A 115,343-nucleotide genomic window follows, 5' to 3' on the forward strand; every position below is an offset into this window, starting at 1 on the left:
GTTTTTTTGTCGCTCACTGCTTCGGCGCAGGGGCCGGTGCAGCGGCGGGCGGAGCTGTTGGCGCTGGCGCCGCAGCCCCCGGCGCGGCCGGTTTTGGTGCAGCGTCGTCGAACAGGTTCAAGCGTTCGCGCAACTCATGGGCCGGCACCGGTTGCTGATCCGCCGGCAGCGCGTTCGGATCGACCGGCGTCGCCGGAGCGGCGCCGTTCTGACCTTCGGCGGCTGGCTTGGCCGCGTCGGCACCTTGCGAACCTTCGATGGCGGCCTGGGCCTTTTTGGTCAGGACCACAATGTCGATGCGGCGGTTGACCGGGTTGAACGGGTTTTCCTTGTCGAACAGCGCCGACGAGGCGTAACCGACGACCCGCGCCACCTGCGAATCCGGATAGCTGCCTGCCACCAGCGCACGCCGCGCGGCGTTGGCACGGTTGGCCGAGAGTTCCCAGTTGCCGAAATCGCCGGTGCCGGTGTACGGCTTGGCGTCGGTGTGGCCGCTGATGCTGATCTTGTTCGGCACCGCTTTGATGGTGTCGGCCATGGCCAGCAGGATGTCTTCGAAGTACGGCTTCAGACGTGCCGAGCCCGAGTCGAACATCGGCCGGTTTTCCGCGTCCATGATCTGGATGCGCAAGCCGTTAGGGGTGATCTCAAACAGGATCTGATCCTTGAACTTCTGCAGCTGCGGGTTCTCGTCGACCTTGTTCTGCAGTTCTTGCAGCAACAGCTCCAGGCGTTCTTTCTCGACCTGTTCGGCCATGCCTTCGACCTGCTCGGTGTCGACCGTGACCTTGTCCGGTTGCGGCTGCGACTTCACCTCAGGGTTGAGGGTGTTTTCCGGTGCCAGGGTCGGTGTGCCGCCCAGATCGATGATGTACGGCGTACCGCTTTCGGAGAAGCCGACCGGATCCTTGAAGTAACCGGCGATGGCGATCTTCTGCTCAGGTGTTGCAGTGGACAGCAGCCACAACACCAGGAAGAACGCCATCATCGCCGTGGCGAAGTCGGCGAAGGCGATTTTCCACGCCCCGCCGTGATGCCCACCGGCTATGCGCTTGACGCGCTTGATGATTATCGGCTGATTATTTTCCATGACTTAGCGACCGCGAACGGCTTGTTCCAGCTCGGCAAAGCTTGGACGGTGCGCCGGGTACAGGACTTTACGCCCGAACTCCACGGCCAGCGATGGCGGCATGCCGGAAGCCGAAGCCACCAGCGAGGCCTTGATGGCTTCATAGACGTTCAGTTCTTCCTTGGCATCGTGCGCCAGGGAATGCGCCAACGGCCCGAAGAAGCCGTAGGCCGCGAGAATACCGAAGAAGGTACCGACCAGTGCCGCACCCACGTGCAGACCGATGGATTTCTGATCGCCCTCACCCAGCGACGCCATGGTCACCACGATACCCAGTACCGCCGCGACGATACCGAAACCGGGCATGGCGTCGGCGATGCCGTTCACCGCATGGGACGGATGCTCGAGGTCTTCCTTGAGGCTGTAGAGTTCCATGTCGAACAGGCCCTCCAGCTCATGCGGAGCCATGTTGCCGGAGGACATGATGCGCAAGTAATCGCAGATGAACGCGGTCATGCGCTCGTCTTTGAGTACCGCCGGGTACTTGGCGAAAATCGGGCTCGCGGCAGCGTCTTCGATGTCGCCTTCGATGGCCATCATGCCTTCGCGGCGGCTCTTGTTGAGGATCTCGTAGATCAGGCCGAGCACTTCCAGATAGAACGTGTGGCTGAAGCGCGAACTGAACATGCTCAGGGATTTCTTGAGCACGTGCATCGTCATGTAACCGGGGTTGGCCTGCAGGAATGCACCGAGGGCCGCACCACCGATGATCATCACCTCGAAGGGCTGGATCAGGGCGGCAATTTTGCCGTGGGAGAGCACGTATCCGCCGAGCACGCTCGCGAATACGACGATGATGCCGATAATTTTAGCCATAGGTAGAAAGTACTTATTTAAGTCGGGTTCAAGGTCATATTCGGAAGTTAAAAAATCTCTTCTTCTACTTATCGGCAAAACTGCGCCAGACTATAGCCAGTTCAGGCGAAAAGCCAATTTAGCCCATGCCGGGCGCGTCTACAGTCAGTGAAGATCTCGTCCAGACATGGCTAATGAAACGAACGTCCCACACGCAAAACCGACTACGCTCGAGGGCTGGGTCAAACTGCTCGATGGCGTGCGCCTGCCCGTGCCGCAAGAGGCGCACGACAAGGTGTGCCGGGCCATCCGTGACAACCGCAGCTCGCTGCGCGACATCGCCGACCTGATGCAGGACAGCCCGGCGCTGGCCTTGAGCATCATCCGTGAGGCCAATCGTCACACCCTCGGCACGATGACCGCGCCGGCAGAAAACCTTGAAGTCGCGATCAACCGTCTGGGCCTGGCACGGACTGAAGAATTGCTCGCGCGTCTGCCCGTCCAACCGCAGATGCAGATCCCCAAGGCGCTGCGCCAACTGCAAATGATCAGCCAGCACGCGACGCAACAGGCCAACGGTTTTTTCGCCAGTCGCCTGGCGCGCCTGTGGCAGGACATTCACTGGGGCAGCCTGTTGTTTCTCTCGCCGCTGTGGCCGCTGGCGCTGACGTTTCCCGAATTGCTCGAAGAGTGGGAGCTGCGGGTTATCCACAAGGGCGAATCGGCGCGCACGGTCGAGAAGCAACTGTTTGGCGTACGCCTGCTGAGGATCGCCGAGGCGCTGGTGCAGGTCTGGCACCTGCCGATCTGGGTGCAGCAAGGCTATAAGCTGCTGCTCAGCGAACAGCGCGAACTGGTGAAAGTACTGCGCATCGCCCGCGACAGCGAACATCCGTTGCGCCAGCAGAATCGCCTCGACGACGATCCGACCCTGCGCCGCTGGCTCAACCAGCCAGCCAACACCGTGTTGCTGGCCAACGGCCTGGCGCTGTCGGCACAACAGGCCTGGGACAGTCCGCACAGCGAGCGCTGGCAGTACCTGACCAGCCTTTATCTGCAAATCTCGATGGAAGAAGTGCAGCAGCAGTTGCACCAGCAAGCCGCCAACAGTGCGCGCCAGCATGCCATGCTCGATCTGTGGCACCCGGCCGTTTCATTATTATGGCCGTGGGGCACCCATCGCCTGCCGGCCGGGATGCTGCCGGCGGCGGCGCCGAATGCCGAGGATCTGACTCAATGGCGCCGGCAATGCGCCGAACTGCTGGCCGAGCCGAGCCGCTTCACCAATGCCATGAGCCTGACCGTCGCCGCCCGTGATGCGCTGGTCGCCAGCGGCATGCGTCGGGTGATGCTTCTGATGGCCGACCGCACGCAATCGAATCTGCGCGTGCACCAGACCTTCGGCCTGCCGAAAGAAGCCGCCGCGCTGAACTTCGTCGTCAGTCAAAGCAAAGTCTTGCAGCGCCTGCTCGCACAACAGGCTCAGGTGCGGATCAACCCCGAGAACAACGCACAGTTTTCCGCATTGTTGCCGCCGGGCCTGCGTTCGCTGTTCCGGGGCGAGCATCTGTTCCTGCGCTCGCTGGTCAATAACGGTCGGGTGATCATGATCGTCGTGGCCGACCAGGGCGGTGGGCCGTTCGCCGACATCACCGTGCAGGCGTTCGGCAAAACCGCGCAGTGCATCGAAAAGGCCCTGCACAGCTTTAGCAGCCGTGGCCGATGAGGCTGCGCTACAATCCCCCCCTTTGTGCTCTGGAGACCTCACATGTCTGACTTCTCTGGCTTGCCGCTCGTCATCGAGCCGAGCGACCTGCTCCCGCGTCTCGATTCCCCTGAACTGATTCTGGTGGATCTGACCAGCCCTGCCCGTTATGCCGAAGGTCACCTTCCCGGCGCACGCTTTGTCGATCCCAAGCGCACCCAGCTCGGCCAGCTCCCGGCGCCGGGGCTGATGCCGCCCAAAGACAAGCTCGAAGAGTTGTTCGGTGAGCTGGGCCATCGCCCGGACGCGGTCTACGTGGTCTACGACGACGAAGGCGGCGGCTGGGCCGGGCGCTTCATCTGGCTGCTCGACGTGATCGGTCACGACAAGTATCACTATCTCGACGGCGGTCTGCCGGCGTGGCTGGAAGCCGGCATGCCGATGTCGATCCAGGTGCCGCCTGCGGTGGGCGGTCCGGTGGCGCTGACCCTGCACGACGAACCGACTGCCACCCGCGAATACCTGCAAAGCCGTCTCGGCGCCGCCGATCTGGCGATCTGGGACGCACGCGGGCCGCTGGAATATTCCGGTGAGAAAGTGCTGGCCGCCAAGGGTGGACACATCCCCGGCGCGGTGAACTTCGAATGGACCGCTGGCATGGACAAGGCGCGTCAGCTGCGGATTCGCACGGACATGCCGCAGATCCTCGAAGACCTCGGGATCACCAAGGACAAAGAAATCATTACCCACTGCCAGACCCATCACCGGTCGGGCTTCACTTATCTGGTGGCCAAGTCCCTCGGTTATCCGCGGGTCAAGGGCTACGCCGGTTCCTGGGGCGAATGGGGCAACCACCCCGACACGCCTGTCGAGATTCAAGGTTCTAAGGACAACTAATGAAAGAGCGTCTGTTTATCCTCAGCCAGTACCTGCTGCCTCATCACCTGCTGTCGCGCCTGGCCGGTTGCGTTGCCGAGTGCCGCGTGCGCTGGTTCAAGAATGCCTTCACCCAGTGGTTCGCCAAGCGTTATCAGGTGGACATGTCGCAAGCGCTGGTCGAAGACCTGACCGCCTACGAGCACTTCAACGCGTTCTTCACCCGAGCCCTGAAAGACGGCGCGCGGCCACTGGATCAGACCCCGGGCGCGATCCTCAGCCCGGCCGACGGTGCGGTCAGCCAGCTCGGCCCGATCGAACACGGTCGCGTGTTCCAGGCCAAGGGCCACAGCTTCAGCGTGCTGGAACTGCTGGGCGGTGACACGGCGAATGCCGCGCCGTTCATGGGCGGCGACTTTGCCACCATTTACCTGTCGCCGAAGGATTACCACCGCGTGCACATGCCGCTGGCCGGCACCCTGCGCGAGATGGTCTACATCCCGGGCCGGATCTTCTCGGTCAACCAGACCACCGCGGAAAACGTTCCGGAGCTGTTCGCCCGCAACGAGCGTGTGGCGTGCATTTTCGACACCGAGCGCGGGCCAATGGCCGTGGTGCTGGTCGGCGCAATGATCGTCGCGTCGATCGAAACCGTGTGGGCCGGTCTGGTCACCCCACCGAAGCGCGAGCTGAAAACCTTCCGCTACGACGAAGCCGCCCGTGCGCCGATTCATCTGGAAAAAGGCGCGGAGCTGGGGCGCTTCAAGCTGGGTTCGACCGCGATCGTGCTGTTTGGTCCGGATCAGGTGAAATGGGCTGAAACACTGGTCGCCGGGTCTCCAGTGCAAATGGGCCAGGCCCTGGCCCTGCCAAACGCCTGATACAAGGCGCCCCTGTAGGAGCTGCCGCAGGCTGCGATCTTTTGACTTTGTTTTTAAAAACCAGGATCAAAAGATCGCAGCCTGCGGCAGCTCCTACCGGTTGAAGGCCGACCGGTTCATTTGCTGCTATGGTTTTTGGCATGAGCCAGACCATCTCCCCACCGCTGCTGAGCGCCCCGACCCCGACGCAAACGCGCCTGTCGTTCTGCGAAGCCACCCCGCGCGACCTCAAACGCTGGATCGCCGGCCTGCCCAAGGCCAACATCGGCGAAACCGCCCGCCAGTTGTACCAGGGCCTGGGCGAACTCAACCAATTGCTCACCCCCAGCGACAATCGCCTGCAACTGCTGGAGTTGCTGCGCCCCGAGGTGTACTTCGTCTGCCAGCATCTGGAGCGGCACTTCCTGCATCAGGCGATCCTGCTCGACGATCGTTCGCGCAAGATCAGCAACCTGTGTCAGGCGCTGCAAAGTCAGTTGGCGATCGGTTACAAGCAGATCGTTCTGCGCATTGCCCCCAAGTACCACAAGGATCGAGCGGCACTGGTCAGTCAGGCTCTGCAACGGGCCGCGCATGCGCTCAAGGGGCAACTGCTGCGGGCGACGCAGCTGTACAGTCCGCCGCCGGAACATCTGTGGTTCGAGCTGCATCAGCTGTATCGCGTGGCCTGCGCCTTGCAGCTGCAACAGCGCCGGGTACATGACGAACTGGCGAGCCTGAGCAGCGAACTGAGCCTGGAACAGACCTACATCGCCGCCCTGCTGCTGGGCAGCGCCCGTTGCAATCAATTGCGCCAGAACCAGATCGCCCGGCTGGCCGAAGTGCTGGAGCCGTGGAGTGCCCTGCTCAAATTGCATCCCGGCAGTCCGCAGGATGGACTGTTCGCCATCAGCGCCGAACTGGACGCCGGCCCGCGTTACCGCAGCATGTTTCGCAAAGAACAACAGGGCGCATTGCTGGGCTTCGATCCACAACCGCTGGTGAACGTGATCGAAGCGCATTTACTGCAGCAGGAGACGTCGACGCCGTTGCCGATCCCGGCAGGACTGAGCCTCGACACCCTGCAACATCTGCACGCCAGTTGGGGCCAGGCTGCCGAACGCAGTTTTCAGCGCACTGCCGGCCAGGGCAGCCTGACCGTGTGCGTCGGCATGAGCGCCCTGCACTTCTATCTGGGCGGCGAGCGCAGCTTCAGCGAACTGCTGAAACATCCCGGCGCCCGCGCGGCCAACTTCAGCCGCGCGGTGGTCAAGGGTGAAAAGGACAGCTGGAGCCAGGCCTTCGACGCCGCACCGCAGTCTGCGGCAGACGAGTTGCTGCCCTACGAGGAAATCCAGTACGACCATCTGGGCGAAGATGAAAGCGACACCGACAGCACGCCGAACTACCCGACCTACACGTTGCCGGTGATCAACCACAGCCCCGGTGGTTATTGCCTGGGCTGGCCAAGTGAGGTGCCGGCCGAGTTACAGGCCGGAGAAATGGTCGGGATTCAGGACAGTTCCAATCAGGGCTGGAGCATTGCGGTGGTGCGCTGGATTCGCCAGGTACGCGGCAGCGGGCCGCAAATGGGCATAGAACTGGTGGCGCCACACGCCGAACCTTGCGGTTTGCAACTGGTGCGCTCGCGGGATGATCACAGCCACTATTTACGCGGGCTGCTATTGCCGGAGATCAGTGCCATCGACTTGCCGGCGACCTTGCTCGCCCCGCGCCTGCCGTTTCAGGAAGGCAATAAAGTGCTGATCAACACCCACGGCGAAGAACACCGCGCCGGGCTGGATCGACGGGTGGCGAGTACGCACAGCTTCAATCAGTTTGCCTATCGCTCGCTGGAGGCCGCGCAGAATGGCGGGAGCGAGGAGAATTTCGATTCGTTGTGGAAATCGCTTTGAATCCTTAAAGATACTGTGGCGAGGGAGCTTGCTCCCGCTGGACTGCGCAGCAGTCCCATTCTCTTGAATTAAAGAGTGGGGCCGCTTCGCGCCCCAGCGGGAGTAAGCTCCCTCGCCACAGAGGCCGCCTCAGGCTCAGAGCTGCCCGTCGCGATCGCGGAAGCCCAGCAGGTACAGCACACCATCCAGCCCCAGCGTAGAGATCGCCTGCTTCGCCGACTGCTTGACCAGCGGCTTGGCGCGGAACGCCACACCCAGCCCGGCAATCGCCAGCATCGGCAGGTCATTCGCGCCATCACCCACGGCGATGGTCTGCTCCAGGCGCAAGCCTTCCTTGTGCGCCAGCTCCTTCAGCAGGTCAGCCTTGCGCTGGGCATCGACAATCGGCTCGATCGCCACGCCAGTGCATTTGCCATCAACCACTTCCAGTTCGTTGGCGAACACGTAGTCAATGCCGAGTTTGGCCTGCAACTGCTTGGCGAAGTAAGTGAAGCCGCCGGACAGGATCGCGGTCTTGTAGCCCAGGCGCTTGAGTTCGGCGAACAGGGTTTCCGCGCCCTCGGTCAGACGCAACGAAGCGCCGATGGAGTCCAGCACGCTGACGTCCAGGCCCTTGAGCAGCGCCAGGCGCTCCTTGAAGCTGGCGCGGAAGTCCAGTTCGCCAGCCATGGCGCGCTCGGTGATGGCCGAGACTTGCTCGCCCACGCCGGCAGCCTTGGCCAGTTCGTCGATGACTTCGGCTTCGATCAGCGTGGAGTCCATGTCGAACACCGCCAGACGCCGGTTGCGACGGAACAGCGAATCTTCCTGGAAGGCGATGTCGACGTTCAGCTCCTGCGCGACGCTGAGGAATTCGGCGCGCAACGCCTGCGGATCTGCCGCTTCGCCACGCACGGAAAACTCGATGCAGCCCTTGCCCTTGTCGGCTGGAGTGTCCAGCGGCATGCGACCCGACAGACGGTCAATATGGTCGATGTTCAGGCCATATTTGGCAGTGATCGAGCTGACCGCCTGCAATTGGCCGGCGGTCACTTTGCGGGTCAACAGGGTGACGATGTGGCGTTTCTTGCCCTGATTGCCCACCCATTGCTGGTAATCCTCTTCGGACACCGGGGTGAAGCGCACCTGCTGGTCGAGCTCGTAGCCCTTGAACAGGATGTCCTTGAGCACGGCTTTGCCCTGCTCGGAGTCGGGAATCTCGACCAGGATGCCGAACGACAGGGTGTCGTGGATCACCGCCTGACCGATGTCGAGAATGTTCACACCACCCTGGGCCAGAACGCCGGTAATGGCCGCAGTCAGACCCGGACGGTCGACTCCCGTGATGTTAATCAGGACGATTTCGCGCAACGCGCACCCCCGCAACTGGAAAAAAACCGCATTCTACCCACTTTCAGTGACCATCGGGCACCGCGAGCGCTTTGCCGGTCTAGGGCCTGTCGCTATACTGCGCGTCAACTTCACGGACAAAAGAGCCGAGCTCAGTGAACCGGCCCACGCCAGTTAAAACCGATAACTTCTTCCTGCTGATCTTCCGTGCACTGCGTCATCGCCGTGTACCGATTGCATTGCGCATTGCCAGCCATAACGTGATCCTGGTCGCTCTGGCCCTGGTGATCTATGCCGGGGTGATGGGCTTGCAGTTCAAGCAGGCCATGCACGAGCAGGCCGATGCGCTGGGCGAAAGCCTGACCACGCAGACTGCCACCTCCGCCACTGAACTGTTGGTGTCCAACGACATCCTCAGCCTCAACGTGCTGCTCAACAACCTGACCAAGAACAAGCTGGTGGCCCACGCGGCTATCTATAGCGTGGATAACCGCATCCTCGCCGAATCCGGTCAGCGCCCCAAGCACAGCCTGCTGGGCGAAGCCGAGGGCATGTACGAGAGCAAGATCACTTTCCAGGACGTGACCGCCGGGCAACTGCGCATCAGCCTGGACATGGATCAGTTCCAGCAGCCGATGACCATCAGCCTGCAGAGCATGGGTATTCTCAGTGCGATTCTTTTGGCGCTGTCGCTGGCCCTGAGCCTGCGCATGGGCCGTTACCTGTCGACGCCGTTGCTGCAACTGCGCGTCTGGCTGCGCAACATCGACGAATACACCCCGGGCACCGACCGTCAGGACGAGATCGGCGACCTTGCGCGTCAGCTGCACGCCAACTTCGCTCCGGAGCCGGCGCCAAAACCCGAGCCCGAGCCGGAACCCGAGTTCGAGGAAGAGGATGAGCCGGAGTTCGAAGTGCGCAACCTGCGTGACCCGAGCTTTGACGAAACCCGCCCGATGGCCGCGCAAAAACCTGCGCCGCGCCACGTGGTCAGCACCGTCGAAGACGATGAAGACGACGACGCGTTTGCCGATCTGCGCGACGAGTCGCTGGATGCAGCGCCGCAACCGGTCGCGCGCAAGGCCACACCAAGCGTGCCGCAGCACAGCGCGGTGCTGGCGATCCAGCTGGGTTCGCAAGAACAACTGCGGCGCCTGCCGCGTGCCCGCCTGGAAGAGTTGCTGGAGCGCTACCGCGATTGTCTCGATCAGGCCGCTTCGCTATATCAGGGCGAAATCGAAACCCTGAACGATGGCAGCACACTGATGCTGTTCCACACCGAAGACAGCGGTGACGACTATCTGACCAATGCCATCTGCTGCGGTGAACTGCTGCGGGCGCTGGGTCATCAGTTGCAGATCGAAGTCGCCGACAGCGGCATCACCCTGCAATTGCAGCTGGGCCTGACCCTGGGCGACGAGCTGTTCGGCCTGAGCCAGATCGACCTGCTGCTGACCGATTCGGCCCAGGATGCGCTGGCCCTGTCGCAACACAGCCGCAACCTGCTGCTGGTCGAGCGCAAGATCGGTGACGACAACCTGATTCGCCAGCGTGCGCGGATCCGCCCGATCGCCAGCCCTGAGGGGGCTTGCTGTGTCGAGCGCTTGATGGAGCCTTATCCGTCGATGCTCGAGCGGCAACTGGCGCGGATGCATGAGCGTCGGGCGTAAGGCTTAGGCCAGATGCACAGAAGCCCGCAGACGAGTGATTGTCTGCGGGCTTTTTTGTTGCCTGTACCGGCCCTTTCGCGAGCAAGCTCGCTCCCACTGTGGACGGTGGCTGCCACAGACCTTGTGAACACCTTCAAGACCTGTGGGAGCGAGCTTGCTCGCGAAGAGGCCCGCACTGACGGCAAAGATTTCCTGCCCCCAGACACAACAAAGCCCGCACAAGGCGGGCTTTGTTTTGACTCAAACCAGACTTAGAAGCGGAACACTTCCATATCGGTGCGAATTGGCGAAGCCATCGGAATCTTCGGCTGCTTCTCTGCATCCGCCGCCGGCGCTGCCGGTTTAGGCGCTGCCTTCCGCGGTGCTTCGGCCACCGGAGGCTGGTTGGCCAATGGCTTGAGCGCCACCGACAACTGCTCGGCCAGACGCTGCAGCAGAATCCCCTGCGCCTGCACCTGCGAAGCCGTGGTGCCGGCATGCAGCTCCTGCAGATGAACGATGCGGTTGTCGCGCACCTGACCACGACGGTCGATCAGACGCCATTGTGCATCGAGGATCGCCGGTTGCTTCTCACCGGAGTCCAGACGCGTGATGGTCAGCAATACCTGCACATCCGGGGTAAAACCCAAGGTGGCCGGTGCCAGCACCACACGTTGGCTGTCCAGATGGCCGGCCACCTGACGCATCAGCAATTGATCGATATCCGACGAAAGGCTGCCCGCCCAGCGACCATCGGTCGAGGCTTGCAGGCTGCCGTCCGGTTGACGTTGCAGCAAGGTTTCACGTTGCAGGTAATCAGCAATGACTACCGGACCCAACAAAACCGCCATGCCTGCGCTTTGCGCAGGCTGAGCCGGACTTCCGCTGTCCAGCTGATACAGCGACACCGGCTGGTGAACGCTGCAGCCCGCCAGGCCCAAAACGCCAGCGAGCAGAAAAATAAGGGGGCGCAGAGCAGTCATCATCCCGTCCAGGTGGCCGCCACAAGGCTGACCACAGTGAAAATACTCAATAAAAATGAAGAACGCTCGGCCACGCCGGCGCTTGGAAAGGGCATATCATCCGTGAATATGCGTTCCGACTCCAGCGCCAAAGCGTCGATCTACGCGTTAAATCGTAGATCGACGCCTCTAGATGGGCGTTTTCACCTAATTGAGGTTTTCGACGAGCAGCGCATCGACCCGCTGGAAGCCACGTGGAAGCTTGTTGCCACGCCGTCCGCGCTCACCTTTGTAGTGCTCGAGGTCTTCAGCTTTCAGTTTATATGGACGTTTGCCTGCTTGCAGGATCAACGTAGCCCCCGCGGGGATAACCGCAATGTCCGTGACAAACTCTTCACGGCTGGCGACACGGTCCCCCGGCACACCGATGATCTTGTTGCCTTTGCCCTTCGCCAGCTGCGGCAAATCGCTGATATTGAAGACCAGCATCCGCCCCTCGCTGGTCACGGCGGCAAGCAAGTCATTCTCGCGATCACTCACCGGACGCGGCGCGATCACCTTGGCGTTGTTCGGCAAGCTCAACAGGGCTTTACCGGCCTTGTTCTTGGCTTGCAGGTCTTCGCCTTTGACCACGAAACCGTAACCGGCGTCGGAGGCGATCACGTACAGCGCATCGTCTTCCGGCATCAGCACGCATTCGAAAGTCGCGCCCGGTGGCGGGGTCAGACGCCCGGTCAACGGTTCGCCCTGGCCGCGCGCCGACGGCAAGGTATGGGCGGCAACCGAATAGCTGCGGCCAGTGGAGTCAATCACCACGGCAGACTGGTTGGAACGCCCCGCCGCCGAGGTCTTGAAGCCGTCACCCGCCTTGTACGACAGGCCAGTGGCATCGATATCGTGGCCCTTGGCCGAACGGATCCAGCCTTTTTCCGACAGCACGACGGTGACTTTCTCGTTCGGCAGCAGATCGTGTTCGGTCAGCGCTTTCGCTTCAGCGCGCTCGACGATCGGCGAACGACGGTCATCGCCGTAGGTTTCAGCGTCTTTCAGCAGCTCGGTGCGCACCAGCTTCTTCAGCTTGGCTTCGCTGCCCAGCAGGGCTTGCAGCTTGGCTTGTTCCTTGAGCAGTTCGTCCTGCTCGTCGCGCAGCTTCATCTCTTCCAGACGCGCCAATTGCCGCAGACGGGTGTCGAGGATGTAGTCGGCCTGAATCTCGCTGAGGGCGAAACGCTCGATCAGCTTGGCTTTCGGGTGCTCCTCGGTACGGATGATGTGAATCACTTCATCCAGGTTGAGGTAGGCGATCAACAAACCGTCCAACAGGTGCAGACGACGCTCGACCTTGTCGAGGCGGAATTGCAGACGGCGGCGCACGGTCAGCACGCGGAATTCCAGCCATTCGACCAGCAATGCACGCAGGTTCTTCAGCTGCGGCTTGCCGTCCAGACCAATGATGTTGACGTTGACCCGGTAGGTCGACTCCAGCTCGGTGCTGGCGAACAGGTGCTGCATCAGCGCTTCGTGATCAACGCGGCTGTTGACCGGAATGATCACGATGCGGCACGGGTTTTCGTGGTCGGACTCGTCACGCAGGTCAGCGATCTGCGGTGCTTTCGACGGTTTGGCCTGCATCAGCGCGGCGATCTGCTCCAGCACCTTGGCCCCGGAGACCTGGTGCGGCAGGGCGGTGACGATGATGTCGCCGTCTTCGACGTGGTACACGGCGCGCATGCGCACCGAGCCCTTGCCGGTTTCGTACATTTTAAGCAGGTCGGCGCGCGGCGTGATGATTTCCGCTTCGGTCGGGTAATCCGGACCTTGAATGTGCTCGCAGAGCTGCTCGACCGTGGCTTTCGGCTCATCGAGCAGACGCACGCAGGCGGTGGCGACTTCGCGCAGGTTGTGCGGCGGCACGTCGGTGGCCATACCGACAGCGATGCCGGTGGTGCCATTGAGCAGGATGTTCGGCAAACGCGCCGGCAGAACCAAAGGTTCCTGCAAGGTACCGTCGAAGTTCGGCCCCCAGTCGGCGGTGCCCTGGCCCAGTTCGCTGAGCAGCACTTCGGAATAACGCGACAGACGGGCTTCGGTGTAACGCATGGCGGCGAAGGATTTCGGATCGTCCGGCGCACCCCAGTTGCCCTGGCCATCGACCAGTGTGTAGCGATAGCTGAACGGCTGGGCCATCAGCACCATCGCTTCGTAGCACGCTGAGTCGCCGTGCGGGTGGAACTTGCCGAGCACGTCACCGACGGTACGCGCCGATTTCTTGTGCTTGGAATCGGCGTCCAGCCCCAGCTCGCTCATGGCGTAGACGATACGCCGCTGTACCGGTTTCAGGCCGTCGCCGATATGCGGCAGGGCACGGTCCATGATCACGTACATGGAGTAGTTGAGGTAGGCATTTTCGGTGAAGTCAGCCAGCGAGCGGCGTTCTACACCGTCCAGGCTGAGATCAAGGGAGTCGCTCATGCGGGCCTCATCGGTTCGTTGTCTGGCGCAGCAGCATGGTGCCACCGCGCTGGGTAAATTCAAGTTTGTTCAGGGCGCTCATGCCGAGCAGCACCTGATCGCCATGCAGCCCCGGCGCCACCAGTGCACGGACGTCCCGCAGCACGATGTCGCCCAGTTGCAGGCGGTCGATCTTTGTCCGGTAGCCCTGGCTCAGGCCGTTGGCCGTGCTCAGGGTCACGCCGAAACCTTCTTCCAGTTTCAACCGTTTGGCCAGATCCGCCGGGATCGCCACATCGGTGGCGCCGGTGTCGAGCATGAACTCCACCGGCTCACCGTTGATCTGACCGCTGGCGACAAAATGCCCTTGAGCATTGCCGGCCAGTTTTACTTCGATCACGCCGTCATGCTGCTCGGAGCTGACCACGACATTCGGATTCTGCTGACGCTCTTCCCACTGGCCGAAAAACCGCGTGGCCAGAAACAGCCCGGCGCACCAGGCCAGAATCATCAGCACCCGGCCGGCGCGTTTACCCGGCGGTTGCTGATTCACGGCTTGGCGCTCCAGCCACCTTCCGGCGCGGCGAAGCGCCAGACGATCGGCCGAACCTCACCGTCTGCCCGCGGGCCGAAGTTATTGTCGACGCCGACCCACGCACCCTCAGCATCAACGATCAGCGCCTCTTCCAGCCCGAAGTTTTGCGAGTAACGGCGGTTGGCCTGCAACAGTTCAGCGGCGTACGACCAGCAACGCTCGACCTTGGCGGTCTGCGCATCGCGCCGGCAAATCTGGAAGGCGTTGCGTTCAAGGGTAAACAATTTGCCGTTGAACAACGAAAGGTCGGAAAAGTCGCGGTCGACCGCTTTGGCATGCGGGAACTGCGGCGGCTGCATCTCCTTGCCGCCCTCGCTGAGCAGCACGCAACGACCGTCGCAATCCCACACTGTCTGCTGACGCTTGATCAGCAGCAAGCCGCGGTTTTGCCGTTCGCCGGCCAGCCACATCTGATCGCCCGCCGGGTTGATCGCCAGACCTTCGAAGATCGCGTTGAAATGCAGGAGCATGCCACTGGCACGTGCTTCGCGAACCATCATCGGCGAAATCTTCAGCCAGTTGGCCGGGCCGCTGACGGGCACCTGCAAGACCGCCGCGTGGCCCTCGCTGACAATGTAGCGATTGCCGGCGCTGTCGCAGCTGATACCTTCGAAATCCAGGTCGCCACCGCGCACGAACGACGCGGCCCAATTGCGCGAGCGCAATCCCCACGGCAGACCGGTCTCCGGCACCGGGGGCACGTCGATGTGCAAGGCTTCGGCCTGCCAGACCTGATCGGCGGTATTGAGCCGATAGATCTGATCGTCATCGCGGTCCGACACCGTCCACAACTCGCTGCCACACATGGCCAGTCCCGACAGGTTGCCGCCACGCATGCCTTCGACCGGATGTTCCGAGAGCACGCGCAATTCCTGCAGCGGCTCGGCCGACACACTCATCGCACTCAGCAGCAACGCACCCGCCAAGGCCCAGCCAAACCGCATCAGGCCAGCACCTCGGCCAGGTTGCCCTTGGATTCGAGCCAGGTCTTGCGGTCACCGGCGCGTTTCTTCGCCAACAGCATGTCCATCATTTCCGAGGTCTCGGCAAAATCATCGCCCAGCGTCAACTGCACCAGGCGCCGGGTGTTCGGGTCCATGGTGGTTTCACGCAGCTGCGGCGGGTTCATTTCACCCAGACCCTTGAATCGGGTGACCTGCGGTTTGCCGCGTTTCTTCTCGGCCACCAGACGGTCGAGAATCCCGTCGCGCTCGGCTTCGTCGAGGGCGTAGTAGATCTCTTTGCCGAGGTCGATGCGGTACAGCGGCGGCATCGCCACGTAGACGTGACCGGCATCCACCAACGGGCGGAAATGCTGGACGAACAACGCGCAAAGCAAGGTCGCGATGTGCAGACCGTCGGAGTCGGCGTCGGCGAGGATGCAGATTTTGCCGTAACGCAGCTGGCTCATGTCTGCGGCGCCCGGATCCACCCCGATGGCCACGGCGATGTTGTGCACTTCCTGGCTGGCGAGCACTTCGCTGCCGTCGACTTCCCAGGTGTTGAGGATCTTGCCGCGCAACGGCAGGATCGCCTGGAACTCCTTGTCCCGCGCTTGCTTGGCGGAACCACCGGCGGAATCACCTTCGACCAGGAACAGCTCGGACCGCATCGGATCCTGCCCGGCGCAGTCAGCCAGTTTGCCCGGCAGCGCAGGGCCCTGGGTGACGCGCTTGCGCTCGACTTTCTTGCTCGCTTTCAGGCGGCGACCGGCGTTGTTGATCGCCAGTTCGGCCAGCGCCAGACCGGTTTCCGGGTTGGCGTTGAGCCACAGGCTGAATGCATCTTTCACGACGCCGGAAACGAACGCCGCCGCTTCACGCGACGACAGACGCTCTTTGGTCTGACCGGAGAACTGCGGTTCCTGCATCTTCATCGACAGCACGAAAGCGATGCGCTCCCAGACATCTTCCGGCGCCAGCTTCACGCCGCGCGGCAGCAGGCTGCGGAATTCGCAGAACTCGCGCATCGCATCGAGCAGGCCCTGACGCAGACCGTTGACGTGAGTACCACCCTGCGCCGTCGGGATCAGGTTGACGTAGCTTTCCTGCACCGCGTCGCCACCTTCCGGCAACCACAGCAGCGCCCAGTCGACCGCTTCTTTATTACCGGCGAGGCTGCCGCAGAACGGCTCGTCCGGCAGGCGTTCGAATTCGCTGACTGCGTCCACCAGATACGAGCGCAGACCGTCTTCGTAATGCCACTCGACTTTCTCGCCGGTGCCTTTGTCTTCGAAACTGACCAGCAGCCCCGGGCACAACACAGCCTTGGCCTTGAGCACGTGCTTGAGGCGGCTGATGGAGAATTTCGGTGAATCGAAGTATTTCGGATCCGGCGCGAAGTACACGCTGGTGCCGGTGTTGCGCTTGCCGACGGTGCCGACGATTTCCAGCTCGGTGGCCTTGAAGCCATCCTTGAAGGTCATCTGGTATTCGTTGCCGTCACGCTTCACGCGTACCCGGACTTCGGTCGACAAGGCGTTGACCACGGAAATACCCACCCCGTGCAGACCGCCGGAGAACTGGTAGTTCTTGTTGGAAAACTTGCCGCCCGCATGCAGTTTGGTGAGGATCAGCTCGACACCCGACACCCCCTCTTCCGGGTGAATGTCGACCGGCATGCCGCGACCGTCGTCGCTGACCTCCAGCGAGTGATCGGCGTGCAGAATGACCTGCACCGATTTGGCGTGGCCGGCCAGGGCTTCGTCGACGCTGTTGTCGATGACTTCCTGGGCGAGGTGGTTCGGCCGACTGGTGTCGGTGTACATGCCGGGGCGTTTGCGCACCGGGTCGAGGCCCGAGAGGACTTCGATGGCGTCGGCGTTATAAGAGCTAGCGCTGGGAGTGGCCATAGGGTCTCGTCGTCAGTGATTCAATGAAAAAGGGGCAAGACGTCACAGTGCGGTGAAATCGATTGCCTGATACAAATCGGCGCCAATGCCGGCAAAACTCAGCAACGCCGGCAATTGCCCGGCAAAACCCTGAAAACTGTGGTCGCCGCCGGCCTGAATGCGCAAGGCACAGGCCCGGTAATATTGCTGGGCGAGGCGATAATCCAGTGTTTCATCACCGGTCTGCAACCACACCTGATAACGCTGTGCATCCACCGGCGCCGGCACTTCCAGCTCGGCCAGGGCCGTCACATGGTCGTGGGTCAGTTCCCAGGTCTCATCGGTATACAGGTTTTTCTGCGTGCCCAGGTAGCCGTCGAACATCCGGTGCGGGCTGACCGCCGGGTTGACCAGCAGGGCTTTCAAGCCGTGGCGCTCAGCCAGGTGAGTCGCATAGTAGCCGCCGAGTGAGCTTCCCACCAGCAACGGCCGGCCCAGCTCGGCAATCGCCTGCTGCAACTGACCGATGGCTTCACGCGGGTGGTGATGCAGCGCCGGGACACGCAATTGCTCGCTCAAACCCAGCCGCTCCATCACCGCGACCAGCTGACAGGCCTTTTTCGAGGCCGGCGCGCTGTTGAAACCGTGGATATAGAGGATCGAACCGGACATTTGAGCTCCCTGGGTGTCGGCGAAAGATAGCGGAGTTTACAGGGAGTCAGGGGAACGGCATAAACAAAAACCCTGTGGCGAGGGAGCTTGCTCCCGCTCGGCTGCGCAGCAGTCGTAACCCTGACAATTCAAATCATCTGCGGATATGCGGTGACTGGGTTCGGGTCTGCTGCGCAGCCCAGCGGGAGCAAGCTCCCTCGCCACAATGGTGTCAGTAACCGTTGGAACCGTAATCGACAGTGAATTCGAAGTCGGTCACGCGCTCCACGCCTGTCTCCAGCCGCCCGTCCGGCAGCAGCCGCAACCAGCGATAGCCCGGTGCCTGCTCGCCGACCTTGAAATCGTCACTGCCCGGTTCGAACTGAATGCAGGTCGAAGGCGAGGCCATCAGCCGCACACCTTTGCGCTCGCGGTCGATTTCCTGATGCACATGGCCCCACAGCACTGCGCGGGCCTGGGGAAAACGATCGAGCACCTCGAAGAACGCTTCGGGATTGCGCAAACCGATCGGCTCCATCCATTGGCAATTAATCGACACCGGATGATGGTGGAAACACACCAGATGATGACGCTCCGGGGCTTCACTCAATGAACGCGCCAGCAGCTGCAGTTGATCGTCCTGCAGATAACCCGGCACAGAACCCGGCACCGCCGAGTCGAGCAGGGTCACGCGCCAGTTGCCGATATCAACCACCGACTCCAGCAGTGCGCTTTGCACCGCGGCCTCAGCCATGATCAACGGCTCATCGTGATTGCCGGGAATCCAGCGCGCCGGCGCATCGATCTGCGCACTCATCTGGCGAAACTGCTGGTACGACTCCAGCGTGCCGTCCTGGGATATATCACCGGTGGCGAGGATCAGATCGATCTGCGGCTGCTGCCCCAACACCAGCTCAATGACCTTTTGCAGGCTCTCGCGGGTGTTCATGCCCAGCAGCGTGCCGTCCGCCTCGGCGAACAGGTGACTGTCGGATAGCTGCACCAGCAACGCCGGATCGGCGGTGGTCAATGCGGATACGCTCGGCAAGGCGTTCTCCCAGGGCAAAAGCACGGAATCGGTTGAGTGCCGCAATTATGCTGGGGGATGACGCAAAGGGGAAACCGGCGAACCGGACGCAGTTCACAACTAGCGTACGACTTCGTACTCGTGCCCCAGGGCCAGACAATGGCTCAGCCATTCCCCCAGGAACAGATTGAGCTGGGCCTTTTCATCCGGCTGATGCATCGCGGCGTTCGGGTAAGGATAGATGCCGCGAAAGCGTCGCGCATGTTCGGCGCTGATCACCTCGGCCATGCGCGCGTCGTGATAGACCTGCACTTCCAGTTGCGGTACCGGCAGCCACGGCAGACTGTGTTCCTGACGCACCTGCAACGTGGTGGTGTACGGGCAGGTCTGCAGCACTTCGAGGGCCAGCACGCCGAGCATCTGCTCGCCCTGGGTCACAGCGATGCGCCGCGCCTCGGGGTCGTTGCGCATGTCCGGCACCAGTCGCATCAGGCGCGCGTAGTTGGCCTCGCAGGCAGCTTGCAGCCCGGCGAGGTCGACTCGATAGCGATCGCGCAGCTTGTTTACGACCATAACCCCCTCACTTCGGCGCGGTTGAGCGCCAGCCATTGCAAGGCGATGATGCTCGCCGCGTTGGCAATGCGTCCGTCACGGACGGCCTGCAAGGCATCTTCAAAGGCCCAGACCGTGACGCGGATGTCTTCTGCTTCTTCCTCCAGCCCATGCAGGCCGCCTACGCCTTCGGTGCTGCAGTGCCCCAGGAACAAATGCACGAATTCGTTGCTGCCGCCCGGCGACGGAAAATATTGGGTCATCGGCCACAGGGCCTTGATGTCCAGCCCAGCTTCCTCCTGCGCCTCGCGGTGAGCAACTTCTTCCGGCACTTCGGCCTTGTCGATCAGACCGGCGACCAGCTCAACCAGCCACGGATTGTCGGTCTTGCCCATGGCACCGACGCGAAACTGCTCGAGCAGCACCACTTCATCGCGCTTTGGATCGTAAGGCAGCAGGCACACGGCATCGTGACGCACGAAGACTTCGCGGTTGATCTCGCGGCTCATGCCGCCGGCGAACAGTTCATGGCGCAGGTGCAAACGGTCGAGCTTGTAGAAGCCCTCGTAGCAGCGCTCGCGCTTTACGACGTCGACGGTGACCGGAGTGGCGTTGGCAAAATCTGTCATGAGCATCCTCTCTTGCTGCAAATCCAATACGAGGCTGCTTTTGGTTACTGGCGACCTCGACTTCGCGCCATCCTAACGCGCCCGCGATGATTGATGCAGCCCCTTTACCGTCAGCGGGATGGACGGTGGCGGCGAAACCCACTCTAATTAGCTTAGTGGCGAACTGACTGCTTCGGCGAGAGTCGAAGCGGATAACTTTTTGCCTTCCCCTGCTTCAGAAAGGACGCCCATGTCGCTTTTCAAAATTGCCTCCGTGGCCGCCATCGCCCTGACCCTGGGCGCCTGCGCCAACCTGTTCCAGCCCAACTACCGCACGCCGTTGGACACGACCCGCGATGCGTCGGAAACCCTGAAACCCGGCTGTTCCAACCCGGACTGCCCGCTGGTGAATATCGATACCGTGCACTTCGCGGCCGAGCCTGCGCTGGACGGCATTATCGAAAAACGTCTGCTGCAAATGACCCGCACCGAGCAGAACGCAGCGGTGGCGCCAACCCTGGCCGCCTATCGTGATCAATTCCTGCGCAACGCCGGCCCGCGTAACAGCAGCTATCTGCAGGCCAAGGTACGCGAGCAGCATGACGGCTTGGTGATCATCGAACTGTCGAGCTATCTCGACACCGGCGGCGCCCATGGCACGCCGGGCCGCGGTTTCATCAACTACTCGCGTCAGCAGCATAAAGTGCTGAACCTGTCGGACATGTTGCTGCCGGATCAGGAAGAGGCGTTCTGGAAAGCGGCGCAAGTGGCGCACAACAGCTGGCTGATCAGCACCAAGCTCGATCAGGAAGCGGATTTCGTGAAGAGCTGGCCGTTCGTCAAAACCCCGAACGTGGCGCTGACCTACGGTGGCGTGATCCTCAAGTACGACGTGAGCACCATCGCGCCTTACGCGCTGGGCCACGTCGAACTGAAGATCCCTTACCCGCGTCTGAACGGCATTCTCAAGCCCGAGCTGTTTCCCGGCCGTAACTGAAAGCCCGGCCAAGCACCAGTTGCAACAGCCCTGCCAGCACCAGTGCCGGCAGGGTCGCGCCGACATCCGGATACAGATTCGCCAGCAAGTGGTAGGTGCTGATCCCGCCCAGCCACGCCAGCAGCGCCGGCCAGCGCAATGCGCCTGACGCCACCTGAGCGCTGCGCTTGCGCAGGATGAAGTGATCCACCAGCACCACGCCGAACAGCGGCGCAAACACCGAGCCGATCAGCAACAGGAAGTTCTGGTACTGCGCCAATGGCGCCAGCAGTGCAATCAGGGTGCAGATCACGCCGATGGCCAATGCCAGATGCTCGACTTTCAGGCGCAACAGAATCCCGCTCGACACCGCTGCCGAATGAATGTCGGCGAAAGCGTTTTCCGACTCATCCAGCAGAATCAGCAACAGCGGAATGCCCAGACCGGCCCCGGCCAGTGCCAGCAGCAACGCATTGACTTCACCGCTCGGCGCAAACGCCAGGGTGTAGGCCACGCCGAGACTCATCAACCAGAAATTGCCGATGAAGAAACCGATGGCGGTGCCGCCGAAGACGTTCTTCGCCCGCTTGCCGAAACGCGAGTAATCGGCGATCAGCGGCAGCCACGACAGCGGCATCGCGATGGCAATGTCGAAGCCCACGGCAAACGGCATCGAACCGTCCCCGGCACGGGCCCAGAGTGCCGCCAGATCAGCCTTGGCGAACAGATTCCAGGTCAGCCAGATGCACGCGGCGAGGATCAGCCAGATACCCCATTTACGCAGGATCTTGCGCACGAACGTCAGCGGCCCGCTGACCGCGAGCAAAGTCGCCAGTGCGCCGAAGCACAAGGTCCAGAGCATCGGGTTGGCCCACAGCGAACCTTCGCTGAACGCACGGCTGCCGAGCAGACTGGCGGCGTCGCGCATGACGATGATCTCGAACGAGCCCCAACCGATCAGTTGCAACAGGTTGAGCAGCGCCGGCAGGCTTGCGCCTTTGCTGCCGAGGCTGAGCTTGAGGGCAGCCATCGACGACAGACCGGTGTCGCTGCCGATCACGCCAACGGCGGCCAACAGCAGCACGCCAACCAGCGTGCCGAGGAAAATCGCCAGCAGCGAACCGGAGAGGCCCAGACCGGGCGCGAGCAAGGCACCGGTCTGCAAGACCATCAGGCCGATGCCGAGGGAGAACCACAGGGAAAACAGATCGCGACCGCCGAATACTCGCTTGTCGGCGGGTACGGCGAGGTCGGGGGAATAAGTGCCGGGTTGAATGCTCAAGGGTGTTATCTCAGAGGGACATTTGTTGTTGTGTGTGATCGCACACCATGCCTGTGGCGAGGGAGCTTGCTCCCGCTGGTCTGCGCAGCAGACCCAAAACCGGCCAACGCGTTCTTTCAATCAGAACGCGTTGGCCGGATTTACGACTGCTTCGCAGCCGGGCGGGAGCAAGCTCCCTCGCCACAGAGGCTCCGGTCATCCCAGAGCCTTTCAGGTCAGATCAAACCTTCTTGTACAGCTGACTGCCTTCCTTCTTGAACCGCTCGGCCTGCTCCGCAAGGCCTTGGGCGACGTCCACGTCGACCGCATCAATCCGCTGGTTGGCCGCGTATTCGCGGACTTCCTGGGTGATCTTCATCGAGCAGAATTTCGGCCCGCACATCGAGCAGAAGTGCGCGACCTTGGCCGAGTCCTTCGGCAGGGTTTCGTCGTGATACGAACGGGCGGTATCCGGGTCCAGGCCGAGGTTGAACTGGTCTTCCCAACGGAATTCAAAACGCGCCTTGCTCAAGGCGTTGTCGCGAATCTGTGCGCCCGGGTGCCCCTTGGCCAAGTCCGCTGCGTGGGCAGCGATCTTGTAGGTGATGATCCCGGTCTTCACGTCATCCTTGTTCGGCAAGCCGAGGTGTTCCTTCGGCGTCACGTAGCAGAGCATCGCGCAGCCGAACCAGCCGATCATCGCCGCACCGATACCCGAGGTGATGTGGTCGTAACCCGGAGCGATGTCGGTGGTCAGCGGGCCGAGGGTGTAGAACGGCGCCTCGTCGCAGCACTCCAGCTGCTTGTCCATGTTCTCCTTGATCAACTGCATCGGCACGTGGCCCGGGCCTTCGATCATGCACTGCACGTCGTGTTTCCAGGCGATCTTGGTCAGCTCGCCGAGGGTTTCCAGTTCGCCGAATTGCGCTTCGTCGTTGGCGTCGGCAATCGAGCCCGGACGCAGGCCATCGCCCAGCGAGAAGCTGACGTCGTAGGCCTTCATGATTTCGCAGATTTCGTCGAAGTGGGTGTAGAGGAAGTTCTCTTTGTGGTGCGCCAGGCACCACTTGGCCATGATCGAACCGCCACGGGAAACGATGCCGGTCACGCGTTTGGCGGTCAGCGGCACGTAGCGCAACAGCACGCCGGCGTGGATAGTGAAGTAGTCGACGCCCTGCTCGGCCTGTTCGATCAGCGTGTCGCGAAACAGCTCCCAGGTCAGGTCTTCAGCGACGCCGTTGACCTTCTCCAGCGCCTGATAGATCGGCACAGTACCGATCGGCACTGGCGAGTTGCGGATGATCCATTCGCGGGTTTCGTGGATGTGTTTGCCGGTGGACAGGTCCATCACGGTGTCCGAGCCCCAGCGAATGCCCCAGGTCAGTTTCGCCACTTCTTCTTCGATGGACGAACCCAGGGCGCTGTTGCCGATGTTGCCGTTGATCTTCACCAGGAAGTTACGGCCGATAATCATCGGTTCCAGTTCGACGTGGTTGATGTTGGCCGGAATGATCGCGCGACCACGGGCGATTTCTTCGCGCACGAACTCGGCGGTGATTTCTTTCGGGATGCTCGCGCCGAAGCTGTGGCCGGCGTGTTGCTGGGTCAACAGGCCAGCCGCGCGGGCCTCTTGCAGCTTCATGTTTTCGCGGATGGCGACGTATTCCATCTCGGCGGTGATGATGCCTTTGCGCGCGTAGTGCATCTGGCTGACGTTGGCCCCTGCCTTGGCCCGGCGCGGGTTGTTGACGTGGGCGAAACGCAGTTTGGTCAGCTCTGGGTCGGCCAGGCGTTCCTGGCCGAAATTGGAACTCAGGCCCGGCAGGCGCTCGGTGTCGCCACGGTCATCGATCCACGCCGAACGCACGTCGCCCAGACCTTTGCGCACGTCGATCACCACGTTCGGATCGGTGTACGGGCCCGAGGTGTCGTAGACGGTGACCGGCGCGTTGATTTCGCCACCGAAATCGGTCGGCGTCACATCGAGGGTGATTTCGCGCATCGGCACGCGGATGTCCGGGCGCGAGCCCTGAACGTAGACTTTTTGCGAACGGGTGAACGGCTTGACCGATTGCTCGTCGACCTTGGCCGAGTCACTCAGGTTGATCGCGTTTTTTGCTTTTGTCGTCATCACGGGCTCTCCAGACAGCATCCAGGCAGTGGATTGTCGGAGCAGAACCTGAAAGGCACGGACGCACCAGGACTGGTGCTGTGCATCGTCGTCGAGCGTTCGATTGTCGAACAATTTCCCGGACGAAGCACAAGAGGACTCGCCGGGTGACGAGAAATCTTGTTCCCTACGCAGGCGCTAACCTGATCAGGTTCAACGGGATCCGAAATTATTCGATCTCAGCCTCATAGCAAGGCACCCCGACAAGAACCCGGCCAGTCTAGACACAACCGGCAAAGAACGCCAACACCGCGGCAAACACCATGATGAATGGCGCAATTAGCGGGACTTGCAGGATTGTTGCCGCACGATTGCGCAACTACACTCGCTGTGCCCTGCGCGCCTTGACGCTGGCGGGGCCGCGCCGTAGCCTTGGCGCGCACATTATTTCCGTAATATTTTTTGCTAGGGATCGCCTCATGCTGCGCAAACTTTCACTGGCTCTTGCCGTGTCTTGTGCGTCCAACGCAATGGCCTGGGCAGCAGAAGCGCCCTTGTCGACCAAGACCGATCTGGTCAGCGTCTATCAGGAAGCCGTCGACAACAACGCCGATCTGGCCGCCGCCCGCGCCCAGTACGGCGCCCAGAAAGAAGTGGTGCCGCAGGCCCGTGCCGGCTTGCTGCCGAACTTGTCTGGCGGCGCCGAAGTGGCGGACGTGCGCACCTCGATCGACCAGCCTTCAGCCATTGCCAATCGCAGCGCGCATTCCTATCAGGCGACCCTCGCCCAGCCCTTGTTCCGCGCTGACCGCTGGTTCCAGTACCAGGCTGCCAAGGACGTCAACGAACAAGCCGCGCTGCAACTCTCGGCCACCGAGCAGAACCTGATCCTGCAATCGGCCGAAAGCTACTTCAACGTGCTGCGCAGTCAGGACAACTTGGCCTCGACCAAGGCTGAAGAAGCCGCGTTCAAGCGTCAGCTCGACCAGTCCAACGAGCGCTTCGACGTCGGCCTGTCGGACAAGACCGACGTCCTGCAATCACAAGCCAGTTACGACACCGCGCGCGCCAACCGTATCGTTGCGCAGCGTCAGGTCGACGATGCGTTCGAAGCGCTGATCACCCTGACCAACCGTCAGTACAACTCGATTCAAGGCATCGTCCACACGCTGCCGATCCTGCCGCCGGTACCGAACGATGCCAAGGCCTGGGTCGACACCGCGGGCAAACAGAACCTCAACTTGCTGGCGAGCAACTTTGCGGTCAGCTCCGCCGAACAGACCCTCAAGCAGCGCAAGGCCGGCCACTTGCCGACCCTCGATGCCGTGGCCAAATACGAAAAGGGTGACAACGACGCCCTCGGTTTCGCCAACCCGAACGCCTTCGGTACGCCGTACAGTGGCAACGTCGATCAACGCACCCTGGCGCTGCAACTGAATATTCCGATCTACAGCGGCGGGCTGACCAGTTCGCAAGTGCGCCAGTCCTATGCGCAACTGGATCAGAGCGAGCAACAGCGCGAATCCCTGCGTCGGCAAGTGGTGGAAAACACCCGCAACCTGCACCGCGCGGTGAACACCGATGTCGAGCAGGTGCAGGCACGCCGTCAGTCGATCATCTCCAACCAGAGCGCGGTGGAAGCCACGGAAATCGGTTATCAGGTGGGGACGCGCAACATCGTCGACGTGCTCGATGCCCAGCGTCAGCTGTACACCTCGGTGCGCAACTACAACAACACCCGCTACGACTACATCCTCGACAACCTGCGCCTGAAGCAGGCGGCGGGGACATTGAATCCGGGTGACCTGGAAGATCTGCGGCGTTACCTGAAAGCCGACTACAACCCGGACAAGGACTTCCTCCCGCCGGACCTGGCCAAGGCAGCCGAGGCGCAGCTCAAGGCGCGCCCCTAAACAGCAAACAAGATACCTGTGGCGAGGGAGCTTGCTCCCGCTCGGCTGCGCAGCAGTTGTAAACCTGACAACTCGATGTATCGGGGCCTGGGGCAGCTGCGCTGCCCAACGGGAGCAAGCTCCCTCGCCACAGGGGTTGAGTGCAAATCAGCGAATCAACTGGCCCAGCCCATCCAGCAACCGCTGCAACGCCCCGTGATTACGCCGCATCACCGCCAGCCCCGCCTCGGCCATGCGCTGGGCATCGCGCGGCAATTCGAACAAGCGCTGCACTTCCACTGCCAGCCCTTCGTCATCATCCACTTCGACCAGCGCGCCGGCTTCGCGCAACTGCGCGGCGATGTCGAGGAAGTTGAACAGGTGCGGGCCGCTGATCACCGGTTTCGCCAGTGCCGCCGGTTCCAGCAGATTGTGCCCGCCGTTGGGCACCAGGCTGCCACCGACAAAGGCGCTATCGGCCAGTGCATAGAGAAACAGCAACTCGCCCATGGTGTCGCCGAGCAGCACCGAGGTGTCTGCCTCGACATTGGCACCGGTGGAACGACGCACCGTGGCAAAGCCTTCGCGCTGGCACAACTCGAACACCGAGTTGAAACGCTCGGGATGACGCGGCACCAGAATCAGCAGCGCATTCGGGTAGTTCGCCAGCAGGCGACGATGGGCGTCGAGCACCACTTCGTCTTCGCCTTCGTGGGTGCTGGCGGCGATCCACACCGGGCGCTCCAGCGCCTGCCACTGGCCGCGCAGTTCATGGGCGCGCTGCAGCAGCTGCGGGTCGATGGTCAGGTCGAACTTGATCGAGCCAGTGACCTCGACCGTCTGCGGACGCGCGCCGAGATCACGGAAGCGCTGAGCTTCAGCCTCGGTCTGCACCGCAAAAAAACTCATCTCGGCGAGCATCGGCGCGGTCAGTTTGCTGAAGCGGCCATAACCTCTGGCGGAACGCTCGGACAGTCGGCCGTTTGCCAGCGCAACAGGAATACCGCGCATGGCGCACTGATGAATGTGGTTGGGCCACAGTTCGGTTTCCATGATCACCGCCAGTTTCGGCTGGGCGCGATCCAGAAAACGCGCCGCTGCGCACGGCAAGTCATAGGGCAGATAACAATGCTGGATGCGCGGCTCATTGGCGAACAGTGCCTGAATCCGTTCCGAACCGGTCGGGGTCATGCAGGTCACAGTGATCGGCAGCTGTGGATAACGTTGCAGCAAGGCACGGATCATCGGCGCCGCAGCAATGCTTTCGCCTACCGACACCGCGTGCACCCAGATTCCGCCGGGCCGCAGTGACGGCATCCCGCAGGAAAAGCGCTCGCCAATCCGTTTGGCATACGCCGGGGCCTTGCGCGAGCGCAGCCACAGCCGAATCGCCACCAATGGCAGCCCCAGGTAAAACAGCGCGGTGTAGAGAGTTCTATTCATGGCGGCGGAGTTTATCGACTTTTGTCGCCAATCGCCCGCAAGTGCACGGCAAAACGTTCCGCCAGCCAGCGCGCCGCCGGCCCCAGAGGCTCATCTCGGCGCCAGACCAGTTCCACCACCAGCGCCGGCGGGGTCCATTCGCTGTCCAGTTCGACCATCAACCCCTGATAGGCCGAGTACTGCACCACATGCCGGGGCAGCCAGGCCCAGCCGAGATCCCGCACCAGCCATTCAGCCATCACGTAGAAGCTGTCGGCGCGCCATACTTGCGGGCTGGCCGCTTCGTTGCCGGGGTAGACGCTGGTTTGCGTCGACATCAACAGTTGTCGGTGTTGCGCCAGTTGCTGGCAGGTGACGTAGGACTGCGTCGCCAGCGGATGATTGATCCCGCAGACGGTGACCATTTCCACCCGGCCCAATACCCGGCGCTCCAGTGCCTCGGGAATTTCATCGTGATAGAACAGCAGGCCGAGATCGGCGCGACGCTCGACCAGTTTGCGTGCGACTTCACCCTGGGCGGCGCTGGTCAGCTGCACCTCGAGGCTGGGAAATTGCTCGGCCAGCGCATCGAAGCTTTCCACCAGTGCCTGATACGGCATCGCCTCATCCTGAGCCACCCGAAGCTGCGCCTCCTGGCCGCGCATCATCGCCATCGCCCGTCCATTGAGGCGCTCGCATTGGCGCAGCACTTCCCGGGCTTCTTCAAGCAGGGCTTCGCCCGCTTCAGTGAGCCGGGGCTGGCGACCACTGCTACGCTCGAACAGGCTGACGCCCAGATCATCCTCCAGCATGGCAATGGCGCTACTGATCGCCGACTGCGCCTTGCGTTGCTGGCGCGCCACAGCAGAAAAAGAACGCTGTTCGGCGACGCTGACGAAAGCGCGCAGTTGTTCCAGATTCCACTGGGTGTTCATGCTGTAACCCATCTTCAAAACAGATAGGTAATGACTTTACCGCATCTGACGAGCGACTAGAATGCCGCCTCAGCAAGCAACGTTTTACATGAGGATCTACACATGAACGCCTACGCCTTTCTGGCTATCGCCATCTGCGCCGAAGTGATCGCCACGGTTTCGATGAAAGCGGTCAAAGGCTTGAGTACGCCGCTGCCGCTGATTCTGGTCATCGTCGGCTACGGTATCGCGTTCTGGATGCTGACCCTGGTGGTGCGCACGGTGCCGGTCGGCGTGGCGTACGCCGTGTGGGCGGGCATGGGCATCGTGATGGTCAGTGTCGCGGCGCTGTTCATTTACGGGCAGAAGCTGGACGTGCCGGCGATGCTCGGGATGGCGCTGATCGTGCTCGGCGTGGTGGTCATCCAGCTGTTCTCCAAGACCGCAGGGCATTAACTGACATCGCGGTTTCCTGTAGGAGTGAGCCTGCTCGCGATAACGGTGGATCAGACGACACAACGTCCAATCCACAATCGCCATCGCGAGCAGGCTCACTCCTACATTGATCACCCTCAAATCCCTTTTTCCCCGAGTCTGTATACTGCGCCCTCGTCTTGAACACTGAGGTCGTTGCATGCCATCCGTTATTTCCACCGACGTTCTGATTGTCGGCGCTGGTGTCGCCGGCCTCTGGCTGAACGCGCGTCTGCGCCGCCAGGGTTTTTCGACCGTACTGGTGGAAAACGCCAGCCTCGGTGGCGGGCAGAGTGTGAAGTCCCAGGGCATCATCCATGGCGGCGCCAAGTACGCGTTGCACGGCGCGCTGACCGGCGCCTCGGAAGCCATCGCCGACATGCCGCGCCGCTGGCGTGAAGCATTGGCGGGCAACGGCGAACTGGACTTGTCCGGCGTGCGCCTGTTGTCGGAAGCGCATTACCTGTGGTCGCCCGGCACCCTCGCCGGCAACCTCACCAGTTTCTTCGCCAGCAAGGCCGTGCGTGGCCGCGTCGATCAGGTCAAGGGCGATCAACTGCCGCCGGCCCTGCAAGACAAGCGCTTCAAGGGCAAGGTCTACCGCCTCGCCGAACTGGTGGTCGATGTGCCGAGCCTGATCCAGCGCCTGGCCGATCTGGCCGGTGACGGTCTGCTCGCCGGGCAAACCATCGAGCCGCTGCTGGAAGCGGGCGTGCTGGTCGGCCTGAGAGTCGACGGCCGCGAGATTCGCGCCCAGCGCATCGTTCTCAGTGCCGGTGCCGGCACTGCCCGGTTGCTGGAAGACCTGGGCCTGACTCATCCGCAAATGCAACGTCGGCCCCTGCACATGATCATCGCCAAAGGCCCCAGCCTGAAGCCGCTGTACGCCCACTGCCTGGGCGGCGGCACCAAGCCGCGCATCACCGTCACCACCCACCCGGCCGCTGATGGCAACTGGGTCTGGTACCTGGGCGGCGACATTGCCGAAAGCGATGGCGTGGCCCGCGAGCCAGCCGAGCAGATCGCCACCGCACAGAAAGAACTCGGCCAGTTGCTGCCATGGATCGACCTGAGCCAGGTGCAATGGGCGACCTTGCGTGTGGATCGCGCCGAGCCACTGCAAACCGGCCTGGGCCGGCCGGACAACGCCTTCCTCGCCGAGGAGGGTCGCCTGCTGGTCGGCTGGCCGACCAAACTCGCACTGGCGCCGGACTTCGCCGACCGGGTCATCGCTGCGCTGGAGCGCGACGGCATCCAGCCGCAAGCTGCCGAGCCATTGCCAGCACTGCCAAAACCACCGATGGGCGTTCCAGCCTGGGAGCAACTGCTGCCATGACTATCGCGAACCTGCACGACCTCCACCGCCCGCTGGGCAGCACCGGCCTGATGGTTTCACCGCTGGGCCTGGGCACGGTCAAACTTGGCCGCGACCAGGGGGTGAAATACCCCAACGGTTTCCAGATTCCCGATGACGATGCCGCCCGCATGCTGCTCAGACAGGCACGCGAACTGGGCATTAACCTGATCGACACCGCCCCGGCCTACGGGCGCAGCGAAGAACGCCTCGGCCCGTTGCTGCGCGGCCAGCGACAGGACTGGGTGATCGTCAGCAAGGTCGGTGAAGAGTTTGCCGACGGCCTGTCGCGGCATGACTTCAGTGCGGCGCATACGCGGATGTCGGTGGAGCGCAGCCTGCAACGTCTTGAAACCGATTTTATCGATCTGGTGCTGGTGCACTCCGACGGCAACGACCTGGCCATCCTCGAGCACGAGGAGGTCTACGCCACCCTCGCTGCACTCAAGGCCGAGGGCAAGATTCGCGGTTTCGGCTTCTCCGGCAAAACTGTCGAGGGCGGACTCAAGGCGCTGGAGCAAGGGGACTGCGCGATGGTCACCTACAATCTGAACGAACAGAACGAGAAGGCAGTCATTGACTATGCTGCTGCCCACGGCAAAGCCATTCTGGTGAAAAAAGCATTGGCCAGCGGCCATGTATGCCTGAATCCGGGCGTGGATCCGGTGCGCGCCAGCTTCGAGTTGTTGTTCCAGCAGCCCGGCGTGGCCAGTGCTATTGTCGGGACGATCAATCCGCTGCACCTCGCCCATAACGTTGCGACCGTTGCCCAGGTCCTTCGTGGTCACTGACGCCGCCCCGCGGCCTTAAGCAGGAGCCGACATGCCGCGCACGCTCATCAGAAAGAACCCGAGCAACTTCAAGACGCTGCCGCTGTTCGTCGAAGCCACGCCCGAAGGCCTGACGTATCAGAGCGTCGGCATGCCGCTGAATTTCGCCCAGACCCTGCAGCGGCGCAAACCTGTAAGTGTGGCGGATGCCGAGCGCTTTGCGGTGGAGCTGGCCAACCTTGGGGTCTCGGTGCGCCTGACCCTGCAGTGGCAGAATCGCGATTACTGGGTGCTGGTGCGCCAGCGTCGGCAGGATCGTGGAGACGTCGTGCTCAAGCTGATTTCCGGTTACGTACCTGCTCAAGAACTGAACATCCCGCTGCACACCGCGATTCAGGAAATTGCCGAAGAGTGTCTGCTGGAAACCCCGGAAGGCTGGCTCGGCGGACGCTTCAACGACACTTGGCTACCCGCGCCCTACTCCGCCGCCCTGCATTATCGCGAGGCCCTGCCGTTTCGCCTGACGCCGCAGTCCGGTTCCGCACGGCCGGTGCGCTGCGCCAATCTGCAATTGCTCGAACGGCCACGGGCCTATGTGCACCTGCCCACCGCATCGCTGCAATTGATCTATGACTTGCGCCTGGAAGTGCCAAAGGAAGCCAAATCCCTGAGCCTGTTCCACGTCGATGAACGTCTGGAAGGTGATCAACTGGTGGCGCGGCTCGATCGCAAGCGCCCCGATCTGTACCTGATGCCATTGCAGGACGGCGAACCGCTGGCCGAGTTGTATACCTTGAAGAAAGGTCAGCTGTCTCCGGCAGGCACGCGCGGCCTGTATCTGGCCGAAAGTTTTGCCAGACAGGATGGTTGGCTGGTGCGCGAGGAGCGGATTCGCTGGAAGGACTGGTTACGCCAGCAGGGTCTGAACCCGCCGGAGAAACCCACGGGCCTGGCGCGGTTGCGCGGCAAGGCGAAACAACTGCTGAAGAAGATCGTACCGCGCAAGAAAGTCAGTTCCTGAAAAGCAAAAGATCGCCGCCTGCGGCAGCTCCTGCACTGGAATGCATTCCAATGTAGGAGCTGCCGCAGGCGGCGATCTTTTGGCTTTATTGACCGCGGATTTTTTCCACGATCGCAGTGGTCGAGCTGTTTTCCACCAGACCCAGCACCTTCACCGTGCCGCCGTAGGCCTTGACGATGTCCGCGCCAACAACCTGGTCGATACCGTAATCACCGCCCTTGACCAACACATCCGGCTTGACCTCGCGCAGCAGGTTTTCCGGGGTGCCTTCCGGGAAACTGATCACCCAGTCCACCGCACCGAGGCCGGCGAGTACCGCCATGCGTCGGTCGACACTGTTGATCGGACGTCCCGGCCCCTTCAGGCGGCTGACGGAAGCGTCATCATTGATCGCCACGATCAGACGGTCGCCCTGGGCGCGTGCCTGCTCAAGGTAGGTCACGTGCCCGGCATGCAGAATGTCGAAGCAGCCATTGGTGAAGACGATGCGCTCGTTGTGCGCGCGAGCATCGGCGACCGCCAGTACCAGTTGCTCCAGACCCAGAACACCACGTTCCGAACCTTCTTCACGCTGGATTGCGCGGCGCAGTTCCGGGGCGCTGATCGCTGCAGTACCGAGCTTGCCGACCACGATGCCCGCCGCCAGATTGGCCAGCGCCACCGCGTGCGGCAGTTCCTCACCGGCAGCGATCGCCGCCGCCAGGGTGGAAATCACCGTGTCGCCGGCACCGGTCACGTCGAACACTTCACGGGCACGGGCCGGCAAGTGCAGCGCCGGATGCTCCGGACGCAGCAGGGTCATGCCGTGTTCACCACGGGTGACCAGCAGCGCGCCGAGCTCGAGATCGTGCATCAGGGTCGCGCCCTTGCTCACCAGCTCGTGTTCATCGGCGCAACCGCCAACGATGGCTTCGAATTCGCTGAGGTTCGGCGTGATCAGACTGGCGCCACGGTAGATCGAAAAATCCTTGCCCTTGGGATCGGCCAGCACCGGAATGCCTTTGGCCCGGGCCGCCTGAATCAGCGCCTGATGGTTTTTCAGCGCGCCTTTGCCGTAGTCGGACAGCACCAGCACCTTGATCCCTTCGAGCAGATCATCGACCTGCGAGGCCAGGGCCAGCGCATCGGTGGCAAACGGTTCTTCGAAGTCGATACGCAGCAATTGCTGGTGCCGGCTCATGACCCGCAGCTTGACGATGGTCGGCTGATGCGCAATGCGCTGGAACAGGGCACGCACGCCCGCACCCTTGAGACTGTTGCTCAGGCTGTCGGCGGCTTCGTCATCACCGGTCACACCGACCAGCGACGCCGGCGCACCCAGCGCGGCAATGTTCAAGGCAACGTTGGCAGCACCGCCCGGGCGGTCTTCGATTTGCTCGACTTTTACGACCGGTACCGGTGCCTCAGGGGAAATCCGTGAGGTTCCACCATGCCAGTAACGGTCGAGCATGACATCGCCGACCACCAAGACTGGGGCTTGATCGAATCGCGGCATGGACAACTTCATGGAGCAACCCACATACAAAATGAACAGGGGCGCGATATTAACACAGGGTTGGCGCAGGCTTGAGTGCAGCCTGCAACAGGATGAAACAGTCAGTTATTTTGCTCATTTTTTGAGCACCAGTGCCGCCAGTTGTCCACAGGCTTCGGACAATTCCAGCGCCTCGGTATCGATTTGCCACTCGGCTGCCAATGGCGCTTCGTAAGGACTGTCCACGCCCGTAAAGTGCTTGATCCGACCTTCCCGTACGGCCTGATACAAACCTTTCGGATCGCGACGGGCGCAGACTTCCAGCGCAGTGCTGATGTGCACTTCAATGAACTCATCCTGCGCAAACAGCCTGCGCGCAGCGTCGCGCTCGGCGCGGAACGGCGAAATGGCCGCAACGATCACAATCAGCCCGGCGTCGACCATCAACCGCGCCACCTCGGCCATACGCCGGATGTTTTCCCGGCGGCAAAAGTCGCTCATGCCCAGGTCGCGGCACAGTCCATTGCGCACATTGTCGCCATCGAGCAGAAAGGTGTGCAGACCCGACGCATGCAGGTGCAGTTCGAGGGCATTGGCCAGGGTTGACTTGCCGGCGCCGGAAAACCCGGTCAACCACAGGCAACGCGGGCGTTGCGCCTTGAGCGCGGCCCGGGCCTGGTGCGAAAGCGCCAGACCGTAAGGCCGAATGGCGAGCGTCTGTAGCGGCAGTGACAGGGACTCATTCATAACCGAGCAACTCGTAATCACGCTGATAAACCCGACGCACCAGGCGCCGGGTGCGCACCGAACAGAACTCGCGCGCCGGCGCCGATTGCCGTTCCCGCGAGCCGTTGACGTGAGGCAACTCGCCAGTCAGCCCCAACTGTTCACAGACCAGCCGAAAATCCCGCGCCAGGTGCTCCTGATAGCCAACGAAGTCCAACGCCAGATGCCCTAGCGAATCGGTAAGAAAGTCGGTCTGCGCGGCAAAGTGCAATTGCCGGGCAATCGTTTCCGGATGCAGCCAGCGCGCGACAAAATCGTCGAAATCGCGGTACTGCCGCACCAACTGCTGCGCCGGATGGTCACGCGCGCTCAACTCGTTGCCACGCAAAAAGGCGTAGGCCGAATAGGCGCGTTCCAGCGGGTTGCGGACAAAAGCGAACTTGAAAGCGTTGGCGAACTGCTCGGGGAATTGCTCTTCATACCAGTACAACGGCAAGTGCCCGGGACGCCAGCCGTCGAACAGTGCCGTGCAAACGCTGCTGCCGGCGCATTTCGGGACATGGATAAACAGGCAGGAGCGCTGCTGGAAGGGCTGGGGAAATGTCAGGTTGGCTGACATCGACTTGTTCACCACCTGCCGATCGACTACTGACAGGCGCCCGAGCAGAAAGGCCCGCTGTGGCTTGGGCAGCAGTTTCCAGAGATAGCGTTGCAGCATGAAAGCACCCGCGCGACGGGGATGGCCCCCTCGATGAAAGTCAGAGTTCGTTGAGGAACCTTAACAAGCGCGATGCCCGGATTTATTCCGGTTTGGTCAAGAAGGGTAAAGGTCTGGATACAAACGACTGTGGGAGCGAGCCTGCTCGCGATAGCGGGTGAACATTCGACACGGACGTCGTCTGTTGCAGCGCTTTCGCGAGCAGGCTCGCTCCCACAGGGCAGGGCCTGGAGTCAGGCGATATTTTCGGCCGGGGCATCCAGGCCCATGGCGTTGAGGCGCGCGTAGTAACCATTTTGCGCCAGCAACTGGTCGTGGGTGCCGCGCTCGACGATGCGCCCCTGATCCATGACCAGAATCAGGTCGGCCTTCTCGATGGTCGACAGACGGTGAGCGATCACCAGCGTGGTACGCCCCTTCATCACCTGATCCAGTGCCGCCTGAATGTGCCGTTCGGACTCGGTGTCGAGTGCCGAGGTGGCCTCGTCGAGAATCAGCAGCGGCGCGTTCTTCAGCAGCGCACGGGCAATCGCCAGACGCTGGCGCTGACCGCCGGAAAGCAAGACGCCGTTCTCGCCGACCTGAGTGTCCAGGCCTTGCGGCAACTGCGAAATGAAGTCCATCGCGTAGGCATCACGCGCGGCTTTTTCAATGTCTTCACGCGGCGCACCGGCCAGATCGCCATAAGCGATGTTGTTGGCCACGGTATCGCTGAACAGGGTGACGTGTTGGGTCACCTGGGCGATGTGACGACGCAGGTTGAGCAGCTTGTACTGCTCGACTTCCACGTCGTCGATGAGAATTTCGCCCTTGTCGTGGTGATAGAAACGCGGAATCAGGTTGGCCAGCGTCGACTTGCCGCTGCCCGAACGCCCTACCAGTGCGACCATCTGCCCCGGCTGGACTGAGAAGCTGATGTCATCGAGTACCTGACGTTCGGTGCCAGGGTAGGTGAAGCTGAGGTTGCGCACATCCAGACGACCGCTCACCGCATCGCGCTCGACGGTGCCGGTATCGACTTCCGGCTCGACATCCAGTTGCTCGAAAATGCTCTCGGCACCGGCCACGCCTTTCTGGATGGTCGAGCTGACTTCGGACAATTGACGGATCGGCTTGGGCAGCAGGCCCGCCAGGGTGATGTAGGCGACCATGTCACCGGCCGAGGCGTCACCGCGCAGGTATAGCACCAGGAACATCAGCACGGCCATGGCGGTGTAGATCACCAGTTGCAGCATCGGCGTGTAGATCGCGCCGGTACGGGTCATGCGCAGTTGCTTGTCGGTGTTGCCCTGGCTGGCATCGAGGAAGCGCTTCTCTTCATAGGCCTCGCCACCGAAGCTGCGCACCACGCGATAACCCTGGATGGTTTCCGAGGCGACATGCGTGACATCGCCCATCGCCAGCTGGATCTTCTTGCTCTGCTTGCGGAATTTCTTGCTGGCGGTGCGCACCATTACGGCGATCAGCGGCAGGATCGCCACCATCACCAGGGTCAGCTTCCAGTTCATGAACAGCAACGAGGCAAACAGGAAGATCACCGTCATGCCTTCACGGATTACGACCTTGATCGCATCTGTTGCCGCCCCCGTGACCATGGTCACGTTGAAGGTGATACGCGAAATCAGATGACCGGAGTTATGCTTGTCGAAATAGCGGTTAGGCAGTACCAGCAGGTTGTTGAACAACTGCACGCGCAAGTCATGCACCAGCCCGAGGGAAACCTTGGCCAGGAAGTAGTTGCCCAGATAGGAGCCCAGCCCCTGCCACGCGGCGATCAGAATGATCAGCAACGGTACGGCCTGCAGCAGTTGCAGGTCGCGCAGGTACGGCACGGAGGGAAACAGCACCGCTTCAGGGTTGGACAGGCCATCGACAAAGTACTTGAGGATGTAGCCGAGCATTGGCTGAGTCGAGGCAAAAATCAGAAAGCCGACGATGCTGATCAGGAACAGACTGATGTACGGCCGGACATAGCCGAGCAGGCGGAAGTAGATTTTCAAGCTCGATGGGCTTGCGGCGGGACTGGAATCGGTCATATCACGCGAAAGTCGATAAAAAGGACGCTGACTTTAGCACAGCTTCTTCAGGGTTCTGGCAATCGGCGAAAGGCTGTTATTGTTATGCACCTCTTCTGCATCAAATAGCCATCACTCGAATGGTCGATCAACCTCAGGAATGAATCTCACAGCATGCAACTTCGCGGCTTCAGCAGTACGTCCAATCGGATTTTCGATTTCATTAGCCTGTGGATTCTTCCCACCGGTTATTTCCTGCTCCTGTGCGCGCTGTTCTTCTTGCCGGGTCGAAGCCTGCATCACAAGTTGTTCTACGGACTGTTCAGCATTCCGACACTGATCGCGCTGTGCCTGCGCCCGCGCGAACTCAGGGAGCTGCTGCGCGAGCCGATTTTCATCGCGGCCCTGCTGTTCGCCGCCTGGGCGTTGCTCAGCCTCGCCTGGGGGCCGGGCGGTGAGCCACTGGGTGGAATGTTCAAGCCGCCACTGCATACCTTGCTGCTGTTTGCCGGCTGCTACCTGCTGGTGCGCTACCGCAGCGACATCCTGCAACCTTTGCTGTTCGGCGCCGCATTGGTCGCGCTGATTGCTACCGGCGTTTTCCTGTTCATGTTCGCCCGGGTTTATGAGCCGGGGATGCGCCTGATCGGCGGCGGCGCCTTCGACAATCCACTGCTCAGCTCGCACCTGTTCGGGTTCTTCAGTGCCTACTGGCTGAGCGTGACCATGACCTGCAAGCGTCGCCAGATGATGTGGCTCAGCGTGCCGGCGATGGCAATCATGTTCATGGCCGTGATCGGCACCGGTTCCCGGACACCGCTGGTGGCACTGACCATGGCTGCGATATGGCTGTGCTTCATTTGCTGGAACCGGCGCTCGGTGGGGTTACTGGTCGCACTGGTCCTGAGTGGCATAGCAGTCATTACGCAGTTTTCGCAGATGATCACCGAACGTGGCGACTCCTATCGCCTGGAAATCTGGCAGAAGGTACTGCACATGATTGCCGATCATCCATGGATCGGTCATGGCTATAGCGCCAGCCTTGCCGTGGACCCCGGTAACGGTGTCAGTTTTCAGGAGCCGCACAGTTTTGCCCTGGGGGTTCTGTATTACGTCGGCATCATCGGCTTGCTGCCCTGGTTGTTCTTCCTGCTGTGGGGCCTGCTGAGCAGTTGGCGCCAGCGTGTGCAGCCACTGCTGATCATTGCCTCGACCTGGCTGGTATTCGGTATCGGGGCCGGGCTGACCGAAGGCGGCGGAATCATCTCGCGGCCCAAGGAGCACTGGTTCCTGTTGTGGATCCCGCTGGCACTGATCGCAGCGTTGAGCATCAATCAACGCGCGCGGCGCCTGTTGACCCAGCCGGTGCAAAAGCTGGCGACCGCTGACCTGGAGCACATGAGCAGCGCGGCCCAGATCATTGAAGAAGACGGCCTCGGCCCGAAAGTCTTGCGCCTGACCGACGGCAGCTTCCTCAAGCTGTTCCGCCGTCGCCGCTGGTACACCTCCGGCAGCTTCAATCCCTACTCCGAACGTTTCGCGGTCAACAGCGAACAGCTGCGCCAGATGGGCATTCCAACTCCGCAAACATTGAATCTTTACCGTGTGGACGATGGCAGCAGCGCCGTGCATTACGCACCGCTACCGGGGCACACGCTGCGTCAGGTCCTGCAAAGCATTACTGCCCCGGCAGTGCGCCAGGCGCTGGTGGAGCGTTTCGGCAAATTCATGGCGCAACTGCACGAGAAAGGCGTTTATTTCCGCTCGCTGCACCTGGGTAACGTACTGGTACTGGAAGACGGCGAGTTCGGTTTGATCGATCTGGCCGACCTGCGTATCTACCCTACCCCGCTCAGTCTTTCCCTGCGCCAACGCAATTTGCGTCATATGCAACGTTACACTGTCGACAAACGCTGGTTGTTCGAGGATCACCTCGAAGCGTTGCTCCAGGGATACGCCGTGACGGCGTCTAAATCCGCGGTTGAAAATCTGCACAGGCAAGTGCTGGCCGGCAACGCCCCGGCCCGGGTTCAATGATGAACGAAACCAATCCTCTATTTGCACTGGCCGCCTATCTGCTGGCCATCGGGACTTCGGCCCTGTTGTTGCGCGCGGTACCGAAAATCGCTCGGCACCTGCAGCACTCCGGTGAAAGCCGCTATGCCAGCATCGACGGCCTGCGCGGCTATCTGGCGTTTGGCGTATTCGTGCACCACTCGATCATCACCTGGATTTTCCTGCGCACCGGTGTGATCGATTTCCCCCCGAGCAATTTCTATTCGATGCTCGGTCAGGGCAGCGTGGCGCTGTTCTTCATGATCACCGGATTTCTGTTCTGGAGCCGCTTGCTCGCGCAAGGCCGCAACCACGACTGGCTGGCGTTCGGCGTATCACGGGTTTTCCGCCTGTATCCGCTGTACCTGCCGTTGATGGTGCTGGTGTTCGTGTCGGTCTTCCACTTGCAGGACTGGCAACTGAAAGAACCCGGGGTGGAGCTGTTCAAGCAGGTTCTCGCCTGGCTGACGTTCGACCGGCCGGACATCAACCAGTACCGTCACTCCGGCATGCTGATATCCAACGTCACGTGGACGCTGGCCTATGAGGTGTTTTTCTACCTGGCGCTGCCACTCGCCGGACTGGTGTTCATCTACCGCGGCAGCTGGTTGCAGGTGGTGCTGTGCCTGATCGGCATCTACGCGCTGTACCAGATCATCGGATGGGAGCATTCACTGAAAAAACACTTTCTGGCGAGTTTCCTCGGTGGCATCGCTGCCGCCTACTGGATTCGCCGACCGGCGCTCGTGGCGTGGAGCCAGTCGCGTCTGGCGAGCATCATCGCCGTGCTCGCGCTGGTGATTGCATTCACCGCGTTCAGTCGGGCATTCAAGACTGCACCGCTGTTTCTGCTGGGACTGTTTTTCGTGATCGTGGCGTCTGGCAATAATCTGTTCGGCGCGCTGAAACCACGCAGCATTCGCTGGCTCGGCGAAATCAGCTACAGCACCTATCTGCTGCACGGGTTCGTTCTATGGCTGATGGTGCAACGGCTGCCGCTGCTGCTGAATATCGATGCGCGGGAAACAGCGGTATACCTGCCTCTGGTAGCCGTCTGCACCTGCCTGCTGATTCTGATCAGCAGCGTGACGTTCCTCTATATCGAGCAGCCGGGCATGGCTGCCGGCAAGAAGGTTGTGCATTGGCTGCGCCAGCGTCAGAAGGGCGAAAAGCGCCTGCCGGAGAAGGTCGCTCGCTGAGCGCGGGCGACCGCGGCCTCAGTCCTTTTCCAGCGGGGAAAAGAGTAAACGCCCCAGTCCGCGCCAGGTCTTCTTGTTCCAGGCCTTGAACGGGATCTGCACCAGCAGCTCCCTTGCCAGCTTGCGATTGCGGTTGGCGGTCTTGAGGAACATCGAGTTCAGCGCCTTGAAGCGCACTTCGTCGTACAGCGGATGATCGCTGAACAGCGCATAGGTGCGCAGGATGTTCTCGATCATGAAGCGATGATTCTTGTACGAGTTGGTAGCGTGCTTGCGGTAGCGCGCCATCACCATGTTCAAACCGTCGATGAAGTAGCCAGCACGGGTCACCTTGAGCTCGATGTACAGGTCTTCAAGACGAATCGTCGGATCGAACCCTCCCACCTTCTCCAGCGCCTCGCGACGAATCATCAGCGTCGGCGCCGGCGGATACGGCTTGCGCTCGAGGAACATGTCGTCGAAATCCAGACGACGGAACGGCACGTCGCGGCGCTGACGTTTCTCCGGGTAAAGACTGCCGTCGGCGTGCATCAGCTCGATATTGCCGGCGCAGATCCCGACTTCAGGCTTGCCGTCCATGTACGCCACCTGGGTGGCAATACGTTCGGGATACATGATGTCGTCGGAGCCGAACGGCACAATCAGGCTGCCCTTCGAACGGGCGATAGCGCCGTTGAGGGTATTGGTCAGGCCCTGATTCTGCTGCACACGGAAATCGAAGCCGTACTGCGCCTGCAACGCGCTGATGCGCTCGACGCTGTCGTCCTTCGAACCGTCATCGACCACCAATAGCTCGATGTTCTTGTAGCTCTGGTTGAGGACACTGAGGATGCTTTCCTCAATGTACGGGCCGTGGTTGTACGAGGCGATGATGACGGTGACGAGGGCGTTGGCTTCGCTCATGGCTTGTTCTTCGCTCACGGCTTTCTCTTCGCTCACGGCTGCTCCTTGCGGGCCTGCTCCAGGCCAGAGTCGATCAGGTCCAGGTATTCCTGACGGAACACCTCGATGTCGTGCTGTTCCTGCAGATAGCGATACGCCTGCTCGCCCTTGGCCTTGAGTTCGTCGTCCGACAGCGCGAGATAGTTATCCAGCGCGGCGACCAGACTCGGCACGTCCTTGGGCGTGATCGCCAAACCACCGGCACCTTCGATCAGCGGCAACATCGCCGGCACGTTCGAAGCGATCACCGGCAGGTGTCCGCTCATGCCTTCGAGCAAGGCCAGGCCCAGGCCCTCGGCCAGCGACGGCATGGTCCAGATGTCGAACGCACGCACGTACTGCAGCGCGTTTTCCTTGAAACCCAGCAGGTGCGCACGGCCGCTCAAACCCAGTTGCTCGATCTCGGCTGTAAGCGGCGCCTGCAAACGCCCGGCGCCAATGATCGCCAACTGCGTATTCGGGTACTTGTCCTTGAGTTGGGCGAATGCCTGCAACAGGTAGGTGTGGCCCTTGACCGACACCAATCGCCCCAGCGCGCCAATCAAGCGCACATTCGGGTCAATGCCCAACAGCTCGCGCGCTTTCTCACGACTGTGCTGCAAGCCTTCCGCCTGCTCGATATCGATGGCATTGGTAATGGCATAGGTGTTCTGGTCGGTGAAGCCGCAATCGCAATCGAGCAGGTATTGTTTGACCGCTGGCGACACACCGACGAAGCGCCAGTGCCGATCGATCAGACGCTGGGTCTGACGACGGCGGTAGAAGCGATCGTACTCACCGAAACCGTGGGAGATGCCAATGCACAGCGGCACCTTCAACCAGCGGTTGAGCGCCAGCATCATATTCACCGGTTTGAAGCGGTTGCAGATCACCACGTCGAACTTTTCCCGGCGGCAGAACTTGTACAACTGCCACATCGCCCGCAGGCGCATGCCCTTGAGCGACTTGTCGGAAAACTCGAAGTACACCGAGTGATCGGCCCGGCTTACCGGCTCGCCCGGCCCCGGTTTGCCGCGCAGGAAAGCCGCGGTGATCTCATAGCGATCGCTCGGCAGCGCCTTGACGATCTGCTCGGCGAGGTCGGCAAAGTCATGGGCTTTGACGTTGTAGTCGGGTTGCAGCTGCAACACCTTGGACCGTTGACTCATGACTCTCCCCGCTGGACGCCTGTCTCACCGTGCTTCAGTAGCCAGAACAACTCCTGGCGCCTGACCGCTTTTCGAAAAAATTCGTTTTCGCCGTACACCGACGCGGCCCGCCCGGCCAGCAGGCGCTGAATAACCCGGCGCAGGCGACGCTTGAACGGTGCCGGCGGCTGCAGGTCATGCATCATGCCCAGCGCCATGGCTTTGTCCCGTTGCAACTCGATGGACAGCGGCAGGCACAGCGGCTGCATCGGCACAGCCGCATCGAAGGCCGGCGGCAGCGCAATACCTTGCCCGGTGTTGCCCATCGGCCAGCGGTCGTTGTCATGCAAATGGTTGGCGTAACCGAGCAGCGTCGGCTGCCAGTCGAGACCCTGGAGCGCCTGCAAAACCGCTTGCTGGGCGCAAATATGGTCAGGGTGCGGATCGAGGGTCGGGTGCGGTAGCACGATCACCTCCGGACGGGCGCGCAGCAGCACTTCACGCAGGTCGGCCAGCAGGTTGTTCCAGGTCGGCGCACCATCGGCATCGCCCGGCAGAGTGAACGGATTCAACTGACGAAACAGGCGCGTGTCATTCAGGTCAGCTTCGCGCGACCCCACTGCCTGATTCGGCGCGGCCTGCATCGCCGCCAGTTGCAGGCAGAAGTAACCGAGTTGTACGCAGTGTTCCTGCGGCACACCGGCCCAACGCGGCACGGTAAGGCTGTCCCAGGCACGCAGACGGCCTTTGAGCCGCGCCGCCTCGACCTTGTTCATGCCCATCTGCTGATAGTGTTCGGCTTCGATCTCACCCGCAGTCAGGGTGACAATCCAGGCGTCATCGGCCTGACTGTACAAGCCATACGCCGCCAGTTCGGCATCGTCGGCGTGCGGTGCAATCACCAGCACCCGCTGACGGCGGTAGTCCGGTTGCTCCAGCGCCCACAGCAGCGGCTCGCCGGAGACCCGGCAGAAGCGCCCGCGCAAGCGCAACTGGCCTTGCGACAGAGCTTGCGCCTGACCGCTGAGGTTCAGATAACGCAGGCCATTGACCCCACGCTCGAAGGTTTGCGCATCCGGATACGCCCCACCGAGCAGTTCGACGCGCGGATCGAAAAAGCGTCCCAGCCAAGTGCTTTTGACCCTTACCGCGAGGATCAACGTCGCTTCGTCGACCAGCATCACGCCTTCATCCAGACGCAATTGCTCGCCGCTCAGATGGACCTTCGGCTGCGGTGTAAACGGTGGAAAACTGTATTGGTAATCGTCTTTCGGCGAATAGAACAAATGATCGGCAAACCACGCCTCATGGGCGACCCAGCCGACCAGCGCGAGCACCAGCGGTAACCACCACGCGACCAGCACACCAAGCGCGATCAACACGATCAGGGCGATCAGCAAGGTAATGCGTTTATTGCGACGATGACGCTTGAGCAGTTGCTGTTTGCGGCTCATGGGCTGACTCATACGGTGAACACCGGCACAGGATTGCACCAGCGATCCTTGTATTCACGGTCGGCGCGACCGAAGGAAAACCGCAGCGGCTTGTTCAGTGCTCGCGCGTGTTCCCAGGCACTTTGCGTATTGAGGAAGCTCAACACGCTACCGGGGCTGAATTCGCGGGTTTCGGGATCGACACCGCCGTTGATGTACTCGACGCTGATCCAGTCCGGGGCCTCAACGCGGTACACCAACTGGATGGCGATCGGCGCATCATTGAGGAAAATCACCGAGCCAATCAGCAGTTCGCGCAGCAGCTCGATGACTTCAGCCATGCGCGCCGCGCCGGTGGCCGGGAAGCCCCAACGGCGCTGGAACAGATCACAATAGATCGCCGCCAGTTCGGCGCTGGAGAACTCGCCGACTGCACGCACCACGCCACCCGCCTCTTCCAGCAGACGCAGTTCGCGGCGCTGGTTGTAGCGGAATTTCTTCGACAGCTCTTCGGGGGTGCGGGCCATGGCCAGTTGTTCGGTCTGCAACTTGAGGCCGCTGAAGCGGTTTTCGTTGAGCGCCGACAGATAGCGTGCGCGATGACGCAGCGGGGCCTGGACATCGGCGGCGCCCGGCAGGATCAGCTCGGCATTGCCGAGGTCGAACAGGCCTTTCTTGCCGTTGCGCTTGAGCACGTCCTTGGACAAGGCCAGATCACGGCCCCAGGTCGGGATCGCCGCTTTCACTTCGCCCTGCTGTTCCCAGGCCAGATAACGCACCGGGATGCCGGCCAGATCAGCCAGACGCTCGACGACCAAAGGATGCGTCGCGACGCTGCCGCCAAAACGTTGCCAGGCAGTGGCATAGGTGGGGGCGTCAACGGGCGACCAGCCACGTTCGCGCCAGCCTTGAAATCGGTTGAGCATCAGCCCCTCGGTGCCAGATCGGTAACTTGCGGCAGACGCCAGAAGGTGTCGCGCACCGCACGGTCGGAGAAACGCTCACGCAGGCGATCAAGCATCAGCTCGGCGCACTGCCGGCGCTGCTGATCATCCATACCGGCCAAATGTTGCAGGCCTTGTGCAAGGTGTTCGGCATCGCCCAGCGGGAACAGAATCCCCACGCCTTCGACCACTTCCTTGGCCCCGCCACAGGCCGTGACGAGCAACGGCACGCCAGCGGCCATGGCTTCGAGCAGCACCATGCCGAACGGTTCGTGATCGGAGCTCAGGGCAAATACATCGAAGGCGCGGAAGTAATTGCGCGCGTCCGGCACCTGACCGAGAAACAACACTCGATCACCGATGCCCAGTTCGCGCGCCAGCTCCTTGAGGTCCTGTTCCAGACGACCCTTGCCGAGAATCACCAGTTGGCTGTTGCCCGGCAAACCCGGCAACGCCGCGGCGAAACCCTGCAGCAAGGTGGCTTGATCCTTGTCCGGGTGCAGTCGTCCGACGTTGCCGACAATGAACGCATCCGCCGCCAGACCGAGGGTCTCGCGGGCTTCGCGGGCCGACACCTGACTGGCCTGCAAGGCCGGCACATCGATGCGGTTGTACAAGGTCTGGATGCGGGTCGACGGCCATTTCGGCAGGCAGCGCCGTATGTCGTCGCGCACCGCGTCGGACACGCCGAGCAGGCTCAAACGCTTGCGGAAAATGTGCGCGAACAGCTTGCGCGTGCCGCGCTTGTAATCGTCAAACGCGTGATGCACGCCAATCACCGGCAGTGAAGTGCCGAGCAAGGCGATGTAGATCGGCTTGAAGCGATGGGCAATGCAGAAACTGAAATTGCGTGAAGCGGCGATCTTGCGCAGATCACCGATGGCGCCCAGCTTCAGGCCACGAATGGCCTTGGAGCTGTATTCCATGAACAACACTTCATCGGAAGCACACGCTGCGGCCACCTCGCTGTCGGCGGCCCCGGTCAGAAAGACCGTGGTCACCCGATAACCGGTGCCCGCGAACAGGCTGGCGTACTGCCGTGCGCAGTCGAGGAACGGCCCGTCATAGCCGTGACAGAACTGCAGCACATGGCGTTCAGCCGAGCGAGTCATAAGCGTTTGCGCCCTCTTTGACCACCAGAATGTCTTCCATGATCAGGTACTGCAGATCGGAGCCGAAGAACATGTTCAGGGCGTCGGTCGGCGAGCAGATCATCGGTTCACCACGACGGTTCAGCGAGGTGTTCAGCGACACGCCGTTGCCGGTGAGGTTTTCCAGCGCCTTCATCATGTCGTAGTAGCGCGGGTTGTATTCGCGCTTCAGCACCTGGGCGCGGGATGTACCGTCTTCGTGAACGACTTCCGGCACGCGGGTCTTCCACTCTTCCGCCACTTCGAAAGTGAAGGTCATGAACGGTGCCGGGTGATCGATCTTGATCATCTGCGGTGCAACGGTGTCGAGCATCGACGGGCAGAAAGGCCTCCAGCGCTCGCGGAACTTGATCTGGTGGTTGATGCGGTCAGCCACACCGGCCACGCTCGGGCAACCGATGATCGAACGACCGCCCAGTGCACGCGGACCGAACTCCATGCGGCCCTGGAACCAGGCCACCGGGTTGCCATCGACCATGATTTTGGCGATCTGCTCCGGCATGTTGTCGAGCTTGCGCCAGGTCGGCTTGTTCTCGTGACGGGCGCACGCGGCGATCACGTCTTCGTTGCTGTACGACGGGCCGAGGTAGACGTGTTCCATCTTCTCGACCGGCACGCCACGGGCGTGGGACACATAGGCTGCTGCGCCGACCGCGGTGCCGGCATCGCCGGACGCAGGCTGGACGAACAGTTCCTTGATGTCATCGCGGGCGATGATTTTCTGGTTCAGCTTGACGTTCAACGCGCAGCCACCGGCGAAGGCCAGCTTGCCGGTTTCCTTGAGCACGTCGCCCAGGTAGTAATCGATCATCTGCAGCGCCAGTTTCTCGAACAGCGCTTGCATGCTCGCGGCGTAGTGGATGTACGGTTCGTCGGCGATGTCGCCTTCGCGCTTCGGACCCAGCCACTCGATCAGCTTTGGCGAGAAGTAGAAGCCTTTGCCCTTCTCTTTGTAGCGACGCAGGCCGATCACGTTGGCGTAGTCAGTGTTGATCACCAGCTCGCCGTTCTCGAACGAGGCCAGACGCGAGAAATCGTATTTGCTGGCGTCGCCGTACGGCGCCATGCCCATGACCTTGAACTCACCGTCGAGCATCTCGAAACCGAGGAACTCGGTAATCGCGCCATACAGGCCGCCGAGGGAGTCCGGATCGAAAAATTCCTTGATCTTGTGGATCTTGCCGTTTTCGCCATAACCGAAGAAAGTCGTGGCGTACTCGCCCTTGCCGTCGATGCCGAGGATCGCGGTTTTCTCTTTGAAACCCGAGCAGTGGTAGGCGCTGGAGGCGTGAGCGAGGTGGTGCTCGACCGGCTCGATCTTGATCTTCTTCGGATCAAAACCCAGTTGCTCCAGGCACCAGACGATCTTGTTGCGATAGCGCTTGTAGCGACGGTTGCCCATCAGGATCGCATCGAGGGCGCGATCCGGCGCGTACCAGTAACGCTTGGCATAGTGCCAGCGGGCCTTGCCGAACAGGCTGATCGGGGCGAACGGAATCGCCACCACGTCAACGTCGGACGGCTTGATACCGGCCTGTTCCAGGCAGAACTTCGCCGATTCGTAGGGCATGCGGTTCTTTGCATGCTTATCGCGGACGAAGCGCTCTTCTTCAGCCGCCGCCACCAGCTTGCCGTCGATGTACAAGGCGGCTGAAGGGTCATGGCTAAGGGCGCCGGACAGGCCAAGAATCGTCAATGCCACAGGGTCTAGCCTCTTTAGTCTGCATTCAGGCGCGATGCGCCTCGAAAATTGATGTGCCCTCGCACCGGGCGAGAGACAGCTAAAGGGCGGGATTATAGCGTAAACGTGGCGGGAATGACCCTGTGCGAATTGCCCCAGGTGAATCGGCCCGGTGAAACCTAGCTTTCACCCTCAATAACCGCCCGCGCGCCAATAGATACCGAGATTGCCGTCACTGGCCTGGCGGTAAATCGTATACGGCAACACCACCGTATCCAGCACCCCGGACAACGGCAGGTCCAGCAGCACGAACGGCAGCAGCACGCCGGTCGGATCAGGTGGGGCATTGAGTACGCAGAAATCGAACGCCAACCCGCTGTAGATCCGTGGAATCGATTGGCAGTAGGTTTTCTGTTTGCGCATGTCGCGGGCGACATCGGCGTCCATTTGCATTACCGAAGCGGCGGTGCCGCAGCCGGATAAAAGCCATGCGCAGGTGCTGAGTGTTACGGCGTTTTTGATGGTCAAGTCTTGCCCTCCGAAGTGGTCAGGGCAAGCTAGCATCGGGGCTGGAGCGGGCACAGTTCATGGCTTCTGGAGAAGCTGTAGGACAAGTCAGTGGAGTCTGTCCGCTATTGCTCAACGGGAGTTTTTTGGGGCTTGAACGCCCTATCGCGAGCAGGCTCACTCCTACAAGGGAATGCATTTCCATGTGGGAGCCAGCCTGCTGGCGAAGGCGGCTCAGGCCGCGCTGGAGATGTCCTTGGGCAACCGCTGATCGATCACCTGATACAGCGCGCTGCTATCGGGCCAGTTGCGCATGAACCGCGCCCGATCCCGCGCATAGGCCGGCGCGAAACTTCCGACAGAGCCGTGCTGGCACATCGAATCCAGATCGATCAGCGCCCAGCGATCCTCCTGCCAGAACAGGTTATGGCCCTTGAAGTCGCCATGGCTGATGCGCTCGGCAATCAATCGTGCGAACAGTTGATCCAGCGCCAGCAATTCGGATTCCGGCGCCGCACCGCTTTCTACATACGGCGCAAAGCGCTCGATGATGTCCGGCCCCGGCAAGAACTCGGTCACCAGGTAGGCGCGGCTGCGCAGCCACAGAAAGCGCTTTTCCAGCACCGCCAGCGGTTTCGGCGTGGCGATGCCGAGGAACGCCAGGCGATTGCCTTCACGCCACGAATGCCAGGCGCGGCTCGGGCGCCAGAAGCGCTTGAGCCAGTGCGCAAAGCCTTTGATGTTGTAGCGCTTGATCACCAGCATGCGCCCGGCCACTTCGACCTTGCCGACGCTCGCCGCGCCGCCGGTCTTGTACAGATGGCCCTGATCGAGCAGCGCGTCGGCCTGCTCCAGTACCGGGAGCATCGCCGCTTCTTCCTCGCGACGGATCGCCCGCAAGCCAAACGCACCGCGCTGCACACTGAACAACGTGCACTCGCGGCCCACCTTGATCAGGTAATCCTTCAGGCGCCAGGCGCGCACCTTGGCGATCTGCTTCTGCAAGGCTTCCAGCGGCAACGCGTGTTCGCTGTTGCTCAGCAGGTAATACACCAGCAATTCTTCGGTGAACGGCTCCAGCGACTTGGGCAACTGGGCGAAAAACACCCCGAGGTTTTCCAGCACTTTCTGCCGTGACAACGGCTGGCCAGCGGTCTCGGCGCAGATCCCGGCGCCATCGATCAGGTACAACTGACCGCCCTGGCGCAGCAGGTTGTCAAGGTGCAGATCTTCCTGCCACAGGCCTTTGCCATGCAGTTGACCGATAGCGTCCAGCGCCTCGGCGAGTACCGCCGATTGCTCGTCCGCCAGCACCGGCAGTGATTCGACTTTCTGCCAGGCATCACCGAGGCTTTCAGCACCTTCGAGGAACTCGAACAGCAGCCAGCCGCCCTCGCCATCCTTCAGGCCATCAGCCAACAACAGCGGCGTGGTCAGACCTTGTTCGGCGAGCAACTTGACGCCCGCCAGTTCGCGCTGAAAATGCCGCGCAGCCTTGCTGCCCACCAGCAATTTGGCCAGCACCGGCCGCCCGCGCCAGACCCCGGCACCGACATAGCGCTGCCCCGGTAACACCCGCAACAGACTGAGCAACTGCAAATCCGCAGGACCGGCCGCATCAGCGAGGCTGATCGTCAGCGGCAGACTCGGCGTACGTCCGGCGTTTTTCAGCTCCGACAAGCGCATCAACGGGTCTCCTTGCGACTGCGCCGTGCGGTCAGGCGCGTCACCCAGCTGTCGACCAGCGAACTGTCGACTGGCTGATCGAGATAGGCCGCGAGCAATTCGCGTAATTGCGCCTCGCTCCATTCCGGCGCGCGACGCAGCAACGGTTCCAGATCCTTGACCCGGTCGCGCATGCCGAACAACAGGGGCCGGGTCTTTTCCAGGTCGATCAACTGCGCCTTGTACGCTTCGCCATCAGCCTGCAAAAAGATGTGTTTCGGATAAAAGCAGCCATGCACCTGACGCACGCCGTGCAGCTGGCGCGCCAGCTGTCCACAGGCATTGAGAATGGCCGATTGCTGCGCGGTGCTCAGCTCGGACCAGCGTTGCAGCAACGAGTCGAGATCATCCCAGCTGTCGAGGGCACGGGTCAGCAGGATCGCCCGGACATCGCCCTTGACCTTGCGCTTACCGAAGAACGCCGCCTGTAGCGCCGGAATCCCCAGCTTGTTGTAGCGGCTGATGTTACGAAACTCACGGGCGAAACTCGGCTCGCCAAACGGCGCATGCAGGGTGCGGGTCAGGTAGTTACTCTGGCGCTTGAGGTAGTAGGCCTGCCCTTCCAGCTCCAGGCGAAACACGCTGCTCCAGCCACCGCCATCGGTGTTCGGTTCGTCCACGGCTTCGAGCTGTTTAGCCCAGAGCGCGTCGAAAGTGCCGAGGCCATGACGCTCAAGCAGCGCCCGGTCTTCAACGGCCAGGAAATCAGTCATTCGCGTCCCTCGAAAAATCTCACTACGTGGCGAATCCGTTTCTTGTCGGCGGCATTCAGCCGATCACGTCCGCGGTATTGCAGGTAGAAGCGCAGGCGCTGGGTGTTCGACAGGTGATATTTGGCCACCTTGTCGAGACAGGCCAGATCCTTGGTGATCCGGTACTTGAGCCAGAAGCCGCGCCAGAATTCGCCGTTCGGGCAGTCGATGAAATACAACTGCGCCTGATCGTCGATCAGCAGGTTGCGCCACTTCAGATCGTTATGGGTGAAACGGTGGTCATGCATGATCCGTGTGTAAGCGGCCAATTGCCGGCTGACACCATCGACCCAGGCGCGATCCTTGAGTTTCGGATCTTTGCGTTCGGCCAGCGCCGAGAGGTCTTCGGTGCGCGGCAGCTCGCGGGTGATCATGGCGCCACGGGCATAGGCCGCGCCACGTCGCTCCAGGCCCCAGGCCACCACTTCGGCGGTGGGAATGCCCCACTTGGCGAAGCGCTTGAGGTTCTGCCACTCCATCTTCACCCGGGGCTTGCCCAGGTAACGGCGCAAGCCTTTACCGGCGCCGACGTAGCGTTTGACGTAGTAATTCACGCCGTTGCGCTGCACGCGGATGACTTCGGACAGCGGATCACGGGTCAGACGTTCGCCCTGCAGGGCAAACACCGCTTCGAGGCTGCCGAAATCTTCGCTCAGTTCGCGGTATTGCGGTTCCAGAGTCCAACCCGCCATCAGAGCGCATCCCCATAACGCTGTTTGCGCGCATAGAGCTTGTTGGCCTTGCCTTCGAGCCAGCTCAGCAGCGGCGCTTCTTCGGCGAGGATCTGCCGTAGCGGCTGCTGGAAGTAGCCTTTGAGGAAACGCAGTTTGTCGCGTCGGGTCAGACCGATGTCCAGCGCCGAGAAATACAGCGCGGCCAGGTCCTTGTTGCGCCAGCGTTGAGTAATACGTGGGCGAGTCTGGGCGCGGTGCAGGTCGATCACCGACAGCTTGAAATCGCCCGGGGTGATCGGCTTGTCGGTGTGCAGCAGGAAGTGGCAGATGTAGCAGTCGCGGTGGTTGACCCCGGCGCGGTGCATCATGCCGGTCATGCGCGCGACTTCAGCGATCAGCGCGTGCTTGAGTTTCGGCTGCGGCGGGTTCTTGACCCAATCGATGCTGAAGTCTTCGAGGCTGATGGTCGGCGCCAGCTCTTCGGTGACGATGAACGAATGCTGATCCGCCGGGTTGCTGCCCTTCTCGCCGTAAGCCACGGCGGTCATGGTCGGCACGCCGACTTCCTGCAGACGCTGGATTGCCTTCCACTCCTGTCCTGCGCCGAGCACCGGCAGCTTGGCAGTCAACAGGTTCTTGAAGATCTCACCCCAGCCGATGCCACGGTGGATCTTGACGAAAAATCCGTTGCCGTCGACTTCCGTGCGCAGCGTGCGTCGAGCTTCCAGCTCGCGATAGACCTCGCCCTGCAAGCCTTCGACTTCGGCGAACGGGTCGCGCCCGGCCCAAAGGCTTTTGAACGGTTCAGCCAGCATCAACTTCATTTAAGCGTGCTCCGCCAGAATCACATCGGCCGCGTGCTGCGGCATGCTGTAGAGGTCGGCCGTCTCGGCGAAGGCCAGACCATTGCGGCTCCAGGCCGCGCGTGCAGCGTCGTCATTCAACATGTCAGTCAGGTATTGCGTCAGTTGCGCCTGATCGAACGGTTCGTCCAGCACACGCCCGGCGTCCGCCTCGGCAATGTAATGGGCATAACCGCAGACCGCGCTGACCAGCACCGGCAACCCGGCGACCAGCGCTTCGAGCAGCACGGTGCCGGTGTTTTCGTTGTACGCCGGGTGGATCAACAGATCGGCGCCGAGCAGGAAACGCGGGATATCGCTGCGGCCCTTGAGGAACGTCACGTTGTCGCCCAAGCCCAAAGTCGCACTCTGCATCTGGAACAATTTGGGGTCATCCTGGCCGATTACAAACAGCCGGGTGCGCTTCTTCAGCTCGGCAGGCAGTGCGGCCAGCGCCTTGAGGCTGCGATCGACGCCCTTGGTCTTGAACCCGGAGCCGATCTGCACCAGCAGCAGCTCGTCGTCCTTGAGGTTGAATTCGGCGCGGAAACCGGCGCGAATCTCGTCGGCATCCGCCGGCCGCCGACGATCCTGGGCGATACCCGGTGGCAGCAGGTGGAAACGCTCAAGCGGCGTGTCGTAATGCTTGATGAACAGCGGCTGCTGCACTTCGGAAATCATCAGCACTTCGGTTTTCGCGTCCTTGGCGAACACCGCGCGCTCATACTCGGCGAAGTGGCGGTAGCGGCCCCAGCGGCGGTACAGCGAATGGCGCAGGTTCTGCGCCTTGTCTTCGAAGCAGCCGTCGGCGGCGTAGTAGACGTCCAGCCCCGGCATCTTGTTGAAGCCGATCAAGCGGTCCACCGGACGCTTGGCCAGATCCGCTTCCATCCACGCCGTGAGTTTCTCGTTGCGCCGATGATTGAAGAACGCCTTGACCGGCGCCACCAGCACTTCGAAACCGGGCGGCACGTCGCCTTCCCAGATCAGCGTATAGACACGGATCTGATGGCCGCGCTTCTGGCATTCGAGGGCGATGCGCATGAAGTCGCGCTGCAAGCCACCGAACGGGAAATATTTGTACAGAACAAAAGCCAATTGCATCAGCGCAGCTCCTCAGCCATTAACAACGTGCTCAGTCGGCTGGCGACACGCTCGGGATTCAGACGCGTGAAGCACAGGGGCTGCTCGCGCTTGAGGTCAAACTGACGGGCATCCTGCGCGGTCGGTTGGTAAGTGCATTTCTTTTGCAGGCAAGGGGCGCAGGGGAAATCACTGGCCATGTGAATCTGCACCTTGCCGTAAGCGCCAGTCAGGCCCGGATTGGTCGGGCCGAACAGGGAAATCGTCGGCACATCCAGCGCGGCGGCCAGATGACCGAGACCGGTGTCCACCGCGACGCAAGCCTGGGCGCCGGCCAGCACTTTGCCGACCCCGGCCAGATTCAGCTTCGGCAGCACTTCGGCGTGCTTGAAGCCAGCAGCGATACGCTCGGCGCGGGCCTTCTCCAGCGGGTTGCCCCACGGCAGTTTGACCCCGACGCCCAGATAGCCGACCCGCTCGGTCAGCTCGCGCCAGTAGGCTTCCGGCCAGTGCTTGGTGTCCCACGTGGTGCCGTGCAGGAACACCACGAACGCACTCTTGCGCGGCAATTCCACCAGACGCTCGACGTTGAGGCCGTAGTCGCCCAGCCCTTTGGGCAGGTCATAACCAAGGGCGATGGCGAACAACTGACGCACTCGCTCCACCGCATGCTGCCCACGGGCCACCGCCAGTTTGCGGTCGTAGAACCGCGCGGCGATCGGCTCACGCGCCGAGCCTTTGTCGAGGCCGGCCACCGGGGCTTTGACGTAGCGTGTCAGCCAGGCGCTTTTCAGCAGGCCCTGGGCGTCGATCACCAGGTCATATTTGTTCGCCCGAACGGACTGCTTGAAGCGCTTCCACTCGCCGCTCTTGATCGTCTGCCAGAGGTTCTTGCGCCAGCGGCGGATCGCCACCGGAATCACCTTGCCGACGGCCGGGTGCCAGGTCGGAATCTCGGCGAAGCCTTCTTCCACCACCCAGTCGAACTTGATTCCGGGAATGGCCCGAGCCGCGTCGGTCAGCGCCGGCAACGCGTGAATCACGTCGCCCAGCGATGAAGTCTTGATCAGCAATACCCGCAACTTAATGAACCTCGATCACAGTGCCCTGCAGTTTCTGCAAGGCATCGTTGACCGCATCCGGCATCAGCTGGCGCAGGCAGTTGTAATGGCCGAACCGGCAGGTACGGTCGAAGCACGGGCTGCATTCCAGACCCAGACGGACGATTTCGACATGTTCGGCCAGCGGCGGAGTGAAGCCCGGCGACGTCGAGCCGTAGACCGCCACCAATGGACGGTTCAGCGCCGCCGCGACGTGCATCAGGCCGGAGTCGTTGGACACCACCGAGTCGGCACAGGACATCAGGTCGATGGCCTCGGCCAGCGAGGTGCCGCCGCTGAGGTTGACCGATTCTTCACGCAGGCCGGGAATCAGCCGCGCGCGAATGTCTTCGCCCACCGCGTGATCGTTCTTCGAGCCGAACAGCCACACCTGCCAGCCTTCGCGAATCCGCGCTTCAGCGACCTTGGCGTAATGCTCGGACGGCCAGCGTTTGGATTCGCCGAACTCGGCGCCGGGGCACAGGGCCAACACCGGGCGGTCGAGGGTCAGGCCGAACTTGGCCAGCGCCGCTTCGCGGGTCACCGGATCGATTTGCAGGCTCGGGCGCGGATAAGGTTGCGGCAGCTCGGCGTTCGGCTCGTAAGCCAGCGCCATGAAGCGCTCGATCATCAGCGGATAACGTTCTTTATCCAGCGTGCGCACGTCATTGAGCAGACCGTAGCGGAATTCGCCACGCCAGCCGGTGCGCTGCTTGATGCCGGCGAAAAACGGCACCAGCGCCGACTTCAGTGAGTTCGGCAGCAGGATCGCCTGATCATACTGGCCGGCCAGGGACTTGCCGATCCGCCGACGCGTCGCCAGTTCCAGCGCGCCATGGCCGAGCGGGAAGCTCAAGGCCTTGCGCACTTCAGGCATGCGCTCCAGGATCGGCCGGCTCCACTCGGGGGCCAGCACGTCGATTTCGCATTGCGGGTGGCGCTGTTTGAGACACTGGAACAGTGTCTGCGCCATCACCATGTCACCGACCCAACTGGGCCCAACGATCAGAATATTCATGTGGTTTCCATAAACGAACCGGGGAGGCATTTACGCCTCCCCGCCTCGAGAATCACTGAGGGAGCGGCGCTGCTTGCGATGGGTCATTACCTTCAACATGACTGTCGACTGTCACTCCGCTATCGCGAGCAGGCTCGCTCCCACATGGTTTGTTCGCCTTACTTCGGATCTACAGACACTGTAAATCCACTGTGGGAGCGAGCTTGCTCGCGAAGGGGCCATCACATCCGACATCGGTGTCATCTGACACTCCGTCTTCGCGAGCAAGCTCGCTCCCACAAGGTATTCGGTGCTTCAAATATCCGGTTTTAACTCAGCCCCAGCTCTTTCCATATCCGCAATACCTGCCGGCGCTCCTCGACAAACTGGTCGCCAGCAATCACCCCGGCATCCTTCTGCAAGGCCTGCCGGTGGGCGGCGGAGCGGTAGGCTTTATAGGCCTCGCGCAACAGGCCGGCATCTTCGGCAGGCATCAGCCCTTCGTGTTCCAGCTCTTCCAGAATGCGGATGTTATCGGTCCAGCGCAGCAACGGCGGGTGGCTGTGCGACCACGCCAGGGCCGCGTATTGCACCATAAATTCAATATCGACGATACCTCCGGCGTCCTGCTTGAGGTCGAACGGCGCCGTGGCCTCGAAGGCATTTGCCGCGGTACCGGCCGCCGTGCTCTTGCTGCCGAGGTTATCGCGCATCTTGGCGCGCATCTCGCTGACTTCCTGTTGCAGCTTCGCCAGATCCCGTGCCTTGCCCAAAACCTGCGCGCGGACTTTTTCGAACGCCTGACCGACATCCTGACTGCCGACCAGCACCCGCGCCCGCACCAGCGCCTGATGTTCCCAGGTCCAGGCTTCATTTTCCTGATAGCGCTCAAACGCCCCCAGCGAACTGACCAACAGCCCCGACGCACCGGACGGGCGCAAACGCATGTCCACTTCATACAGCTGGCCGGAGTTGGTCTGCGCCGTCAGCAAGTGAATGATCCGCTGTCCCAGCCGGGTGAAGAACTGCGCGCCATCGATCGGCTTCGGCCCGTCGGTTTCCGCCTGCGGATCGCCGTCATGGATGAACACCAGATCCAGGTCCGAACCATGCCCCAGTTCCAGCCCGCCGACTTTGCCATAACCGACGATGATGAAGCCGGGATCGCACAAACTGCCGTCAGTGCGCAGCGGCGTGCCGTACTTGGCCACCGTCTGACGCCAGGCCAGCGCCAGCACTTGCTCGAGAATCGCTTCGGCGAGCCAGGTCAGGTAATCGCTGACTTTCATCAACGGCAGACTGCCGGCGATTTCCGAAGCGGCGACGCGCAAGCGGTGCGCCAGTTTGAAGTGACGCAGGGCTTCCATCTGCTGTTCGAGGTCATCTTCGGGGATCCGCGTCAGCCGCTCGCGCAGCTCGGCGGCGAGTTCCGGCGCCAGTGGCGGCTTGAACAGCCGGCCTTCATTGAGCAACTCGTCGAGCAGCAGCGGGAAACGGGTAATCTGTTCGGCAATCCACGGACTGGCCGCACACAGCGTCAGCAAGCGCCGCAGGGCGCCGGGGTTTTCCGTCAGCAGGACTAAATAAGCCGAACGTCGGGCGACCGCTTCGACCAGCGGCAGCACCCGCTCCAGCACCAGATCCGGGTTGTCATGCTCCACCGCCTGGGCCAGCAGGCGCGGGATAAACGCATCAAGACGCTCGCGACCCAGCCGCTGCATCGCGCGCAATTGCGGACTGCCGCGCAAACCGGCCAGCGCTTTCAGCGCTTTGCTCGCGTCCTTGAAGCCGCCCTCTTCCAGTTGCCGACAAGCAGCCTCTTCGTCCTGCTCCTCTTCCCACAGCGGCAACCATTCACCGCCGACCACCACTTCACAGTCGGCGCCCTCTTCTTCATCGGGATCGGCGATCACCTGCGCAAAGTGCCAGGCCACCCGGCCGCGCCAGAACATCAGTTTTTCGTGGAAGGCCTGCCAATCGGCAAAACCGAGCATGAAGGCGATCCGTGCCTGATCCTGAGCGCCGTCCGGCAACATCTGGGTCTGGCGATCGGCAATCGCCTGGATCGCGTGCTCGGTGTAACGCAGGAATTCATAACCTTCGCGCAATTCACTGATCACTGCCGGCGGCAGATAGCCCTGCCCTTCCAGCGTGCTCAATACCTTTAATAGAGGACGCTGTTGCAGACTGAGATCGCGCCCGCCGTGGATCAACTGGAAGGCCTGGGCAATGAACTCGACCTCGCGGATACCGCCGGAGCCGAGTTTGATGTTGTCGGCCATGCCCTTGCGCCGCACTTCCTGCTGGATCAACTGCTTCATGGTGCGCAGCGCTTCGATCGCCGAGAAGTCCAGATAACGCCGGTAAACGAACGGACGCAGCATGTCGAGCAACTGAGCGCCGGCGGTTTGATCACCGGCCACCACCCGCGCCTTGATCATCGCGTAGCGTTCCCAGTCGCGGCCCTGATCCTGGTAATACTGCTCAAGCGCGTTGAAGCTCAGCACCAGCGCGCCGGACGAACCGTACGGGCGCAGGCGCATGTCGACGCGGAATACAAAGCCGTCGACGGTCATCGGGTCGAGGGCCTTGATCAGGCGCTGGCCGAGACGAATGAAGAATTCCTGATTATCCAGCGCGCGCTTCACGCCGACGGTTTCGCCGCCCTCGGGGTAGGCGAAGATCAGGTCGATGTCCGACGACAGGTTCAACTCGACCGCGCCAAGCTTGCCCATGCCGAGGATGACCATTTGCTGGGGCAGACCACTGCGCCGGCCGGTCGGCGTACCGAACTGCTGGCAATGGCGGCTGTACAGCCATTGATAAGCCTGGTCGATGGTGGCGTCGGCCATGTCGGAAAGGTCGCGGCAGGTCTGCACCAGATCGGCCTGGCGGTTGAGGTCACGCCAGATGATCCGCACTTGATGGCGGGCGCGCTGGCGGCGCAGGACACGACCGAGTTCGTCTTCGCTTTGCGCGGTGTTCACGGCGGCGGCAATCTGCGCGCACAGCTCTCCTGGCGCGAACGGTCGGTCGAGCTCACCGGACTGCACCAGTGACAGCAACATCAAAGGGTCACGAACGCTCTGTTCAATGACGAAATCGCTGGCGGCACTGACGCGGGCGAATTGCGCCCAGCGTTCCGGCGTCCAGTTCGAGAAGCCGAGATCGTCTTCCAGCGCGGCGACGGCCGTACGGAACGACTGCTCGGATCGAGTGACCAACGGCAGGAGAATGGCGGGGAGTTCAGCGAGCACGGGCAGGGTCATGGTCTATCCTTGATCGGCGTGTAAATGGCCGCTTGTAGTGTTTGATGAAAACCCGCTACGCGAAGGACTGTCGAACAAAAGTTAGAAATAGCTGAAATTTCTTCTTCTTTGGCATCCAGCATCAAACTTTCACCTTTTTCGGATGGTAATCGACCAACCTTAACGATTATTCTCACAACGCAGTCGGAGGCCACAAGCCTTTCCTCTGTAGTTTTACTACTCGTCTATACAGGCGAAAGGCTGAAATGCTCAAAGATTTGTAGTAAAACTACACGCCGCCGGAACAACCTGTCGGCAATCCAAGAATTTTAAATCGTCTGCCCACAAGGCCAGTCGCAAACTCAGGCAACCGATTCTGGAAGCCTTTCCGCCCTGGAGCAAGCCATGCAAGACCTCGATCCCGTCGAAACCCAGGAATGGCTGGACGCCCTGGAATCGGTTCTCGACAAAGAAGGCGAAGACCGTGCTCACTATCTGATGACCCGTATGGGTGAACTGGCGACCCGCAGCGGTTCGCAGCTCCCTTACGCCATCACCACGCCTTACCGCAACACCATCCCGGTAACCCACGAAGCACGCATGCCTGGCGACCTGTTCATGGAACGCCGCATTCGCTCGCTGGTGCGCTGGAACGCGATGGCCATGGTAATGCGTACGAACCTGAAAGATTCTGACCTGGGTGGTCACATCTCCAGCTTCGCTTCCAGCGCGACCCTGTATGACATCGGCTTCAACTACTTCTTCCAGGCCCCGACCGACGAACACGGCGGCGACCTGATCTACTTCCAGGGCCACACCTCGCCAGGCGTTTACGCCCGCGCGTTCATGGAAGGCCGCATCACCGAAGACCAGATGAACAACTTCCGCCAGGAAGTCGACGGTCAGGGCCTGTCGTCCTACCCGCACCCTTGGCTGATGCCTGACTTCTGGCAGTTCCCGACCGTATCCATGGGTCTGGGTCCGATCCAGGCGATCTACCAGGCACGCTTCATGAAGTACCTGGAACACCGCGGTTTCATCCAGCCGGGCAAACAGAAAGTCTGGTGCTTCCTGGGCGACGGCGAATGCGACGAGCCGGAATCCCTGGGCGCGATCTCCCTGGCCGGCCGCGAGAAGCTGGACAACCTGATTTTCGTCATCAACTGCAACCTGCAGCGCCTCGACGGCCCGGTTCGCGGCAACGGCAAGATCATCCAGGAACTCGAAGGCGTGTTCCGCGGTGCCCAGTGGAACGTGACCAAAGTCATCTGGGGCCGTTTCTGGGACCCACTGCTGGCCAAAGACGTCGACGGCATCCTGCAACGTCGCATGGACGAAGTCATCGACGGCGAGTACCAGAACTACAAAGCCAAAGACGGCGCGTTCGTTCGCGAGCACTTCTTCAACACGCCTGAACTCAAGGCGATGGTTGCCGATCTGTCCGACGACGAGATCTGGAAACTCAACCGTGGCGGCCACGACCCGTACAAGGTCTATGCGGCGTACCACGAAGCGGTCAACCACAAAGAACAACCAACCGTCATCCTGGCCAAGACCATCAAGGGTTATGGCACCGGTGCCGGCGAAGCGAAAAACACTGCGCACAACACCAAGAAAGTCGACGTCGACAGCCTGAAGTTGTTCCGCGACCGCTTCGACATCCCGGTCAAGGACGAAGAGCTGGAGAACCTGCCGTTCTTCAAGCCAGAGCCAAACAGCGCCGAAGCCCGCTACCTGAGCGAGCGCCGTGCCGCACTGGGCGGTTTCGTACCGCAGCGCCGCGCGCAGAGCTTCAGCGTACCGACCCCGGACCTGGACACCCTCAAAGCCATCCTCGATGGTTCGGGCGACCGTGAAATTTCCACCACCATGGCCTTCGTGCGGATCCTCGCGCAACTGGTCAAGGACAAGGAAATCGGCCCGCGCATCGTGCCGATCATCCCGGACGAAGCCCGTACCTTCGGTATGGAAGGCATGTTCCGTCAGCTGGGCATCTACTCGTCCGTCGGCCAGCTCTACGAGCCAGTCGATAAAGACCAGGTGATGTTCTACAAGGAAGACCAGAAAGGTCAGATCCTTGAAGAAGGCATCAACGAAGCAGGCGCCATGAGCTCGTTCATCGCTGCCGGTACTTCGTACTCCAGCCACAACCAGCCGATGCTGCCGTTCTACATCTTCTACTCGATGTTCGGCTTCCAGCGTATCGGTGACCTGGCCTGGGCCGCTGGCGACAGCCGTACCCGTGGTTTCCTGATCGGCGGCACCGCCGGCCGTACCACCCTGAACGGTGAAGGCCTGCAGCACGAAGACGGTCACAGCCACCTGCTGGCCGCGACCATCCCGAACTGCCGCACCTACGATCCGACCTACGGCTACGAGCTGGCGGTGATCATTCAGGACGGCATGAAGAAGATGACCGAAGAGCAACAGGACATCTTCTACTACATCACCGTGATGAACGAGTCGTACCAGCAGCCAGCCATGCCGGCCGGTGCCGAAGAAGGCATCAAGAAAGGCATGTACCTGCTCGAAGAAGACACCCGCGATGCAGCGCACCACGTACAGCTGATGGGCTCCGGCACCATCCTGCGTGAAGTGCGTGAAGCGGCGAAGATCCTGCGTGAAGAGTTCAACATCGGCGCTGACGTATGGAGCGTCACCAGCTTCAACGAACTGCGTCGCGACGGCCTGGCCGTAGAGCGCAGCAACCGTCTGAAGCCTGGCCAGAAGCCCAAGCAGAGCTACGTTGAAGAGTGCCTGAGCGGCCGTAAGGGTCCGGTCATTGCCTCTACCGACTACATGAAGCTGTTCGCCGAGCAGATCCGTCAGTGGGTACCGTCCAAGGAATTCAAAGTCCTGGGCACCGACGGTTTCGGCCGCAGCGACAGCCGCAAGAAACTGCGTCATTTCTTCGAAGTCGACCGTCATTTCGTGGTGTTGGCAGCCCTGGAAGCACTGGCTGACCGTGGTGATATCGAACCTAAAGTGGTGGCCGAGGCCATCGTCAAGTTCGGCATCGACCCGGAAAAACGCAACCCACTGGACTGCTGAGGAGACATTTTGTGAGCGAACTCATTCGCGTACCTGACATCGGCAGCGGTGAAGGTGAAGTAATTGAACTGTTTGTGAAGGTCGGCGACCGTATCGAAGCCGACCAGAGCATCCTGACCCTGGAATCGGACAAGGCCAGCATGGAAGTGCCAGCCCCGAAAGCCGGCGTCATCAAGAGCCTGAAAGTCAAGCTGGGCGACCGCCTGAAAGAAGGCGACGAACTGCTCGAGCTGGAAGTCGAGGGCGCCGCGCAAGCGGCTCCTGCGCCCGCCGCTGCACCGGCGGCAAAAGCTGAAGCCAAACCGGCTGCTGCGCCTGCTGCCGCTGCTCCTGCACCAGCCGCTGCCCCTGCTGCCTCTTCGGTTCAGCAAGTGCACGTGCCGGATATCGGTTCGTCGGGCAAGGCCCAGATCATCGAAATCCAGGTCAAGGTCGGCGACAAGGTCGAGGCTGATCAGTCGCTGATCACCCTGGAATCCGACAAGGCCAGCATGGAAATCCCGTCTCCTGCCGCTGGCGTGGTCAAGGCCATCAGCGTCAAGCTCAACGACGAAGTCGGCACCGGCGACCTGATTCTGGATCTGGAAGTGGCAGGTGCTGCGGCCCCTGCTGCTGCCGCTCCGGCTCAGGCTGCTGCGCCAGCCGCTGCTGCTGCTGCGCCGGCGACCGCCGCCGCTCCAGCCGCACCGGTTGCCGACAGCGTTCAGGACATCCACGTTCCGGACATCGGTTCGGCCGGCAAGGCCAAGATCATCGAAGTCCTGGTCAAGGCTGGTGACAGCGTTGAAGCCGACCAGTCGCTGATCACCCTGGAATCCGACAAGGCGAGCATGGAAATTCCATCGCCTGCCGCTGGCGTGGTGGAAAGCATTTCCATCAAGCTGGACGACGAAGTCGGTACCGGCGACCTGATCCTCAAGCTGAAAGTCAAAGGCGCGGCCCCCGCTGCTGCCCCGGCTCCAGCCGCTGCTGCTGCACCAAGCGCTCCGGCACCGGCCGCTGCTGCTCCGGCTGCCGCTGCACCTGCTGCTACCGCTCCAGTTGCTGCTCCGGCCAAGCCTGGCGCGAAAGTTCACGCCGGCCCTGCCGTGCGTCAACTGGCCCGCGAATTCGGCGTCGAGCTGAGCGCTGTTGGCGCCAGCGGTCCGCACGGTCGCATCCTCAAGGAAGACGTGCAGGTTTACGTCAAGGCGATGATGCAGAAGGCCAAGGAAGCGCCGGCTGCTGGCGGCGCAACCGGTGGCGCGGGCATCCCGCCGATCCCGGTCGTGGACTTCAGCCGCTTCGGTGAAATCGAAGAAGTGCCGATGACCCGTCTGATGCAGGTCGGCGCCGCCAACCTGCACCGCAGCTGGCTGAACGTGCCGCACGTGACGCAATTCGACTCGGCGGACATCACCGAGCTGGAAGCCTTCCGTGTTGCGCAAAAAGCCGTCGCCGAGAAGGCTGGCGTCAAGCTGACCATCCTGCCGCTGCTGCTCAAGACCTGCGCGCACCTGCTCAAGGAGCTGCCGGACTTCAACAGTTCGCTGGCGCCAAGCGGCAAGGCGATCATTCGCAAGAAGTACGTCAACATCGGTTTCGCGGTCGACACTCCGGATGGCCTGCTGGTCCCGGTGATCAAGAACGTCGACCAGAAGAGCCTGCTGCAACTGGCTGCTGAAGCGGCTTCGCTGGCTGAAAAAGCCCGCACCAAGAAGCTCTCTTCGGACGAGATGCAAGGCGCCTGCTTCACAATTTCCAGTCTTGGCCACATTGGCGGCACCGGCTTCACGCCGATCGTCAACGCGCCGGAAGTGGCGATCCTCGGTGTTTCCAAGGCAACCATCCAGCCAGTCTGGGACGGCAAAGCCTTCCAGCCGAAACTGATGCTGCCACTGTCGCTGTCCTACGATCACCGCGTGATCAACGGCGCTGCTGCTGCACGCTTCACCCAGCGTCTGGGCAGCCTGCTGGGCGACATCCGCACCATCCTGCTGTAAAGCAATCGGCCCTCCGGCAACGGAGGGCCGATCGCGTTCCACGTTTTCGAGCGCCACACGCTCGTACCTCAACCCCGTCAGTTTGACGGGGCTTTTTTTGCCCGCAGAAAAGTTACAACGCTTTTATTCCTACAACTTCGGTCTACTTAAGCCACGAGTCCAGTCCACTTTGCGCCGATATTTTTTATCTACCGACAACTAACCTTGGCGCCACAAGTTAAACGAACAACTTGTTTAAAACCAACCGTAATTCAAGTAATCAATTCGAATGGATTCGAACATGTTAAAACCAACTGTCGGCCCGATTATTGGCCATGTAACAACTAATCATGCACGCATCTTCATGCGCGGCGACTCGCAAAACAATGCCACGGTATTTGCCGGCCTGCGTTATCGAAAACCGGGCAGCACACAATGGTCAAGGGGCCGTTTTGCCCGTTTGAGTGCATTACGCGATCTCTGCCACGTCTTCTCTTTGAATGACCTGGACAGTCATTGTGAGTACGAATACCAGACGGGCTGGTTCAGTCCCATGAGCCCGGTGCATACCGTCGAAAGCATCGCCGAATTGCCTTTGCAATGGCCGCGCGAGATCTACCGCTTTCGCACCCGCGTCAGCGACGCCGTGCAGCCACGCGCTTACATCATCGGCTCCTGTCGCTACCTGCGCATGACCGCCGGCATTGCTTCCCTGCCCCAATTTGGCGACCGCATATTCGCCTCGATCAATCAGTTGATCGAAGGCGCCGAGCCGCCGATCAGCGCTACCCTGATGACCGGAGACCAGATCTATGTCGACGACCTCAACCTGATTGCCCCGGATCGCGAATACCAGGACATCCTCAATAAATATCGCGCGGCGTTCTCGCAACCGAATATTCAGCGACTGATGTCCGGCACTTCGACTTACATGATCCTCGACGATCACGAAATTGAAGACAACTGGCCGGCTAACGCCAGCAAGTCCGATCATGAGTTATATCGCAATGCAATGGCGGCGTATGAGGTATATCAAGCCAGTCATAGTCCGGCGCATGAACTAACCGTTGATGGCGAGATTGATCATTCGAAACTGGCGCATTACTGGTATCAGTTCAGCGATGGCGATATTGAATGGTTTGTCACTGATAGCCGTACTCGGCGCAACCTGGCTGCTGATGATCGACGCATCCTGGACAGCGAGCAGGAACAGGCCTTGGTCGCCTGGCTAAGCACCAGCAAGGCACGGGTCAAATTCGTGGTCACCAGCGTGATGTTTTACCCGGATCGCAAACTGCACGGCGACGATGCGTGGAAAGCCTTCCCGGAGCAGCGCCTGCGCCTGCTGGAAACCATCCGCACCCGACGCATCAAAAATGTCGTGTTTGTCTCGGGCGATGTGCATGGCTCGCTGACCTCGCGCCTGACGCATAGTGAAGACCCGGATTTCGAAGTCCACACCATCGTTTCCTCGCCGCTGTGCAACAGCAAGCTGTTGCCCTATGCCAAGGCGTCGACGTTCATCCTCGATCAACCGCTCGCGCGCACGGCCGCGGGCGATTATCAACATGAGTTGACCAGTGCGGTGGTCAGCGAGGACAACTTCGCACATGTGGCGGTTGAGACTGATCATATTTTGGTCAATTACCATGATCGGGATGGCAAGCAGCTGCAATCGATCAGCCTGAAATTACGTTGAAATCTTAAAAGATCGCAGCCTGCGGCAGCTCCTACATCGGTATGCATCCCCTGTAGGAGCTGCCGCAGGCTGCGATCTTTTGCTCTTTTCAATCACCCACTGGAGAAATGCCCCGAGCAGCCGACATATTCTTATAGCACTTGGCCTTCATCTCTCTTGTCAGTCGGTGCCGCAATGATGCAACCTTGCCGCAGGCAACAGTAAAGAGGGCGAGAGCCCGGCGCGTTCAGCATATTTCCAAGCGAGTTCCTTCATGAAGAGCCAACCCGATGCCGCCAGCCGTATGGCGGCCGAGGTAGTGACGCAGTTGCCTGTGCCCTCGCGGCTCGGCATGCTGCGTTTCGAGCGCTTGAATGAAGCCAGCTGGGCGATGCTGTTTCTTGACCCCAACTGCGAACGCCAGTTCGGCCAGCCGGCCGTCGAGCTCTGTGCACTGGTCGGTTCACCCTATGCCAGCCTGATGGAGCCCGAAGCGCGCTATCAGTTGCACGACGCCATCCAGCAACAACTGCGCGACAGCCCGCATTATCTGGTGCGCTACACCCTGCACACCGCCGCCGGCGTGCTGAGCATCCTCGAACTCGGCGAAGCCTACAAACAGCACAATCGGCACCTGTTGCGCGGTTATCTGCTGGCGGTCGACAACGTGTTCGACGAAGCCCCCGCGCTGCCGTCCGTCGACCTCGAAACCCAGAACTCGCGCCTGCAGATCGCCCTCGAACTCAACCAGCGCGCCCAGCAGGAACAACTGCAGCACCTCGATCGCGTACGCGCCCAGCAGGATCTGATTCTGCTGCTCGCGCGCCAGCGCTACAGCAGCCATAACTCGCTGCAGGAAGCCGCCGAACTGATCACCCGCTGCGCCTGCGATATCTATGAAATCGACTGCGCCAGCCTGTGGAACCTCGAAGGCAATCTGCTGGTGCCGATTTCCGCGTATCACCGCGCGACGCAGGAATACATCCTGCCCGAGGTGATCGACATCAGCGGCTTCCCCGACTACATGGAAGCGCTGCACGGCAGCCGCGCCATCGACGCGCACAATGCGATGCGCGACCCGCGCACCCGCGAGATGGCCGAAGCCCTGCGCCCGCGCGACGTCAACGCGATGCTCGACGCCAGTATCCGGGTCGACGGCCAGGTGGTCGGCGTGCTTTGCCTGGAGCAGACCGGCGTGACCCGCTCCTGGCAGTCCGACGAAATCGCCTTTGCCGGTGAGCTGGCCGACCAGTTCGCTCAGGTCATCAACAACCACAACCGGCGCACCGCCACCAGCGCCCTGCACCTGTTCCAGCGCGCAGTCGAGCAAAGTGCCAACGCCTTTCTGCTGGTCAATTGCGACGGCGTGGTCGAGTACGTCAACCCGAGTTTCACCGCGATCACCCAGTACTCCACCGAGGAAGTCCACGGCCAGCGTCTGTCGGAACTGCCGGCCCTGGAAAACCTCAGCGAGCTGCTGTTCGACGCGCCCTCGGCGCTGGCCAAGAGCAACAGCTGGCAGGGCGAATTCAAGAGCCGCCGGAAAAACCTCGAACCGTACTGGGGCCAGTTGTCGATCTCCAAGGTGTATGGCGACAACCGCGAGCTGACGCACTACATCGGCATCTACGAAGACATCACCCAGACCAAACTGGCGCAGCAGCGCATCGAACGTCTGGCGTACACCGACAACCTGACCAACCTCGGCAACCGCCCGGCGTTTATCCGCAATCTGGACGAACGCTTCGCCCGCGATAGCGACACCCCAATCAGCCTGCTGCTGGTGGACATCGACAACTTCAAGCGGATCAACGACAGCCTCGGTCACCAGACCGGCGACAAACTGCTGATCAGCCTGGCCCGACGTCTGCGCAACAGTCTGAGCCCGAGCGGCAGCCTCGCGCGCTTCGCCAGTAATGAATTTGCGGTGCTGCTCGACGACACCGACCTCGCCACCGGCCAGCAGATCGCCAACCAACTGCTGGCAACCCTCGACAAACCGATGTTCGTCGACAACCAACTGATCAGCGTCACCGGCTCCGTAGGCCTGGCTTGCGCGCCTCTGCACGGCCGCGATCCGCAGACTCTGATGCGCAACGCCGGGCTGGCCCTGCACAAGGCCAAGGCTAACGGCAAACATCAGGTCCAGGTGTTCACCGAAGCACTCAACGCCGAGGCCAGTTACAAGCTGTTCGTCGAGAACAACCTGCGCCGCGCCCTGACCCAGAACGAGCTGGACGTGTTCTACCAGCCCAAGCTGTGCCTGCGCAGCGGGCGCCTGCTGGGCATGGAAGCGTTGCTGCGCTGGAACCACCCGGAGCGCGGCATGATCCGCCCGGACCAGTTCATCAGCGTCGCCGAAGAAACCGGCCTGATCATCCCGATCGGCAAGTGGATTGCGCGCCAGGCCTGCCGCATGAGCAAGGCCCTGACGGCCGCTGGCCTGGGCAATCTGCAAGTGGCGATCAACCTCTCGCCGAAGCAGTTCTCCGACCCGGATCTGGTCGCGTCCATCGCCAACATCCTCAAGGAAGAAGCGCTGCCGGCCAATCTGCTCGAACTGGAGCTGACCGAAGGACTGCTGCTGGAAGCCACCGAAGACACCCACTTGCAGCTCGACCAGCTCAAGCGCCTGGGCCTGACCCTGGCCATGGACGATTTCGGTACCGGTTATTCGTCGCTCAGCTACCTGAAGAAATTCCCGATCGACATCATCAAGATCGATCGCAGCTTCATCCACGAAATCCCCGACAATCAGGACGACATGGAAATCACCTCCGCGGTGATCGCCATGGCCCACAACCTGAAGCTCAAGGTCGTGGCCGAAGGCATCGAGACCGCCGAGCAACTGGCGTTCCTGCGTCGCCACCGCTGCGACGTCGGCCAGGGCTACCTGTTCGACCGGCCGATCCCCGGCGCCGAGCTGATCCAGGCGCTCAAGCGCTACCCGCGCGGCCCGCTCTGCCTCTAAAAACACCGCTGATCCCTTGTAGGAGTGAGCCTGCTCGCGATAGCGGTATTTCAGTAACAAATAAGCTGATCGACCTACCGCTATCGCGAGCAGGCTCACTCCTACAGTGGGGGCGAGTACCCGCACATTTTGGGTAGTGATTAAACGGGCATCATTGGGCACACTGGCGGTCTGACTTTTTACATCCCATCCTGACTGAGAGGAACGATCATGGTTCTGCGCTCGGAAATTCTGGTGAACAAAAACGTGCTACCGACCAAAGATCAAGCTCTGCCCGGCCGCGAAACCGCGATGACCTTGCCTGAAAAGCATTTCGTCTTCGAAGAAACCCCATTGCTCGGCCCGTTCTTCCAGGACGTCGACTTTGCGATCTTCGGTCTGGGTTGCTTCTGGGGTGCCGAACGCCGCTTCTGGCAGCGCGAAGGTGTGGTCAGCACGGTGGTCGGCTACGCCGGCGGCTACACGCCGAACCCGACCTACGAAGAAGTCTGCTCGGGCCTGACCGGCCACGCCGAAGTGGTGCTGGTGGTGTATGACAAGGCCAAGGTCAGCTACGAAGAACTGCTGGCGATGTTCTGGGAACTGCACAACCCGACACAGGGCATGCGTCAGGGCAACGACATCGGCACCCAGTACCGTTCGGTGATCTACGCCACCTCGCCTGAGCAACTGGACGCGGCGCTCAAGAGCAAGGCGGTGTATCAGGCTGAACTGTCGAAGGCGGGTCTGGGCGACATCAGCACCGAGATCGAGCAGGCGCCGACCGTGTACTTCGCTGAGGCGTATCACCAGCAGTATCTGGCGAAGAACCCTGAGGGTTATTGCGGGATTGGCGGCACCGGCGTGTGCATGCCACCGAGTCTGGCGGGTAACTGACCTAGAACTGTGGCGAGGGAGCTTGCTCCCGCTGGGGTGCGAAGCGCCCCTAAAACCGGTGAACGCCTTCTTCAGGAAGAACCGGCTTTCCGGATTCACGACTGCTGCGCAGCCGAGCGGGAGCAAGCTCCCTCGCCACAGGTTTTCAGTTGCCGATCAGCTCTCGGCAATCAACCAATCCATCTGCCATCCACCCTGAGTCTGCCCAAGTTTCTTCGACAACCACGGCAGCAACTCACGCAGTTCCTCCTCCAGCCCCCACGGCGGATTGGCAATCGCCAGCCCGGAACCGTTCAGGCTGTTCGGCGTATCCAGCGGATGCACCAGCAGTTCCACGCGCAGCAGTTTCGGTGCACCGGTGCCGGCCAGATCCTGATAGAACCGGCGCAACGCACGCTGATCCTTCACCGGATACCAGATCGCCGCCACAGTCTGGCGCATGCGGCCAATCGCTTCTTTCAGCGACGCCGCACACTTTTGCATCTCATCAAGCTGTTCGAACGGCGGATCGATCAGCATCACCGCGCGCTTCTCCTGCACCGGCAACATCGCCCGCGCCACATGCCAGCCCTCGCCCAGATGCACCTTGACCCGACGATCACCGGCCATGTTGTCCTTGAGCAGCACGCCGTCTTGCGGGTGCTTCTCGTTGAGCATCACCCGGTCCTGAGGCCGGGTCAGACGCCGCGCCAACTCCGGCGAACCCGGGTAGTAGCGCAACTGGCCATCGGGGTTCATCTCGTGCAGCACCTTCATGTAGTCGGCGGTCAGGGCCGGCAGATCCGGCTGATCCCACAACCGCGCGATGCCTTCCAGGTATTCGCCGGTACGGTTGGCCTGATCGCCCTGCAGGTCATACAGACCGATACCGGCGTGCGTGTCGAGATAGGCAAACGGCTGCTCCTTGCGCGACATCAGGGCGATGAGGCGGGTCAAGGTCAGGTGTTTGAACACATCGGCGTGATTGCCGGCATGGAAGGCGTGACGATAATTCATGGCTGCTCCTGCGAGGGCCGTGAAGTTTACCTTTTACCGGGCGGCAAGTCAGGGGTTGGCGGCCGAGCGGGCCTCAGCAGCAAAGATCGCAGCGGTCACGCAGCTCCTACACGGGATTGGCGTACACCCTGCAGGAGCTGCCGAAGGCTGCGATCTTCTGCTCTTGCCCTTGTGGCGAGGGGATTCATCCCCGATGGGCTGCGCAGCAGCCCCAAGACCTCAATCCCCCATTCCGTCTGACTCCGCGACAACCGGGTTGCGGCTGCTACGCAGCCGAGCGGGAGCAAGCTCCCTCGCCACAAAAACGCTCTCAGGCTTAAAGGGGCAGGTTGCCGAGGCGTTTACCGATGACATCCAGCACATCACAGCCGTCACGCAGTGGAATGGCGCAGAGCATGGCGAAGTCGCTGAGAATGATGGAGTCGCATTCGACCGAGCCGCGCATGCACATGTTTTCCAGCACCTGCGGTAGTTTTGGGCGGTCTCCCGCAACTCTATGAGCAACATAAAGAAACATCTTCCTCAGGATAACCGTCGTCTCACGAGCGAAGGGAGTGCGAATATCCGCTCCACTGAAAACCTGTAAAGAGGGAAATTTACATGGGAAGGAAAGTGGTCGGAATCGGCGCGCCTACATCAACTGGTGGTGTGGTTCTGGAAGGAAACGTTGGAATCAACATTGATTACGCGGTGAGCACTTCATCCATCGGCCACATGGCAAGTTGTCCTGTATGCCCTCCAGGCAAAGGTCCCATCGTAGCTGTCGGCCCACGAACAATCACTTTACCGGCTGGCCTGGTTGCACTTGAGGGCGACTATGTCGCGTGTGGCTGCCCGCCAAAATCCAACACTGTTCTCTTTGCTCAATCCTCTGTCTTTGGTGGCGGGGAACATAGCGCTGCGAGCTTTTCTCCCATCGTCCCTTTGATCCCTGAACCGAAGAGCATCCAGCGCATAACGTTCTCGTATGGAGAAAACCAGACACCCGTCGATTCGATATCGCGCTTCTATTGCGACTTGAATATTCATGTGAAAACTTCCGGCTATTTACCGGGAGAGACCGTGGCTGTAACGATCAGCGGTACGACAGAAAAAAAACTGACCGGGACGGTGGGGGCAAAAGGCATAGCGATCATTCCAAACGCTTTTCAAGGTGAATTCTTCGACATGGAAGGAGAAGTCTAGTGGCTCAGCTCAATATCAGTGCCGGTGGCGTAACCTCAAACATAGTTGTCAAAAGACCAAAATTCAGCACCCTATGGACTGCCTACGCAGAGGTCGGCCTCAAAAACTCGATTGATGTTTATGCACTGGTTGGAGGTAATGTCGAAGCGGCCAGAGCAGAAAAGCCTGATGCTTACGCGAACGCTTGCGCCCTTAGAATAAGTAGAGGATTTAACTATGGCGGCTACAAAATCCCGAAAGGAACGATCATTCCCAGCAAATCCATCTATCGCCTTGCCGGCGCAGACCAACTCCCGTACATCATGAAGGTCGCAGATTTCCTTGCCTTCCTGAAACACAATTGGGGGGCTCCGGATCATGAATTGAAACTCAGTGAGGCTGACTTCATCAATGGCAAGAAAGGCGTGATTATTATGGAAATCACCGGGTGGACCGACGCGACCGGTCATGCGACCTTGTGGAACGGTAGCTCCACCGGAGACAACAGCGACTACCATCGCCCGAATAGCCACACTTATGATCGGCCAGACGTAAAACTCGAAAAAATCAATTTCTGGGAGCTAAAGGGATGAAATTCCAGCTATTCATTGCGGTAGGTATTCTTGGCGCATCTGTAAATGCCTTCTCAAGTGAAGCAGATCTAACCACCGCAAGAGTTTCATTGAAGAATTACGGCCTCGCCAACTGCATATCAAATCAATTCAAGAGTGAATCAGATATCAAATCGGATCTCGGCCTCGCTATTGGCGCTTACTCCGTAATGGGCAAGGGACAACACGCGATTTTGCAGAACGAAGACACACTTGAAGTCATCCATGATCCCTATGTGGAAACAGAGAAGTACGTGGCGGATGCTTACGCCAAGACTTCTTCAACCAGCAAGCAGTCTGGAAAAAATATCGTGTTCTATTCTTGCCTTGAAATTTACAACTCCCCTGCATTCGACGCCTTTATCAAGTCACAAGATCAGTATCTGCAGAACTAAATTCTTCTCAGCAGGCTAGTGATCCTTCCATCGATAGAGGCTGGAAGGATCTATTCATAATTGTGACGTTAAGGCATCGCGCTCAAGCGTTTGCCGATCACATCCAGCACATCGCAGCCGTCACGCAGCGGAATGGCGCAGAGCATGGCGAAGTCGCTGAGGATGATCGAGTCGCACTCGACCGAGCCGCGCATGCACATGTTTTCCAGCACCTGAATCACGGCGCGGATGCGGTGGTTGGCGGCGTCCATGAGGATGTCGAGGGGGACTTGGGTGTCGATGAACAGGGTGGGCATGTCGCTGCAGTTGCCGGTCAGGGCCATGAAGCGGGCGTCGGGATGGGGGATGATTTTTTCGTAGGGTGGGTCGGGTTTCAGCGCTGTCATCTATTGAACCTCTAGTAGTGAAATGAGCTTCCACCATCTCCCTCCTACAGGTTTGGGTGGCAGCCATGCGCGGGGTAGGAGAACCGAGACCAGAGAACTCGGCCACGCCGAAGCATGCCCGCGCATAACCGCCGCAAATGATCTTACGGACGCACATAGACTGCCGCAAACCGGGCGACGACGTTTATGCGCTCTTCTAGTATCAGGGCTCCTACACCCTGTCGCCGCATCTGCGGTGACAATGCAAGACTATCCCTGCTACCCAACGCCCACCAGTTCATGAAAGCCGCCGCAACTCGAAGGAAACGTCCGAAGCCTTCGCCCGGAAAACTCACTCCAGTTCTGCCAGCAAATACTCCACCAATGCCGATTGCGACGATTCTTCCGACGTTGAAATCTGAAAAAACCGCCCGACCTTGCAGCGCAGCACAGGCTCGGGAAAACCCTCGAACAATGCGGGAAGCTCCTCGCTTAGCCATTGCACCGCATTGCCTGTGCGGACTTCATCCCCCGCCGAAGCCAACACCGGTTCAGGCACTTTCCACCAAGGAAACACACACCCCGATACCTGCGCCCGCCCCCCGACATCCAAGGCCTGGCCATTGATGAGTGCACGTGAAATCACCGGCAACAGCTGCGCCGCATCCACTGCATCGGACTGCAAGATCGGCAACAGAAACCGCCCATCCCAAAACCGAAAAAACACCGCTGTGCCGTCCGGCATCAGCACTTGAGTCAGGCTGCGAAAGTGCTCGACCAGCACTTCAAGGCTCGCGGAAGACACCGCCAGCCAACCCCAGTCGCGAGACTCGTTAGAGGCCACCCAATCAAGAAACTCACTGTCCGTCGCGACAATTCCCACAAAGGGCATTACCGCGTCCCACTCGGCGTAGATCGTGTCCGCCCAGATCGGGTTGGGTCCGACCAGCGGAGGCCTGGCGTCGCTGGCATTACTGAAAATCGCGAACAGTTGCTCCGCAGGTTTCAGCGGCTCACGCGCCAGCCACGCTGAAGGCGTCAGGCACTCAGGCTGCACAGACACCGTCCTTGCAACGCTCACACTCTTCGCAGAATGGCGCATCACCTTTGAAGCTCATGATTTGTGCGGCGGTGAGCATGGCCGCCGGTGCCGCTGCAAGTTTCACCGACAGTCCCGGCACACTCGGTGCCGCGCTCATCGCCGCCATGGGAGCCCCACCCACAACAATCGGCACGCTGCTGAAGATTCCGCCGGGGCCAATGTTGATCCACTGCCCACCGGCCTGAATCGTTGCGCTCGCGCCGCCGTCGATCACCACTTGTTGCCCGGCACTGACGTGGATTTGCGCACTGGCGCTGGTGGCCTGATTGCTCACCCGAATATGCCGATCGCCGACCACCGTCAGGTGATCGTCCTGCTTCACTTCGGTCTGGCGCTGGCCGTGGGTGATGCGTTGTTCGTCGGCCTTTAATTCATGCTTGGCAAGGCCAGTGACGACGATGCTGCGCTGGTTGTCGACCTGCACCTGTTGGTCGTGCAGCACGTGCTGGGTCCAGTTGCGCTGGGCGCGCAGATAGATTTCTTCGGCACCTTTTTTGTCCTCGATGCGCAGTTCGTTGTAGCCGCCGCCACCGGGACTGCTCTGGCTGCGGAAAATGCTGCGAGTCTGATCGGCGGGCAAGTCCAGCGGCACCGGAGTCGCGGCATTTGGCAGGCAACCCATCACCAACGGTTTATCGGCATCAGCGTCGATGAAACCAACCAGCACTTCCATGCCGACCCGCGGGATCAGCACGCTGCCGTAACGGTCATGGGCCCAGCCCGTGGCGACACGCAGCCAGCAACTGGAATGCTCGTTGTGCTCGCCGTCACGATCCCAAGCCAGTTGCACCTTGACCCGGCCGTACTCGTCGCAGTGGATTTCCGTGTCTTGCGGCCCGGTGACGACGGCAGGTTGATAGCCGAGCATCCGTGGTTTTTCCGGGCCGAAGGCCGGGCGGAAGAATACGTCCCACGGCGTGGCGAGAAAGGTATTACGGTAACCCTGGAACCCTTCACCATCACTGGTGACCGATTCCTCAAGCACTTGCGGCTGTCGCCCACGGTGTTCGATGGCGGTGAGCAGCCACAGGTCATTCCAGTCCTTGCGCGGATGCTCGGTCAGTTGCAGGAAATGTCCGCAAACCAGTGCGGATACGTCGCTGATGCCCTCAGCCTGACGGTAGTCGGCAACATGTCGCTCAAGCGCTCTTTGGGCGAGGTGCTTACCGGTTTCACGATCGTTGAATTGGCCGGGAAAGTGATAATCCTCCAGCACCGGACGTTGCTCGCTTTCGCTGCGGTTTTGCAGTTGCAGGCGCGGCTTTTCAAAGTTGTAGTCACGCCGGGTGACCACGCTGGTGCGGGTTTCCACCCGGACATTGAAGCGCTGGATGGCCGGCGCCGCAGACGCCATGCCGCTGCCCGGCAAGTACAGCGCCGGTTCGGCCAGGCGCGGGAACACCGTCTGATCGTCGCCGAACACCAGCACATGCCCGTCGGGACTGTGCTGAAAGTGGTAATGAATGCCGACCTCGGCACACAGGCGCTGAATGAACGCCAGATCACTCTCGGCGTACTGCACGCAATATTCCCGCACCGGGTAATCGCTGCCGAGGCGGAACTCGAAGGCATCGCGCAGGATCGCGTGATCCTTGAGGATGCGCGCAACGATTTGCGGCACCGTCTGATGCTGAAAAATCCGCTGATTGGTGCGGTGGCCGAGGTAAGTCAGACGCGGCACAAGGCTCAGGTGATAGCGTGTCAGACGTTTCCCGGAATCCCCCTGTCCGACCCGATAAATCTGGCCGTGGATACCGCCGCCATCGGCCTCGAAACTCAGAAACGCCTGACGGTGCAACAGGCTTTCGAGATCCAGATCGGGCCGTTCACTGACCAGTTCCAGCTCGAAACGAAAGGGTTGGCTGATGGCTTCCTTGCCCGTGAACTCAAGGACTTTGAGATCAAATTGGGCGCCTTCGAAGGTCAACGTGAAACGCGGTTGATTGGCAGGCGCGAACATCCGGTGTGTCTCTGCAGAATGAGGGCGGGCGATTCTGCATGAGGGGCAAGGGGTATTGGGTGGGTGACAGGAAAATCAGATCTCCCCTACTTTCACTGCCGAAAAAGCCTTCGAAAATCGGCGCATGCGACTACAGACAACCCTCTCAAACTCACTCCTACAGGGGAATTGCGGTGCATCAGGGATATTGCAGGCACAAAAAAAACGGCCCGTCTCCTGTTGGAAACGGGCCGTTTTCGCGTGAGCGTCAGCTCAGAACAATTACTTGTTCAGGTGGAAATCCTTTTCCGCTGCCTGGAAGCGCTGCACCATGCCAGCGGTCGGCTCGCCGAGCTTGCTGACGATGTAGATCGCCAGGCTGGCGAAGATGAAGCCCGGGATGATTTCGTACAGGCCCATCACCTCGAAGTGCTTCCACACCACCACGGTGATGGCGCCGACCAGGATGCCGGCCAGTGCGCCGTTGCGGGTCATGTCTTTCCAGATCACCGAAATCAGCACCACCGGACCGAACGCGGCACCGAAACCGGCCCAGGCGTAGGACACCAGGCCCAGTACGCGGTTTTCCGGGTTGGCGGCCATGGCGATAGCGATCAGCGCCACCAGCAACACCATCGCGCGGCCGACCCAGACCAGTTCAACCTGAGAGGCGGATTTGCGCAGGAAGGTTTTGTAGAAGTCTTCGGTCAGGGCGCTCGAGCACACCAGCAACTGGCAGCTCAGGGTGCTCATCACAGCGGCGAGAATCGCCGACAGCAGGACACCGGCCACCCACGGGTTGAAGAGGATCTTGGCCAGTTCGATGAACACACGCTCGTGGTTCTCGGTCACGGGACCGGCCACTTCCGGGTGCGCCGAGAAGTAGGCGATGCCGAAGAAGCCCACGGCCACGGTGCCGCCCAGGCACAGGATCATCCAGGTCATGGAGATGCGACGGGCGTTGGCGATCGACTTCACCGAGTCAGCAGCCATGAAACGCGCGAGGATGTGCGGCTGGCCGAAGTAGCCCAGACCCCAGCCCATCAGCGAGATGATGCCGATGAAAGTGGTGCCCTTGAGCATGTCGAAGTTGCTTGGATCCTGGGCTTCGATAGCGAGGAACGTGGTGTCGACGCCACCGGTGGCCAGCAGCACGATGATCGGCGTCAGCAGCAGGGCGAAGATCATCAGCGTGGCTTGCACGGTGTCAGTCCAGCTCACCGCGAGGAAACCGCCGACGAAGGTGTAGGCAATCGTCGCCGCAGCACCGGCCCACAGCGCCGTCTCGTAGGACATGCCGAAGGTGCTTTCGAACAGGCGAGCGCCGGCCACGATGCCGGAAGCGCAGTAAATGGTGAAGAACACCAGAATCACCACCGCCGAAATGATGCGCAGCAGGCCGCTCTTGTCTTCGAAACGGCTGGAGAAGTAGTCCGGCAGGGTCAGCGCATCGCCGTTATGCTCGGTCTGCACGCGCAGACGGCCGGCGACGAACAGCCAGTTCAGGTACGCGCCGACGATCAGGCCGATGGCGATCCAGCTTTCGGACAGACCGGACATGTAGATGGCACCCGGCAGGCCCATCAACAACCAGCCGCTCATGTCGGAAGCACCGGCAGACAGAGCCGTAACGACGCTGCCGAGGCTGCGGCCGCCAAGAATGTAGTCGGAAAGGTTGTTGGTGGAGCGATAGGCCATGAAGCCGATCAGCACCATTGCTGCGATGTAGATCACGAACGTGATCAGTGTTGGATTGCTTACGCTCATTAAGTTACGCCCTGGCTTTGTTTTTATGTTGCAGCGGTGATTGATCATCCACAAACGACGACGTTTGGCAGACGAAACGGGATCCCGCGCATTTAGGACTGATGTTTCCCCAGGAAAGCCACCAGCCGATGCACCGGGTATTCCCGGTTGCACCTTGGGCGCGAATGCTATGCAACAAAGTAAAAAAGGTGCAACCAGTTTCTGGCGATTAAGTTGCACCAAGTCGGATATACCGATAAATATGCCGTTTTTGATCCTTTTTAGCGCAGTCACGGCGCTCCGATAGAAGTAAAAGCACCAAGCAGGAGCGGCACTTCAGTACCAGAAAATAATTCCTGACGAAGCGTTTATTTTTCCGACAAAAAAAGGGTTGCACCCGGTTGCACCTCTTTCGGCGCACGGCTAATCTTGCCGCCAGCTGATGCCACGCAACTGTGGCAACCATGAGGATAAAAATATGGCTACCACCACCCTTGGGGTCAAACTCGATGACCCGACCCGCGAGCGCCTGAAGGCTGCCGCGACCTCGATTGATCGCACACCACACTGGCTGATCAAGCAGGCAATTTTCAATTACCTGGAAAAACTCGAGGGTGGTGCAACCCTGACCGAGCTGAACGGTTTGACCGCCAAGGACAGCGATGACGCTGGCGAAGTGCAGGCCGATCACGCCCACCAGTGCTTCCTCGAATTCGCTGAAAGCATCCTGCCGCAATCGGTTCTGCGCGCCTCGATAACCGCCGCCTACCGTCGCCCCGAGCCGGAAGTGGTGCCGATGCTGATCGAGCAGGCACGCCTGCCGGCACCGATGGCCGACGCCACCAACAAACTTGCCGCGACCATCGCGGAAAAACTGCGTAACCAGAAAAGTGCCGGCGGCCGTGCGGGCATTGTTCAGGGCCTGCTGCAGGAATTCTCCCTGTCGTCTCAGGAAGGCGTAGCGCTGATGTGTCTGGCTGAAGCGCTGCTGCGTATCCCGGACAAAGGCACTCGCGATGCACTGATCCGCGACAAGATCAGCACCGGCAACTGGCAGCCGCACCTGGGCAACAGCCCGTCGCTGTTCGTCAACGCGGCCACTTGGGGCCTGCTGCTGACCGGCAAACTGGTGTCGACTCACAACGAAGCCGGCCTGACCTCGTCGCTGAGCCGCATCATCGGCAAAAGCGGCGAGCCGATGATCCGCAAGGGCGTCGACATGGCCATGCGTCTGATGGGCGAGCAGTTCGTCACCGGCGAAACCATCGCCGAAGCCCTGGCCAACGCGAGCAAGTTCGAAGCCAAGGGCTTCCGTTATTCCTACGACATGCTCGGTGAAGCGGCGCTGACCGAACACGATGCGCAGAAGTACCTGGCGTCGTACGAACAAGCCATCCACTCCATCGGCAAAGCCTCCCACGGCCGTGGGATTTATGAAGGCCCGGGCATTTCCATCAAGCTCTCGGCACTGCATCCGCGCTATAGCCGCGCGCAGTACGAGCGCGTGATGGAGGAGCTGTACCCGCGCCTGCTGTCGCTGACCCTGCTGGCCAAGCAATACGACATCGGCCTGAACATCGACGCCGAAGAAGCCGACCGCCTGGAACTGTCGCTGGATCTGCTCGAACGCCTGTGCTTCGAGCCGCAACTGACCGGTTGGAACGGCATCGGCTTCGTGATTCAGGCCTACCAGAAGCGTTGCCCATACGTGATCGACTACGTGATCGATCTGGCCCGCCGCAGCCGTCATCGCCTGATGATCCGTCTGGTGAAAGGCGCGTACTGGGACAGCGAAATCAAGCGCGCCCAGGTCGAAGGTCTGGAAGGCTATCCGGTCTACACCCGCAAGGTGTACACCGACGTTTCCTACATTGCCTGCGCGCGCAAACTGCTGTCGGTGCCGGAAGTCATCTATCCGCAGTTCGCCACGCACAACGCCCACACCTTGTCGGCCATTTATCACATTGCCGGTCAGAACTATTACCCAGGCCAGTACGAATTCCAGTGCCTGCACGGCATGGGCGAACCGCTCTACGAGCAGGTTGTCGGTAAAGTTTCCGAAGGCAAGTTGAACCGTCCGTGCCGGGTGTACGCACCGGTCGGCACCCACGAAACCCTGCTGGCGTACCTGGTACGTCGTCTGCTGGAAAACGGTGCCAACACTTCGTTCGTCAACCGCATCGCCGACCAGTCGATTTCGATTCAGGAACTCGTGGCCGATCCGGTGGCGCAGATCGAACAGATGGCGACCGTAGAAGGTGGTTTCGGCCTGCCGCACCCACGCATTCCGCTGCCGCGTGACCTGTACGGCGCCGAGCGCGCCAACTCCGCCGGCATCGACATGGCCAACGAACACCGTCTGGCTTCGCTGTCCTGCGCCCTGCTCGCCACCGCGCACAACAACTGGAAAGCCGCGCCGATGCTCGGTTGCGCTTCCAGCAACGAAGCCCCGGCGCCAGTGCTGAACCCCGCGGATCACCGCGACGTGGTCGGCCACGTGCAGGAAGCCACCGTCGAAGACGTCGACAACGCGATCCAGTGCGCACTCAATGCTGCGCCAATCTGGCAGGCCACCCCGCCAGCCGAGCGCGCGGCGATTCTGGAACGTGCCGCTGATCTGATGGAAGGCGAGATCCAGCCGCTGATGGGCCTGCTGGCCCGTGAAGCCGGCAAGACCTTCGCCAACGCCATTGCCGAAGTGCGTGAAGCGGTCGACTTCCTGCGTTACTACGCGGTGCAGGCGCGCAACGATTTCAGCAATGACGCCCACCGCCCACTGGGCCCGGTGGTGTGCATCAGCCCGTGGAACTTCCCGCTGGCCATCTTCAGTGGTCAGGTCGCTGCCGCACTGGCCGCCGGTAACCCGGTACTGGCCAAACCGGCTGAACAGACTCCGCTGGTCGCCGCGCAAGCCGTGCGTTTGCTGCTGGAAGCCGGGATTCCCGAAGGCGTGCTGCAACTGCTGCCGGGTCGCGGTGAAACCGTCGGCGCCGGTCTGGTCGGTGACGAGCGCGTCAAAGGCGTGATGTTCACCGGTTCCACCGAAGTCGCGCGTCTGCTGCAGCGCAACATCGCCGGTCGCCTCGACAGCCAGGGCCGTCCGATTCCGCTGATCGCCGAAACCGGCGGGCAGAACGCGATGATCGTCGACTCTTCGGCGCTGACCGAACAAGTGGTGATCGACGTGGTGTCCTCGGCCTTCGACAGTGCCGGCCAGCGTTGCTCGGCCCTGCGCGTGCTGTGCCTGCAGGAAGATTCCGCCGACCGTGTCATCGAAATGCTCAAGGGCGCGATGGCGGAAAGCCGTCTCGGCAACCCTGAGCGTCTGTCCGTGGACATCGGCCCGGTGATCGACGCCGAAGCCAAGGCCGGCATCGACAAGCACATCCAGGGCATGCGCGATAAAGGTCGCAGCGTGTACCAGGTGGCGATCGCCGACAGCGAAGAAGTCAAACGCGGCACCTTCGTCATGCCGACCCTGATCGAGCTGGAAAGCTTCGACGAACTGCAACGCGAGATCTTCGGCCCGGTGCTGCACGTGGTGCGCTACAAGCGCAAGGACATCGACCAGTTGATCGGCCAGATCAATGCCTCCGGTTATGGCCTGACCCTCGGCGTGCACACCCGCATCGACGAGACCATCGCCAAGGTGATCGACAACGTCAACGCCGGTAACGTCTACGTCAACCGCAACATCGTCGGTGCCGTGGTCGGCGTGCAGCCGTTCGGCGGCGAAGGCCTGTCGGGTACTGGTCCGAAGGCCGGTGGTCCGCTGTACCTGTACCGTTTGCTGTCGACGCGTCCTACTGACGCCATCGAACAATCCTTCGCTCGCGGTGATGCAGTCGTCGCCCCGGACGTGCGTCTGCGTGATGCCATGAGCAAACCGCTGAACGCCTTCAAGGCCTGGGCCGAGAGCAACCAGTACGCCGAACTGAGCGCCCTGTGCGTGCAGTATGCCGCCCAGTCGCAAAGCGGCATCACCCGTGTGCTGGCCGGCCCGACCGGCGAGAAGAACAGCTACGCGATCCTGCCGCGTGAACACGTGCTGTGCCTGGCGGACGTCGAAGGCGATCTGCTGACCCAACTGGCGGCGGTATTGGCGGTCGGCGGTTCGGCGGTATGGCCGGAATCCGACATCAGCAAGGCATTGTTCACACGCCTGCCGAAGGACGTTCAGGCGCGGATCAAACGGGTTGCCGACTGGCACAAGGATGAAGTGGTGTTCGATGCGGTTCTGCATCACGGTCATTCCGACCAGTTGCGTGGCGTCTGCCAGCAGATTGCCAAGCGGGCCGGTGCGATCGTGGGCGTTCAGGGCTTGTCTCAGGGCGAGACCAACATTGCGCTGGAGCGTCTGGTGATCGAGCGGGCGTTGAGCGTCAACACGGCGGCGGCGGGTGGTAATGCCAGCCTGATGACTATCGGTTAATACCGATGACCCGGGCACCTGCATAGGTGCTCGGCATAGCCACAATCCCTGTGGGAGCGAGCTTGCTCGCGAAAGCGGTTTGCCAGTCAACTCATCTGTTGAATGTGCCGACCTCTTCGCGAGCAAGCTCGCTCCCACAGTGGTTTGTGGTGTTTGCAAAGTTGCTGCGCGGCTCCAACATCACGCCCATCAATCATCCTGTTCAGCCTTTATCAGCACGCCTAGACTCGGCCCAATCCCAATGTTCAGGTAGGCCGCCATGTCCGAGACGTTGCTCAGTTCCCGCAATCTGGCTTTCGAGCTGTACGAAGTCCTCGATGCCGAGGGCCTGACCCGGCGTGAGCGCTTTGCCGAACACAATCGCGAGACTTTCGACGCGGCCATCGGCACCGCCCGCAGCATCGCCGAGAAATACTTCGCGCCGCACAACCGCAAGGGCGACGAGAACGAGCCGCGCTACGAGAACGGTCAGGCGATGCTGATTCCCGAGGTAAAACCGGCGGTGGACGCGTTCCTCGAGGCCGGTTTCCTCAACGCTGCGCGCAGCTTCGAAGCGGGTGGCATGCAACTGCCGACGCTGCTGTCGCAAGCCTGCTTTGCGCACTTTCAAGCGGCGAACGCGGCGACCACTTCCTACCCGTTCCTGACCATGGGCGCGGCCAACCTGATCGAGAGCTTTGGCAGCGACGAGCAGAAACAGCGCTTCCTGCAACCGATGATCGACGGGCGCTTCTTCGGCACCATGGCCCTGACCGAACCGCACGCCGGCTCATCGCTGTCGGATATTCGTACCCGCGCTGAACCTGCGTCCGACGGCACTTATCGGCTCAAGGGCAACAAGATCTTCATTTCCGGCGGCGATCATCCGCTGTCGGAAAACATCGTGCACATGGTCCTGGCCAAGCTGCCGGACGCGCCGCCGGGGGTGAAAGGTATTTCGCTGTTCATCGTGCCGAAGTTTCTGGTCAACGCTGACGGCAGCCTCGGCTCGCGCAACGATGTGCTGCTGGCCGGGCTGTTCCACAAGATGGGCTGGCGCGGCACCACCTCCACCGCGCTGAATTTCGGCGATAACGGCGAGTGTGTCGGCTATCTGGTGGGCAAGCCGCATCATGGCTTGAGCTACATGTTCCAGATGATGAACGAGGCGCGGATCGGCGTCGGCATGGGCGCGGTGATGCTCGGCTACGCCGGTTACCTGTACTCGCTGGAATACGCCCGGGAACGCCCGCAAGGCCGAGTGCCGGACAGCAAGGATCCGACCACCGCGCCGGTGGCGATCATTCAGCACGCCGATGTAAGACGCATGCTGCTGACGCAAAAGTCCTACGTCGAAGGTGCCTTCGATCTCGGCCTGTACGCGGCGCGGCTGTTCGATGACACCACGACGCTGGAAACCGAAGCCGAGCGCAAACAGGCCCACGAGCTGCTGGACTTGCTGACGCCGATCGTCAAATCCTGGCCGTCGGAGTTCTGCCTGAAGGCCAACGAACTGGCAATCCAGATCCTCGGCGGTCACGGTTACACCCGCGAATACCCGGTGGAGCAGTATTACCGCGACAATCGCCTGAACCCGATCCACGAAGGCACCCACGGCATTCAGTCGCTGGACTTGCTCGGGCGCAAACTGGCGCAGAACGGCGGCGCGGGTCTCAAGCAATTGATCCGTCTGATCGCCAACACCGCCAAGCGCGCGACCGCGTACGAGTCGTTAACGGCATTGCGTGAGCCACTGGAGCAACTGGTGGCGCGCCTGCAAACGGTGACCATTGGTTTGCTGACCGATCTGGCGCAGGGCAAGGTCAACAGCAGCCTGGCGAATTCGGCGCTGTACCTGAAGGTGTTCGGGCACACGGTGATTGGCTGGCGCTGGCTGGAGCAGGCGATTCGGGCTGAGGAAGGCTTGGCCAAAGGCAATGCGGTGGATGCTGACTTCTATAAGGGCAAGTTGCAGGCGGCGCGGTACTTCCTGACGTGGGAAGTGCCGGGCTGTCACCATGAGCTGGCGTTGCTGGAGGCGCGGGATGATACGTGCCTGGCGATGCAGGATGGGTGGTTCTGATCCGGATTTTTCGTCGCTGCTGATGCCATCTTCGCGGGCAAGCCCGCTCCCACAGGGTTTGCGGAATTCACACACATTTGTGACCTGCCGCAGCACCTGTGGGAGCGGGCTTGCCCGCGAAGAGGCCCGAACTGCCAACACATCAGCTCAATTTGAACCCACCCATCTGCCTTGCCAGATCATCCGCCAACCGCTGCAACATCTGACAATCCTCACGACAGGCGCGAACCTCCCCCGCCGTGGCCCGGGCCAGATCGGAAATCCCCTGCACGTTGCGGTTGATCTCTTCAGTCACCGCCGACTGTTCTTCCGTCGCGGTCGCAACCTGATGGTTCATGTCACTGATGCGCTCGACCTGCCCGGTAATCGCGGTCAACGAGGCGCCCGTGCGCTGGCTCGACTCAACCCCGGTGCCGGTCGCGGCCTGCCCGGTGCGCATCGATGACACGGCATTCTCGGCGCCCTGCTTGAGGCTGCCGATCATCTGCTGGATCTCGTCGGTAGACGCCTGAGTCCTGCGCGCCAGAGTGCGCACTTCATCGGCCACCACGGCAAACCCACGGCCCATGTCCCCGGCCCGCGCCGCTTCAATCGCCGCGTTGAGCGCCAGCAGATTGGTCTGCTCGGACACCCCGCGAATCACCGCCAGCACCGAATCGATCGACGCCACCTGATGCGCCAGCTCACCGACCGCGCCGGCCGCCACGCCAATCTCATCGGACATGCTTTCGATATGACGGATCGAACCGCCGACCACTTCCCGCGCCTGCAGCGCTTCATCCCGCGCCGTTTGCGAGGCCAGCGCGGCGTTGCCGGCATTCTGCGCGATTTCCTGCACAGTCAGGCCCATCTCGTGCACCGCCGTGGCGACCATGTCGGTCATCTCCTGCTGGCGCCCGGAGCGTTCGGCGGTGTTTTCCACCACTTTCGCCACTTGGCCGACCGCCGTGCGCAAGCGCTCGCTGGTGGTCAGGACTTCGCCAATCAGCCCGCGCTGGCTGTCAAGGAAACGGTTGAAACCCCGGGCCAGATCGCCCAGTTCATCGGCGCGGCTGGAATCTAACCGATGGGTCAAATCTCCACCGCCGCTACCGATTGCTACCAGCGCGGCTGTTACCTGACGAATCGGTCGCACCAGCCCCTGGGCCAGCCACACCACCAGCGCCAGGCAAATCAGCGCCACCGCCAGACCGATGCCGCCGCTCATCCACATCGCCTTGCGGGCCTCGGCGTAGATCTGTGATTGCGGCACTTCGGCCACCAGCGTCCAGCCCAGATCGCGCAGCGGCAGGCTGAAGGCGAGGAAATCTTCGCCATCGCGCTGGAACGAGCTGTTGGTGGCGGCTTTTTGACCCATGACCGCTTGTGCCGCCGACGCACCGATCTGCTCCGTGAGGGTGCGCTTGCCGCTGAACTGCGCCTCGGGATGGACCTGGATCAAACCGTCGGAACGCACGAGATAGACCTTGCCGCGCTCGCCAAAGTTGAAATTGTGGATCAGTTCCGACAGCTCCTTCATGCTCAGGCCCAGCCCGGCCACGCCGACCACTTTGCCGGCCTGTTCGACCTTCAAGTCGATGAACAGCGCCAATTCTCCGGTGGCGCCATCGTTGTCGATATTCAGGGTGCGCGGCTGATGGCTGTCGAGGAAGGAATAAAACCAGGCATCGGCCGGTTTGGCCCGACTGAGGGTGCGATCCAGGCCTTTTTCGGTGATGTAGTGATTGGATTCGGTGCCGATGATCAGCGCGGTGAAAGCTTTATGTTCGGCGCGGATACCTTCCAGATACTGTGCGAAGGCCGCCGTTTTGCCGCTGTCTTCACCCGAGGCCAGCCAGTCGCGCACCATGCTGTTGCTGGCGATGTCTTTGGCGGCGGTCAGCGGCTGGACGAGGATGCGTTCGATGTCGTTGCGCGTCGCTTCGATGCTCGACGGCAGCGCTTGTTCGACCAGATAGCTCTGGGCGAGGCGGTTGACCACCAGGGTATAAATGCCAACCACGATCAGGATGCTGACCAGCAGGGCGGTGCCCATGCTGAGAATCAGCTGCCATTGAATACTGCGTCGCCACAACTGCATGGAGCACCCCCAAAGAATAAGTGGCCGAAACAATGCAACAGCCGTGCCGATTGTATACAACCTGATCGACAATCTATTCTTTGGTTGTGCGCAACCCCATCAGCCCTGATTGATGGTCTTGGCGATGGTGTCGACCGTGGCGCTGACTTGCTCTTGGTAACGGTCGAGTTCTTGCTGATGCTGCTTCTTCATTTCGATCTGCTGCGAGCACAGGTTCATCGCAGCCAGCACCAGCAAGCGGTCACCGATCAGCGTCGGGTATTTGCGTTTGGTGTCGGCCAGTGCGGCCTTGAGCATCAGTGCGGCGTCCAGCAGGGTCTGTTCTTCCCCGGCCGGTGCCTTGATCGAATAGTCCTCCCCGAGAATGGAGATGACTTTTACCCCTGCGGTGCCGTGGTTCATGCGCTGACAGGACCTGCGTTGACGCGATCAACCAGAGCCTGGATGCGCGCTGCGGTGGCGCCGTGCTTCTCTTCCTGTTCCATCAGGCTCAGTTGCAGGCTTTCGTTTTCATCCTTGGCCTGGGCCAGTTCCGTGGACAGGGTCTGGTTGGTTTGCGCAAGGGTCTGGTTCTGTTGCACCAGATCGCTGACGAGCTGTTCCAATTGGCTGAGGGATGCTTCCAACATTTTGATCTTCCAGGCGTTTTTCAAAGGGCGCGTACGATAAAGAAAAGTCACTGCGGATGCCAGGGTTATACCGGCGCAAGGCCTTGATTTTCCTGGCGGCCGACCGTTCTCGCGAGTTTAAAAGACTGTGATCTACCGATCTGGTTCCTGCACTTCGTCGCCCGGGGCCCCATGCGACAAATACGCACAGCGCCTCAAGACTTTAGTCGTATGACCGATAAGTCATCCATTCAGCCGTCTCAGCCCGCATGGATGCGGCCCTTTCTGGTATCCGCGCCATGTCCCTTCGCAATATGAATATCGCCCCCCGGGCGTTCACCGGTTTCGCCCTGATCGGCGGCCTGATGCTGATTCTCGGCGTGTTCGCCTTGAACCAGATGAGCAAAATCCGTGCAGCTGGCGAAGACATCGCCACTGCCAGCGTGCCATCGGTCAAGGCCGTTGATGAATTCACTCAACTGACGCTGCGCCTGCGGGTGCTGTCGTATCGGTTGCTGATCAACCGCGAACCGGACGTGCAGCAGAAAACCATCGAGCTGTTCGAGTTGCGCAACCGGCAGATCGCCGACGCTCAGCGTGCCTATGAGCCATTGATCGATGGCCCGCAGGAGCGCGCGGCCTACGACCAGTACGTGCAGCTCCTGGCTCAGTACCGTCAACTCGAAGAGCGGATGAAAACCCTGTCGCGCAACAATCAGATCGATGAGCTGCGGCAGATGCTCAACTCGGACCTGCTGAGTAACTCGGAAGCGGTGAACACCGCCCTGGCGCGCCTGCTGGAAATCAACACCCAGCAAATCGCCGAGACGAATCAAGGTGCAGCCGACCAGTACTCGATGTCCTTCAATCTGGTCGTGACGCTTCTGCTGATCGCCACCGGCCTGACCTTCCTGTTCGCCTGGCTGCTGACCATCAGCATCACCAAGCCGATCTCCAAAGCACTGGACGCGGCGGAAACCATTGCCGAAGGCAACCTGGCCCAGCCGATCCACGTCGACGGCAGCGACGAAGCCGGGCGTCTGCTGGCGGCCATGGCCAAGATGCAATCGAAGCTGCGCGACACCTTGCAGCGAATCTCCGGCTCGGCCACCCAGCTTGCGTCTGCGGCGGAAGAACTGAACAGCGTCACCGACGAAAGCGCCCGTGGCCTGACCCAGCAGAACAACGAAATCGAACAGGCCGCCACCGCCGTCAATGAAATGACCAGCGCCGTGGAAGAAGTCGCCCGCAACGCGGTCAGCACTTCGGAAGCCTCGAAGAACGCCACCACCTCGGCGGGCGATGGCCGCGATCTGGTGCAGGAAACCGTCAGCGCCATCGAACGCATGAGCGCCGATGTGCAGAGCACGGCGAGCCTGATCGGTGATCTGGCCAACGAATCCCGCGACATCGGCAAGGTGCTGGACGTGATTCGTGGCCTGGCCGATCAGACCAACCTGCTGGCCCTGAACGCCGCGATTGAAGCGGCCCGTGCCGGTGAAGCCGGTCGCGGTTTTGCCGTGGTGGCCGACGAGGTTCGTGCCCTGGCGCATCGTACCCAGCAGTCGACCAGCGAAATCGAACGCATGATCGGCAGCATCCAGAGCGGCACCGAACACGCCGTGGATTCGATGCGCAACAGCACCGAGCGCGCCGAATCGACCCTGAACATCGCCCGTGGCGCCGGGATGTCGCTGGACACCATCAACACCGCGATTGTCGAAATCAACGAGCGCAACCTGGTAATCGCCAGCGCCGCCGAAGAGCAGGCGCAAGTGGCCCGCGAGGTGGATCGCAACCTGGTCAACATCCGCGACCTGTCGGTGCAATCGGCCACCGGCGCGAATCAGACCAGTGCGGCGAGCAACGAGCTGTCGCGCCTGGCGCTGGATCTGAACAACATGGTTGGGCGCTTCAGCCTGTAACGACATATACCTTGAAGTCAATGAACTCTCTGTGGCGAGGGAGCTTGCTCCCGCTCGGCTGCGCAGCAGTCGCAATCCAGCCATCGCGTCCGCTCTGAAAAAACCGTAGCGCCTGATTTTTTGGGGCGCTGCGCACCCCAGCGGGAGCAAGCTCCCTCGCCACAGTCATCACATGCCGCACCTTCTGTGTGATCACGCGGTAAAAAGCTTTTTGACAGCATCACATTTCAACAGGTTAGAATCGCTGGCACGCAGACTGCATGGTCAGTTTGTGCCCGTCTTTACGCTTCTGGAGTACTGCCTTTGAATGCGACGACCATCAACAGCCTGTTCTTGATCGGCGCGTTGCTGGTAGGTGCGAGCATTCTTGTCAGCTCACTTTCCTCCCGTCTCGGCATCCCCATTCTGGTGATCATTCTCGCGGTCGGCATGACCGCCGGGGTCGATGGCGGCGGGATTATTTTCGATAACTACCCGACGGCCTATCTGGTCGGCAACCTCGCACTGGCGGTGATCCTCCTCGACGGTGGCTTGCGTACCCGGGTTTCGAGTTTCCGCGTGGCCTTGTGGCCGGCGCTGTCGCTGGCAACCGTCGGGGTGTTGATCACCACCGGGCTGACCGGCATGGCCGCGGCGTGGCTGTTCGACCTGAACCTGATTCAGGGCCTGCTGATCGGCGCCATCGTCGGCTCCACGGACGCTGCTGCGGTGTTCTCGCTGCTCGGCGGCAAGGGCCTCAACGAACGGGTGACCGCCAGCCTGGAAATCGAATCCGGCAGCAACGACCCGATGGCGGTGTTCCTCACGGTGACCCTGATCGACATGCTCGCCAGCGGCCAGACCGGCCTGCACTGGAGCCTGTTGACCCACCTGATCCGCGAATTCGGTATCGGTGGCGTGATCGGTCTGGGCGGTGGCTGGCTGATGCTGCAACTGGTCAACCGGATCAACCTCGCCACCGGCCTGTACCCGATTCTGGTGATCGCCGGCGGTCTGGTGGTGTTCGCCCTGACCAACGCCCTGCACGGCAGCGGCTTCCTCGCGGTGTACCTGTGCGGCCTGGTGATCGGCAACCGCCCGGTGCGCAGCCGTCACGGCATCCTGCACATGCTCGACGGCATGGCATGGCTGGCGCAGATCGGCATGTTCCTCGTGCTGGGGCTGCTGGTCACCCCGCACGACTTGCTGCCGATCGCCCTGCCGGCGCTGGGTCTGGCGCTATGGATGATTCTGTTCGCCCGGCCGCTGTCGGTACTGGTCGGCCTTCTGCCGTTCAAGGCGTTCCACGGCCGCGAGAAAGCGTTTATTTCCTGGGTCGGGTTGCGCGGCGCGGTACCGATCATTCTCGCGGTGTTCCCGCTGATGGCCGGGTTGCCGAATGCGCAGCTGTACTTCAACCTCGCGTTCTTCATCGTACTGGTGTCGCTGCTGGTGCAAGGCACGAGCCTGCCGTGGGTGGCCAAACTGTTGAAGGTGACGGTACCGCCGGAGCCGGCGCCGATTTCCCGTTCAGCACTGGAAGTGCACATCACCAGCGAGTGGGAGCTGTTCGTTTACAAGCTCGGCGCCGAGAAATGGTGCATCGGTTCACCGCTGCGTGATTTGAAAATGCCTGAAGGCACGCGCATCGCAGCACTGTTTCGTGGCCAGCAACTGCTCCATCCGTCGGGTAGTACGGTGCTGGAAGTCGATGATTTGCTGTGTGTTATCGGCCATGAACACAACTTGCCGGCGCTCGGCAAACTGTTCAGCCAGGCGCCACAACGCGGCCTCGACCTGCGCTTCTTCGGTGACTTCGTGCTCGAAGGAGACGCCCAGCTTAAAGCGGTTGCAGCGCTTTACGGGTTACCGGCCGAGGGCATCGATCCGGACATGACCCTGGGTGCGTTCATTGCCCACAAGGTCGGGGGTGCACCGATCGTTGGCGACCAGGTGGAGTGGAACAACACCCACTGGACGGTCGCGGTCATGGACGGGAACAAGATCGGCAAAGTGGGCGTCAGATTCCCCGAAGGAAGTCGCCCGGGTCCCGGTCTCTTCCTCTAAACTGCGTCCACTCTCACTTGCTCGACCGGTCTCTATGCCTACCCTGCGCTCTTTCTTGTTTGCGGCCCTGCTGGGCCTGAGTCTTTCCGTCAGCCCGCTGTATGCAGCTGAACCGCCGTCCAGCGAAGCCGTGCAGGCCAGCCTCGACAAACTGGCCGACAGCAAACTGCCGGATGCCGATAAAAAGAGCCTGCAAACGGTCCTGCAAAACACGCTCAATCAGCTCAACAGCCGGCGTGATTACGACCAGAAGCTGATCGACCTCAAGCAGCAACTGGCTTCCGCCCCGCGGCAGACCATCGAGAACACCCGCGAACTGGCACGCCTCAAGGCCACGGCGGTGGTACCGGTGGCGCAGCGCTTCAGCAAAGAGTCGATCCAGCAACTGGAGCAGATCCTCACGGATCGCTCGACCCAGCAAAGCGATCTGCAGAAAGCCCTGGCCGATGCCAACAGCCTGATCATCACTGCCCAGACCCGTCCCGAGCGTGCACAGGCAGAAATCTCTGCCAGCCAGACGCGCATCCAGCAGATCAACAACATCCTCAAATCCGGCAAGGACGCGGGCAAGACCGTCAGCGCCGAGCAGCGCGACCAGTTGAACGCCGAGCTCGCTGCGCTGAACGCGCTGATTCCGCTGCGCCGTCAGGAACTGGCGGGCAACAGCCAATTGCAGGATTTGGGCAACAGTCAGCACGACCTGCTCTCGGAGAAATCCGACCGTCTCGATCGCGAGATCCAGGAACTGCAGACCCTGATCAACCAGAAGCGTCTGGCGCAATCTCAGGAAACTGTCACTCAGCAGTCGATCGAGGCACAGAAGGCCGGCGGCAGCAGCCTGCTCGCCACCGAAAGTGCAGCCAACCTCAAGCTCTCCGACTACCTGCTCAAAAGCACCGACCGCCTCAACGAAGTCACCCAGCAGAACCTGCAGACCAAACAGCAACTCGACAGCCTGACCCAAAGCGACTCGGCCCTCGACGAGCAGATCAACGTGCTCAAGGGCAGCCTGCTGCTGTCGAAGATTCTCTATAAGCAGAAACAGGCGCTGCCGCGACTCAAGGTCGACCGCGATCTGGCGGACCAGATCGCCGATATTCGCCTGTATCAGTTCGAAGTCAGCCAGCAGCGCGAACTCCTGAGCAATCCGGCGACCTACGTCGACAACCTGCTCTCCACCCAGCCGCCGGAACAAGTCACCCCGCAACTGCGCAAGAGCCTGATGGAACTGGCCAACACCCGCGCCGACCTGCTGGAGCGTCTGAACCGCGAACTGAGCGCGGTGCTCAACGAATCGATCACCCTGCAGCTCAACCAGAAACAACTGCTGAGCACCGCACAAAGCCTGCGTGCGACGCTTGACGAGCAGATGTTCTGGATCCCCAGCAACAAGCCACTGGACGCTGAATGGATTCGCGGCGTGCCGGAGCGGCTCAAGCGCCAGATCGACACCCTGCCGCTGGCCTCAAGCCTGAGCGAGCTGACCGACGGTCTGACCCAGCGTCCGCTGCTGTTCCTGCCGCTGGCCCTGTTGATCGGCGCTCTACTGTGGCGACGCAAAGCGCTGTACGCGCGACTGAACAAGGTTCACCAGGACATCGGGCACTTCAAGCGTGACAGCCAGTGGCATACGCCGCAGGCGATCCTGATCAATATTCTGCTGGCAATGCCGGTCGCCCTCGGCCTGGCGCTGTGCGGTCTGGCCCTGCAGATCGACGCCCGCGGGCAAAACGCCAACATGGGCGCGGCGTTGCTGCAAATGGGTCAGGCGTGGCTGGTGTTCTACACCGCTTACCGGATTCTCTCGCCGGGCGGCGTGGCCGAGCTGCATTTCCGCTGGGACAAACCGCAGGTCGAGTTCCTGCAGGGCTGGATCCGTCGCCTCGGGCTGGTGGTGATGGCGCTGGTGACCGTGGTGGCCGTCGCCGAGCTGCAACCGGCGGCGCTGGCCGACGACGTGCTCGGCATGCCGGTGGTATTGACCTGCTACGCGCTGATGGCATGGCTGCTCAGCCGCCTGCTGATCAGCAGCCCGGCCCACGAAAACACCTCGCTGTTCCGCAAGGCCGTGGGCGTGATGTTCACCCTGCTGCCGATCGCCCTGTTCGTCGCGGTGTGCTTCGGCTACTACTACACCGCACTGAAACTCAGCGACCGGTTGATCAACACCCTGTACCTGCTGATGTTCTGGCTGGTGATCGAAGCCACCTTCGTTCGAGGCCTGGCGGTCGCCGCACGGCGTCTGGCCTACCAGCGCGCCCTGGCCAAGCGTCAGGCGGCCAAAGAGGCCGGCGACGGCGAAGCGGTGATCGAAGAGCCGACGCTGGATATCGAAAAGGTCAACGAACAGTCCCTGCGCCTGATCCGTCTGGCCCTGCTCGGCGGCTTCATCGCCGCGCTGTACTGGGTCTGGGCCGACCTGATTTCGGTGTTCTCGTACCTCGACAACATTACCCTCTACGAATACACCAGCGGCACTGGCGCCAACATGAGCATGGTGCCGATCAGCATCGGCGACATGCTCGGCGCGCTGATCATCATCGGCATCACCTTCGCCCTGGCCCGCAACCTGCCGGGTCTGCTCGAAGTGTTCGTGCTGTCGAAACTCAATCTGGCCCAGGGCAGCGCCTACGCGACCACCACGCTGCTGTCGTACGTGATCGCCGGCGTCGGTTTCGTCTCGGCCCTGTCGACCCTCGGCGTCAGCTGGGACAAGTTGCAGTGGCTGGTGGCGGCGCTGTCGGTGGGCCTCGGTTTCGGTATGCAGGAGATCTTCGCCAACTTCATCTCCGGCATCATGATCCTGTTCGAACGTCCGGTGCGGATCGGCGACACCATCACCATCGGCAACCTGTCGGGCACGGTGAGCAAGATCCGCATCCGCGCCACGACCATCACCGACTTCGACCGCAAGGACATCATTGTCCCGAACAAGACGTTCATCACCGGGCAACTGATCAACTGGTCGCTGACCGACACCATCACCCGCGTCACCTTGAAGCTGGGCGTGGATTACGGCTCGGATCTGGATCTGGTCAAGGAACTGCTGCTCAAGGCTGCCCGGGAAAACCCGCGCGTGCTCAAAGAGCCCGAGCCGCACGTGTACTTCCTCAACTTCGGCGAAAGCACCCTCGACCACGAACTGCGCATGCACGTGCGTGACCTCGGCGACCGTAACCCGGTGATCGACGAAGTGAACCGCTTCATCAACCGCGAGTTCAAGAAGCAGCACATCAACATCTCGTTCCGGCAGATGGAGGTGTACCTGAAGAACCTCCACGGTCAGGAATACAAGTTGGTGCCGATCGAGGACGAGAACAAAACCATCGTACCGATCGGCGCCGAGCAAAAGCCGCTGCAAGAGCCGCCGCCGGCCAAACTCGACTAACCGGTCTGATCCCAGCAGAATGCTCGGACATTCTGCTGGAGCCGGCCCTTGAAAGCCCTCGACGAACTGACCTTCGACAATCGCTTCGCCCGCCTGGGCGATGCGTTCTCCGCCCACGTGCTGCCCGAGCCGATCGACAACCCGCGTCTGGTCGTCGCCAGCCCGGCGGCCCTGGCCTTGCTCGACCTTGATCCGGCAACCGCTGAGACTCAGGAATTCGCTGAACTGTTCGGCGGCCACAAGTTGTGGGCCGATGCCGAACCACGGGCGATGGTCTATTCCGGGCATCAGTTCGGCGGCTACACGCCGCAACTGGGCGATGGTCGCGGGTTGCTGCTCGGCGAGGTCTACAACAACGCCGGCGAACACTGGGACCTGCATCTGAAGGGCGCCGGGCAGACGCCGTTTTCGCGCATGGGTGACGGCCGCGCGGTGTTGCGTTCGTCGATCCGCGAATTCCTCGCCTCCGAGGCGCTGCACGCGCTGAACATCCCGTCTTCCCGGGCCGCCTGCGTGATTGGCTCCGACACCCCGGTGTGGCGCGAAAAGCAGGAACGCGCGGCGATGGTGTTGCGTCTGGCACCGAGCCACATCCGCTTCGGCCACTTCGAATACTTCTACTACACCAAGCGTCCCGAGCAGCAGAAACAGCTCGGCGAACACGTATTGGCGATGCACTTCCCCGAATGCCTGGAGCAGCCAGAGCCGTATCTGGCGATGTTCCGCGAGATCGTCGAGCGCAATGCGGAACTGATCGCCAAGTGGCAGGCCTACGGTTTCTGCCACGGGGTGATGAACACCGACAACATGTCGATCCTCGGCATCACCTTCGACTTCGGCCCGTTCGCCTTCCTAGACGATTTCGACGCCAACTTCATCTGCAACCATTCCGATGATCAGGGCCGCTACTCATTCAGCAATCAGGTGCCGATCGGCCAGTGGAACCTCAGCGCACTGGCCCAGGCCCTGACGCCGTTCATCAGCGTCGAAGCCCTGCGCGAAACCCTCGGCCTGTACCTGCCGCTGTTTCAGGCGCATTACCTGGACCTGATGCGCCGCCGCCTCGGCTTCATCACCGCCGAGGATGACGACCAGAAACTGCTCGAAGACCTGCTGCAACTGATGCAGAACAGCGGCGTCGACTACACGCTGTTCTTCCGCCATCTCGGCGAAGAGTCAGCAGAACAGGCTGTAGCCCGCTTGCGCGATGACTTCGTCGACATCAAAGGCTTCGATGCCTGGGGCGAGCGCTACGTGGCGCGGGTTGCCCGCGATGGTGACAGCGATCAGGAACAACGCCGCACACGGATGCACGCGGTCAATCCGCTGTACATCCTGCGCAACTACCTGGCGCAAAAAGCCATCGACGCCGCCGAACAAGGCGACTACTCCGAGGTGCGCCGGCTGCATGCGGTGCTAAGCAAACCGTTCGACGAGCAGCCGGGGATGGAAGGTTATGCCGAGCGGCCGCCGGAGTGGGGCAAGCATCTGGAGATCAGTTGTTCGTCTTGAGGCTCCGGATTCAACCTTGATAAACGCCTCGTACGACTCCAGATCAGTCGTACGAGATATCAACTTAAACCGAGCCCGTCATGACCACTCCACTCCTCATCCCCTGCCCCGCCTGCAACGGCCTCAACCGCATCCCCGCCGAACGCCTCGCCGACCAGCCAAAATGCGGGCGCTGCAAATCCGCGGTGCTGTTGAGCAAGCCGTTCGAACTCAAGCAAGGCGATTACGCCAGCCAGATCAAGGGCGATCTGCCGCTATTGGTGGATGTGTGGGCGGACTGGTGTGGGCCGTGCAAGTCGTTTGCGCCAGTGTTCGAGCAGGCGGCAGCGCAGTTGGCGGGCAAGTGCCGGTTGGCCAAGCTCGACAGTGAGGCCAATCAGCAGTTGTCGGCGCAGTTGGGGATCCGTTCGATTCCGAGCCTGATTCTGTTCAAGAACGGGCGGGAAGTGGCGCGCCAGAGCGGGGCGTTTCCGTTGCCACAGTTGATGGCGTGGCTGCGTAGCCAGGGCATCTGACACTTCAGGGAGCCTGCTCGCGAAAGCACCCGTTCAGTCAACAGAGATGTTGAACGTGCTGGCCTCTTCGCGAGCGGCTCGCTCCCACAGGAAAATCAGTGGTCTTCGAGCAGGTTGTGCAGCTCAACGAACTGCTGCGTCAGCTTGTGCCGAGGGTCGAGGTGGATCAGCGGGGTGCTGGCCTGGTGCGACTCACGCATGCGCACCGAGCTGTTCAGGTACACCGGCAGCACTGGCAAGCCCTCGGCAATCAGCTCATCGAGGATCTGCTGCGGCAGGCTGGCCCGGGCCTGGAACTGGTTGACCACGATGCCTTCGACTTCCAGACCTTCGTTGTGGTCCTCCTTCAACTCTCCGATCTCCGCCAGCAGGCCGTACAGCGCCTGACGCGAGAAGCTGTCGCAATCGAAGGGAATCAGCACACGATCAGCGGCAATCAGTGCCGATACTGCGTAAAAGTTCAGCGCGGGAGGGGTGTCGAGATAAATCCGGTCGTATTCGCCATCCAGCTCATCGAGCAATTTGCGCAGCTTGTTGATCTTGTGCTTGGCCTCAAGCTTGGGCTGCAGGTCGGCCAGCTCAGCGGTAGCGGTGATGATGTGCAGGTTGTCGAACGGGGTTTCGTAGATGTCGGCCTGGTTTTTCTTCGAGAACGGCCCTGATGACAAGGTTTGCTTGAAGAAGTCGGCAATGCCCATCGGTATGTCATCGCCGGTGAGCCCCGTCAGGTACTGAGTGGAGTTGGCCTGGGCATCGAGGTCGACCAACAGCGTGCGATAGCCCTCGCTGGCACTCACCGCTGCCAGATTGCAGGCAATGCTGGATTTGCCCACGCCACCTTTCTGATTGAACACCACGCGCCGCATGACAAAACCTCCGTGTATCAAAGAATGACCGAGTGTAGTTGCCTGCGCGTGCGCTTCGCTACCTTCAACGACGCGGACTACAGAGTCAGACGCAAAAATCAGCGGGCACAGCGAGCAAAAACCTTCCGAGTGCGCTGATATGCCCGACAGACGAATCCCGCACGATCTGGATAATGGCCAATTGACAGTTTTTTCGCGAACCACTCAGTACATTTCGTTGCGCAAAACGTAACCAACATTTGCTACACACTCGTCGCACCGGGATAATGCGCGCCACCCGGCGCCCAGCGCCACGTCAAGTCAGCCGCGGCTTTGGCGACTCAAAGCGTCATAAAAGCCCGCAGGGGCGGGATGAACATCCGTGATCAACTTCAACATCGCCCAATGGCGCGCGTGGGCCCCGGGGCTCGACAGCGTGGACGCGTGGCAGGCCTGGAGCCGACAACCGGTCGTGCTCCCGAGCAGCGATGCCGCGCCCGATGTGTCGTTTCTGCCAGCCATGCAGCGCCGACGACTCAGCCGTCTGGCGCGGATGGCGTTCAGTGTCGGCTGGCCGCTGGCCGACGGACGGGAGAACCTGCCGCTGGTGTTTGTTTCACGACACGGCGAAACCCCGCGCACCTTCGAGATCCTCAGTGATCTGGCCAAGGACGAGCCGTTGTCGCCGACCCAGTTCAGCCTGTCGGTGCACAACGCGATCATCGGTCTGTGGTCGATCATGCGCGGCGAAACCAGCGAAATGACGGCCCTGGCGGCCGCAGGCGATGGCCTGGAACACGGCATCCTCGAAGCCGCCGCCCTGCTCGACGAAGGCGCGCCGGCGGTGTTGCTGATCATCACCGAAGAACAGCCGCCCGAGGCCTATTCGCAGTGGGTCGATGACGTGCCGTTCCCTTATGCGCTGGGTCTGCTGCTCACCCCCGGTACCGACTGGCGGCTGACCCTGAACAGCGGCCAGGAAGCAGTGTCCAAAGCGCACTGGCCCCACGCGCTGAATCTGTTGCGCGCCCTGCTCGGCCAGCAAACCCATTGCCAACATGCCTGGAAAAATCGTGTATGGACCTGGCAACGCAACCCGTGACCGAGAAGAACCGCGACGCCTATTACTGGCGCTTGCTGGCCACCGCCGCCAGTTTCACCCTGTTCGGCTTGGGCGGGTTGTGCCTGCGGCTGCTGGTATTTCCGCTGCTCGGCTGTCTGCCGGGTGACGCGCTCAGGCATCGTCAGCGCGCGCGGCAGACCGTCAGTCGGCTGTTCTGGTTTTTCGTGCGATTCATGGCCCGTACCGGCGTGCTGACTTACGACATTCAAGGGGCCGAACGCCTCGGGCGTCCAGGGCAGATGATCATCGCCAACCACCCGTCGCTGATCGACGTGGTGTTCCTGATCGGCCTGGTGCGCCAGGCCAATTGCGTGGTGAAGAAAAGCCTGTGGGAAAACCCCTTCACCCGCGGCCCGCTGCGCAGCACCGAATACATCAGCAACGACGGCAGCATGGACATGCTCGATGCCGCCGCCGAGTGCCTGCAAAACGGCCAGACCCTGATCATCTTCCCCGAGGGCACGCGCACTCAACCCGGTCAGGCGCCAGCCTTTCATCGGGGGGCTGCGGCGATTGCCCTGCGTGGTGCGAAAATCCTTACACCAGTGGTTATCAAGGTCAGTCCGACTACCCTGACCAAGGCCGAACCCTGGTATCGCATCCCCCGCCGTCGCGTGCACTTCAGTTTCCGTGTCGGGGCCGATATAGATCCACAGACTTTCGCCACGCAAGGCCCGGCACCGCAGGCCTCGCGCAAGCTCAATGATTATTTGCACTCTTACTACATCAAGGAGCTCGCCGAAGATGAGCGATCTGCACCGTGAAATAAAACTGCTGATCATCGACGCCCTGGGCCTCGAAGACATCAGCGTCGACGACATCGGCGATGAGCAGACGCTGTTTGGCGAAGGCCTGGGCCTGGACTCCGTCGACGCACTGGAGCTGGGTCTGGCGATCCAGAAAAAGTACGGCATCAAGATCGACGCCGACGCCAAAGACACCCGTAACCACTTCACCAATGTGGCGAGCCTTGCGGCGTTCGTCACGGCAAAACAGGCAGCTTGAGACCGGACCATGCAAACTCGTGACGACATTTTCAACACCCTGCGCGATGCCTTGGTCGAGCTGTTCGAACTGGATCCGGCGCGGATCAGCCTGGAGTCCAACCTGTATCAGGATCTGGAGATCGACAGCATCGACGCGGTCGACCTGATCGATCACATCAAACGCCAGACCGGCAAGAAAATCGCCGCCGAAGAATTCAAATCGGTGCGCACCGTCGGTGACGTGGTCGAGGCGGTCTACCGTCTGGTTCAACCGGCCGCATGAGCCGATTGATCGGCCTCGGCCTGCTGTTGGCGGGGCTGCTGTATCCCTTTGCGGTGTATTTCGGCATGGAGCACTTCGCCCCGTGGCAGTTCGGACTGCTGCTGGGCGGGCTGTGGCTGGCGCGCGCGCTGACCGGCGAACGCAAACCCGGCAGCCGCTGGATGGCCTGCGTGGCGATCGTGTTCTGCCTGCTGCTGGCGCTGTTCGACAGTCCGCTGTTGCTGCGCTGGTATCCGGTGCTGATCAGCGGCTTCATGCTGGTGCTGTTCAGCCTGAGCCTGAAATACGGGCCACCGATGGTCGAGCGTCTGGCGCGATTGCGCGAGCCGCACTTGCCGCCCGAAGCGATCCGCTACACCCGTCAGGTCACCGTGGCCTGGAGCGTGTTTTTCTTCTGCAACGGTTTGTGCGCCGCGCTCCTGACCCTGTGGGCGCCGCTGCATTGGTGGATGTTGTACACCGGCCTGATCTCCTACGGATTGATCGGCCTGATGTTTGCCATTGAATGGCTGATACGACAACGGGTAAGAGGCCGTAAATGAACTGGATAAAACTTGAGCAACTGTTGCTCAAGGCCCTGCCGGAGCGGGCGATCAGCGCCGCCCCGGCGCTCGACCACACGCAACTGCGCGAGCAGGCGCTGAGCGTTGCCGCCGGCCTGCAGGCACGCGGCGTGCAGCGCATGGCGGTGCATCTGGAAGATGCCGCCGACCTCGCCATCGCCCTGCTCGGTGCCTGGCGCGCCGGTGTCAGTGTGCTGTTGCCCTCGGACCTGCAAGCGCAGACCCGCCAGCGCTGGTCGAATGAAGTCGATCTATGGCTGACCGATCACAGCGCGGATGTTCACTTGAACGATCTGCTGCAGCCGGCCCTGCCCGGCGCTGAACTGGATCTCGAGCAGTGCCGCCTGAGCCTGTGCACCTCCGGCTCCAGCGGCGAGCCCAAGCGTATCGACAAGACCCTGCGCCAACTGGCTAACGAGGTCGAAGCCCTGGAGCAACTGTGGGGCGCGGATCTGGGTGAGGCGTGGATCATCGGCAGCGTCGCCACCCAACACATCTACGGTTTGTTGTTCCGGGTGCTGTGGCCGCTGTGCGCCGGACGGCCGTTCGTGCGCAAGCAACTGGCGTTCCCGGAAGATCTGCAACGCGCCAGCCGCGAACATCCGGCCTTCGCCTGGGTCGGCAGCCCCGCCCTGCTCAAACGCATGGGCGACAACCTCGACTGGCCGGCCCTGAGCGCCGTGCGTCGGGTGTTTTCTTCCGGCGGCGCATTGCCGACAGAGGCGGCGCAGAGCCTGCAGCAACGCCTGCAGCAGTGGCCGACGGAAATCCTTGGCAGCTCGGAAACCGGCGGCATCGCCTGGCGTCAGGGCGACAGCCTGTGGCAGCCCTTCGCTGGGGTTGAACTGAGTCAGGACCGCGACGGCGCCCTGCTGATCGCCTCGCCCTACCTGCCGGCCGGGCATGTCGAACACACCGCCGACGCCGCACGCATCGCCGCCGACGGCCGCTTTGAATTGCTCGGGCGGCTGGACCGCATCGTCAAACTCGAAGAGAAGCGCATCTCACTGCCGATGCTGGAGCAGGCGCTGGTCGCCCACGCCTGGGTCACCGAGGCACGGTTGGGCGTGGTCCAGGAAAACCGCGCAATGCTCGGGGCGCTGCTGGTGCTCAGTGAGCAAGGTCTGTTCGCCTTGCGCGAACACGGCCGCCGCAGCCTGACCGAAGCGCTGCGCAAACATCTGAGCGAGCATTGCGAAGCCCTGGCCTTGCCTCGGCGCTGGCGTCTGGTGCGGCAACTGCCGCTGAACAGCCAGGGCAAGCTGCCGCAGGCCGACATCGAAGCCCTGCTGCTGGCGCCACGGCCGAAAGCCCCGGAAGTGCTGGAGCAAGTCGAAACCGACGGCGAGTGGAGCCTGCAATTGAGTGTTCCACCGGACTTGGCCTATTTCAGCGGCCACTTCCCCAAGGCCCCGGTGCTGCCCGGCGTGGTGCAGGTCGAATGGGCACTGAACCTCGGCCGACAACTGCTGGATCTGCCCGGCAAATTCGCCGGTATGGAAGTGCTGAAATTCCAGCAACTGGTGCGCCCCGGCGATGAAATCCAGCTGCACCTGCGTTTCGATCCCGAGCGCGGCAAACTGTATTTCGCCTACCGTAACGACACCGCGACCTGCTCCAGCGGGCGAATCCTGCTAGGAGCCGCCGATGCATAACCTGTGGCGAGGGAGCTTGCTCCCGCTCGAGTGCGAAGCGCTCGCCAGCAATTTTATGTCGACTGGATTTGGGGCCGCTTCGCAGCCCAGCGGGAGCAAGCTCCCTCGCCACAATGGGTGCGTGAATCATGCATAACCCTTGCGCGGTAATTCCGGTCTACAACCATGAAACCGCGATCGGCACCGTGGTCGACGCGCTGCTCGCCCAAGGCCTGCCGTGCATTCTGGTGGATGACGCCAGCACCCCGTCCTGCGCGCGAGTGCTGGATGCGCTGGCCGAACGCGAAAGCGTGCATCTGGTGCGTCTGACCCTCAATCAGGGCAAGGGCGGCGCGGTGATGACCGGGCTGCGCGAAGCAGCGCGCCTGGGTTTCACCCATGCCCTGCAGGTTGACGCCGACGGCCAGCACGACCTGCACGACGTCGCCCGTTTCGTCGAGGAATCCCGCACCCACCCGGATGCGATGATCTGCGGTTATCCGCTGTTCGACGAGAGCGTGCCCAAGGGCCGCTTGTACGCACGTTATCTGACCCATGTGATGGTCTGGATCAACACGCTGTCGCTGCAGATCCGCGATTCGATGTGCGGTTTTCGCGTCTATCCGCTGGCCCCGACGCTGGCGGTGATCGACTCGGCGCGGGTCGGCAAGCGCATGGATTTCGACTCGGACATCCTCGTGCGTCTGGCGTGGCGCAACCAGCCGATGCGCTGGCTGCAGACCAGCGTGCATTACCCGCTGGACGGCGTCTCACACTTCCGCCTGTTCCACGACAACGCGCTGATTTCCAGCATGCACACCCGGTTGTTCTTCGGCATGCTGCTGCGCCTGCCCGTCATCCTCTGGCGCCGGTGGCGAGCATGAGCGTCGAGACCGACAAGAAGCACTGGGCCGACCGCGAAGAGCGCGGCAGCTTCCTGCTGATGAAATTCACCGCGTTCGCCGCCAAGGTGCTTGGCCGACGCCTGCTCAGTCCGCTGCTGTACGGCATCGTCCTGTACTTCTTCCTGTTCGGCCGCACCGCGCGCAACAGTGCCTGGCAATACCAGCAACGGCTGGCCGACTGGAGCAACCGCGCCGAATTGCGCCCAAGTTACTGGCGGGTGTTTCGCCAGTTCATGGCGTTCGCCGATTCGCTGCTCGACAAGCTCGACGTGTGGAACGGCAAGCTGCGCATCGAGCAGATCGAAATCATCGACCCGGCATTGCTGCGCAATCAGTTGCGCGGCAGTCGCGGGCAACTGCTGGTCGGCGCGCACCTGGGCAACCTCGAGGTGTGCCGGGCGCTGGCGGAGATTGGCGAAAAGGTCACCATGAACGTGTTGGTGCACACCAAGCACGCCGAGCAATTCAACCGTTTGCTGGGCGAGGCCGGGGCGACCAATCTGCGCCTGATTCAGGTCAGCGAACTGGACCCGGTGATCATGCTGCAACTGCACGAACGCCTGGAGCGCGGCGAGTGGTTGGCGATTGCTGGCGATCGCGTGCCACTACACGGCGGGCGCAGCGTCAGCGTCGATTTTCTCGGCCACCCGGCAGCGTTTCCGCAAGGCCCGTGGTTGCTGGCCGGTTTGCTCAAATGTCCGGTCAATCTGCTGATGTGCCTGAAACAACCGGACGGCCATTATCGCCTGACCCTCGAGCCGTTCGCCGACAGCGTGACCTGGACACGCCGCGAGCGCGAGCAGGTCATTCATCAGTGGGCCACCCGCTATGCGCAGCGCCTGAGTCACTATTGCCTCGAAGCCCCGCACCAATGGTTCAACTTTTACCCTTTCTGGAAGACCGATGACGACGCCAACCCATGAGCCGGTAACCTTCGGCGAACGCCCTTTGCGCATCGAAGACGTGCTGGCCCTGGCCAACCGTCAGGCGCCCGTGCAGTTGCAGAGCGACGACGCCTATCGCGAACGCATCGCCAAAGGCGCACGGTTTCTCGATTCGTTGCTGGACAAGGAAGGCGTGATCTATGGCGTGACCACCGGTTACGGCGACTCCTGCGTGGTCGCGGTGCCGCTGCATCACGTCGAGGCACTGCCGCGTCATCTCTACACCTTCCACGGCTGCGGCCTCGGCAAACTGCTCGACCCGCAAGCCACCCGCGCGGTGCTGGCGGCGCGTTTGCAGTCGCTGTGCCACGGCGTGTCCGGGGTGCGCATCGAACTGCTGGAGCGCCTGCACGCCTTCCTCGAACATGACATCCTGCCGCTGATCCCCGAAGAAGGTTCGGTCGGCGCCAGCGGTGATCTGACGCCGCTGTCCTACGTCGCCGCGACCCTGTCCGGCGAGCGCGAAGTGCTGTTTCGTGGCGAGCGTCGCCAGGCTGCCGATGTGCATCGCGAACTGGGCTGGACGCCGCTGGTGCTGCGCCCGAAAGAAGCGCTGGCCTTGATGAACGGTACGGCGGTGATGACCGGCCTTGCGTGCCTGGCCTTCGCCCGCGCCGATTATCTGCTGCAACTGGCCACGCGCATCACCGCGCTCAACGTGGTCGCGCTGCAAGGCAATCCGGAACACTTCGACGAGCGCCTGTTCGCCGCCAAACCGCATCCGGGGCAGATGCAAGTCGCCGCGTGGCTGCGCAAGGATCTGGCGATCGACGCCCCGACCGCGCCGCTGCATCGTCTGCAGGATCGCTACTCGCTGCGCTGCGCCCCGCACGTGCTCGGGGTGCTGGCCGACAGCCTGAACTGGCTGCGCTCGTTCATCGAGACCGAACTCAACAGCGCCAACGACAACCCGATCATCGACGCCGAAGCCGAGCGCGTGCTGCACGGCGGGCACTTCTACGGCGGGCACATCGCGTTCGCCATGGACAGCCTGAAAAATCTGGTGGCCAACGTCGCCGACCTGCTCGACCGGCAGCTCGCGCTGCTGGTCGACGAGCGCTACAACCATGGTTTGCCGAGCAATCTGTCCGGCGCCCCGGCGGATCGCGCCATGCTCAACCACGGTTTCAAGGCTGTGCAGATCGGCGCCAGCGCCTGGACTGCCGAGGCGCTGAAAAACACCATGCCGGCCAGCGTTTTCTCGCGCTCCACCGAGTGCCACAACCAGGACAAGGTGAGCATGGGCACCATCGCCGCCCGTGACGCGATCCGCGTGCTGGAACTGACCGAGCAAGTCGCCGCCGCCACGTTGCTCGCAGCCAATCAGGGCGTCTGGCTGCGCGGTCGCGATGAAGACGCACGCGCGCTGCCACCTTCGCTGGCCGCCATGCACGAAGAGCTGGCCAGGGACTTCCCGCCGGTCATCGAAGACCGTGCACTGGAAGGCGAATTGCGCCTGTGTCTGCAACGTATCGCCGAGCAACACTGGAGGCTGCATGCGTAGCGCCGGAGTGCTGCACGCCGACACGGAAATCCTCGTACCGTTTTTCGACGTCGACACCATGCACGTGGTCTGGCACGGGCATTACGTCAAATACCTGGAAGTGGCGCGCTGCTCGCTGCTCGACCAGATCGGCCACAACTACACGCAGATGTCCGAGTCCGGTTACGCGTGGCCGATCATCGACCTGCAACTGCGTTATGTGCGCGGCGCGGTGTTCGGCCAGCGCTTGAACGTACGCGCCAGTCTGGTGGAGTGGGAGAACCGCTTGAAGATCAATTATCTGATCACCGACCTGCAGACCGGCGAACGCCTGACCCGTGCCAGCTCGGTGCAGGTGGCGGTCGAGATCAGCAGCCGCGAGATGCAACTGGCCTCACCCACAGTGTTCACCGATGCGGTGGAAAGGATGCTGCGATGAACCTGTTCTGCAAATGCCTTGGCGCGATGGCGCTGCTCGCCGTGTCGACGCTGGCCAACGCCTTCGATCTGCAACAGCTCAGCGAACAACTGGCGAAACCGGACGTGATCCACGGCCAGTTCATCCAGGAAAAACACCTGCGCGCCCTGCCCCAGCCGTTGATCAGCAAGGGCAACTTCGTCCTGGCGAAAAATCACGGCCTGCTCTGGCTGCTCAAGACCCCGTTGCAACAGGATTACCGCATCACCGCCAACGGCATCGCCCGTCGTGACGGCAACGCTTGGCAATTGCTGCCGAACAAGAGCGCCGGGGCCGAACAGAACCGCTTGTTCCTCGCCGTGCTGCAAGGCGACAGCAGCGGCTTGCAACGGGATTTCGAACTGGCCCTGAGCGGCGATGCACAGCAGTGGAAACTGACCCTGACCCCGCGCTCGGTACTGCTCAAGCAAGTGTTCAATCAGATCAAAATCGACGGCGGTGAACTGGTGCAGACCATCGAACTGCTGGAAACCCAGGGCGACAGCACTGTGCTGCGCATGCAGGACAGCACTGCAAGCCAGCCGTTGAGCGAAGCGGAGCAACATGACTTTGCCGAGTGAACGCAGGCTGCCGTGGCTGTTCCTGATCCTGCTGCTGGCGGTCATCGCGCTGGCCGGGTGGCAGTGGCGCGACGGTGCGCCGCTGTCGGCCAACCTCATGGAACTGGTGCCCGGAACCAACCCTGACGCCCTCGAACTGCGCGCCGAACAGCGCATGCAGGAGCCGCTCAATCGGGAAATGCTGGTGCTGGTCGGCCACGCTGATCGCCAGCAAGCGGTGGCCATGGCGCAAACCCTCGGCGAGCAATGGCAAGCCAGCGGGCTGTTCGAAAAGGTCCAGTGGAACCTGCAGGCGGATCTGCCGGCGTTGTGCTCGCAATTGCTGCAAGGGCGACTGGCGATGCTCTCGGCGGACGATCGGCAACTGTTGACCGAGCATCCCGATGCGTTCATTCAACAACGGGTGCAGGCGCTGTTCGACCCGTTCAACGGCTTCACTCTGGTGCCGAGCCAGGACGACTGGCTGGGCCTGACCGGACGCATCCAGAACAGCCAGCCGAAACACGGCGCGGTGCAACTGGACATCGGCAGCGGCGCACTGGTCGCCGATGCCGACGGCAAGCGCTGGGTGCTGCTGCGCGCGCGCACCACCGGCAATGCCTTTGACATGAACCTGCCGCTGAAAGTCGCCGATCTGCTGCAGCACAGTCGCGAGCAAGCGGCGAAATCTGACGTGCAACTGCTGGCTGCCAGCGGTCTGCTGTACGCCGCCAACGGCCAGCAACAAGCCACCCGCGAAATGACCTGGGTCGGCGGCGGCGCCACCCTCGGGATTCTGTTGCTGCTGCTGTTGGCATTTCGCCGCTGGCGGGTGCTGCTGGCGTTCGTGCCGGTGCTGGTGGGCATGCTGTTCGGCGCGGTGGCCTGCGTGGCGCTGTTCGGCCACATGCACGTGATGACGCTGGTGCTCGGTTCCAGCCTGATCGGTGTGGCGGTGGATTACCCGCTGCACTATCTGTCGAAAAGCTGGAGCCTCAAGCCGTGGCGCAGCTGGCCGGCGCTGCGCCTGACCCTCTCCGGACTGACGCTGAGCCTGATCACCAGCGCCATCGGTTATCTGGCGCTGGCCTGGACGCCCTTCCCGGCGCTGACGCAAATCGCGGTGTTCTCCGCTGCCGGCCTGCTCGGTGCTTACCTGTCGGCGGTGTGCCTGCTGCCGGCCCTGCTGAAAAACGTTGAACTGCAACCGGCGCAATGGCCGCTGCGTCTGGCCGAGCGTCTGGTGCAACTGCGCGAAACGCTGCTCGAACACGTGCGCACCCCGGTGCTGCTGGCGCTGCTGATCGCCTTCTGCGCCGGCGGTCTGGTGCAGCTGCAAAGCAAGAACGACATCCGCCAGTGGGTCGGTGCACCACAACGCCTGACCGATGAAGCGCAAACCATCGCACGCATCACCAGCTATCAGCCGACCAGCCAGTTCTTCCTCGTGCGCGGCGCCAATCAGCAGCAACTGCTGGAGCGTCAGGCCGCACTAAGCGAACGTCTGCAGCAACTGGTCAACCTCGACAAACTGCAAGGCTATCTGGCCCTCGACCAACTGCTCAGCCCACCGAGCCAGCAACAGCAAGTGCGCGAAGCGCTGAGTAAACTGCCGCAATACTGGCAGCCATTGCTCGACCTCGGCGTACCGCTCGCGGCGCTGCAAACCGAGTTGCAGCAATTGCAGAGCCTGCCCGCCGAAGACATCGACGCGGCACTGGCCGGGCCTTTGGGCGAGCCTTACCGCACATTGTGGCTTGGCCCGACCGCTGACGGCGTCGCGGCGATGACCAGCCTGCAAGGGCTGAACAATCCGTCACTGCTGCGGGTTCAGGCGCTGGACTTGCCGGGGGTGATGCTGGTGGATCGTCTCGGCGAATTGAACAATGTGTTCGCCGCGACCCAAATCAGCGCCGCCGAACTGAAACTCGCCTCCTGCGTGTTGATTGTGCTGGTGCTGACCGTGCCGTTCGGCTTCGGCGGCGCCTTGCGCATCGTCGCCCTGCCGCTGCTGGCGGCGCTGTGCAGCCTGGCCAGTCTCGGTTGGCTCGGTCAGCCGCTGACCCTGTTCAGCCTGTTCGGCCTGCTGCTGGTGACGGCGATCAGCGTCGATTACGCGATCCTCATGCGTGAGCAGGTCGGCGGTGCGGCTGTCAGCCTGCTGGGCACCTTGCTGGCGGCGCTGACGACCTGGCTATCGTTCGGTCTGCTGGCAGTGTCGAGCACGCCGGCGGTGAGCAATTTCGGCCTGGCGGTAAGCCTCGGGCTGGCCTTCAGTTTCATTCTGGCGCCGTGGGCCGGACGTCACGTCCACCGCGCCGCCGTCGTGGAGCCGGCAGCGTGACGGTCGTCAGCTTCTGGCTGATGGCCCTAGCGCTGTTCGCTGTGGCGACCCGTATCGGTCGGCATTTCGGCCTGATCCCGATCGTCAGCCAGTTGCTGCTGGCCAGCTTCGGTTTGCCGCTGCTGATGTATTTCTGGATCGAACCGGGCTGGCAGCTCAGCGGTGCTCAACTGATTGCGCCGGTGTGGCTGAAAGACCTCTACAGCCTGAGTTTCGCGCTGTTGCTCGGGCACATTCTCAGCGATGTGATCGACCTGCGGCTGGATCGTCAGAGCGTGAAAATCGCCGTGCCGAGTTTTGCCGTGCCATTTGCCTGCGGACTGGCCGTCGCCTGCTGGCTGCTGCCGGCGCAGCCGTGGCTGAACTCGCTGGCCATTGGGCTGGTGTTCGCGATCACGGCGATTCCGGTGCTGTATCTGTATTTGCGTCACATCGACTACCCGCCCGCCGCCACCCGGCGTCTGGTGCAGACCGCCATCCTCATCGACCTGACCTGCTGGACGCTGTTCGGTCTCGCTCAGGGCAGTCTGCATTTGAGCAGCCTGTTGTTGCCGCTGGGACTGGCCTGCGTGCCGCTGCTGTTGAGTCTGCTGCGCGTGCGTCGACCGCTGACCTACAGCCTCGGTTTCTTTGCGCTGCTGGTGCTGGCCGAGCACTACAAACTCAACGCGCTGATTTTCGGCATCGGTTATCTGCTGTGCATGGCCTTGCTGAAAGTGCCGCTGGTGCTGCCATTGCCGGCGCGGTGGATGAGCCGTTTGCAGACATGGATCGCGATCCCGCTGATCCTCACCTTCGGTATCGTGCAGATTGACGTGCACAGCGCCCTCGCCAGTCTCGGCGCGGTGCAATGGGCGGCGCTGCTGCTGTTGCCGATCGCCAGTAAACTGCTCGGCAACTGGCTTGGGCTGGGCTGGGCCGGTGCGTCGTTCGAAGGCGCCAGCCGCTGGCGTGAAAGCGTGCTGCTGAACATTCGCGGGCTGAGTGAAATCGTCTTTCTCAACCTGCTGCTGCAACAACAGCTGATCAGCCCGGCGCTGTACTTCGCGCTGATGCTGATGGGCCTGATCGCGACGCTGTTGCCGGCCCTGATCGGCCTGCACCGCGCGCCCCTGAAAACCACCGCCACTGCGCCCGGGAGTTCACGTGCCAACCGTTGAAATGCAACGTCGTCAGGTAGTGATCATCGGTGCCGGCCCGTCCGGCGCCATCGCCGCTGCGCTGCTCACGCGCAAGGGCCACGATGTGCTGGTGCTCGAGCGCCAGCACTTTCCGCGTTTTTCCATCGGTGAAAGCCTGCTCAGCCATTGCCTGGACTTCGTCGAAGAAGCCGGCATGCTCGAAGCCGTCAACGCCGCCGGCTTCCAGCGCAAGACCGGTGCCGCGTTCGCCTGGGGCGAGCGCTACAGCGCCTTCGATTTCGGCGACACCTTCACCGCAGGCAAACCGACCACGTTCCAGGTGCAGCGCGCCGATTTCGACAAGCTGCTGGCCGATCAGGCTGAATTGCAGGGTGCCGAAATCCGCTACGGTGACGCCATCGTCCGCGTCGATTTCGAGCGGGCCAAACCACTGCTAGAAGTACTGCGCGAGGATGGCAGCGAATACCGCGTCGAAGCGGATTTCGTACTGGATGCCAGCGGTTACGGACGCGTGCTGTCGCGCCTGCTCGAGCTGGAAGCGCCATCGAATTTCCCGGTGCGCCAGGCGGTGTTCACCCACGTTGAAGATCACATCGACAACCCGGCCTTCGACCGCGAGAAAATCCTCGTCACCACCCATCCCGAGCACCGCGACGTCTGGTTCTGGACGATCCCGTTCAGCAACGGTCGCTGCTCGGTGGGCGTGGTGGCTGCCGCCGAACACTTCAAGGGTCGCGACAGCGATCTGGACGCCTGCCTGCGCGGCTTCATCGGCGAAACCCCGAGCCTCGCCGGCGTGCTGAACAACGCGGTGTGGGACACCCCGGCGCGCACCCTCGGCGGTTATGCGGCCAATGTGAAAACCCTGCATGGCCCCGGCTTCGCCCTGCTTGGCAACGCCGCAGAATTTCTCGACCCGGTGTTCTCTTCGGGCGTGACCATCGCCATGCGTTCGGCGAGCATGGCCGCGGCGGTCCTGCACCGGCAGTTGCAGGGCGAGACCGTCGATTGGCAGCGCGAATTCGCCGTGCCGCTCAAGCGTGGCGTCGATACCTTCCGCTGCTACGTCGAGGGCTGGTACGCCGGCACCTTTCAGGACGTGATTTTTTACCAAGACAGTCAGGCGGAGATTCGCCGGATGATCTGCTCGATCCTCGCCGGTTACGCCTGGGATGAACGCAATCCGTTCGTCAGCGAAGCGCGCCGCCGGTTGAAGATGATTTCCGAACTCTGTGCAAAGGACGCCCCATGAATTACTTGAGCGACAGCTACGTCGAGGAAACCCGCTTCGGTTTCTGGTTCCTGCGCAGCCACACCTGGCAGCACCATGTGTTGCGCGTGGCGATCAACGATTTGCGCGGGCTGTTCAGCGAGTCGCTGCCGGCCAATCCGGTGCTGCTGGATGCCGGCTGCGGTCAGGGCAAATCGTTCCGCCACCTGCGTCAGACCTTCGCCCCGCTACGCTTGATCGGCGTCGATGCAGATCCGCACAGCCTTGAATTGAGCGCCGCAGAAGCGGCGCGCCAGGGTTTCGATGTGGAGCTGATCGGCAGTGACTGCGCGACGCTCAACGTCGCGGACGCCAGTGTCGACCTGCTGTTCTGCCACCAGACCTTTCATCATCTGGTCGAACAGGAAAAAGCCCTCGCCGAGTTCTACCGCGTACTGAAGCCGGGCGGTTATCTGCTGTTCGCCGAGTCCACCGAGGCTTACATTGATACCTGGGTGATTCGCTGGCTGTTCCGCCATCCGATGCATGTGCAGAAGAGCGCGGCGCAATACCTGGAGATGATTCGCCAGCAGGGTTTCGAGTTTGGCGAACGCAATGTCTCGTACCCGTATTTGTGGTGGAGCCGGTCGCAGGATTTTGGACTGCTGGAACGATTCGGGTTGCGCAGGCCGAAGCCGTTTGGCGAGCGTGAGGAAACGTTAGTCAACGTTGTTGCCCGCAAGCCATTCGCAGAGGTTTCCTGATGTTGCACATAACCTGTGGGAGCGAGCTTGCTCGCGAAAGCGGTGTATCAAGCACCAGAAGTGCTGAATGTGAGACTGCATTCGCGAGCAAGCTCGCTCCCACAGTGTCCGCGGTGTGGCGACTTTTTGTGGTCAGCATGATGCTTCTGTTGAGTGCCTGCGCCAGCCAGGCCCCGCTGCCCGCGAGCAACCCGACGCTGCCGTTACCGCTGCAACTGCACATCGAACGCCAACAGGCCGATCAGCGTCAGGACTGGCTTTTGGTGATCCAGCGCGAAGGCCCTGGCATCCGCTGGTCGATGATGGACCCGCTGGGCATCCCCCAGGCGCGTCAGCAACTGATCGACGGTCGCTGGCAGGCCGACGGGCTATTGCCGCCCAACCCGGAAGCCCGGGAGCTGTTTGCCGCGTTGCTGTTCGCCCTGACCCCGTCCGGCGAACTGGCGCGCAATTACCCCGCCGCGCAGCAGCAGGGCAAGCAACGCACGCTGGCGCCGCGCTGGACGATCCGTTATGTACAACCGTTGAGTTTCCAATTGAATCTGCCCCAAGGCCCGCACTATCGGGTCTCTCCCCTCGGTGAACCAACGCCATGACTGCCTACCTCAATGCCCTCGGCGTGATCTGCGCGCTGGGCCGCGACAAGCACCAGGTCGCGCACAACCTGTTTGCCGGTGACTGCTCGGGCATGCGCCGCGAGTCCGGCTGGGTGGCCGGGCGTGAGTTGCCGGTAGCGGCGGTGCACGGTGAGCTGGCGGCGATTCCGGCGGAACTGGCCGAGCAGAGCAGCCGCAACAATCAACTGCTGCTGGAAGCCGCGCTGCAGATTCGCGAGGACATCGACCGGGCGATTCAGACCTACGGTCGCGAGCGTATTGGCGTGGTGCTCGGCACCAGCACCTCGGGCATCGACGAAGCCAGCCGAGGGCTGGCGCACTACCTTCGCGAGCAGCAGTTCCCTGGCGAGTACGACTATCGGCAACAGGAACTCGGCGCCCCGGCGAATTTTCTCGCCGACTGGCTGCATCTCAGCGGCCCGGCCTACGTGATTTCCACCGCCTGCACGTCCAGTGCGCGGGCGTTGATGAGCGCGCAGCGTCTGCTTGATCTGGGCCTGTGCGACGCGGTGCTGTGCGGCGGCGTCGACAGCCTGTGCAAGCTGACGCTCAACGGTTTCACCTCACTGGAGGCGGTGTCCGACGAGCGCTGCAATCCATTCTCGGCCAACCGCAATGGCATCAACATTGGCGAAGCGGCGGTGCTGTTTCTGATGAGCAAACAGCGCGACGACAGCCCGGCCATCGCCCTGCTCGGCAGCGGCGCCAGCTCCGACGCGCACCACATTTCCGCCCCGGAACCGAGCGGCCGCGGCGCCCTGCAAGCGATGCAGAAAGCCTTGCACCGCGCACAGCTGCAACCCGAACAAATCAACTACCTGAACCTGCACGGCACCGCGACCCAGCATAACGACGCGATGGAAAGTCTGGCGGTCGCCACGTTGTTCCCAAACGGCGTGGCCTGCTCGTCGACCAAGCCGATGACTGGCCACACCCTCGGCGCGGCTGGTGCGCTGGAAGCGGCGTTCTGCTGGCTGAGCCTGAGCGCCGACAACCCGCAGCACGCCTTGCCGCCACACGTCTGGGACGCCCGGCCCGACCCCGACTTGCCGGCGCTGAAGTGGGTGACCGCGAGCGAACGCCTGTCGTCCATTGCACCCCGCTACCTGATGAGCAACTCGTTTGCCTTCGGCGGCAACAACGTCAGCCTGATTATCGGAGACGCCCCATGAACGACTGGCCGCTCGCCGAACTGCTGCCCCACGCTGGCGACATGATTCTGATCGACCGCATCCTCAGCTTCGACGAGGAGCAGATCCACACCCGCCTCACGGTCAAGCCCGACGGCTTGTTCAACCTGCCTGACGGCAGCCTGCCGGCGTGGGTCGGCGTCGAGTTGATGGCGCAAAGCGTTGCCGCGTTCGCCGGTTGCCATGCGCGGCAGAAGGGCAATCCGGTGGAGCTGGGTTTCCTCCTCGGCACGCGCAAATTCGAGTGCAACGTCGAGGCGTTTGCGGCCGGCAGCGAACTGACCATCCACGGCATCCGCTCGCTGGAAGACGACAACGGCATGGGCGTGTTCGAATGCCACATCCACGGGCCCGGCATCGAGGCCAGCGCACGCTTGAACGTGTTCCGTCCGCCGCAGCCCAGCCAATACCTTGAACAAAACCGGGAGTCGAACGATGACTGAATCCGTACTGGTCACCGGCTCCAGCCGTGGCATCGGCCGCGCCATTGCCTTGCGTCTGGCGCAGGCCGGGCATGACATCGTCCTGCACTGCCGCAGCGGCATGGCTGAAGCCCAAGCGGTGAAAGCCGAAGTCGAAGCGCTGGGCCGCAACGCGCGCATCCTGCAATTCGACGTCGCCGACCGCGAAGCCTGCAAAACCATCCTCGAAGCCGACGTGGAAACCCACGGCGCCTATTACGGCGTGGTACTCAACGCCGGGCTGACCCGCGACGGCGCCTTCCCCGCGCTGAGCGATGACGATTGGGACGTGGTGCTGCGCACCAATCTCGACGGTTTCTACAACGTCCTGCACCCGGTGATGATGCCGATGATCCGCCGTCGCGCCGCCGGTCGGATCGTCTGCATCACTTCGGTGTCGGGTTTGATCGGCAACCGGGGTCAGGTCAACTACAGCGCCTCCAAGGCCGGGGTGATCGGCGCGGCGAAAGCGTTGGCGATCGAACTGGGCAAGCGCAAAATCACGGTTAACTGCGTCGCACCGGGCCTGATCGACACGGCGATGCTGGATGAAAACGTGCCGGTGGAAGAACTGATGAAAATGATCCCCGCACAACGCATGGGCACCCCGGAAGAGGTCGCTGGTGCGGTGAATTTCCTGATGTCGGCGGAAGCCTCGTACATCACCCGTCAGGTCCTGGCGGTCAACGGAGGCTTGTGCTGATGAAGCGCGTCGTCGTCACCGGCATGGCCGGCATCACCTCGCTGGGCAGCGACTGGCAGACCATCGCCGGCAACTTCGCGGCCAACCGCAGCGGCATCCGCCGGATGGACGAGTGGGACCGCTTCAGCGAACTCAACACCCGTCTCGCCGGGCCGATCGATGACTTTGTCGTCCCGCCGCACTGGACCCGCAAACAACTGCGCAGCATGGGCCGGGTCTCCCGGCTGGCGGTGGGCGCGGCGGAACAGGCGCTGGCTGACGCCGGCCTGCTCGGTGACGAAACCATCAAGGACGGGCGCATGGGCGTGGCCTGCGGCTCGTCCACCGGCAGCACCGACGAGATCAAGGCGTTCGGCAACATGCTGCTGAACTCGGTGGCCGAGGGCCTCAATGCCAACTCCTACGTGCGGATGATGCCGCACACCACCGCGGCCAACATCAGCATTTTTTTCGGCCTCACCGGACGCCTGATCCCGACGTCCAGCGCCTGCACCAGTGGTAGTCAGGGCATCGGCTACGCGTATGAAGCGATCAAGTTCGGGCGGCTGCCGCTGATGCTCGCCGGCGGTGCCGAAGAGCTGTGCCCGACCGAAGCCATGGTGTTCGACGCGCTGTACGCCACCAGCCTGAAAAACGACGCGCCACAGACCAGCCCACGTCCGTACGACAAAGGCCGCGACGGTCTGGTGATCGGCGAAGGCGGCGGCATGCTGGTGCTCGAAGAGCTGGAGCATGCGCTGGCACGCGGTGCGCGGATCCATGCGGAGATTGTCGGTTTCGGCAGCAACGCCGACGGCCAGCACACCACCCGCCCGGAACAGGTCACCATGCGCCGCGCCATGGAACTGGCGCTGGAAGACGCCGGGCTGGCGCCGGACGCCATCGGTTACGTCAATGGTCACGGTACCGCTACAGAACAGGGCGACATTGCCGAAACACTGGCAACCAGCAGTCTGTTCGGCGAACACATGCCGATCAGCTCGCAGAAGAGTTTCCTCGGCCACACGCTGGGGGCCTGCGGCGCGCTGGAGTCGTGGTTCAGCATCGAAATGCTCAATCGCGACCTGTATGTGCACACGCTCAACCTCGACGAGGTCGATCCGCACTGCGGCAAGCTCGATTACCTGCGCGGCGAATTCCGCCAGATGCATCACGAGTACGTGATGAACAACAATTTCGCTTTT

93 protein-coding genes, 3 pseudogenes and 1 riboswitch (1 of these 97 running past the window's edge) are annotated in these 115,343 nt (G+C 61.7%); of the genes and pseudogenes, 49 read left to right on the forward strand and 47 right to left on the reverse strand.

What is annotated here, in order from left to right; genetic code table 11:
• Nucleotides 1-13 precede the first annotated feature (13 nt).
• Both motB and motA read right to left on the reverse strand, forming a co-directional pair.
• Nucleotides 14-1,090: a flagellar motor protein MotB gene (motB, locus tag PMI25_RS17885; protein WP_007967412.1), complete on the reverse strand. Its 1,077-nt coding sequence runs from the start codon at nt 1,088-1,090 to the stop codon at nt 14-16.
• A gap of 3 nt (nt 1,091-1,093) precedes the next feature.
• Nucleotides 1,094-1,945: a flagellar motor stator protein MotA gene (motA, locus tag PMI25_RS17890; protein WP_007952169.1), complete on the reverse strand. Its 852-nt coding sequence runs from the start codon at nt 1,943-1,945 to the stop codon at nt 1,094-1,096.
• 166 nt (nt 1,946-2,111) lie between these two features.
• Between motA and PMI25_RS17895 the strand changes: the two genes are divergently transcribed.
• The 4 genes from PMI25_RS17895 (at nt 2,112) to PMI25_RS17910 (ending at nt 7,281) form a co-directional block, all read left to right on the forward strand.
• Nucleotides 2,112-3,650: an HDOD domain-containing protein gene (locus PMI25_RS17895; protein ID WP_007967411.1), complete on the forward strand. Its 1,539-nt coding sequence runs from the start codon at nt 2,112-2,114 to the stop codon at nt 3,648-3,650.
• A gap of 42 nt (nt 3,651-3,692) precedes the next feature.
• Complete coding sequence (gene rhdA / locus PMI25_RS17900; RefSeq protein ID WP_007967410.1) at nt 3,693-4,526, forward strand: thiosulfate sulfurtransferase; 834 nt, start codon at nt 3,693-3,695, stop codon at nt 4,524-4,526.
• The gene (asd, locus tag PMI25_RS17905) at nt 4,526-5,386 is read left to right on the forward strand and encodes an archaetidylserine decarboxylase (protein WP_007967409.1); all 861 of its coding nucleotides are present in this window, start codon (nt 4,526-4,528) and stop codon (nt 5,384-5,386) included. Before rhdA ends, asd begins: the two co-directional genes overlap by 1 nt.
• Before the next feature lie 140 nt (nt 5,387-5,526).
• Nucleotides 5,527-7,281 carry a hypothetical protein gene (locus tag PMI25_RS17910; protein ID WP_045122112.1) on the forward strand — a complete coding sequence of 585 codons (1,755 nt, stop codon included), beginning with the start codon at nt 5,527-5,529 and terminating at the stop codon, nt 7,279-7,281.
• A 135-nt stretch (nt 7,282-7,416) separates the two neighbouring features.
• Here PMI25_RS17910 and serB read toward each other — a convergent pair whose 3' ends face one another.
• Nucleotides 7,417-8,631, reverse strand: coding sequence for a phosphoserine phosphatase SerB (serB, locus tag PMI25_RS17915; protein WP_007967407.1), 1,215 nt, complete (start codon nt 8,629-8,631; stop codon nt 7,417-7,419).
• A 134-nt stretch (nt 8,632-8,765) separates the two neighbouring features.
• Between serB and PMI25_RS17920 the strand changes: the two genes are divergently transcribed.
• A complete protein-coding gene (locus tag PMI25_RS17920; RefSeq protein ID WP_007967406.1) occupies nt 8,766-10,280 on the forward strand; it encodes an AhpA/YtjB family protein in 1,515 nt (504 codons plus the stop codon).
• A 251-nt stretch (nt 10,281-10,531) separates the two neighbouring features.
• Here the strand turns inward: PMI25_RS17920 and PMI25_RS17925 are convergent, their stop codons facing one another.
• From PMI25_RS17925 to PMI25_RS17965, 9 genes are all read right to left on the reverse strand, one after another.
• On the reverse strand, nt 10,532-11,242 hold the full coding sequence (locus PMI25_RS17925) for a PqiC family protein (RefSeq protein WP_007967405.1): 711 nt from the start codon (nt 11,240-11,242) through the stop codon (nt 10,532-10,534).
• A gap of 186 nt (nt 11,243-11,428) precedes the next feature.
• Complete coding sequence (gene parC, locus PMI25_RS17930) at nt 11,429-13,693, reverse strand: DNA topoisomerase IV subunit A (RefSeq protein ID WP_007967404.1); 2,265 nt, start codon at nt 13,691-13,693, stop codon at nt 11,429-11,431.
• A 7-nt stretch (nt 13,694-13,700) separates the two neighbouring features.
• Complete coding sequence (locus tag PMI25_RS17935) at nt 13,701-14,225, reverse strand: retropepsin-like aspartic protease family protein (RefSeq protein ID WP_007967403.1); 525 nt, start codon at nt 14,223-14,225, stop codon at nt 13,701-13,703.
• Entirely contained in the window at nt 14,222-15,211 is a 990-nt protein-coding gene (locus tag PMI25_RS17940) for an esterase-like activity of phytase family protein (protein ID WP_007967402.1), read from the reverse strand. The genes PMI25_RS17935 and PMI25_RS17940 overlap by 4 nt, the downstream gene beginning before the upstream one ends.
• On the reverse strand, nt 15,211-17,118 hold the full coding sequence (gene parE / locus PMI25_RS17945) for a DNA topoisomerase IV subunit B (protein WP_007967400.1): 1,908 nt from the start codon (nt 17,116-17,118) through the stop codon (nt 15,211-15,213). Before parE ends, PMI25_RS17940 begins: the two co-directional genes overlap by 1 nt.
• A gap of 42 nt (nt 17,119-17,160) precedes the next feature.
• Nucleotides 17,161-17,769 (reverse strand): YqiA/YcfP family alpha/beta fold hydrolase, encoded by a 609-nt coding sequence (locus PMI25_RS17950; protein WP_007967399.1) that lies wholly within the window; start codon nt 17,767-17,769, stop codon nt 17,161-17,163.
• A gap of 211 nt (nt 17,770-17,980) precedes the next feature.
• Complete coding sequence (gene cpdA, locus PMI25_RS17955; RefSeq protein ID WP_007967397.1) at nt 17,981-18,796, reverse strand: 3',5'-cyclic-AMP phosphodiesterase; 816 nt, start codon at nt 18,794-18,796, stop codon at nt 17,981-17,983.
• Between the two features lie 99 nt (nt 18,797-18,895).
• Nucleotides 18,896-19,348 carry a DUF1249 domain-containing protein gene (locus PMI25_RS17960; RefSeq protein WP_007967395.1) on the reverse strand — a complete coding sequence of 151 codons (453 nt, stop codon included), beginning with the start codon at nt 19,346-19,348 and terminating at the stop codon, nt 18,896-18,898.
• The gene (locus tag PMI25_RS17965; protein ID WP_007967394.1) at nt 19,339-19,956 is read right to left on the reverse strand and encodes an NUDIX domain-containing protein; all 618 of its coding nucleotides are present in this window, start codon (nt 19,954-19,956) and stop codon (nt 19,339-19,341) included. The genes PMI25_RS17960 and PMI25_RS17965 overlap by 10 nt, the downstream gene beginning before the upstream one ends.
• A 229-nt stretch (nt 19,957-20,185) precedes the next feature.
• Between PMI25_RS17965 and PMI25_RS17970 the strand changes: the two genes are divergently transcribed.
• Nucleotides 20,186-20,932, forward strand: coding sequence for an RsiV family protein (locus tag PMI25_RS17970; protein ID WP_007967392.1), 747 nt, complete (start codon nt 20,186-20,188; stop codon nt 20,930-20,932).
• On the opposite strand, the gene cytX is transcribed toward PMI25_RS17970, so the two are convergent.
• Nucleotides 20,901-22,193, reverse strand: coding sequence for a putative hydroxymethylpyrimidine transporter CytX (gene cytX, locus PMI25_RS17975; RefSeq protein WP_007967391.1), 1,293 nt, complete (start codon nt 22,191-22,193; stop codon nt 20,901-20,903). The two genes, PMI25_RS17970 and cytX, sit on opposite strands and share 32 nt — an antisense overlap.
• A gap of 220 nt (nt 22,194-22,413) precedes the next feature.
• On the reverse strand, nt 22,414-24,303 hold the full coding sequence (gene thiC, locus PMI25_RS17980; protein ID WP_007967390.1) for a phosphomethylpyrimidine synthase ThiC: 1,890 nt from the start codon (nt 24,301-24,303) through the stop codon (nt 22,414-22,416).
• 146 nt (nt 24,304-24,449) lie between these two features.
• Nucleotides 24,450-24,555: riboswitch (TPP riboswitch) on the reverse strand.
• Between the two features lie 206 nt (nt 24,556-24,761).
• Between thiC and PMI25_RS17985 the strand changes: the two genes are divergently transcribed.
• A complete protein-coding gene (locus PMI25_RS17985) occupies nt 24,762-26,195 on the forward strand; it encodes a TolC family outer membrane protein (protein ID WP_007967388.1) in 1,434 nt (477 codons plus the stop codon).
• A gap of 147 nt (nt 26,196-26,342) precedes the next feature.
• On the opposite strand, the gene waaA is transcribed toward PMI25_RS17985, so the two are convergent.
• Nucleotides 26,343-27,617, reverse strand: coding sequence for a lipid IV(A) 3-deoxy-D-manno-octulosonic acid transferase (gene waaA / locus PMI25_RS17990; RefSeq protein ID WP_007967386.1), 1,275 nt, complete (start codon nt 27,615-27,617; stop codon nt 26,343-26,345).
• A gap of 11 nt (nt 27,618-27,628) precedes the next feature.
• The gene (locus PMI25_RS17995) at nt 27,629-28,531 is read right to left on the reverse strand and encodes a LysR family transcriptional regulator (RefSeq protein ID WP_045122126.1); all 903 of its coding nucleotides are present in this window, start codon (nt 28,529-28,531) and stop codon (nt 27,629-27,631) included.
• A 102-nt stretch (nt 28,532-28,633) separates the two neighbouring features.
• On the opposite strand from PMI25_RS17995, the gene PMI25_RS18000 reads away from it, so the two are divergent.
• The 4 genes from PMI25_RS18000 to PMI25_RS18015 all read left to right on the forward strand — a co-directional run bounded on the left by PMI25_RS18000 (nt 28,634) and on the right by PMI25_RS18015 (nt 32,129).
• On the forward strand, nt 28,634-28,966 hold the full coding sequence (locus PMI25_RS18000; RefSeq protein ID WP_003221050.1) for a DMT family transporter: 333 nt from the start codon (nt 28,634-28,636) through the stop codon (nt 28,964-28,966).
• A 178-nt stretch (nt 28,967-29,144) separates the two neighbouring features.
• Nucleotides 29,145-30,320: an NAD(P)/FAD-dependent oxidoreductase gene (locus PMI25_RS18005; RefSeq protein ID WP_007967382.1), complete on the forward strand. Its 1,176-nt coding sequence runs from the start codon at nt 29,145-29,147 to the stop codon at nt 30,318-30,320.
• Entirely contained in the window at nt 30,317-31,129 is an 813-nt protein-coding gene (locus PMI25_RS18010; RefSeq protein ID WP_007967381.1) for an aldo/keto reductase, read from the forward strand. Before PMI25_RS18005 ends, PMI25_RS18010 begins: the two co-directional genes overlap by 4 nt.
• A gap of 31 nt (nt 31,130-31,160) precedes the next feature.
• The gene (locus tag PMI25_RS18015) at nt 31,161-32,129 is read left to right on the forward strand and encodes a hypothetical protein (RefSeq protein WP_007967378.1); all 969 of its coding nucleotides are present in this window, start codon (nt 31,161-31,163) and stop codon (nt 32,127-32,129) included.
• An 85-nt stretch (nt 32,130-32,214) separates the two neighbouring features.
• Here PMI25_RS18015 and hldE read toward each other — a convergent pair whose 3' ends face one another.
• The 4 genes from hldE to msbA form a co-directional block, all read right to left on the reverse strand.
• On the reverse strand, nt 32,215-33,636 hold the full coding sequence (gene hldE / locus PMI25_RS18020) for a bifunctional D-glycero-beta-D-manno-heptose-7-phosphate kinase/D-glycero-beta-D-manno-heptose 1-phosphate adenylyltransferase HldE (protein WP_007967376.1): 1,422 nt from the start codon (nt 33,634-33,636) through the stop codon (nt 32,215-32,217).
• Between the two features lie 102 nt (nt 33,637-33,738).
• Nucleotides 33,739-34,350 carry an adenylyl-sulfate kinase gene (gene cysC, locus PMI25_RS18025; protein ID WP_007967374.1) on the reverse strand — a complete coding sequence of 204 codons (612 nt, stop codon included), beginning with the start codon at nt 34,348-34,350 and terminating at the stop codon, nt 33,739-33,741.
• Complete coding sequence (locus tag PMI25_RS18030) at nt 34,343-35,047, reverse strand: sulfotransferase family 2 domain-containing protein (RefSeq protein ID WP_007967372.1); 705 nt, start codon at nt 35,045-35,047, stop codon at nt 34,343-34,345. The genes cysC and PMI25_RS18030 overlap by 8 nt, the downstream gene beginning before the upstream one ends.
• 233 nt (nt 35,048-35,280) lie before the next feature.
• Entirely contained in the window at nt 35,281-37,083 is a 1,803-nt protein-coding gene (gene msbA / locus PMI25_RS18035) for a lipid A export permease/ATP-binding protein MsbA (RefSeq protein WP_007967369.1), read from the reverse strand.
• Nucleotides 37,084-37,236: 153 nt separating this feature from the next.
• On the opposite strand from msbA, the gene PMI25_RS18040 reads away from it, so the two are divergent.
• Together PMI25_RS18040 and PMI25_RS18045 are read left to right on the forward strand one after the other, a co-directional pair.
• Complete coding sequence (locus PMI25_RS18040) at nt 37,237-39,099, forward strand: bifunctional O-antigen ligase/aminoglycoside phosphotransferase family protein (RefSeq protein WP_007967368.1); 1,863 nt, start codon at nt 37,237-37,239, stop codon at nt 39,097-39,099.
• Nucleotides 39,099-40,316 (forward strand): acyltransferase family protein, encoded by a 1,218-nt coding sequence (locus tag PMI25_RS18045; protein WP_045122127.1) that lies wholly within the window; start codon nt 39,099-39,101, stop codon nt 40,314-40,316. The genes PMI25_RS18040 and PMI25_RS18045 overlap by 1 nt, the downstream gene beginning before the upstream one ends.
• An 18-nt stretch (nt 40,317-40,334) precedes the next feature.
• Here PMI25_RS18045 and PMI25_RS18050 read toward each other — a convergent pair whose 3' ends face one another.
• From PMI25_RS18050 to PMI25_RS29780, 16 genes are all read right to left on the reverse strand, one after another.
• A complete protein-coding gene (locus PMI25_RS18050; RefSeq protein ID WP_045122128.1) occupies nt 40,335-41,219 on the reverse strand; it encodes a glycosyltransferase in 885 nt (294 codons plus the stop codon).
• A 32-nt stretch (nt 41,220-41,251) separates the two neighbouring features.
• The gene (locus PMI25_RS18055) at nt 41,252-42,406 is read right to left on the reverse strand and encodes a glycosyltransferase family 4 protein (RefSeq protein ID WP_007967363.1); all 1,155 of its coding nucleotides are present in this window, start codon (nt 42,404-42,406) and stop codon (nt 41,252-41,254) included.
• On the reverse strand, nt 42,403-43,839 hold the full coding sequence (locus PMI25_RS18060) for a PIG-L deacetylase family protein (protein WP_007967361.1): 1,437 nt from the start codon (nt 43,837-43,839) through the stop codon (nt 42,403-42,405). The genes PMI25_RS18055 and PMI25_RS18060 overlap by 4 nt, the downstream gene beginning before the upstream one ends.
• Before the next feature lie 8 nt (nt 43,840-43,847).
• Nucleotides 43,848-44,744 (reverse strand): antimicrobial resistance protein Mig-14, encoded by an 897-nt coding sequence (locus PMI25_RS18065; RefSeq protein ID WP_007967359.1) that lies wholly within the window; start codon nt 44,742-44,744, stop codon nt 43,848-43,850.
• Complete coding sequence (locus PMI25_RS18070; RefSeq protein ID WP_007967357.1) at nt 44,744-45,874, reverse strand: glycosyltransferase; 1,131 nt, start codon at nt 45,872-45,874, stop codon at nt 44,744-44,746. Before PMI25_RS18070 ends, PMI25_RS18065 begins: the two co-directional genes overlap by 1 nt.
• Nucleotides 45,858-47,615: a carbamoyltransferase family protein gene (locus PMI25_RS18075; RefSeq protein ID WP_007967355.1), complete on the reverse strand. Its 1,758-nt coding sequence runs from the start codon at nt 47,613-47,615 to the stop codon at nt 45,858-45,860. The genes PMI25_RS18070 and PMI25_RS18075 overlap by 17 nt, the downstream gene beginning before the upstream one ends.
• Before the next feature lie 171 nt (nt 47,616-47,786).
• The gene (locus tag PMI25_RS18080) at nt 47,787-48,122 is read right to left on the reverse strand and encodes a YceK/YidQ family lipoprotein (protein ID WP_007967353.1); all 336 of its coding nucleotides are present in this window, start codon (nt 48,120-48,122) and stop codon (nt 47,787-47,789) included.
• A 213-nt stretch (nt 48,123-48,335) separates the two neighbouring features.
• Nucleotides 48,336-49,787 (reverse strand): lipopolysaccharide kinase InaA family protein, encoded by a 1,452-nt coding sequence (locus tag PMI25_RS18085; protein ID WP_007967351.1) that lies wholly within the window; start codon nt 49,785-49,787, stop codon nt 48,336-48,338.
• Entirely contained in the window at nt 49,787-50,539 is a 753-nt protein-coding gene (locus PMI25_RS18090) for a lipopolysaccharide kinase InaA family protein (protein WP_007967350.1), read from the reverse strand. Before PMI25_RS18090 ends, PMI25_RS18085 begins: the two co-directional genes overlap by 1 nt.
• Nucleotides 50,536-51,270: a lipopolysaccharide kinase InaA family protein gene (locus tag PMI25_RS18095; RefSeq protein WP_007967348.1), complete on the reverse strand. Its 735-nt coding sequence runs from the start codon at nt 51,268-51,270 to the stop codon at nt 50,536-50,538. The genes PMI25_RS18090 and PMI25_RS18095 overlap by 4 nt, the downstream gene beginning before the upstream one ends.
• A complete protein-coding gene (rfaP, locus tag PMI25_RS18100) occupies nt 51,270-52,076 on the reverse strand; it encodes a lipopolysaccharide core heptose(I) kinase RfaP (protein WP_007967346.1) in 807 nt (268 codons plus the stop codon). Before rfaP ends, PMI25_RS18095 begins: the two co-directional genes overlap by 1 nt.
• Nucleotides 52,077-53,198: a glycosyltransferase family 4 protein gene (locus tag PMI25_RS18105; RefSeq protein WP_007967344.1), complete on the reverse strand. Its 1,122-nt coding sequence runs from the start codon at nt 53,196-53,198 to the stop codon at nt 52,077-52,079.
• Nucleotides 53,198-54,259, reverse strand: a complete 1,062-nt coding sequence (gene waaC / locus PMI25_RS18110; protein WP_007967342.1) for a lipopolysaccharide heptosyltransferase I — start codon at nt 54,257-54,259, stop codon at nt 53,198-53,200. Before waaC ends, PMI25_RS18105 begins: the two co-directional genes overlap by 1 nt.
• Before the next feature lies 1 nt (nt 54,260).
• Nucleotides 54,261-55,295, reverse strand: coding sequence for a lipopolysaccharide heptosyltransferase II (gene waaF, locus PMI25_RS18115; RefSeq protein ID WP_045122113.1), 1,035 nt, complete (start codon nt 55,293-55,295; stop codon nt 54,261-54,263).
• A 308-nt stretch (nt 55,296-55,603) separates the two neighbouring features.
• A complete protein-coding gene (gene glnE, locus PMI25_RS18120; protein ID WP_007967339.1) occupies nt 55,604-58,543 on the reverse strand; it encodes a bifunctional [glutamate--ammonia ligase]-adenylyl-L-tyrosine phosphorylase/[glutamate--ammonia-ligase] adenylyltransferase in 2,940 nt (979 codons plus the stop codon).
• Nucleotides 58,540-58,665 (reverse strand): hypothetical protein, encoded by a 126-nt coding sequence (locus tag PMI25_RS29780; RefSeq protein ID WP_256198919.1) that lies wholly within the window; start codon nt 58,663-58,665, stop codon nt 58,540-58,542. Before PMI25_RS29780 ends, glnE begins: the two co-directional genes overlap by 4 nt.
• 262 nt (nt 58,666-58,927) lie before the next feature.
• On the opposite strand from PMI25_RS29780, the gene aceE reads away from it, so the two are divergent.
• The 5 genes from aceE (at nt 58,928) to msrA (ending at nt 69,059) form a co-directional block, all read left to right on the forward strand.
• Complete coding sequence (aceE, locus tag PMI25_RS18125) at nt 58,928-61,573, forward strand: pyruvate dehydrogenase (acetyl-transferring), homodimeric type (protein WP_003220999.1); 2,646 nt, start codon at nt 58,928-58,930, stop codon at nt 61,571-61,573.
• Nucleotides 61,574-61,584: 11 nt separating this feature from the next.
• Entirely contained in the window at nt 61,585-63,555 is a 1,971-nt protein-coding gene (gene aceF / locus PMI25_RS18130; RefSeq protein WP_007967337.1) for a dihydrolipoyllysine-residue acetyltransferase, read from the forward strand.
• Between the two features lie 280 nt (nt 63,556-63,835).
• Nucleotides 63,836-65,233, forward strand: a complete 1,398-nt coding sequence (locus PMI25_RS18135) for an alkaline phosphatase D family protein (RefSeq protein WP_007967335.1) — start codon at nt 63,836-63,838, stop codon at nt 65,231-65,233.
• Nucleotides 65,234-65,486: 253 nt separating this feature from the next.
• The gene (locus PMI25_RS18140; RefSeq protein ID WP_007967334.1) at nt 65,487-68,183 is read left to right on the forward strand and encodes a putative bifunctional diguanylate cyclase/phosphodiesterase; all 2,697 of its coding nucleotides are present in this window, start codon (nt 65,487-65,489) and stop codon (nt 68,181-68,183) included.
• A 210-nt stretch (nt 68,184-68,393) separates the two neighbouring features.
• Complete coding sequence (msrA, locus tag PMI25_RS18145; RefSeq protein ID WP_007967332.1) at nt 68,394-69,059, forward strand: peptide-methionine (S)-S-oxide reductase MsrA; 666 nt, start codon at nt 68,394-68,396, stop codon at nt 69,057-69,059.
• Between the two features lie 156 nt (nt 69,060-69,215).
• Here the strand turns inward: msrA and PMI25_RS18150 are convergent, their stop codons facing one another.
• Both PMI25_RS18150 and PMI25_RS29690 read right to left on the reverse strand, forming a co-directional pair.
• Entirely contained in the window at nt 69,216-70,055 is an 840-nt protein-coding gene (locus PMI25_RS18150) for a 23S rRNA (adenine(2030)-N(6))-methyltransferase RlmJ (protein ID WP_007967330.1), read from the reverse strand.
• Between the two features lie 316 nt (nt 70,056-70,371).
• On the reverse strand, nt 70,372-70,572 hold the full coding sequence (locus PMI25_RS29690; protein ID WP_081755219.1) for a hypothetical protein: 201 nt from the start codon (nt 70,570-70,572) through the stop codon (nt 70,372-70,374).
• Between the two features lie 83 nt (nt 70,573-70,655).
• Between PMI25_RS29690 and PMI25_RS18160 the strand changes: the two genes are divergently transcribed.
• Genes PMI25_RS18160 through PMI25_RS18170 form a run of 3 tightly spaced genes read left to right on the forward strand, consistent with a single transcriptional unit; the run spans nt 70,656 to nt 72,225 of the window.
• Nucleotides 70,656-71,240: a PAAR domain-containing protein gene (locus PMI25_RS18160; protein ID WP_007967327.1), complete on the forward strand. Its 585-nt coding sequence runs from the start codon at nt 70,656-70,658 to the stop codon at nt 71,238-71,240.
• Nucleotides 71,240-71,812, forward strand: a complete 573-nt coding sequence (locus tag PMI25_RS18165; protein ID WP_007967325.1) for a type VI secretion system amidase effector protein Tae4 — start codon at nt 71,240-71,242, stop codon at nt 71,810-71,812. Before PMI25_RS18160 ends, PMI25_RS18165 begins: the two co-directional genes overlap by 1 nt.
• Nucleotides 71,809-72,225, forward strand: a complete 417-nt coding sequence (locus PMI25_RS18170) for a hypothetical protein (RefSeq protein ID WP_007967323.1) — start codon at nt 71,809-71,811, stop codon at nt 72,223-72,225. Before PMI25_RS18165 ends, PMI25_RS18170 begins: the two co-directional genes overlap by 4 nt.
• 68 nt (nt 72,226-72,293) lie before the next feature.
• Here PMI25_RS18170 and PMI25_RS18175 read toward each other — a convergent pair whose 3' ends face one another.
• From PMI25_RS18175 to putP, 4 genes are all read right to left on the reverse strand, one after another.
• The gene (locus tag PMI25_RS18175; protein ID WP_007967321.1) at nt 72,294-72,611 is read right to left on the reverse strand and encodes a hypothetical protein; all 318 of its coding nucleotides are present in this window, start codon (nt 72,609-72,611) and stop codon (nt 72,294-72,296) included.
• 331 nt (nt 72,612-72,942) lie between these two features.
• A complete protein-coding gene (locus tag PMI25_RS18180) occupies nt 72,943-73,647 on the reverse strand; it encodes a DUF4123 domain-containing protein (RefSeq protein ID WP_007967320.1) in 705 nt (234 codons plus the stop codon).
• Nucleotides 73,637-75,652: a type VI secretion system Vgr family protein gene (locus PMI25_RS18185; protein ID WP_007967317.1), complete on the reverse strand. Its 2,016-nt coding sequence runs from the start codon at nt 75,650-75,652 to the stop codon at nt 73,637-73,639. The genes PMI25_RS18180 and PMI25_RS18185 overlap by 11 nt, the downstream gene beginning before the upstream one ends.
• 261 nt (nt 75,653-75,913) lie before the next feature.
• Nucleotides 75,914-77,398 carry a sodium/proline symporter PutP gene (putP, locus tag PMI25_RS18190; protein ID WP_007967315.1) on the reverse strand — a complete coding sequence of 495 codons (1,485 nt, stop codon included), beginning with the start codon at nt 77,396-77,398 and terminating at the stop codon, nt 75,914-75,916.
• Between the two features lie 457 nt (nt 77,399-77,855).
• On the opposite strand from putP, the gene putA reads away from it, so the two are divergent.
• On the forward strand, nt 77,856-81,809 hold the full coding sequence (putA, locus tag PMI25_RS18195; protein WP_007967313.1) for a trifunctional transcriptional regulator/proline dehydrogenase/L-glutamate gamma-semialdehyde dehydrogenase: 3,954 nt from the start codon (nt 77,856-77,858) through the stop codon (nt 81,807-81,809).
• A gap of 259 nt (nt 81,810-82,068) precedes the next feature.
• Nucleotides 82,069-83,871 carry an acyl-CoA dehydrogenase gene (locus PMI25_RS18200; protein ID WP_007967312.1) on the forward strand — a complete coding sequence of 601 codons (1,803 nt, stop codon included), beginning with the start codon at nt 82,069-82,071 and terminating at the stop codon, nt 83,869-83,871.
• Between the two features lie 142 nt (nt 83,872-84,013).
• Here the strand turns inward: PMI25_RS18200 and PMI25_RS29945 are convergent, their stop codons facing one another.
• From PMI25_RS29945 to PMI25_RS18215, 4 genes and pseudogenes are all read right to left on the reverse strand, one after another.
• Nucleotides 84,014-84,754 (reverse strand): methyl-accepting chemotaxis protein, encoded by a 741-nt coding sequence (locus PMI25_RS29945; protein ID WP_432417105.1) that lies wholly within the window; start codon nt 84,752-84,754, stop codon nt 84,014-84,016.
• Nucleotides 84,755-84,880: 126 nt separating this feature from the next.
• A pseudogene (locus tag PMI25_RS29950) lies at nt 84,881-85,951 on the reverse strand (HAMP domain-containing protein); the annotation flags it as partial.
• Nucleotides 85,952-86,050: 99 nt separating this feature from the next.
• Nucleotides 86,051-86,353, reverse strand: a complete 303-nt coding sequence (locus PMI25_RS18210; protein WP_007967308.1) for a cell division protein ZapA — start codon at nt 86,351-86,353, stop codon at nt 86,051-86,053.
• Nucleotides 86,350-86,580 (reverse strand): hypothetical protein, encoded by a 231-nt coding sequence (locus PMI25_RS18215; protein ID WP_007967306.1) that lies wholly within the window; start codon nt 86,578-86,580, stop codon nt 86,350-86,352. The genes PMI25_RS18210 and PMI25_RS18215 overlap by 4 nt, the downstream gene beginning before the upstream one ends.
• Before the next feature lie 344 nt (nt 86,581-86,924).
• Here PMI25_RS18215 and PMI25_RS29955 point away from each other — a divergent pair.
• From PMI25_RS29955 to trxC, 6 genes and pseudogenes are all read left to right on the forward strand, one after another.
• Nucleotides 86,925-87,581, forward strand: a pseudogene (locus PMI25_RS29955) (MCP four helix bundle domain-containing protein); the annotation flags it as partial.
• A gap of 303 nt (nt 87,582-87,884) precedes the next feature.
• Nucleotides 87,885-88,484: pseudogene (locus PMI25_RS29960) on the forward strand (methyl-accepting chemotaxis protein); the annotation flags it as partial.
• A gap of 303 nt (nt 88,485-88,787) precedes the next feature.
• Complete coding sequence (locus PMI25_RS18230; protein ID WP_007967303.1) at nt 88,788-90,530, forward strand: potassium/proton antiporter; 1,743 nt, start codon at nt 88,788-88,790, stop codon at nt 90,528-90,530.
• Nucleotides 90,531-90,564: 34 nt separating this feature from the next.
• Entirely contained in the window at nt 90,565-93,918 is a 3,354-nt protein-coding gene (gene mscK / locus PMI25_RS18235) for a mechanosensitive channel MscK (protein ID WP_007967302.1), read from the forward strand.
• 48 nt (nt 93,919-93,966) lie between these two features.
• Nucleotides 93,967-95,430 carry a protein adenylyltransferase SelO gene (gene selO, locus PMI25_RS18240; RefSeq protein ID WP_007967300.1) on the forward strand — a complete coding sequence of 488 codons (1,464 nt, stop codon included), beginning with the start codon at nt 93,967-93,969 and terminating at the stop codon, nt 95,428-95,430.
• A gap of 80 nt (nt 95,431-95,510) precedes the next feature.
• Entirely contained in the window at nt 95,511-95,945 is a 435-nt protein-coding gene (trxC, locus tag PMI25_RS18245; protein WP_007967298.1) for a thioredoxin TrxC, read from the forward strand.
• 95 nt (nt 95,946-96,040) lie between these two features.
• Here the strand turns inward: trxC and PMI25_RS18250 are convergent, their stop codons facing one another.
• Nucleotides 96,041-96,811: a ParA family protein gene (locus tag PMI25_RS18250; RefSeq protein WP_007967296.1), complete on the reverse strand. Its 771-nt coding sequence runs from the start codon at nt 96,809-96,811 to the stop codon at nt 96,041-96,043.
• A 361-nt stretch (nt 96,812-97,172) separates the two neighbouring features.
• Between PMI25_RS18250 and PMI25_RS18255 the strand changes: the two genes are divergently transcribed.
• The 20 genes from PMI25_RS18255 to PMI25_RS18350 form a co-directional block, all read left to right on the forward strand.
• The gene (locus tag PMI25_RS18255; protein WP_007967294.1) at nt 97,173-97,892 is read left to right on the forward strand and encodes a beta-ketoacyl synthase chain length factor; all 720 of its coding nucleotides are present in this window, start codon (nt 97,173-97,175) and stop codon (nt 97,890-97,892) included.
• Nucleotides 97,868-98,677: a lysophospholipid acyltransferase family protein gene (locus tag PMI25_RS18260; RefSeq protein WP_007967292.1), complete on the forward strand. Its 810-nt coding sequence runs from the start codon at nt 97,868-97,870 to the stop codon at nt 98,675-98,677. The genes PMI25_RS18255 and PMI25_RS18260 overlap by 25 nt, the downstream gene beginning before the upstream one ends.
• Nucleotides 98,658-98,918, forward strand: a complete 261-nt coding sequence (locus PMI25_RS18265) for a phosphopantetheine-binding protein (RefSeq protein ID WP_007967290.1) — start codon at nt 98,658-98,660, stop codon at nt 98,916-98,918. Before PMI25_RS18260 ends, PMI25_RS18265 begins: the two co-directional genes overlap by 20 nt.
• A gap of 9 nt (nt 98,919-98,927) precedes the next feature.
• Complete coding sequence (locus PMI25_RS18270) at nt 98,928-99,182, forward strand: acyl carrier protein (protein WP_003220947.1); 255 nt, start codon at nt 98,928-98,930, stop codon at nt 99,180-99,182.
• Nucleotides 99,179-99,724 (forward strand): membrane protein, encoded by a 546-nt coding sequence (locus PMI25_RS18275; RefSeq protein WP_007967286.1) that lies wholly within the window; start codon nt 99,179-99,181, stop codon nt 99,722-99,724. The genes PMI25_RS18270 and PMI25_RS18275 overlap by 4 nt, the downstream gene beginning before the upstream one ends.
• The gene (locus PMI25_RS18280; protein ID WP_007967284.1) at nt 99,721-101,400 is read left to right on the forward strand and encodes an acyl-CoA synthetase family protein; all 1,680 of its coding nucleotides are present in this window, start codon (nt 99,721-99,723) and stop codon (nt 101,398-101,400) included. The genes PMI25_RS18275 and PMI25_RS18280 overlap by 4 nt, the downstream gene beginning before the upstream one ends.
• Before the next feature lie 128 nt (nt 101,401-101,528).
• On the forward strand, nt 101,529-102,263 hold the full coding sequence (locus PMI25_RS18285; RefSeq protein ID WP_007967283.1) for a glycosyltransferase family 2 protein: 735 nt from the start codon (nt 101,529-101,531) through the stop codon (nt 102,261-102,263).
• Nucleotides 102,260-103,207 (forward strand): LpxL/LpxP family acyltransferase, encoded by a 948-nt coding sequence (locus tag PMI25_RS18290; protein WP_007967281.1) that lies wholly within the window; start codon nt 102,260-102,262, stop codon nt 103,205-103,207. The genes PMI25_RS18285 and PMI25_RS18290 overlap by 4 nt, the downstream gene beginning before the upstream one ends.
• Nucleotides 103,188-104,732, forward strand: coding sequence for an HAL/PAL/TAL family ammonia-lyase (locus tag PMI25_RS18295; RefSeq protein ID WP_007967280.1), 1,545 nt, complete (start codon nt 103,188-103,190; stop codon nt 104,730-104,732). Before PMI25_RS18290 ends, PMI25_RS18295 begins: the two co-directional genes overlap by 20 nt.
• Nucleotides 104,725-105,150, forward strand: a complete 426-nt coding sequence (locus tag PMI25_RS18300; RefSeq protein ID WP_007967279.1) for an acyl-CoA thioesterase — start codon at nt 104,725-104,727, stop codon at nt 105,148-105,150. The genes PMI25_RS18295 and PMI25_RS18300 overlap by 8 nt, the downstream gene beginning before the upstream one ends.
• Nucleotides 105,147-105,749, forward strand: coding sequence for an outer membrane lipoprotein carrier protein LolA (locus PMI25_RS18305; RefSeq protein ID WP_007967278.1), 603 nt, complete (start codon nt 105,147-105,149; stop codon nt 105,747-105,749). The genes PMI25_RS18300 and PMI25_RS18305 overlap by 4 nt, the downstream gene beginning before the upstream one ends.
• Nucleotides 105,733-108,072 (forward strand): MMPL family transporter, encoded by a 2,340-nt coding sequence (locus PMI25_RS18310; protein WP_007967276.1) that lies wholly within the window; start codon nt 105,733-105,735, stop codon nt 108,070-108,072. Before PMI25_RS18305 ends, PMI25_RS18310 begins: the two co-directional genes overlap by 17 nt.
• Nucleotides 108,069-109,232: a hypothetical protein gene (locus PMI25_RS18315; protein ID WP_007967274.1), complete on the forward strand. Its 1,164-nt coding sequence runs from the start codon at nt 108,069-108,071 to the stop codon at nt 109,230-109,232. Before PMI25_RS18310 ends, PMI25_RS18315 begins: the two co-directional genes overlap by 4 nt.
• On the forward strand, nt 109,219-110,466 hold the full coding sequence (locus tag PMI25_RS18320; protein WP_007967272.1) for an NAD(P)/FAD-dependent oxidoreductase: 1,248 nt from the start codon (nt 109,219-109,221) through the stop codon (nt 110,464-110,466). Before PMI25_RS18315 ends, PMI25_RS18320 begins: the two co-directional genes overlap by 14 nt.
• The gene (locus tag PMI25_RS18325) at nt 110,463-111,188 is read left to right on the forward strand and encodes a class I SAM-dependent methyltransferase (protein ID WP_007967270.1); all 726 of its coding nucleotides are present in this window, start codon (nt 110,463-110,465) and stop codon (nt 111,186-111,188) included. Before PMI25_RS18320 ends, PMI25_RS18325 begins: the two co-directional genes overlap by 4 nt.
• A complete protein-coding gene (locus tag PMI25_RS18330; RefSeq protein WP_007967267.1) occupies nt 111,188-111,784 on the forward strand; it encodes a hypothetical protein in 597 nt (198 codons plus the stop codon). Before PMI25_RS18325 ends, PMI25_RS18330 begins: the two co-directional genes overlap by 1 nt.
• On the forward strand, nt 111,781-112,977 hold the full coding sequence (locus PMI25_RS18335; RefSeq protein WP_007967265.1) for a beta-ketoacyl-[acyl-carrier-protein] synthase family protein: 1,197 nt from the start codon (nt 111,781-111,783) through the stop codon (nt 112,975-112,977). The genes PMI25_RS18330 and PMI25_RS18335 overlap by 4 nt, the downstream gene beginning before the upstream one ends.
• On the forward strand, nt 112,974-113,438 hold the full coding sequence (locus PMI25_RS18340; protein ID WP_007967263.1) for a hotdog family protein: 465 nt from the start codon (nt 112,974-112,976) through the stop codon (nt 113,436-113,438). The genes PMI25_RS18335 and PMI25_RS18340 overlap by 4 nt, the downstream gene beginning before the upstream one ends.
• Nucleotides 113,431-114,159: a 3-oxoacyl-ACP reductase FabG gene (gene fabG, locus PMI25_RS18345; RefSeq protein WP_007967261.1), complete on the forward strand. Its 729-nt coding sequence runs from the start codon at nt 113,431-113,433 to the stop codon at nt 114,157-114,159. Before PMI25_RS18340 ends, fabG begins: the two co-directional genes overlap by 8 nt.
• Nucleotides 114,159-115,343, forward strand: the 5' portion of a protein-coding gene (locus PMI25_RS18350; protein WP_007967260.1) for a beta-ketoacyl-ACP synthase. It continues 42 nt past the right edge of the window; 1,185 of the gene's 1,227 nt are visible here — the first part of the coding sequence; its start codon is at nt 114,159-114,161; its stop codon lies beyond the right edge, outside the window. The genes fabG and PMI25_RS18350 overlap by 1 nt, the downstream gene beginning before the upstream one ends.

This window comes from Pseudomonas sp. GM30 (assembly GCF_000282275.2).
Classification (GTDB): Bacteria; Pseudomonadota; Gammaproteobacteria; order Pseudomonadales; family Pseudomonadaceae; genus Aquipseudomonas.

Bases quoted from the DNA above. Each gene is read 5' to 3' on its own strand.
- PMI25_RS18070 (WP_007967357.1), bottom strand. From the start codon at position 45,874: ATGACTCGCTCGGCTGAACGCCATGTGCTGCAGTTCTGTCACGGCTAT.
- PMI25_RS18295 (WP_007967280.1), top strand. From the start codon at position 103,188: ATGACGACGCCAACCCATGAGCCGGTAACCTTCGGCGAACGCCCTTTG.
- PMI25_RS18290 (WP_007967281.1), top strand. From the start codon at position 102,260: ATGAGCGTCGAGACCGACAAGAAGCACTGGGCCGACCGCGAAGAGCGC.
- rhdA (WP_007967410.1), top strand. From the start codon at position 3,693: ATGTCTGACTTCTCTGGCTTGCCGCTCGTCATCGAGCCGAGCGACCTG.
- PMI25_RS17960 (WP_007967395.1), bottom strand. From the start codon at position 19,348: ATGGTCGTAAACAAGCTGCGCGATCGCTATCGAGTCGACCTCGCCGGG.
- PMI25_RS29690 (WP_081755219.1), bottom strand. From the start codon at position 70,572: ATGTTTCTTTATGTTGCTCATAGAGTTGCGGGAGACCGCCCAAAACTA.
- asd (WP_007967409.1), top strand. From the start codon at position 4,526: ATGAAAGAGCGTCTGTTTATCCTCAGCCAGTACCTGCTGCCTCATCAC.
- hldE (WP_007967376.1), bottom strand. From the start codon at position 33,636: ATGAAGTTGTCCATGCCGCGATTCGATCAAGCCCCAGTCTTGGTGGTC.
- PMI25_RS17925 (WP_007967405.1), bottom strand. From the start codon at position 11,242: ATGACTGCTCTGCGCCCCCTTATTTTTCTGCTCGCTGGCGTTTTGGGC.
- PMI25_RS17950 (WP_007967399.1), bottom strand. From the start codon at position 17,769: ATGTCCGGTTCGATCCTCTATATCCACGGTTTCAACAGCGCGCCGGCC.
- PMI25_RS18250 (WP_007967296.1), bottom strand. From the start codon at position 96,811: ATGCGGCGCGTGGTGTTCAATCAGAAAGGTGGCGTGGGCAAATCCAGC.
- PMI25_RS29945 (WP_432417105.1), bottom strand. From the start codon at position 84,754: ATGACCGACATGGTCGCCACGGCGGTGCACGAGATGGGCCTGACTGTG.
- PMI25_RS18265 (WP_007967290.1), top strand. From the start codon at position 98,658: ATGAGCGATCTGCACCGTGAAATAAAACTGCTGATCATCGACGCCCTG.
- PMI25_RS18330 (WP_007967267.1), top strand. From the start codon at position 111,188: ATGTTGCACATAACCTGTGGGAGCGAGCTTGCTCGCGAAAGCGGTGTA.
- PMI25_RS18060 (WP_007967361.1), bottom strand. From the start codon at position 43,839: ATGAGCCGCAAACAGCAACTGCTCAAGCGTCATCGTCGCAATAAACGC.
- waaF (WP_045122113.1), bottom strand. From the start codon at position 55,295: ATGAATATTCTGATCGTTGGGCCCAGTTGGGTCGGTGACATGGTGATG.
- PMI25_RS18065 (WP_007967359.1), bottom strand. From the start codon at position 44,744: ATGCTCAACCGATTTCAAGGCTGGCGCGAACGTGGCTGGTCGCCCGTT.
- PMI25_RS18160 (WP_007967327.1), top strand. From the start codon at position 70,656: ATGGGAAGGAAAGTGGTCGGAATCGGCGCGCCTACATCAACTGGTGGT.
- PMI25_RS18105 (WP_007967344.1), bottom strand. From the start codon at position 53,198: ATGCAATTGGCTTTTGTTCTGTACAAATATTTCCCGTTCGGTGGCTTG.
- PMI25_RS18305 (WP_007967278.1), top strand. From the start codon at position 105,147: ATGAACCTGTTCTGCAAATGCCTTGGCGCGATGGCGCTGCTCGCCGTG.
- trxC (WP_007967298.1), top strand. From the start codon at position 95,511: ATGACCACTCCACTCCTCATCCCCTGCCCCGCCTGCAACGGCCTCAAC.
- fabG (WP_007967261.1), top strand. From the start codon at position 113,431: ATGACTGAATCCGTACTGGTCACCGGCTCCAGCCGTGGCATCGGCCGC.
- PMI25_RS18260 (WP_007967292.1), top strand. From the start codon at position 97,868: ATGGACCTGGCAACGCAACCCGTGACCGAGAAGAACCGCGACGCCTAT.
- PMI25_RS18015 (WP_007967378.1), top strand. From the start codon at position 31,161: ATGCCGCGCACGCTCATCAGAAAGAACCCGAGCAACTTCAAGACGCTG.
- PMI25_RS18185 (WP_007967317.1), bottom strand. From the start codon at position 75,652: ATGTTCGCGCCTGCCAATCAACCGCGTTTCACGTTGACCTTCGAAGGC.
- PMI25_RS18170 (WP_007967323.1), top strand. From the start codon at position 71,809: ATGAAATTCCAGCTATTCATTGCGGTAGGTATTCTTGGCGCATCTGTA.
- PMI25_RS17970 (WP_007967392.1), top strand. From the start codon at position 20,186: ATGTCGCTTTTCAAAATTGCCTCCGTGGCCGCCATCGCCCTGACCCTG.
- mscK (WP_007967302.1), top strand. From the start codon at position 90,565: ATGCCTACCCTGCGCTCTTTCTTGTTTGCGGCCCTGCTGGGCCTGAGT.
- glnE (WP_007967339.1), bottom strand. From the start codon at position 58,543: ATGACCCTGCCCGTGCTCGCTGAACTCCCCGCCATTCTCCTGCCGTTG.
- PMI25_RS18275 (WP_007967286.1), top strand. From the start codon at position 99,179: ATGAGCCGATTGATCGGCCTCGGCCTGCTGTTGGCGGGGCTGCTGTAT.
- aceE (WP_003220999.1), top strand. From the start codon at position 58,928: ATGCAAGACCTCGATCCCGTCGAAACCCAGGAATGGCTGGACGCCCTG.
- PMI25_RS18040 (WP_007967368.1), top strand. From the start codon at position 37,237: ATGCAACTTCGCGGCTTCAGCAGTACGTCCAATCGGATTTTCGATTTC.
- PMI25_RS18150 (WP_007967330.1), bottom strand. From the start codon at position 70,055: ATGAATTATCGTCACGCCTTCCATGCCGGCAATCACGCCGATGTGTTC.
- PMI25_RS18005 (WP_007967382.1), top strand. From the start codon at position 29,145: ATGCCATCCGTTATTTCCACCGACGTTCTGATTGTCGGCGCTGGTGTC.
- PMI25_RS18335 (WP_007967265.1), top strand. From the start codon at position 111,781: ATGACTGCCTACCTCAATGCCCTCGGCGTGATCTGCGCGCTGGGCCGC.
- PMI25_RS18210 (WP_007967308.1), bottom strand. From the start codon at position 86,353: ATGAACCACGGCACCGCAGGGGTAAAAGTCATCTCCATTCTCGGGGAG.
- PMI25_RS18270 (WP_003220947.1), top strand. From the start codon at position 98,928: ATGCAAACTCGTGACGACATTTTCAACACCCTGCGCGATGCCTTGGTC.
- PMI25_RS18325 (WP_007967270.1), top strand. From the start codon at position 110,463: ATGAATTACTTGAGCGACAGCTACGTCGAGGAAACCCGCTTCGGTTTC.
- parC (WP_007967404.1), bottom strand. From the start codon at position 13,693: ATGAGCGACTCCCTTGATCTCAGCCTGGACGGTGTAGAACGCCGCTCG.
- PMI25_RS18280 (WP_007967284.1), top strand. From the start codon at position 99,721: ATGAACTGGATAAAACTTGAGCAACTGTTGCTCAAGGCCCTGCCGGAG.
- thiC (WP_007967390.1), bottom strand. From the start codon at position 24,303: ATGACGACAAAAGCAAAAAACGCGATCAACCTGAGTGACTCGGCCAAG.
- motB (WP_007967412.1), bottom strand. From the start codon at position 1,090: ATGGAAAATAATCAGCCGATAATCATCAAGCGCGTCAAGCGCATAGCC.
- PMI25_RS18300 (WP_007967279.1), top strand. From the start codon at position 104,725: ATGCGTAGCGCCGGAGTGCTGCACGCCGACACGGAAATCCTCGTACCG.
- PMI25_RS18045 (WP_045122127.1), top strand. From the start codon at position 39,099: ATGAACGAAACCAATCCTCTATTTGCACTGGCCGCCTATCTGCTGGCC.
- PMI25_RS17895 (WP_007967411.1), top strand. From the start codon at position 2,112: ATGGCTAATGAAACGAACGTCCCACACGCAAAACCGACTACGCTCGAG.
- PMI25_RS18285 (WP_007967283.1), top strand. From the start codon at position 101,529: ATGCATAACCCTTGCGCGGTAATTCCGGTCTACAACCATGAAACCGCG.
- putP (WP_007967315.1), bottom strand. From the start codon at position 77,398: ATGAGCGTAAGCAATCCAACACTGATCACGTTCGTGATCTACATCGCA.
- PMI25_RS18095 (WP_007967348.1), bottom strand. From the start codon at position 51,270: ATGGCGGGTTGGACTCTGGAACCGCAATACCGCGAACTGAGCGAAGAT.
- cysC (WP_007967374.1), bottom strand. From the start codon at position 34,350: ATGAATGAGTCCCTGTCACTGCCGCTACAGACGCTCGCCATTCGGCCT.
- PMI25_RS17940 (WP_007967402.1), bottom strand. From the start codon at position 15,211: ATGCGGTTTGGCTGGGCCTTGGCGGGTGCGTTGCTGCTGAGTGCGATG.
- PMI25_RS18140 (WP_007967334.1), top strand. From the start codon at position 65,487: ATGAAGAGCCAACCCGATGCCGCCAGCCGTATGGCGGCCGAGGTAGTG.
- msbA (WP_007967369.1), bottom strand. From the start codon at position 37,083: ATGACCGATTCCAGTCCCGCCGCAAGCCCATCGAGCTTGAAAATCTAC.
- PMI25_RS18010 (WP_007967381.1), top strand. From the start codon at position 30,317: ATGACTATCGCGAACCTGCACGACCTCCACCGCCCGCTGGGCAGCACC.
- rfaP (WP_007967346.1), bottom strand. From the start codon at position 52,076: ATGAAGTTGATGCTGGCTGAACCGTTCAAAAGCCTTTGGGCCGGGCGC.
- PMI25_RS18175 (WP_007967321.1), bottom strand. From the start codon at position 72,611: ATGACAGCGCTGAAACCCGACCCACCCTACGAAAAAATCATCCCCCAT.
- PMI25_RS18090 (WP_007967350.1), bottom strand. From the start codon at position 50,539: ATGACTGATTTCCTGGCCGTTGAAGACCGGGCGCTGCTTGAGCGTCAT.
- PMI25_RS17985 (WP_007967388.1), top strand. From the start codon at position 24,762: ATGCTGCGCAAACTTTCACTGGCTCTTGCCGTGTCTTGTGCGTCCAAC.
- PMI25_RS18050 (WP_045122128.1), bottom strand. From the start codon at position 41,219: ATGAGCGAAGCCAACGCCCTCGTCACCGTCATCATCGCCTCGTACAAC.
- PMI25_RS18340 (WP_007967263.1), top strand. From the start codon at position 112,974: ATGAACGACTGGCCGCTCGCCGAACTGCTGCCCCACGCTGGCGACATG.
- PMI25_RS17995 (WP_045122126.1), bottom strand. From the start codon at position 28,531: ATGAACACCCAGTGGAATCTGGAACAACTGCGCGCTTTCGTCAGCGTC.
- PMI25_RS18200 (WP_007967312.1), top strand. From the start codon at position 82,069: ATGTCCGAGACGTTGCTCAGTTCCCGCAATCTGGCTTTCGAGCTGTAC.
- waaA (WP_007967386.1), bottom strand. From the start codon at position 27,617: ATGAATAGAACTCTCTACACCGCGCTGTTTTACCTGGGGCTGCCATTG.
- PMI25_RS18055 (WP_007967363.1), bottom strand. From the start codon at position 42,406: ATGAGTCAACGGTCCAAGGTGTTGCAGCTGCAACCCGACTACAACGTC.
- msrA (WP_007967332.1), top strand. From the start codon at position 68,394: ATGGTTCTGCGCTCGGAAATTCTGGTGAACAAAAACGTGCTACCGACC.
- PMI25_RS18000 (WP_003221050.1), top strand. From the start codon at position 28,634: ATGAACGCCTACGCCTTTCTGGCTATCGCCATCTGCGCCGAAGTGATC.
- PMI25_RS18030 (WP_007967372.1), bottom strand. From the start codon at position 35,047: ATGCTGCAACGCTATCTCTGGAAACTGCTGCCCAAGCCACAGCGGGCC.
- PMI25_RS18310 (WP_007967276.1), top strand. From the start codon at position 105,733: ATGACTTTGCCGAGTGAACGCAGGCTGCCGTGGCTGTTCCTGATCCTG.
- PMI25_RS29780 (WP_256198919.1), bottom strand. From the start codon at position 58,665: ATGCTGGATGCCAAAGAAGAAGAAATTTCAGCTATTTCTAACTTTTGT.
- PMI25_RS17910 (WP_045122112.1), top strand. From the start codon at position 5,527: ATGAGCCAGACCATCTCCCCACCGCTGCTGAGCGCCCCGACCCCGACG.
- PMI25_RS18085 (WP_007967351.1), bottom strand. From the start codon at position 49,787: ATGCGCTTGTCGGAGCTGAAAAACGCCGGACGTACGCCGAGTCTGCCG.
- PMI25_RS18135 (WP_007967335.1), top strand. From the start codon at position 63,836: ATGTTAAAACCAACTGTCGGCCCGATTATTGGCCATGTAACAACTAAT.
- parE (WP_007967400.1), bottom strand. From the start codon at position 17,118: ATGGCCACTCCCAGCGCTAGCTCTTATAACGCCGACGCCATCGAAGTC.
- motA (WP_007952169.1), bottom strand. From the start codon at position 1,945: ATGGCTAAAATTATCGGCATCATCGTCGTATTCGCGAGCGTGCTCGGC.
- PMI25_RS18215 (WP_007967306.1), bottom strand. From the start codon at position 86,580: ATGTTGGAAGCATCCCTCAGCCAATTGGAACAGCTCGTCAGCGATCTG.
- PMI25_RS17965 (WP_007967394.1), bottom strand. From the start codon at position 19,956: ATGACAGATTTTGCCAACGCCACTCCGGTCACCGTCGACGTCGTAAAG.
- putA (WP_007967313.1), top strand. From the start codon at position 77,856: ATGGCTACCACCACCCTTGGGGTCAAACTCGATGACCCGACCCGCGAG.